Source organism: Mycolicibacterium sp. TUM20985, from assembly GCF_030295745.1.
Taxonomy (GTDB): Bacteria; Actinomycetota; Actinomycetes; order Mycobacteriales; family Mycobacteriaceae; genus Mycobacterium.
Genome location: NZ_AP027291.1, coordinates 3126910 through 3242252 on the forward strand (window position 1 = coordinate 3126910; position 115343 = coordinate 3242252).

Here is a 115343-nt window from a genome sequence, read left to right on the forward strand (position 1 = left end):
AGCAGGAGCTGCGCGACGCGGGTCACGGCTCACTCAGGGTCTCGGCGGCGGCGATCGCGTTGAGCACCGCACGCGCCTTGTTCGAGGCCTCGTCGAATTCGTACTGGCCGTTCGAGTCGGCGACGACACCGCCGCCCGCTTGCACGTATGCGGTGCCGTCCCGCATGAGCGCGGTCCTGATGGCGATCGCGAAATCGGCGTTGCCCGCGAAGTCGAGGTACCCCAGGACGCCCCCATACAGGCCGCGCCGGGTCTTCTCGACCTCTTCGATGAGCTCCATCGCCCGCACCTTGGGCGCCCCCGACAGCGTGCCGGCCGGGAAGCAGGCCGTGATGGCGTCGAGTGCTGTCTTGCCGTCGGCCAGATGTCCCGTGACGGTCGACACGAGATGCATGACGTGGCTGTAACGCTCGATGTGGCTGTAGTCCTCCACGCGAACGGTGCCGGGGACGCACACCCGCCCGAGGTCGTTGCGGCCGAGGTCCACCAGCATCAGGTGCTCGGCCCGTTCCTTCTCGTCGGCCAGGAGCTCCTTCTCCAGCAGCACGTCCTCCTCCTCGGTCGCACCGCGCCAGCGCGTGCCAGCGATCGGATGGGTCGTCGCCTTGCCGTCGCTGACCGTCACCAGGGCCTCGGGACTGGACCCGACAACCGAGAAATCAAGTTCGCCAACACTATTGGGGACGTTCAGTAAGTACATGTACGGACTGGGGTTGGTGACCCGCAGCAGCCGGTACACGTCGATGGGATCGGCGGAGGTGTCCATCTCGAAGCGCTGCGACGGCACCACCTGGAACGCCTCCCCCGCCTCGATGTCACCGACGAGCTTCTCCACGATCGCCGAGTACTCCTCGACGGTGCGCTGGGCGCGCTGGCGGGGTTCCGGCCTGCCGAAGGTCGCGACGGCCGACGCGAGCGGCTCGCCGAGCGCCGTGGTCATGACGTCCAACCGCCCCACCGCCTCGTCGTAGGCCTGATCCACGTGCTCGTCGGTGCCATTCCAATTGACCGCGTTGGCGATCAACGTGATCGTGCCCTCGTGATGGTCGACCGCGGCGATGTCCGTCGCCAGGAGCAGAAGCATGTCCGGCAGGTGCAGATCGTCGACGGCGAGTTCGGGTAGACGTTCCAGCCGGCGCACCATGTCGTAGGCGAAGAAGCCGACCAGTCCACTCGACAGCGGCGGAAGTCCGGGCAGCGCCGCGGTGGCCAACACCTCGAGGGTGGTGCGCAGCGCCTTCAGCGGATCGCCCCCGGTCGGAGCGCCCTGCGGGGTGACGCCGAGCCACACCGCCTGATCGTCACGCACGGTCAGCGCCGACGGAGAACCGGCGCCGATGAACGACCACCGGGACCAGGACCGGCCGTTCTCCGCGGACTCCAGCAGGAACGTGCCCGGCCGGTTGCCGGCGAGCTTGCGGTACGCCGACAGGGGCGTCTCGCTGTCGGCGAGCACCTTTCGCGTCACGGGAACCACGCGGTGCTCGGCGGCCAGCACCCGGAAGTCCTCGCGTGACGTCGTCATGGCGAGGTGGGCGGCCGGTGACGCGACCTGGGGATGTCCTTGCACGAGACGATCCTCCCAGATCGGCGCGGGTGAACTGACCCGGGAAGGCACGAGCAAGCCCGTTCCTCGTTCTGGCGTAGCGTGACGCCCATGAAACGTGGTGACAAGGTTGCCGAGTTCGAACTGCCCGATCAGACCGGCACCGTCCGCAGTCTGACGAGGCTCCTCGCGGACGGCCCGATCGTGCTGTTCTTCTATCCGGCGGCGATGACGCCCGGGTGCACGAAGGAAGCCTGCCACTTCCGCGATCTCGCCTCGGAATTCGCCTCGGTCGGGGCGAACCGGGTGGGCATCTCCACCGATGCAGTCGCCAAGCAGGCGAAGTTCGCCGAGATGCAGAAGTTCGACTATCCGCTCCTCTCGGACTCCGAGGGCACCGTAGCCGCTCAGTTCGGCGTCAAGCGCGGCCTGCTCGGCAAGCTGATGCCGGTCAAGCGGACCACGTTCGTGATCGATACCGACCGCACCGTCCTCGACGTCATCGCCAGCGAGCTCAGCATGGACACCCACGCGGACAAGGCACTCGAGGTGCTGCGTTCCCGGTGAAACCCGTTCTGCAGCTTGACGATGTGACGTTCCGCCGTGACGGCAAACAGATCATCGACGGTATCTCGCTGACGGTGAACGAAGGCGAACACTGGGCGTTGCTCGGGCCCAACGGCGCGGGCAAGAGCACGCTGCTCGGTTTTTGCGGCGCCGTCACCTTTCCCAGCTCCGGCAGCGTACGGATACTCGGAGAACAGATGGGACGGACCGACCTCGCGGCGCTGCGACGCTCCATTGGCCACGTCAACCCGCGCCACCGACTTCAGCACCCGCGGACCGTGCGGGAAGTCGTGCTGACGGGCATCACCGGAACCAACGACCTGCCGCTGCGCTGGACGCCCACCTCGGACGACGTCGACCGCGCCGACGCCATGGTGGAGACCGTCGGACTGACCCGCATCGCGAGCAGCGTGTGGCCAACGCTGTCGCAGGGCGAACGTGGTCGGACGCTGATCGCGCGGGCACTCATCTCCGGCGCCCGCCTGCTCCTGCTCGACGAGCCGTCGACCGGGCTCGACGTCGCCGCCCGCGAGCAGCTTCTGGAGACCATCGACTCACTCGGCGAGGCACATCCCGACGTCGCTTCGATCCTCGTCACCCACCACCTCGAGGAGCTTCCGAGCACGACGACCCATGCCCTGCTCATCGCCGAGGGGCGGACGGTGGCGATCGGCACGGCGCAGGACACCGTCACCACCGACAACGTCACGGCGGCGTTCTCGCACCCCGTGCAGGTGGCCTACGACAGCGGCCGGTGGACTGCGCGAGCCAAGGCAACCCGAATGGAGATCTGACGCTCGATGGCTGGACACGACGCGTACGCCTATCGACCTACCGACGGGACGGGGCTACCTCACGACCCGTTCAACGCCATCGTCGGACCGCGCCCCATCGGGTGGATCTCGTCGTTGAGCGCGACCGGCGTCCCCAATCTGGCGCCGTACAGCTTCTTCAATGGATTCAACTATCGACCGCCGCTGATCGGCTTCTCGTCGATTGGTTGGAAGGACTCCGTCGCCAACGTCGACAGCACCGGAGAGTTCGTCTGGAACCTCGCGACGCGAGATCTCGCCGGCGCGATGAACGAGACGTCCGCGTCGGTGCCGTCGGACTCCGACGAGTTCGAGCGGGCCGGACTCACGCCCATACCGTCCACGGTGATCGCTGCGCCACGCGTTCTGGAGAGCCCGGTCAACTTCGAATGCAAACTCACCCAACTGATTCAGCTGCGTGACGTCGACGGTGGCGAGGTTCCCGCCTGGCTGGTTCTCGGGCAGGTCGTCGCCGTGCACATCGACCGGCATCTTCTGGTCGACGGCGTCTACGACACGGCAGCCGCGCGCCCGATCCTGCGCGCCGGGGGGCCGGCCGACTACGCCGAGGTCACACCCGACGCCATGTTCGCCATGACGCGACCCGACGACCGCGGCTAGGCCTCAGCTCTCGGGCGCCAGGATCTCGTCGGCGTCGAAGCAGCTGTGCTCGCCGGTGTGGCAGGCAGCGCCGACCTGATCGACCTCGAGCAACACGGTGTCACCGTCGCAGTCCAGACGCACCGAGTGCACGTACTGCGTGTGCCCCGACGTCTCGCCCTTGACCCACTGCTCCCCGCGCGAGCGTGAGTAGTAGGTCGCCTTGCGGGTCGCGAGCGTGTGAGCGAGCGCGTCGTCGTTCATCCACGCCACCATGAGCACCTGACCGGTCCCACGCTCCTGCGCGACGGCGGCGAACAGGCCGTTGGCGTCGCGCTTGAGACGGTTGGCAATCGAGTCGTTCAGAGTCATCGCACCACGATCCCTTCCGCCGCCATCGCCGCCTTCACCTGGCCGATGGTCAGCTCCTTGAAGTGAAAGATGGTGGCTGCCAATACCGCATCCGCGCCAGCCTGTACGGCGGGCGCGAAGTGGTCCACCGCTCCGGCGCCACCGCTGGCGATCACCGGCACGCTCACCGCCTCGCGCACGGCGCGCAACATCTTCAGATCGAACCCGGCCTTGGTGCCATCGGCGTCCATCGAGTTGAGCAGGATCTCGCCGACGCCGAGTTCGGCGCCCCGACGCGCCCACTCGATGGCATCGATACCGGTGCCGCGCCTGCCGCCATGCGTGGTCACTTCCCACCCGGACGGCGTCGGCTCGGCACCCTCGGGAACGGTGCGGGCGTCGACGGAGAGCACTATGCACTGCGACCCGAACTGTCGGGACAGCTCGGCAAGGAGCTCGGGTCGGGCGATTGCGGCGGTATTCACCGACACCTTGTCCGCACCGGCCCGCAGCAGGGTGTCGACGTCGGCGACCGATCGAACGCCGCCGCCAACCGTCAGCGGGATGAACACCTGTTCGGCCGTCCGGCGGACCACCTCCAGCATCGTGCTGCGCCCCGCCGACGATGCCGTCACGTCCAGGAACGTCAGCTCGTCGGCGCCCTCGGCATCATATGCCGCCGCCAACTCGACGGGATCGCCTGCATCTCTGAGGTTTTCGAAGTTCACGCCCTTGACCACCCGGCCGTCGTCGACGTCGAGACAGGGGATCACGCGGACCGCGACGTCCATCAGTGCTCGCCTGGTGCGCCGACGCCCGCCGCGATCTCCAGGATCCGGGCGTGCACGCTCGGCACTCCCGCTACCGCCGAACGCGACGCCGGGGTCCACTCCTCGCCGGCGAGGTCGGTGACGACGCCCCCGGCCGCGCGGACAAGGGCCACACCCGCGGCGTGGTCCCACACGTGGTGCCCGAAGCTGACGGCGCCACCGAGCACCCCCGCGGCGGCGTAGGCGAAGTCGATACCCGTCGAACCGTGCATCCGGACCCGGGAACACGTCCGGCTCAACTGCTCCAGGAACGCCATCCGATACCGGCCGGGGAACTCGCCACGCGAATCGACGTTGAACGTTCCGATGCCGAGGATCGAGTCGCTCAGCTCGACCGGCTCCAGCGCGGGCTGGGCAATTCCGTTGGCGTACAACGGTCCCGAAAGTACCGCGGTGTAGCGAAGGTCCATGAACGGGAGCCAGGTGAGTCCGGCCACCGGCACTCCGTCGCGCAGCAGACCCAACAGGATGGCGGCCGTCGGCAAGCCCGCCGCGTAGTTGAAGGTGCCGTCGATGGGGTCGAGGACCCACACCAGATGCGAGTCGATCGGTGCGCCGCCAAACTCCTCGCCGTGCACCCCGATTCCGGTGGCCTCCTCGAGCGCGAGCACCACCTGGCGTTCGATGGCGAGGTCGACCTCGGTGGCGAAGTCATTGCCCAGCTTGGCGACCGCCGACTGCGCGCGATGACCTTCGATGAAGGGTTTCGCGGCGACGTCGAGAATGACGGTTGCCTCGGCGACGAGCCCCGCGAGGTCCGTCTCATCCAGTGCCATCTCGACCTACCGACTCACCGCGGCGAGGGCCTCTGGAAGCGTGAAACGTCCGGCGTACAACGCCTTTCCGACGATCGCGCCCTCGACGCCGACACCTGTCAGGGTGGCGATGGCCCGCAGATCGTCCAGGCTCGACACCCCGCCGGAGGCGATGACGGGGGCGTCGGTGCGTTCGGCGACCCCGGCCAGCAGCTCGAGGTTCGGACCGTTGAGGGTGCCGTCCTTGGTGACGTCGGTGACGACGAACCGCGAGCATCCTTGCTTCTCGAGGCGTTCGAGCACCGGCCACAGATCTCCGCCGTCGGTCTCCCAACCGCGCCCGCGCAACCGGTACTCCCCCGCTTCGAGCTTGACGTCGAGCCCCACGGCGACCTTCTCCCCGTGCTCGGCGATCACCCGTGCGCACCACTGCGGGTTCTCGAGCGCCGCGGTGCCGAGATTGACCCTGGCGCAACCCGCGTCGAGCGCGGCGGTCAGCGACGCGTCGTCACGGATGCCCCCCGACAGTTCCACGGCGACGTCGAGCTTGCCGATGACCTCGGCCAGCAGCGCGCGATTGGATCCGCGGCCGAACGCCGCATCGAGGTCGACGAGGTGAATCCATTCGGCGCCGTCGCTCTGCCAGCCCAGTGCGGCGTCGAGCGCTGACCCGTAATCCGTTTCGCTGCCAGCGACGCCCTGCACCAGGCGGACCGCCTTGCCGTCGACCACGTCGACGGCAGGCAGAAGGATCAACCGCTTGTCACTCACGAGAGCCCCTCGACCCAATTGGCGAGCAGCGCCGCACCGGCGTCGCCACTCTTCTCCGGATGAAACTGCGTGGCGGACAAGGCGCCGTCCTCGACCGCAGCCAGGAAGGGTACGTGATGCGTCGCCCACGTCAGCGACGCACTCGGGTCACCCTCCCACTGCTGGGCGGCGTAGGAGTGCACGAAGTAGAAGCGGGTGTCGGCGTCCAGTCCCTTGAACAGCGTGCTGTTCGGCGCGGCGTCGACGACGTTCCACCCCATGTGCGGAACCACGGGGGCCTCCAACCGCACGACCGACCCGGGCCACTGACCGCAGCCGGTGCTCTCGACGCCGAATTCCACACCGCGGCTGAAGAGGATCTGCATGCCGACGCAGATGCCGAGGACGGGATGGCCGTTGGCGAGCCGCTCGGCGACGATCTTCTCCCCGTTCACCGCACGCAGGCCCGTCATGCACGCCTCGTAGGCGCCGACTCCCGGCACGACCAGACCATCGGCCGCCGCCGCGGCGGCGGGATCTGCCGTCACCTCGACCTGCGCGCCCACTCGTTCGAGCGCGCGTTGGGCCGACCGCAGATTGCCGGAGCCGTAGTCGAGTACGACGACTTTCGCCGTCACAGACTGCCCTTCGTCGATGGGACGCCGGCCACCCGTGGATCGGGCTCGACGGCTTGGCGCAGGGCGCGCGCCACCGCCTTGTACTGCGCCTCGGTGATGTGGTGCGGGTCGCGGCCGTACAGCGTGCGCACGTGGAGGGCGATTCGCGCGTTCATCGCCAACGACTCGAAGACGTGCCGGTTGATGACCGTGTGATAGGGCACGGAGCTGCCCGCAATCGTGCTGTGCAGCATGTGATCCGGCTCGCCGGTGTGGACGCAATAGGGTCGGCCCGAGACGTCGACCGAGGCGTGCGCCAGCGTCTCGTCCATCGGGATGAAGGCGTCACCGAACCGGCGGATACCCCTCTTGTCGCCGAGTGCCTGGGCCAGTGCCTGACCCAACACGATCGCCGTGTCCTCGACCGTGTGGTGCGCTTCGATGTCGACGTCGCCGGTGGCGTGCACGGTCAGATCGAAGCTCGCATGCGTACCCAGCGAGGTCAGCATGTGGTCGTAGAACGGGACACCGGTGCTGATGTCGACCAGACCGGTGCCATCGAGATCGAGCTCGACGACGATGTCGGATTCCTTGGTCTTGCGTTCGACGCGGGCGCGGCGGTTGGCCGGGGTGGTCATTGGGCTCCTACGGGGCTGCTGTTGTCGGTCGAGGTGAGTTCGGCTTCCGCGAGGCGGGCGCTGACGTCGAGCAGGATGTCGTTCTCGTCGGCCAGGCCGGTGGTGGCGCGCAGGAACCCGGGGATGCCGACGTCCCTGATCAGCACGCCCTCGTCGAGATACCGCTGCCACGCCCGCGGGGCGTCGGCGAAGTCACCGAACAGGACGAAGTTTGCATCGCTGGGTATCACGCGAAACCCGCAGCGACGCAACTCTTCCGAGACCCGGTCGCGTTCGGCGATCAGCCTGGCGACACTGCCGAGCGTGTCATCGGCATGCCGCAGGGCAGCTCGCGCCGCCGCTTGCGTGATCGAGGACAGGTGGTACGGCAGCCGGACCAGGAGCAGCGCATCGATGACGGCGGGGTCGGCGATCAGGTAGCCCAGCCGTCCGCCGGCGAACGCGAACGCCTTGCTCATCGTTCGGGTGACGATCAGCGAGGCCGGATAGTCCGCCAGCAGGTGCACGGCGGAGGGCTCGGACGAGAACTCGCCGTAGGCCTCGTCGACGATCACGACACCCGGTGCGGCGTCGAGCAGTCGGCGCAGGTCGCCCAGGGGGATGCTCTGGCCCGACGGGTTGTTGGGGCTGGCGAGGAAGACCACGTCGGGCTGGTGGTCGGTGATGGCGTCGACGGCCACCTCCACGTCGAGGCCGAAGTCGGCGGAGCGCTTGGCCTCCAGCCAGGAAGTCTGCGTGCCGTCGGAGATGATGGGGTGCATCGAGTACGACGGGACGAACCCGATTGCACTGCGGCCGGGACCGCCGAACGCCTGGAGCAGCTGCTGCAGGATTTCGTTGGAACCGTTTGCCGCCCACAGCATCTCGGTAGTCAGCGCGACACCGGTCTGCGCGCTGACGTACGCGGCCAGATCGGCCCGCAGCGCCGACGCGTCGCGGTCCGGGTACCGGTGCAGGTCGGACGCCGCGTCGCGCACGGAGGCGGCGACGTCGTCGACCAGCGCGGCGGTCGGGGGGTGCGGGTTCTCGTTGGTGTTGAGGCGCACCGGAACCGAGAGTTGAGGCGCTCCGTACGGCGACTTTCCACGGAGATCGTCCCGCAGGGGCAGGTCGTCGAGGGTGATCTTGCGAGCGCTCACTACTTCTCGAACCTCCGGCGGACGGCCTCGCCATGCGCAGGCAGGTTCTCGGCGTTGGCCAGGGTGATGACGTATCCCGACACGTCCTTCAGCGCTGCCTCCGTGTAGTCGACGACATGGATGCCGCGCAGGAACGTCTGCACGGACAGACCGCTGGAGTGCCGTGCGCACCCCGCGGTGGGCAATACGTGGTTGGAGCCGGCGCAGTAGTCACCCAGGCTGACCGGTGACCACGCGCCGACGAAAACGGCGCCGGCGGAACGCACCCGGGCGGCCACGGCGGAGGCGTCGACCGTCTGAATCTCCAGGTGCTCGGCGGCGTAGGCGTTGACCGTCTTCAGCCCGGCGTCGAGGTCGTCGACGAGAACGATGGCCGACTGGCGGCCGGTGAGCGCCGCGGTGACGCGCTCGCGGTGCACGGTGGTCTTCAGCTGGGCGGCGACCTCGGCGTCGGTCGCATCGGCGAGCTCGGTGCTGGTGGTGACGAGGACCGACGCCGCCATCTCGTCGTGCTCGGCCTGGCTGATCAGATCGGCGGCGATGTGAACCGGGTCGGCGGAGTGGTCGGCGAGGATGGCGATCTCCGTCGGGCCGGCCTCGGAGTCGATGCCCACCTGCGAACGGCAGATCCGCTTGGCCGCGGTGACGTAGATGTTGCCAGGCCCCGTGACCATGTCGACCGGCGCCAGCTCGCCGCCGTCGGTGTCGACGCCGCCGTGGGCGAGCAGCGCGACGGCCTGCGCGCCCCCGACGGCCCAAACCTCTGCGACGCCCAGCATGCGCGCCGCGGCGAGGATCGTCGGGTGCGGAAGCCCCCCGAACTCGGCCTGCGGCGGGCTCGCGATCACCAATGACTCCACCCCCGCGGTCTGCGCGGGCACCACGTTCATCACCACGCTCGACGGATAGACGGCATTGCCGCCGGGCACGTAGAGGCCCACCCGCTCCACGGGGACCCAGCGCTCGGTGACGGTGGCGCCGGGCGCGAGCGTGGTCGTGTGGTCGGTGCGCTGCTGGTCGGCGTGTACCGCCCGCGCCCGCTCGATCGCGACCCCGAGGGCAACGCGGATGTCGGCGTCGAGGGCGGCGAGCGCCTCCTCGAGGCGGGCCACCGGTACCCGAACGGTGTCGGGGCGCACGCCGTCGAACTTCTCGCCGTACTCCAGGGCCGCCGCGGCGCCCCGCTCGATCACCGCGTCGACGATCGGCCGCACCTTGGGCACCACCGCGTCGACGTCGACGCCGCCGCGCGGCAACACGGCGCGCAGCCGAGCCGCGGACAGCAGCTCGCCTCGCAGGTCGATGCGGGACATCAGCCCGGGTGCTTCACTCACGCCGTCTATTCTCCCAGAGCAGCACAAATCAGAATCCGGGAGCCGCCATGTCACCATCCACGTCGCGAAGAGACCACCCAAATGACGCCCCCGGGGTGCCCATGATCATCCCGGTGTGGCTCGAGCGGTTTCAGATCAAGTACGTCAACCCGATGCTGCGGCCGTTGTCGAAGCGGATGCCGGGTTTCGCCGTGATATCGCACCGCGGGCGGACATCGGGCAAGGACTACGAGACCATCGTCACCGCCTACCGCAAGGGCAGCCTGCTGGCGATCGGGCTGGTGCACGGCAAGACCAACTGGGTGAAGAACGTGTTGGCAGCCGGTGAGGCCGACATCCTCGTCGGGCGCAGGAAGCTGCACCTGGTCAACCCCCGCGTGCTGCCCGCGGGCACGGTGGACGCCAGCCTGCCCCGCATTCCGCAGCTCCTGGCCAAGCGCCAGGGGACCTTCGTCGCCGACATCGCCTGACGCGGGCTACTTGCAGAGTTCGCCCAGCTTGGCGTTCTCGGCGTCGGCGTCGCGAAGTCGGGCCGCCTGATCCGGGTCCGTGTTTGGCGAGCCGGAGGTGGCCGCCGCGCCGATGTCCAGCAGCGTGTTGGCGAACTTCTTGACGCCGTCGGCCAGCTCGGTCGGTGTCGCCGGGTCGAGTCGCGCCAGCAGGTACTGTCCGCCGCTGGAGAGGGACACCCTGGCGTTGGCCGCCACCGCGAGGGACCCGGTGACATCGCCCTCACCGCCGGGGACCTGGAGGTTGGTGTTCAACGAGACACCCTTGCGCACGACGTCCGCCGCGGCGCAGATCGCCGTCTTGGCTTCACCCTGCTGGGCGGAGGTGTAGTTCGGCTCGGGTGACTTCCGCTGGGGGCCGAACGCGGCCCACGCCGACAGCCCGACCGCCACCACCGACAAGATCACCGCGACTACGGACAGAACACCACCCCGCTGGGCCGAATTCGTGGCGTGACGGCTCTGAGGTGTTTCGCTGGACGACATTGGTTCAGCGTAGTGGAGCAAATCAAAAATCGAGGCCGACGTCGAGGACGCGCACCGAATGCGTGAGGGCCCCAACGGCGAGGTAGTCGACCCCGGTACCGGCGTAAGCGGCGGCATTGTCCAGCGAGAGGCTGCCCGACGACTCCAGTTTGACGCTGGACGCGCGGGCCGCGCGCCGCTGTACGGCCATCTGCGTCATCCACACCGGGAAGTTGTCCAGCAAAATCAACGGCGAGACCCCGAGGTCCTCGCCGAGGATGTCGTCGAGCTGCTCGAGCGAGTCGACCTCGACCTCCACCGGGACGTCGGGCGCCACCTGCCGCACGGCGTGCAGGGCTGCCACCACCGAGCCCGCCGCCGCGACGTGGTTGTCCTTGATCAACGCCGCGTCGCCAAGGCCCATGCGGTGGTTGACCCCGCCGCCCACGCGCACCGCGTACTTCTGCAGCACCCGCAGACCGGGCAGGGTCTTGCGGGTGTCACGAATCTGCGCCGTAGTGCCTGCGACGGCCTCGACCCAGGCGGCGGTGGTGCTGGCGATCCCCGACAGGTGACAGACCAAGTTGAGCATCGTGCGTTCGGCCGTGAGCAGTCCCCGGGTCGGTGCCTCGAGCACCAGCAGCGGGTCGCCTGGCTCGAGCCGCGTCCCGTCCTCGACCCGCGAGACCACCTCGTATCCGTCGGTGCCGAGGACCTCGTCGAGGACCAACAGCGCGATGTCCACACCTGCTGCCACGCCTGCCTGCCGACTGACCATGGAGGCCTTGGTGGTGGCGTCGGCCGGCACCGTCGCGAGCGACGTCACGTCCGGCCCGTACCGGAGGTCTTCCTCGAGCCCGCGGGCGATCGTCGCGCGGGCCTCGTCGACCTCGTCGTCGGTGAGGGCCATCAGCAGCACACCTCCGCGTGGTGGGTCACCGCGGGTGTGCCGTCGGATTGGAGTCGGACGGTGTTGCTCGTGGCCAGATGGGGATCGCGCTCCGCATGGTCGGCGCGGTGATGGCACCCCCGCGACTCGACCCGGTCGAATGCCGCCGCGGTGACCACGGAGGCCGTGACGGTGAGTGCGGCATCCTCGAAGTCATTGCGGGTGAACAGATTTCGCGGACCTGCCGTGCCGAGGAGTTCGGCCACGTGACTGAGTCCGATCGCGTCGCGCACGACCGACGCGTGCCGCGTCATGGCGCGTTGCAACTCCGCCCGCGGTAACGCCACCCGGCTGGCGGCGTCGAACGTGGCGCGCACGGCGGCGGCGTCCGCGGCGTGTCGCGCGGCGGCCGCACCCGCCCGACGACCCACCACCAGACCTTCCAGCAGGCTGTTGGACGCGAGCCGATTGGCGCCGTGCATTCCGGTGCGCGCAACCTCGCCGGCGGCGAAGAGACCCGCCAGTTCGGTACGCCCGTCCACATCGGTCGTGACGCCGCCGCAGCTGTAGTGGGCGCCGGGCACCACGGGTATCAGCGCCACGACCGGGTCGATGCCAGCGGCGAGGCAGGCGGCGTTGACGGTCGGAAACCGGCGGGTGAAGTCCTCGACGCCGCGGGCGTCGAGGTAGACGCACGGATCCCCCGTCCGCGACAGTCGTTCGTCGATGGCCGCGGCGACCACGTCCCGCGGAGCGAGATCGCCCATCGGGTGGACGCCTGCGGTGACCGAATCGCCGCGGGCATCGACGAGGAAGGCGCCCTCGCCCCGTAGTGCCTCGGTGATCAGCGGTCGACGTCCGCCGGCGTTGCCGTCGTAGAGCATCGTGGGATGGAACTGGATGAACTCGATGTCGCTCACGGCCAGACCCGCCCACAGCGCCAGCGCGACACCGTCGCCGGTCGATCCCTCCGGGTTGGTCGTGGCCGCGTACAGGTGGCCGAGGCCGCCCGTGGCCAGAATCACCGAGGGGGCATGTATCACGCCGAGGCCGTCGTCGTTGCGGACGAGGACTCCGGTGACCGCGCCCGCTTCGTGAAGAACTTGCAGCGCAACGTGATTGCGTCGAATGTCCATCGTGCTGGCGGCGTGATCCAGGGCCCGTTGCACCTCTGCGCCGGTGGCGTCACCGCCGGCGTGGACGATGCGCCGTCGGGAGTGCCCGCCCTCGCGGGTCAGCGACCACTGCCCCGGTGCCGCCTCGTCGAACCGCGCGCCGAACGCGACGAGCTCGGTCACCGCGGCATATCCGTCGGCGACGATCGACGTGACCGCGTCCGGGTCGCACAGCCCACCCCCCGCGGCGAGGGTGTCGGCAACGTGCGCCTCGATGGTGTCGTCGGTACGCGGCACCACGACGGCGATACCACCCTGGGCGTAGAACGTCGCCGTATCACCCGCCTTGCTCAGCACCACCACGCGGCGGCCGTGCCGCTGGGCGGCCAACGCCGCGGCCAACCCGGCCACCCCGGTGCCGACCACGACGACGTCGGCACGCTGCTGCCAGTAGCCGACTCCCCCGCACGCCGGCGCAGTCGTCGTCATTCTCCGCCGCCGGGCTGGCCGATCTCGATCATGCGCTGCACGCTCCTTCGACCGGCGGCTGCAACGTCCGGGTCGACGTGCACTTCATCCGCGCCCTCGACGAGGCAGCGCAGCAGCGCCGCAGGTGTGATCATCTTCATGTAGCGGCAGGATGCCCGGTCGTTCACGGCGCGGAAATCCACTTCCGGTGCGGCGCGCCGTAATTGATGCAACATGCCCACCTCGGTCGCGACAAGGACCTGGCGCGCGCGCGTCGCCCTGGCGGCGTCCAGCATGCCGCCGGTGGACAGGATCTTCACGCGGTCGTCCGGGAACGCGCCCTCGCCGGCCAGATACAGCGCCGATGTGGCGCAGCCGCATTCGGGATGGACGTACAACTCGGCGTCGGGGTGGGCCTTGGCTTGCGCCGTGAGCTCGTCGCCGTTGATCCCCGCGTGCACGTGGCATTCACCCGCCCAGACGTGAATGTTCTTGCGGCCGGTCACACGTCGGACGTGGGCACCAAGGAACTGGTCCGGGCAGAACAGCACCTCGCGGTCCTCGGGAATCGACGCCACCACCTCGACCGCGTTGGACGAGGTGCAGCAGATGTCGGTGAGTGCCTTCACCGCTGCGGTGGTGTTCACGTAGGACACGACCACGGCGTCGGGATACTCGGCCTTCCAGGCCCTCAGGTCGTCGGCCGTGATCGAGTCGGCCAATGAGCAGCCGGCCCGCTGATCGGGGATCAGCACCGTCTTACCGGGGCTGAGGATCTTCGCGGTCTCGGCCATGAAGTGGACGCCGCAGAACACGATCGTGTCCTCCGGCGCCTCGGCGGCGATCCGGGACAGCGCCAACGAATCACCGACGTGATCGGCCACGTCCTGGATGGCCGGCAGCTGGTAGTTGTGCGCGAGCAGCGTGGCGTTGCGCAGGTCGGCGAGGCGGCGAATCTCTGCCGCCCACTCCTCGTCGGCGATCACACCGCCGTAGCCGGCGGGACCGTTCGTGATCTGGGCGGCCCAGCCGCGACTCGACTCGGCGGTGAGGTCCACTACCGTCATGGTCGTCTCCTTTGATCCCGAAGAGGTTTTCGACTTATGATCGAAAACATGACTGATACTAGCACTGCCCACGAAGTGCTCGTTGTCGTGTTTCAGGTTCGGCAGCTCTCGACGCCGAACCCGCAGCTCAGCGTGCTGCTATGGGAGCGGGCCATGGACCCGCAACGCGGGGCGTGGTCACTTCCCGGCGGCCGACTCCGTCACGACGAAGACATGACGAGTTCAGTTCGGCGCCAACTGGCCGAGAAGGTGGACCTGCGGGAACTGACCCATCTCGAACAGCTCGCGGTGTTCTCGGAGCCACGGCGGGTGCCCGGCCCCAGGACCATCGCCTCGACGTTCCTGGGCCTGGTGCCCTCCCCTGCCACCCCCGAACTCCCACCGGACACCCGATGGCATCCGGTGAGCGCCCTGCCGCCGATGGCCTTCGACCATCGACCGATGATCACCCACGCCCATGCCAGGCTGATCGCCAAGCTGTCATACACCAACATCGGGTTCGCGCTGGCGCCAAGGGAATTCGCGCTGTCCACGCTGAAGGACGTCTACGACGCGGCCCTCGGATACGAGGTGGACGCCACGAACCTCCAGCGCGTCCTGGCCCGTCGGGGCGTGATCGTCCCGACCGGCACCACGGCGAAGTCGGGCCGCAGCGGTGGCCGCCCCGCCGCCGTGTACCGCTTCACCGAGGCGCAGTACCGCGTCACCGACGAGTTCGCTGCCTTCCGTCCGCCGACGTCATGACGGCCCCAATTGGCTTTAAGGAACCGTTAAGAGACAATGTCCTGATGGACTCTGGCAGCGCAGCCCTCTCGACCGGTGCGGAATGGATCGGCCGAGCGCCCCACGAGGAGCTTCGCCGCAAGTCGCACCCCGCGCTGCCCGACGTGGACCCGTTCTACGTACCGCCGGCGGGGTACGAACACGCCAGGCCAGGGACGGTGCTGCGCTCGCGCGACGTCGAACTCGCGTTCCTCGGGCTGGTCCCACAGAAGCTGACCGCCACGCAGCTGCTGTACCGGTCGACCGACCTCAACGGTGTCCCGGAGCCCGCCGTAACGACCGTCGTGGTGCCGGCCGACCGGGCCGCGGGCAGCACGGGTCCGATCCTGTCCTACCAGTGCGCGATCGACGCGGTCGCCGGTAGCTGCTTCCCGTCCTACGCCCTTCGTCGCGGGGCGAAGGCCGCCGGTGCTCTCGCGCAGTTCGAATTCCTCCTGGTGTCCGCGGCGCTGGCCGAGGGCTGGGCCGTTTCGATCCCGGATCACGAAGGCGTGCACGGTATCTGGGGCGCACCCCACGAACCCGGCTACCACATCCTCGACGGACTGCGGGCGGCGCTGAATCATGAAGCGCTCAACCTCTCGAGCGAATCGCCCATGGGGCTGTGGGGCTACTCCGGTGGCGGCCTGGCCACGGCGTGGGCGACCGAGGTGTACGCCGACTACGCACCCGAGTTGAACGTCGTCGGCGCCGTGCTGGGATCCCCGGTCGGCGACCTCGGCCAGACGTTCCGCCGGCTCAACGGCACCTTCTACTCGGGTCTGCCCGCCATGGTGGTCGCCGCCCTATCGCACGTGTATCCCGACCTGGACCGTGTCATCAACGAGCACGTCACCGCCGAGGGCAAAGCGATGCTGAGCGACATCCAGAAGATGACGACCGCGCACGCCGTGATCAAGCTGATCCACGAGGACATGGACACACTGGTCGACCAGCCGCTGGAGAACATCCTCAGGACGCCAGAGGTTCAGCACGTATTCGACAGCATCAAGCTGGGCACCGCGGCACCGAGCATCCCCGTGCTCGTCGTACAGGCGGTGCACGACCGGATCGTCTCCGTGGACGACATCGACGCGCTGACCCACACGTACGCCCGCGGCGGTGCCAACGTCACCTACCACCGCGACATGCTCAGCGAACACATGCTGCTGCACCCGATGTCCGCTCCGATGACGCTGCGCTGGCTGCGCGACCGCTTCGCGGGGCGCCCGCTGTCGAGCCGCCGCGCGCGGACCAAGTGGCCGACGCTGCTGAACCCCTCGACCTATCGGGGCATGATCCGGCTGGGAATCATCAGTGCGAAGGTGATGACGGGTCGACGAGTGGATCGGCTGCCGCTGTCGGAGCTGGATCTCTAGTCACCAGGAAGGCCTGTTCGACCGGCGGCCAGGCGCCGAGGTCGTCACGCTTGGTCGACAGCGCGCAGATCGCGTAGACCAGCGCCGCCACCCCGGCCGGCAGGACGATCGACGCCGCGATCTGCAGCGGGCCGTGGCCGAAGAAGACCGCCGGCGCCTGATGGGTGTAGAACACCCGCTGCTCGGGTGAGACGGGAGCGGCCGCGATGTCCACCACGCCGTGCCGCCAGCGCGCCAATCCGGCGCCGACACCGGCCGCGGCGCCTGCCGCCGCCAACGCCCCCACCGACAGGGCACCGACCATGATCGGACCCCGGTGCGGCCGCCACTGCCACAGCGCGACCGCGGACGTCACGGCGAGCACGAACAGAAGTCCGGTCATGAGGAACGCGCCGAGGAAGAGCAGGTCGGACTCGTCGCCGACGTAGCCCTGCACCCGATCGCCATCGCGGGTCAACGCGATTACCAGCGCAATGGGCGGTGCCAGCCAGGCCCAGACGACACCCACGACGACCCCGAGGAGCGCCAGGCCGAGCACAACCCGGGTCGCCGCCTGGCGATGCGAAAGACGTGGTTGCTCAGGGGTCATCGTTTCCCCTCCAGGTCCTTGGAATCGAGCGCACCGTGCCGCGAGCACTTCGCCGACCAGCCGTCGGGCCGCACCTGCACGATCATCCTCCGGCCGCAATCGGAGCAGAATCGTGGCGGCTCGAGCCCCATCTGGGCGGCCGCCGGTACGCTGCCGCCCTCGGGCTCGCCGGTGTAGACGTTGAACTTCTGCGGCATCCTAGATGGTCGCGTTCAACGCCTTGATGGGCATCTGCAGATCGTTGAGGAGCTCGAGATCGGACTCCGCGGGGCGTCCGAGCGTGGTCAGGTAGTTGCCGACGATGACCGCGTTGATCCCGCCGAGGATGCCCTGCTTGGCGCCGAGATCGCCGAGGGTGATCTCGCGTCCCCCCGCGAAGCGGAGCATCGTGCGCGGGAGTGCGAGCCGGAACGCAGCGACCGCCTTCAGCGCCTCGGCGGCGGGGAGCACCTCGAGGTCACCGAACGGTGTACCGGGCCGGGGGTTGAGGAAGTTCAGCGGCACCTCGTGAGGGTTCAACGCGGCGAGGTCGGCGGCGAACTCGGCCCGCTGCTCCAGCGTCTCGCCCATGCCAAGGATGCCGCCGCAGCAGACCTCCATGCCGGCGTCGCGCACCATCGCCAAGGTGTCCCGGCGTTCCTCCCAGGTATGGGTGGTGACGACGTTGGTGAAGAACGATCGCGCGGTCTCGAGGTTGTGGTTGTAGCGGTGGACGCCCATCGCGGCGAGCCGGTCGACCTGTTCCTGGGTAAGCATGCCCAGGGAGCAGGCGATCTGGATGTCGACCTCGTTGCGGATGGCTTCGATGCCCGCGGCGACCTGCGCGAGCAAGCGCTCGTCGGGTCCGCGCACGGCGGCGACGATGCAGAACTCGGTGGCGCCGGACTTCGCAGTTTGCTTGGCCGCCTCCACCAGGCTGGGGATGTCGAGCCAGGCGCTGCGCACCGGTGACGCGAAGAGCCCGGATTGCGAGCAGAAGTGGCAATCCTCGGGGCAGCCGCCGGTCTTGAGGCTGATGATGCCCTCGACCTCGACCTCGGGCCCGCACCACTTCATCCGGACGTCGTGGGCGAGCGCCAGCAGGTCCTCGAGCCGGTCGTCGGACAGTTGCAGGACTGCCAGCACCTGCTGCTGATCGAGACCTTCGCCCCGTTCGAGCACCTGCTCCCTGGCTAGACCCAGCACATCCGTGCCTACCTCTGAAGCCGCCTGCGTCACTCCGCACTCCTCCCGCACCAAAGAACTTGAACGGTGTTTAGGCTACAGGGGTGCAACTGCATCGACGCGATGTGGTCTCCAAGGCCACGCAGCTCCTCGACGACTACGGAATCGCCGATCTGACGATGCGGCGACTCGCCCGCGAGCTCGGCGTCACCCCCGGCGCGCTCTACTGGCACTTCGCCGACAAGCAGGCCTTGCTCGGAGCGGTCGCCGACCGGATCCTCGACGCTGCGGCGACCCCGCGCGAGGGAGATCGGTGGTCGGTGCGGGTGCAGGCCATCTGCACCGGTGTGCGCGACGCGCTGCTGTCGACCACCGATGGGGCCGAGCTCGTCTCGGCGAGCTTCGCGGCGGGCAAGTCCGACCAGATGGCCGGCATCCTGGAGCAGCTGACCGTCGCGACGGCCGAGGCAGGCATCGCTCGACCGAATGCCGAACTCGCCGCGCGAACGATCCTCTACTACGTGCTCGGCTTCACCGCGGACGAGCAGTCCCGCATCCAATGGGACGCCGTAGGCGCCCTGTCGGACGGACAGTCCGTGATGACCACCGATCCCAACGCGCGCTTCAGCTTTGGGCTTCGCTTGCTGGTCGACGGCATCGCCGCGCACCGTGAGGCGCCGTCAGGCGATCACGGTGTCGATCCTGGCCTCACCGTCCCAGCGCCGTAGGCCGGCGAACGCGCCGACGACGTCATCGGCGTCGATTGCCTCCAGCGCCGCCGGGAGGTCAGCGGGCGACATCCGGCGCGCCAGCGTCACGTGGGGGGTCCATCGACCAGGACGCACGTGGGCGAACGGCTCGTCGGCCACATGCGGCGCGCAGATCGCGTCGACCCACGCGTGCAACCGCAGCAGTCCGACACTCGGGACGATCAGCCGAACCAGGGTGAGCGATTGATGCCCGAACACCATCGGAGCACCGATCACGCTCTCCAGCGGCAGTTGGCCAGCCGGCTCACCCAGGGCGGTGTCGACGGCCGGGTCGATGCGCGTGGCCACGGTGAGCGTGACGTGCGGTCGATTGCTCGGTGACCTGTGGTGTGCCTGACTCGGCAGACCGGCTTCGGCGAGCGCGACCCACTCGCGGTGGATGGCCGCCTCGGCGCCCGGGTCGAACAGCAACTCGACGGAGTGGGCGGCCACGCCTAGAGGCTCCGCACCCACTCGGCGCTGAAGGCGCCTGCACTGACGTCGGCGAAGGCCTCCGGCGTCAAACCGCCCGCACCGGTCGGCAGCACGGCGCGCACGGGGGCGATGCGGTCGAGCGCCTCGCGGTTGGACGTCTCCGCGGGACCCGGCTCGAGCGGCCACGCCCCGATCACCACACCGGCGCACGGAATACCTTGTACTACAAGTGATTCCACGGTGAGCGCGGTGTGGTTGAGGGTGCCCAGGCCGGCCCTGGCGACGACCAGCACGGCCGCGTCCAGGTCGGTCGCGAGGTCTCGCAGCGTCACGCCGCCGGCGCCGAGTTCGACGAGCAGGCCACCCGCACCCTCGACCAGCGTCAGTCGACCCGGCAAATCTTGCGCGGTGATCGAACCGACCAGCTCGGCGCGGGTCGGCAACGGCAGGCCCGCCCGATCCGCGGCCGCGACGGGCGCCAGCGGCTCGGGATAACGCCACCCAGAGACGAGAGCACCAACCCCGGAGAGCCGCGCCACCTCGCCGAGATCGTCGTCGCCGTCGGCGGCGCCCGTTTGTACGGGTTTGCACACCGCGACGTCGAGGCCCGCCAACCGCGCGTGGCAGGCCAGCGCCGCCGTCGCGACGGTCTTGCCCACACCGGTGTCGGTACCGGTGATCAGCAGGATGCTCATCGCGGCGAGGCGTTCGACAGGACCTCCGACAGGACGCGGCGGGCAACCTCGAGATCCTCCGTCGACAACGACGCGCGCGCGGTGAGGCGCAGTCGCGACGTGCCGGCGGGCACCGTGGGCGGACGGAAGCACCCGACCCGCACCCCGCGGTCGAGGCACGCCGCCGCTGCCGCCAACGCGACCTCCGGCTCGCCGATGATGACCGGCACCACCGCGGATTCGGGAACCGCTGCGACGCCGCATATCTCGGCGAGTTCGGCGGCGTGCCGCAGCACCGCATCGGCCAGTGACGGTTCCTCGACCAGCACCTCGAGAGCGGCCAGCGCCGCGCCCACGGCGGCAGGGGCGAGGCCGGTGTCGAAGATGAACGGGCGCGCGGCGTCGATCAGGTGCGCACGGACCGATGCCGGTCCGAGCACGGCGCCACCCTGACTGCCCAGCGCCTTGGACAGCGTCGTGGTCACCACCACGTCGGGAGCGCCGGCCAGCCCGACCTCGGCGACGAGCCCTCGGCCGCCGGCGCCACGTACGCCGAGCCCGTGGGCTTCGTCGACGATGAGCAACGCCCCGTGCCGTCGACACACGTCGTGCAGATCCCGCAGCGGGGCCATCGCACCGTCGGCACTGAACACCGAGTCCGTGACGACCACGGCACGCTGCTCGCCGCGGACGCGCAGCGCGGCCTCGACGGCGTCGACGTCGCGGTGGGGGGTTACCACGACCCGGGCCCGCGACAGTCGGCAGGCGTCGACCAACGAGGCGTGCGTCAGCGCGTCGGACACCACCAGCGAACCCGCACCCGACAGGGCGACGACGGCGCCCAGGTTGGCGGTGTAGCCCGACGAGAAGACCAACGCCGACTCGGCGCCGAGGAACTCGGCCAACGCGATCTCGAAGTCCTCGTGCAGCACGGTGTTTCCAGTGACCAGTCGCGAACCGGTCGACCCGGCGCCCCAGGTCTGCAGTGCGCGCACGGCGCCCTCGACCACGCGGGGGTGCCGCGACAGTCCCAGATAGTCGTTGGACGCCAGGTCGAGCCCGCCTTCGGACACCTGCCGGGCCCGCAGCGAGCGGCGCAGACCGGCGGTCCGCCGCTGCTGCTCGATCTCGTCGAGCCAGGCCAACGGGGAGATCACCGCGCGTGTCACCTTGTCCGCCTTTCGAACGGCCATCCCGACTTGAACACCGTTCAGGTTAGCGCACGCGCCACGCCCACCATCGCCGAGCCGATGGTCTCCACCTCGTCGGGTGTGCACACGTACGGCGGCATCGCGTAGACCAGGTTGCGGAACGGGCGCAGCCAGACGCCGTGACGCAGCGCCGCCTCCGTGGCCTTCCTCATGTTCACCGGCTGCCGCATCTCGATCACGCCGATGGCTCCGAGCACCCGGACGTCGGCGACTTCGGCAAGCTCGCGGGCTGGCGCCAACCCGGCAGCCAGGCCAGCCTCGATGTCGCGCACCCGCCGCTGCCAGTCCTGATTCAGGAGCAACTCGACCGACGCCACGGACACCGCGCACGCCAGCGCGTTGGCCATGAACGTCGGTCCGTGCATCAACGCACCCGGCTCACCGGAGCTGATGGTCGTGGCGACGTCGGAGCTGCACAGCGTCGCCGCCAGGGTGAGGTAGCCGCCGGTCAATGCCTTGCCGACGCACATGACGTCGGGCACGACACCCGCGTGGTCGGCGGCGAACAGCTCACCCGTCCTGCCGAACCCGGTGGCGATCTCGTCGAAGATCAGCAGCACGTCATGGCGGGTGCAGGCCGCGCGCAGGTCCGTCAGGTGACGCGGGTCGTGGAACCTCATCCCGCCCGCGCCCTGGACGACCGGTTCAACGATCACGGCGGCTAGCTCGTGGGCGTGCGCGGCGAGCTGCGCCTCGAACGCCGCACCGTAGGCCGGGTCGTACTCGGTGGGCACCTGCGGGGCGAACACCTGCGACACGAGGACGTCCGACCAGAGGGAATGCATGCCGCCGTCGGGGTCGCAGACGCTCATCGGCGTGAACGTGTCGCCGTGATATCCGCCACGCCACGTCATCAGCCGGTGCTTGGCGGGCTTGCCGCGGCTGCGTTGGAACTGCAGGGCCATCTTCGCGGCCACCTCGACCGCCACCGAGCCCGAATCGCTGAAGAAGACGGTGTCCAGGCCGTCGGGGGTGATCTGCACCAGCAGTTCCGCCAGCCGTGCCGCCGGCTCGTGGGTCAGCCCGCCGAACATCACGTGGTTCATCGTCGCGAGTTGCCGGCTGACCGCCGCGTCCAGCACGGGATGACCATGCCCGTGGATCGCGGTCCACCACGAGCTCATCGCATCGATCACCTCGACCGGCTGGCCACCGTCCACGACCGTGAGCGACGAGCCGCGCGCGGCGACCGCCACCATGGGCGGCATCGAGTCCGGATCGGCGTGGGATTCGGAGCCGCTCGCAATCCTGCTGTAGGGATGCCATATGTGGGCAGCGTCGATCGCGCTGATCTGATCTGGCGTCAGCGGCGGCATGCCCCCACCTTCCCCCGGCTGACCGCGCATCACAAAACGGCCTTATCGCCACGGGTTGGGTAGATTGACCGACGACCATGTTGACGCTCTCGCCTGCCCGAACGGTTCCCGACACCGGATCGGATTCGACCACGCACGCCGTGCTGGGCACCCGGACGTCCGGCTTCTACCGGCACGATCTCGACGGGCTCCGCGGTGTCGCCATCGCACTCGTCGCAGTGTTCCACGTGTGGTTCGGCAGGGTGTCTGGTGGCGTCGACGTCTTCCTGGCCCTCTCGGGTTTCTTCTTCGGCGGCCGGCTGCTGCGGACGGCACTCAAGTCAGGGGCCTCGCTGTCGCCCGTGCCCGAGTTGAAGCGGCTCATCCGTCGCCTGCTGCCCGCGCTGGTGGTCGTGCTCGCCGCATCGGCCGTCCTCACGATCCTCATCCAGCCCGAGACCCGCTGGGAGACCTTCGCCGACCAGAGCCTCGCCAGCCTCGGCTACTACCAGAACTGGGAGCTCGCCAACACGGCCTCCAACTACCTCCGCGCCGGTGAGGCCGTCAGCCCTCTGCAACACATCTGGTCGATGTCGGTGCAGGGGCAGTTCTACATTGCGTTCCTCGGGTTGATCTTCGGGTTCGCCTACCTGCTGCGCAATCGACTGCGGTCGCACACCCGACTAGCGCTGATCATCCTGCTGATGCTGCTGACCGTCGCGTCGTTCGTCTACGCAGTCATCGCACACGCCGAGGATCCGTCGACGGCCTACTACAACAGCTTCGCCCGCGGCTGGGAACTGCTGCTCGGGGCACTCGTCGGCGCCCTCGTGCCGTACGTCAGGTGGCCGAGCTGGCTGCGCTCGATCCTCGCCATCGTCGCGCTGGCCGCCATCCTGTCCTGCGGAGCCTTCATCGACGGCGTCAAGGAGTTTCCTGGACCGTGGGCGCTGGTGCCGGTCGGCGCGACGATGCTGTTCATCCTCAGCGGAGCCAACCGGATGGCCGATCCGCACCTGGCCGCCACCGATGGTCGACTGCCCGCCGTCAGCCGGCTGCTGGCGACCAAGCCCTTCGTGTCGCTCGGGTCGATGGCGTACTCGCTGTACCTGTGGCACTGGCCGCTGCTGATCTTCTGGCTGGCCTACTCGGGGCACACGCGCGCCAACTTCGTCGAGGGCGCCATCGTCCTCCTGGTGTCCGGTCTGCTCGCATGGCTGACGACCAGGTTCATCGAGGAACCCCTTCGGCTTCGCGGCTCGGCGGCCGCCGCAGCACAGAAACGTGCCGTCGTCATCCCGTTGCGCACCCGGTTGCGACGACCCACCATCGTGCTCGGCTCGATCGTCACCCTGCTCGGGGTCGCCCTGACCGCCACGTCCTTCACCTGGCGTGAGCACATGACCATCCAACGCGACAACGGCAAGGAGCTGGCGGGTCTCTCGTCGCGCGACTACCCCGGTGCGCGAGCGCTCGTCGACGGCGTCCGCGTGCCCAAGCTGCCGATGCGCCCGACCGTGCTCGAGGCCAAGGACGACGTCCCGGTGTCCACGACGCAGGGGTGCATCAGCGACTTCGCGAATACCGACATCATCAACTGCACCTACGGCGACGACACCGCCACCCGCACCATCGCCGTCGCGGGCGGCTCACACGCCGAGCACTGGATCACCGCCTTGGATCTGCTGGGCCGCACCCACCACTTCAAGGTCGTCACGTATCTGAAGATGGGTTGTCCACTGACCACCGAGGAGAAACCACTCGTCATGGGCGACAACCGGCCCTACCCGAAGTGCCGAGAGTGGAACCAGAAGGTGATGCCACGGCTGCTCGCCGATCACCCCGACTACGTCTTCACGACGTCCACCCGCCCGTGGAACATCAAGGACGGTGACGTGATGCCGAGCTTCTACGTCGGTATCTGGCAGGACTTCGCGGACGCGGGCATCCCCGTCCTGGCGATGCGCGACACGCCATGGCTGGTGAAGGACGGGAAGCCGTTCTTCCCCGCCGACTGCCTCGCCGACGGCGGGGACGCCGTCTCGTGCGGCATCAAGCGCTCCGAGGTACTGTCCGATCACAATCCGACGCTTGATTTCGTCGGGCGTTTCCCCGGGCTGAAGCCGCTCGACATGAGCGACGCGGTGTGCCGTCAGGACCAGTGCCGCGCAGTGGAGGGAAATGTCTTGGTGTATCACGATTCTCATCACATCTCTGCCACGTACATGCGCACCATGACCACCGACCTGGGTCGTCAGCTCGCCGCCGCCACCGGCTGGTGGTGACCCGTGGTCTCTGCGATCTGGCCGGGAACGGCCTACCCGCTGGGTGCCACCTATGACGGTGCGGGAACCAACTTCTCATTGTTCTCGGAGGTGGCCGACAGAGTCGAACTGTGCCTGATCGGCAAGGACGGCAGCGAGGACCGAATCAATCTCGACGAGGTCGACGGTTACGTCTGGCACGCCTATCTACCCACCGTCACGCCCGGGCAGCGCTACGGCTTTCGGGTGTACGGTCCGTGGGCGCCCAACGCCGGTCACCGGTGCGATCCGTCCAAGCTGCTGCTCGATCCGTACGGCAAGTCGTTTCACGGTGACTTCGACTTCAGCCAGGCCCTGTTCTCCTACGATCTGGAGGCGGCCGACCTCGCCTCGGGTGGCACCCCGCCGATGGTGGATTCGCTCGGCCACACGATGACCAGCGTCGTAATCAACCCGTTCTTCAACTGGGGCTCCGATCGGGCGCCCAACACCCCGTACCACGAGACGGTGATCTACGAGGCACACGTCAAGGGCATGACCAAGACCCATCCCCGGATTCCGGAGGAACAACGGGGCACCTACGCCGGGCTGTGCCATCCGGTGATCATCGACCACCTCAAGTCGCTCAACGTCACGGCAATCGAACTGATGCCGGTGCACCAGTTCATGCACGACCACCGCCTGCTCGACCTGGGCTTGCGAAACTACTGGGGCTACAACACGTTCGGGTTCTTCGCCCCGCACCACGACTACGCGGCCAACCCGAGCGTGGGCGGTGCCGTCGCCGAATTCAAGAACATGGTCAGGTCGTTCCACGAGGCGGGTATCGAAGTCATCCTCGACGTCGTCTACAACCACACCGCAGAAGGCAACCACCTGGGTCCCACCATCAACTTCCGCGGTATCGACAACGCGGGCTATTACCGTCTGCTCGACGGCGACCTCAAGCTCTACAAGGACTTCACCGGTACCGGCAACAGCCTCAACGTCCGGCACCCGCACTCACTGCAACTGATCATGGACTCGCTGAGGTACTGGGTGCTCGACATGCACGTCGACGGGTTCCGCTTCGACCTGGCGTCGACGCTGGCGCGCGAGTTCTACGACGTCGACCGACTGTCGGCGTTCTTCGACCTCGTCCAGCAGGATCCGGTGATCAGTCAGGTGAAGCTCATCGCCGAACCGTGGGACATCGGCGAGGGCGGATATCAGGTCGGAAACTTCCCTGGTTTGTGGACCGAGTGGAACGGGCAATACCGCGACACTGTGCGTGACTACTGGCGGGGAGAACCCGCAACACTCAACGAATTCACCTCACGACTGACCGGGTCGTCCGACCTCTACGAGGCGACCGGACGGCGGCCGAGCGCGAGCATCAACTTCGTCACCGCGCACGACGGCTTCACGCTGGCGGACCTGGTGTCCTACAACGAGAAGCACAACGAGGCCAACGGTGAGGACAACCGGGACGGCGAGAGCCACAACCGGTCGTGGAACTGCGGCGTCGAGGGCCCCACGGAGGATCAGGCGATCCTGGATCTGCGCGCCAAGCAGATGCGCAACATCCTGGCCACCTTGATGGTGAGCCAGGGCACGCCCATGCTCAGCCACGGCGACGAATTCGGTCGTACCCAGCACGGCAACAACAACGTCTACTGCCAGGACTCCGAGATCGCGTGGATGGACTGGACGCTGGCCGAGACCAACGCAGACCTGATGACGTTCGCGCGCACGGTGACCGGACTCCGCAAGGACCACCCCGTGTTCCGGCGCCGGCGGTTCTTCGACGGCAAGCTCACCCGAAACGGCGACGAGGACATCCGCGACATCGCCTGGCTGACCAAGGCCGGCGTGCCGATGACCGACCAGGACTGGAACTCCGGGTTCAAGTGCGTGGCCGTCTTCCTCAACGGTGACGCGATTCCCGCGCCGGACGCCCGCGGCGAACGCGTGGTCGACGACACCTTCCTACTCTGCTTCAACGCGGACCCCGCGCCCGTCGAGTTCACGGCCGCCGAGGGTGACTACGCGGACGAGTGGACGGCCGAAATCGATTCCGCCACACCGACTGGCAGCAGCGTGCTGGTGGTGAAGGCCGGCGAGACGTTCGTCGTGCAGAGCCGCTCGATCATCGTGCTACGGAAGACGGCCTGACCCATGACGATCCTCTCGACATATAGGTTGCAAATGCGTGGCGCCGCGAGCGGGCAGGCGTTCACCTTCGCCGATGCGCTCGAGCAGGTGGACTACCTCCACGACCTCGGCGTGTCCCACCTCTACCTCTCCCCCATCCTGACGGCGGGCGAAGGCTCCACCCACGGTTACGACGTCACCGACCCGACGACGGTCTCTGAGGCGCTCGGTGGCGCCGACGGCCTGGCCCGGCTGTCGGCGGCGGTGCGCGCGCGTGGGATGGGTCTCATCGTCGACATCGTCCCCAACCACGTGGGTGTCGACGACCCGCGACAGAACGCCTGGTGGTGGGACCTGCTCACCCACGGCCGCGAGTCGCGCTACGGGTCGTACTTCGACATCGACTGGACGCTGGACCCCGAGCAGCGGATCGTCCTACCGGTCCTCGGTGACGACGGTGACGTCGACGACCTGGTGGTCGACGGGGACCTGCTGCGGCTCGGTGACCGTGCGTGGCCGATCGCTCCGGGTACCGGTGCCGGGACCGCCGAGGAGGTCTACGCGCGCCAGCACTACAAGCTGATCGGCTGGCGGCACAACGTGTGTGGCTACCGTCGGTTCTTCTCGATCACGTCATTGGCGGCACTGCGCCAGGAGGACAAGGTCGTCTTCGACGCCACCCACGCCGAGGTCAAGCGGTGGTTCACCGAAGGCCTGGTCGACGGTATTCGGATCGACCATCCCGACGGATTATCCGATCCCGCAGGCTATCTCGAATGGCTACGTGAACTGGCCGGCCCCGAGGCGTGGATCGTCGTCGAGAAGATCCTCGCACCCGACGAGACCCTCGAACCCTCTCTGCCGGTCGAGGGAACCACGGGCTACGACGCCTTGCGGGACATCGGCGGCGTTCTGGTCGACCCGGCCGGTGCGGGCGAGACGGAGCCGCTAGAAGCGACGATCCGCCAACTGAAGGTCGCCACCGCCACCGAGACGTTGGCCAGTGAACTTGCGCGCGTCCGCCGGGCCATCGTCGCGGCCGTCGGGGTGGACCACCCGCGACTGCCCGACGCCGTGGCCGCCCTGCTGTCACACATCGGGGTCTATCGGTCCGACTATCGCGGCCTGGCTGCCGTGATGCCGACCGCGCTGGCCGAAACCGCTGCGGCAGAGCCCGATCTCAGCGAGGCCCTGCAGGTGGTGGCCGCCGCTCTGAACCACGTCGAACCCGCCACCAGGATCCAGCAATTGTGCGGCGCGGTGACCGCCAAGTCCGTCGAGGACTGCCTGTTCTACCGGGATGCCCGCCTGGTGTCCCTGAACGAGGTCGGTGGCGAACCGGATCGCTTCGGCGTCAGTGGCGCTGAGTTCCACCACAGTGCGGCGTTGCGAGCGGCTTATTGGCCGTCGGCGATGGTCACGTTGTCGACCCATGACACGAAGCGCAGCGAGGATGTGCGCGCCAGGATCGGCGTGCTGTCGCAGGTGCCCGGCCTGTGGACCGAGTTGCAGAAGTCATGGACTGCGATCAGCCCACCGCCGGACCCGGCCACCGGAGCCTTCTTGTGGCAGAACGCCTTCGGCGTGTGGCCCGCGGACGGTGTCGTGACCGACGAGTTGCGGTCCCGGCTGCACGCGTACGCGGAGAAGGCGATCAGGGAAGCAGCGCTCCACACCAGCTGGAACGAGGCAGACGAGGAGTTCGAAGGCGCGGTGCACCGATGGCTGGACGAAATGATCGACGGTCCGGTCGGGGTGGAGATGAGCGGCCTGGTCGCCCAGTTGGACGGCCACGCGCAGAGCGACTCCCAGGTGCAGAAGCTGTTGTCCCTGACGGTGCCCGGCATTCCGGACGTGTATCAGGGCACCGAGCTCTGGGATGACAGCCTCGTCGATCCCGACAATCGCCGGGCAATCGACTATCCAGCACGTCGCAGAGAGCTGACTGCGTTGAGCGACGACAAGATTCGCATCGTCGCAGCGGCGTTGCACTCGCGCGCCGAGCGCCCCGATAGCTATCTTGCTGGTGATTACACACCCGTACTCGCCGAGGGCACTGCCGCCCGTCACCTGCTCGCGTTCGTGCGCGCCGACGACGTCCTCGTCGCCGTCCGGCGCTGGACGGTTCAGCTTTCCGAAACCGGTTGGGGCGATACCTCGCTGATCCTGCCCGACGGTGAATGGGTTGACCGCCTGACCGGCCGGACCTTCGGCGGCCGGGTCGATGCCGCCGAACTCTTCGCCGACCTGCCCGCAACACTTCTGGAGCGCCGCCTTGCCTGATCACGAATTCGCCGTCTGGGCACCGAGACCCGAGCGCGTGCAGCTCGACGTCGACGGCGTCCTTCACCCCATGACGCCGTCCGATGACGGCTGGTGGCGGGCCATCTTGGACGCCCACGTGGACAGCCGGTACGGCTTCGTCCTCGACGACGACGACACGGTGCTCCCGGATCCCCGGTCGCCGCGGCAACCCGACGGCGTGCACGAGCGCTCGCAGTTGTGGGACCCCTCGACGGTGGCGTGGACCGACTCCGGCTGGACGGGTAAGTCGATCGAGGGCGCGGTGATCTACGAGCTGCACGTCGGCACGTTCACCGCCAACGGCACGTTCGACTCCGCGATCGAAAAGCTGGACTATCTGGTGGATCTCGGCGTGGACCTGGTCGAGCTGATGCCGGTCAACTCGTTCAGCGGGACGCGCGGCTGGGGCTACGACGGTGTGCTCTGGTACAGCGTCCAGGAGAGTTACGGTGGGCCGGACGGTTTGGCTCGACTCATCGACGCCTGCCATGCCCGCGGCCTCGGCGTCCTCATCGACGCGGTCTTCAACCACCTCGGGCCGTCGGGCAACTACCTGCCGAACTACGGGCCCTACCTGACCGAGGCCAACACCGGCTGGGGCCAGGGCATCAACGTCTCCGACGCCGATGCGGACGAGGTCCGTCGGTACATCCTCGACTGCGCACTGCGCTGGATGAGGGACTTCCACGCCGACGGTCTGCGGCTGGACGCCGTGCACGCCCTGGCCGATCACACGGCGTTCCACATCCTCGAGGAGATGTCGACCGAAACCGATGAGCTCGCAGCACAATTGGGTCGTCCGCTGGCGCTGATCGCGGAGAGCGATCTGAACGACCCGCGCCTCATCACGCCTCGCGACCGGGGCGGGTACGGCATGACCGCGCAGTGGGACGACGACATCCATCACGCCATCCACACGGCGGTATCGGGTGAACGCCAAGGCTATTACTCCGACTTCGGCACGCTCGAGGCCTTGGCCGACACGCTGAAGAACGGCTACTTCCACGCGGGCACGTACTCTTCGTTCCGGCGTCGGCGACACGGCCGCCCCCTGGACACGGCGACGATTCCCGCCACCCGTCTGCTCGCCTACACCTCCGATCACGATCAGGTGGGCAACCGTGCGATCGGTGACCGGCCGTCGCAGAACCTCGACTTCGGGCAGCTCGCCGTCAAGGCGGCGCTGGTCCTCGCGTCCCCCTATACGGCGATGCTGTTCATGGGTGAGGAATGGGCGTCGTCGAGCCCGTTCCAGTTCTTCACCTCGCACCCGGAGCCGGAGCTGGCGCGGGCCACCGCCGAAGGGCGCAAGGCGGAGTTCGCCCACCACGGCTGGGATGCCGACGAGATCCCCGATCCGCAGGAGCTCGAGACGTTCTCGCGATCCAAGCTGCAGTGGGACGAAGTCGACACCGGCCACCACGCGCGACTGCGCGAGCTGTATCGCGCGCTAATCGCGTTGCGCCACGACGAGCCTGACCTGGCCGACCCGTGGCTCGACCACATGCGCGTCGACTACGACGAGTCGCAGCGCTGGATCACGTTGCATCGCGGCGCCTTCGCCATCGTGTGCAACGTCGGCCCCGACCCGGTCACCGTGCCCGTCTCCGGCGAATTGGTGTTGGCGTCGGACGAACCCGCGATCACCGACGAGACCACGCTGCCGGGGCATTCGTTTGCGATTCTGCGAGCTGTCAAGGGTTGATCCACAACGGTCGGTGCTGTGGACAACTCGCCGACCGATTCTCGGGAACACCGATCATTCGTGGGATGACGACTCGAGAATTCCTCCCCATCCCGCCCACCGACACCGCCACCGACCCCATCGGATCGCCCGCAGACCTTCAGCAGAGATGGCGAGCGCTCATGGGACCGCTGGGATTCCGTGAATCCCTGCTGCAGTTCGTCTTCGTGGGTCCGGATCGCCGAATGCTCAAGGTACTCAGTGAGATCCCGCTGCCTGCGCGGCCCGATCCCGACCTGATCGGCGATCTCGTCATGGTCCTCCGGGACATCCTGGCCACGTCCCCCCTTGGTACCACCGTGGCTTTCCTGCTCACCAGACCGGGCGTCGGCGCCATCACCACTGCCGATCGGTGGTGGTCGTCGGTTCTGACCAGAGCCGCCGCCGACGCCGGGGTTCCCATCGAGCCGGTCTTCCGCGCCAACGACGAGCATCTCGTTCGGGTGGAGCCCGCCTAGGTCAGGTAGCGGTAGGCGGGCGAACCCGGCTCCAACGCCTCCACGTGCATCTCCGATGCGCGCATCCGGGCCATCAAACCCTCGAAGTCTGCCGCTGACCCCAGTTCGATGCCGACCAGCGCCTCGCCGGTCTCACGGTTGTTGCGCTTGACGTACTCGAACAGGGTGACGTCGTCGCCCGGGCCGAGCACCTCGTCGAGGAAGCGTCGCAGCGCGCCCGGCTCCTGAGGAAAGTCGACCAGGAAGTAATGCTTGAGGCCGAGGTGCACCAGCGAGCGTTCGAGAACCTCGTTGTACCGGGACACGTCGTTGTTACCGCCCGAGATCAGGCACACGACAGTCGATCCCGGCTCGACGGTGCCCTCCGAACACGCTTCCATCAGCGCCGCCACCGACAACGCACCCGCGGGCTCGGCGATGATGCCCTCGTTCTGGTACAGATCGAGCATCGCCGTGCATACGGCCCCCTCGTCGACGGAGGTGATCGACACCATGTCCCCGGAGGCCGACAGCACCGCGAACGGCAGCGCACCGGCACGCGCGACCGCTGCGCCGTCCACGAACTGGTCGACGTGGTCGAGGGTGACCGGTTCGCCGTTGGCCAGGGCCGCCACCATCGCCGCCGCACCTGCGGGTTCCACGCCCAGCACCGAGGTGCTGGTGGTCCGCTCCGCGAGATAGGTGGTGATGCCGCTGATGCAGCCTCCGCCTCCGACGGGGACGATGACGAGGTCCGGTTCGGCGTCCAACTGCGCGAGGATCTCGACCGCGATCGTGCCCTGGCCGGCCATGGTGCGCAGGTCGTCGTAGGGCGGCACGAGGGTGGCCCCCGTCCTGGCCACGTCGGCGAGGGCGGCCGCCGCGGCGACGTCATAGGTCGCGCCGCCGACGATCAACTCGATGAACTCGCCGCCGTGATAGCGGATTCGGTCCCGCTTCTGCTTCGGCGTCTTGGCGGGCACGTAGACACGGCCGTGGATCCTCATCGAACGGCAGGCCAGCGCGAACCCCTGGGCGTGGTTGCCCGCCGACGAGCAGACCACGCCCGCCGCGATCTCCTCGGGCGTCAGCTGCATCAGCAGGTTGTAGGCGCCGCGGAGCTTGTAGCTGCGGACGACCTGCAGATCCTCCCGCTTGAGGTACACCTGAAGTCCCGTCATGGCCGACAGTCGATCGCTGAACTGCAGCGGGCTGACGGAGACCACCTTCGAAATTCGCTGAGCGGCCGCGTCGATGTCCGAGGCGCCGAGCGGCGCGGGACGACGAGAGGTCTGACTCAGTTCGGCGGACACCGATCAATGGTGCCACTCCCCACTCGTCCTGCGAAAACGGGTGGAGTGCCGGGCGGGAGGACCCCGCGAGGTAATTCCGACACGTCGATCCACAATCAGGGTTTCGGCTGGCCGAAATCAAGGTTACGAGCTATCGTGAACACATGACCACGTCGACGGAAGTCCGCATCGCAGACGTCCCTTGGCCTGCCCACAAGCTGCTCGCGCTCGCGGTCGGCATCTTGGTGTTCGTCGCCGTCGGGCTGTTCACCGCCAGCGCGGGCCCGGCCGTGCTGAGCGCCGCTGCTGCCGCCGCGCTGATCGGGCTCGGCCACGCCGTGCTCGACCGCTCGGACGTCTAGCTCGACGCCTCCACCAGCAGGCGCAAGGTCTCGAGATCGGCCGCCACCAAGGCGGCGTCGGCCTCGAACGCCGCATCCGTGACGCCGGCAAGCCGTCGTAACGTGAACACCACTTCGCACCCACCCCTATCGGTCCCCGCCGGGATGACGCGCATCGGGTTGTAGACCTCCTCGCCGGAGGGCAGCCGAACCACGTGGTCGAGGACCCCGAAGTCGTTGTGGGGTGCGAACCGAACCTCGGCGTCCGCCAGCGTGGGATCGGCCAGCCCCGCCGCCCACCGCGGCAGGTTGCCGGGATCGACGGCGAACGCGTACACGGCCGGCGCCTCCGCCGCGATCCACTGGCTGACGTGGCGGGACTCGAGTGTCGTGTCGTCGCTCATTCCTCCATGCTGCCCGACACACTGGGTGGGTGACCGAAGAACGCCCGCGCCAGGAGCCCGAATCCGATCGACCCACCGAGGTCGACGCCCTGGCGCACCGTGCCGAATACCTCGCCGTCGGCGCCGAGCGGCGGGTGCCGTCCTGGCTACGGCCGGGTGATCCGGAGAACCGCTGGCCCGTCTTGCTGGCGATCCTCGCGGCCATGGCCATCCAGCACTCGATTCCGGTGCAGTACACGGTGCTGCCGCGGTGGCCGCTGATCATCATGGAGTTGCTGCTGCTGGTGGTGATGCTCCTCATCAACCCCGTGCGACTGTCGCGGCCGACCACCATCGGGAGATGGGCCAGCCTCGTCCTGACGGCGGCGATCACCGTCGACAACACCGCGTCAGCCGTCGTCCTGGCCAAACGCATCCTCACCGGCGAGGTGAGCAACAATGCCGCCGTGCTGCTCGGCGGCGGCGTCGCGATCTTCGTCACCAACGTCATCGCCTTCGGCATCTGGTACTGGGAGCTCGACCGCGGGGGCCCGTTCGCCCGACACGCCGGGGAGCGTTTCTACCCCGACTTCCTGTTCCCACAGATGACCGATCCCGACAAGGCCAGACCGGACTGGCGTCCGACCTTCGTGGACTACCTATACGTGAGCTTCACCAACGTGGTGGCCTTCTCCCCCACCGACACCATGCCGTTGGCTCGCTGGGCCAAGGCCATGATGACGGTGCAGTCGCTGGTCTCGATGACCACGATCGCGCTGGTCATCGCCCGCGCCGTCAACGTGTTGGGTTAGCCGCCGAGGCAGCCGGGACCCAGCAGTGCCTTGAGCTCACCCATCAATGCCGAGGACGGCGTCACCCGCAGCGCCTGATCCAGTTCGAGCGTGGTGATGCGGTCGCCGCTGATCAGCCTCAACCGCACCTGCGACGTGCCGGGATGGTTGGCGAGTACCTGCTTGAGCGCGCCCACCTTCTCGACGGTGCACTGGCGGGTCGGCAGACTCACGGCCACGGGCCGATCCGCCTGAGCGCTCGAGAAGTCGGGCACCACGAGGTCGTTCGCGATCAGTGACAGCCGATCGTCGCGCGAGTTCACCTTTGCGCTGATGATCACCACCGTGTCGTCGGCGATGTCCGCTCCGAACGTCGAGTACGTGTGCGGGAAGAACATCACCTCGATGCCACCGGTGAGATCCTCCAATTGCGCTGAGGCCCAAGGCATTCCGTTCTTGTTCACCCGCCGGTTCACGGACGCCAGGATGCCGCCGACCCGGACCTGCGCCTCGTTGGGCACGTCGCCGTCGAGGATCGCCGGGATTGGGGTGTCGACCTGCGCCGCCAGGAGGTGGGCGACGCCGTTGAGCGGATGGCCGGATACGTAGAGGCCCAACATCTCCCGCTCGAGGGCGAGCTTGTGCTTGTCCTCCCACTCGTCCTCGGGCACCCGGATGGCGAACACCGCATCGGTCGCGGTGTCGGCGCCGCCGAAGAGGTCGAACTGGCCCATCGCCTCGGCCTTCTTGGTGCCGAGCACCGAGTCGACCGCATCCGTGTGGATGAGGAACAGGCCCTTGCGGGAGTGGTCCAGCGAATCGAACGCCCCGGCCTTGATCAACGATTCCGTCACCTTCTTGTTGCAAGCGGTGACGTCGATCTTGTTCAGGTAGTCGGAGAAGTCGGTGTACTTGCCCTTGGCGCTGCGCGTGTTGATCAGCGAGCCGACGACATTGGCTCCGACGTTGCGGACGGCTCCCAAGCCGAAGCGAATGTCGACACCGACCGAGGCGAAGTTCAATTCCGACTCGTTGACGTCGGGCGGCAGCACGGTGATGCCGAGCCTGCGGCAGTCCGCCAGGTACACCGCCGCCTTGTCCTTGTCGTCCCCGACCGAGGTCAGCAGGCCCGCCATGTACTCGGCCGGGAAGTTCGCCTTGAGGTACGCCGTCCAATATGACACCAGCCCGTAGCCGGCGGCGTGCGACTTGTTGAACGCGTAGTCGGCGAACGGCAGCACCGTATCCCAGAGGGCCTTGACGGCTGCGGCGGAAAAGCCGTTGCTCTTCATGCCCTCGGAGAAACCCTCGTACTCCTTGTCGAGCACTTCGCGCTTCTTCTTGCCCATGGCCTTGCGCAGGATGTCGGCTCGGGCGAGAGAGTAACCCGCCACCTTCTGCGCGATGCGCATGATCTGCTCTTGGTAGACGATCAAACCGTAAGTCTCCGAGAGAATTTCGCGCAGCGGCTCTTCCAGCTCCGGGTGGATCGGTTTGATGGCTTGTCGGGCGTTCTTGCGGTCGGCGTAGTCGTTGTGCGCGTTGACGCCCATGGGACCGGGCCGGTATAGCGCAATCACGGCGACGACGTCCTCGAAGCCGGTGGGCTGCATGCGCCGGAGCAGGTCCCGCATGGGCCCGCCATCGAGCTGGAACACGCCGAGCGTGTCCCCGCGACCGAGCAGTTCGAAGGTGGCCGGATCGTCCAGCGGCACGTCGTCCAGATCCAGCTCGATGCCACGGTTGGCACTGATGTTCTGCAGTGCGTCGCCGATGATCGTCAGGTTGCGCAGACCGAGGAAGTCCATCTTCAACAGGCCGATGGCCTCACACGACGGGTAGTCCCACCCGGTGATGACGGCACCATCCTGCGGCCGCTTCCACAGCGGGATCGCGTTGACGAGGGGCTCGCTGCTCATGATCACGGCGCAGGCGTGCACACCCGCGTTGCGGACCAGACCCTCGAGGCCGCGAGCCGTCTCGTAGATGGTTTGCACGTCCCGATCCGTCTCGATCAGGCTGCGCACCTCGGCGGCTTCCTTGTACCGCTCGTGGGTCGGATCGGTGATCCCCGACAGCGGGATGTCCTTGGCCATGATCGGCGGGGGCAGCGCCTTGGCTATCCGGTCGGCGATCGCGAAGCCGGGCTGCCCGTAGTGCACGCGCGCCGAATCCTTCAGTGCCGCCTTGGTCTTGATGGTGCCGAACGTGATGACCTGAGCCACCCGGTCGCTGCCCCACTTGTCGGCGGCATAGCGCACCATCTCACCGCGCCGACGGTCGTCGAAGTCGATGTCGATATCGGGCATCGACGCACGCTCGGGGTTGAGGAAGCGCTCGAACAGCAGGCCGTACTTGATGGGGTCGATGTTGGTGATCGTCAGCGCCCAGGCCACCAGCGAACCCGCCGCCGAGCCACGGCCCGGCCCCACCCTGATGTCGACCGAGCGCGCGTAGTTGATCAGGTCGGCAACGATGAGGAAGTACGACGGGTAACCCTTGTCGCAGATGACCTTGCTCTCGAACTCGGCGCGGTCGACGTACTCCTGGGGCACCCCATCCGGAAAGCGACGGGCCAGGCCGGCAGCCACCTCGTGCGCCAGCCAGGACGCCTGATCGTGACCCTCGGGAACGGGGAACACCGGCATCCGGTCACGGGGCGCCCACACGTCGGCATACGACTGCACCCGCTCGGCGATCAGCAGCGTGGAGTCGCAGGCACCGGGCACCTGGTCGTCCCACATCTTGCGCATCTCAGCCGCGGACTTGAGGTAGTAGCCGTCGCCGTCGAACTTGAACCGCGTCGGATCGGTCAGCGTCTTCGCGGTCTGCACGCACAGCAGGGCTTCGTGATTGTGGGCGGCTTCGCGCGTCACGTAGTGGCAGTCGTTGGTGGCCAGCGGCGGGATGCCGAGCTTGTTGCCGACCTCCAGCAGCCCCTCGCGGACGCGCCGTTCGATCTCGATGCCGTGGTCCATCAGCTCGAGGAAGTAGTTCTCCGGCCCGAAGATGTCGCGCCACTTGGCCGCCGACTCCAACGCCTCGCGGGTGTGGCCGAGCCGCAGCCGGGTCTGCACCTCGCCCGACGGGCAACCCGTGGTGGCGATGATGCCCGAGGCGTTCTCCGCGATGATCTCGGCGTCCATCCGCGACCACTTGCCGAGCTGGCCCTCGAACGACGCGAGCGAGGACAGCCGGAAGAGGTTGCGCAGACCCGTCGCGTTCTCGGCGACCATCGTCATGTGGGTGTAGGCGCCGCTACCGGAGACATCGTCGGACTTCTGGCTGGGATCACCCCAGAGCACGCGCTTGGTGTCGAACCTCGATGCCGGGGCGATGTACGCCTCGACGCCGATGATCGGCTTGATGCCGAACTCGACCGATGCGTTGTAGAACTCACTGGCGCCGAACATGTTTCCGTGGTCGGTCATGCCCATCGCGGGCATCTCGAGGCGCTGGGCCTCGGCGAACATGGGCTTGACCTTCGCGGCACCGTCGAGCATCGAGTATTCGGTGTGATTGTGCAGGTGCACGAACGACTTGCTCATAGGGCCGTCAGTCTATGGCCGACCTCCGACGGCGCTCGGCGTGTCGGCTTTCGTGTCGCGACGGGTGGGCAATCCGCGTGACACCGTGCGGTCGAGTTGCCCGGTGACCAGACCGAGGTCGGCCGGGTCGGTGACGAAACCGGCGTAGAAGCCGACGCCCAGGAACATCGAGTGCAACACCTCGACGACCGGCCCGATGGCGGTGTCGGTGGCCAGTTCACCGCGGTCCTTCGCGCCCTGGACGAGCTCGCGGAGGCAGTCCTGGACACCGAAGCCCGCATAGGCCCGCAGTTCCGGGTTTCTGGTGGACTCCAGACGGGCGCTCACCAGGAACGCCACCTGTGACCGATCGACGGCGTCGGCGTCGCGAAGCGCCGCCACCAGGGCGGCGAACTGCTCGGCCAGCGTCCTCGGCTGACGTGCCCGGGCCATCAGATCGGCGATGAGTCCCGCCGAGTCGTCGATGAGCGTTTGGTAGATCTCCAGCCGCGAGGCGAAGTAGTAGTGCAGGGTCGGGCGACTGAGGCCGGCGCGCACGGAGATGGACTGAAAGGTGGCGGCCTGATAGCCGCGTTCGTTGATGACCAGACGTGAGGCGCGCAGGATCCGGTTGCGCGTCTCCGCGGAGTCGGAGTTGACGGGGCGTCCTCGTCGACGGGCGACCGCGATCGGCCGATCATCGCACTGAGACATGCTGGCAAACGGTATTGCATTGCCAGAGTTCGGTCAACTGCTCGCGTTCGGCAAACGTCTGATCAGATACTCTGCGACGCGCGGGTCCGCCGTCAGTTCGATGGCGGTGCGGTAGGCCGCCGCGGACTCCTCCGTCCGCCCGGCGTGTTCGAGGAGGTGGGCGCGCACCACCCAGGCCGGCTGAAAGTGCTCGGCATCGAGCGCGTCGAGGCTCCGCAAGCCCGCCGGTGGTCCGTCGATGTCACCGTCCAGTGCCGCCAGTGCAACCAAGGCGCCGAGTGAGGGCGCGACCAAAACCAGTGCGCGATAGAGCAATCGCAGCGTGACGGGGTCAACCGGCGGCGCGAACGCGCGGCGGCAGTGCGCGGACTGGATGGCTGCCTCGTACTGAAACCGACCGGGCCGACCGAAGCCGTGCGCCCGCCGCAACATCTCCTCGCCGCCGGCGATCAGCGTGCGGTCCCATCGGGCCGGGTCCTGGTCGTCCAGCGGGACGAAGGAACCGTCAGCGCCGATTCGCGCGGCGCGGCGCGCCTCGGCAAGGCAGATCAAGGCGGCCAGACCCAATGCCTCGGGTTCGCCCGGCAACAGCTCGGCCACCGTCATCGCCAAGTGCATGGCCTCCGCGGACAACGCCTCGGCAGGCGCCGCGTCGGGGTTGGCGTCCCGGTCGATCGCGTACGCGCCGTACACGGCCTCCAACACAGCGGGCAGGCGCTCGGCGAGATCCTCCCGGCGGGGGACCACGAACGGGATTCCGGCGGCCCGGATCCGCCTCTTGGCCCGGACCAGGCGTTGCGCCATCGCGGCGGGTGTGACGGCGAAGGCCTTGGCGATCGTGGCCGAGTCCACCCCCAGCACGGTCTGCAACATCAACGGCGTCCGCACCGCTGGGTCGATCGCCGGGTGCGCGCAGACCAACATCAGTTCCAGCCGGCGGTCAGGAACAGCGGCCAGCTCGGGTTCGTCTGCGGCCCAATCGATCCCATCCAGCGGATCGGTCAAGCGATGGCCCGCCGATCTCTGCTGGTCGCGTTGTCGGTTGCGGGCTACAGTCAGGATCCACGCCTCGGGGTTTCGGGGAATGCCGTCGGCTTGCCAGTGGATCAGGGCCCGCTCGAACGCGTCGGCCAACGCGTCCTCTGCGGACGCGATGTCCCGGCTGGGAGCGGCCAGCAGGGCCAGGAGCCGCCCGTAGGAGCTCCTCGTCACCGCCGCGACGGCCGCCGCCACCGCCGACTGCTGCTTGGTCAGGGCTCGTACCACCCGCGACCGGCGGCATACGTACGCGTTACCGGGCGGATCTCGATCACACCCCAGCCGTTGGCCGGATTCCGCTTGGCCCACGTCAACGCTTCGTCGAGATTCGCCACTTCGATGACGAAGATGCCGCCGAGCTTCTCCTTGGTATCGGCGAACGGGCCGTCCTGGATCTCCGCCACACCGGTACGCGACGTCACCGTCGTGGTGCTCGCCACAGCGTCGAGCACCTCCGAGGTGATCAGGACCCCTGCCTCCGACAAGTCGTCGGCGTAGGCGGCGAAGGCCGCCATCGCCGGGGCCATGTCCTCGTCGGTCAGCCCGATCGACGATCCCTCTTCGTAGTGCATCAGCAGGCAGTAGCGCATGGTGTCGTCCTCGTGTCGTGTCGTCGCGGGCTCATGTCGAACTCGTCACCGTGATGACGATTCAGACGCCGCCGTTTCGACCCCTTCGGCGCCAGGGGCTGCCGACTTCCTGCCGAGGGAACTGGCAGTCATCACCGCAAGGGCGACCCAGATCAACCCGAAGCCGACCCAGCGACCCACCGGCATCGGCTCGTGCCCGATCAGGACGCCCCATGCCATCTGCAGCGCCGGATTCAAGTAGAACAACAGGCCCATGGTGATCATCGGCAGGCGCTGCGCCCCCGCAGCGAACAACAGCAGCGGCACCGCGGTCACGGGCCCCGCCAGCATCAGCAGAATGGTGTGCCCCGTGCCGTAGCCGATGAAGTGCCCGTGGCCCAGCAGTTGCAGCGCGATCAGATAGCCACCGGCCAACGGCAACGCCAGGAACGTCTCCACGGCGACGCTCACCCGCGGGTCCGCCACCACCACCTTCTTGACCAGCCCGTACAGCGCGAACGACGCGGCGAGCCCGACCGCGATGTATGGCGGCGCACCCACCTCGGCCGTCAGCACCACCACCGCGACCACGGCGAGCACCAGGGCCGCCAGCTGCCAGCGCCCGAGGCGTTCGCGGAAGACGATTACGCCGATCGCCACGGTGACCAGCGGATTGATGAAGTACCCCAGTGCCGCGTCGACGACGTGCCCGTTGGTGGCCGCCCAGATGTAGATGCCCCAGTTCACCGAGATCAGGGCCGACGCCGCCAGCAGTAGCAACCAGGTGCGGGCGCTGAGCCTGCGCAGGTCCCCCAGCCGACGCGCCACGACGAGCACCAGGAACAGGCTCAGCGCACTCCACAGGATCCGGTGGGCAAGAACCTCCAGCGAACCGGCCGGAAGCAGCAGCGGAAAGAAGCCGGGACACAGGCCCCACCAGACGTAGGCCCCGACGCCGGCCAGGACCCCGGACCGGCGGCGGGACGCGGCATCGGTCGCGCCGGTCACGAGTCGTGGTGGCGCAGCACGTCCAGCGCGTGTTGGAGGTCAGCCGGGTACGGGCTGGTGATCTCGACTCGACGTCCGTCGGCGGGATGGGCGAAGGCCAGGTAGCGGGCGTGCAGCCACTGGCGTTCCAGCCCCAGCTTGTTCGCCAGGGTCGGATCGGCGCCGTAGGTGAGGTCACCACAGCATGGGTGGTGTAGCGCGGAGAAGTGCACCCGGATCTGATGCGTGCGGCCGGTTTCCAGGTGCACGTCGAGCAGGCTGGCCGCAGCGAACGCCTCCACGGTGTCGTAGTGCGTGACGCTGTGCCGCCCGCCCTCGGAGACGGCGAACTTCCAGTCGTTGCTTCGATGGCGACCGATGGGTGCCTCGATGGTGCCGCTGGACGGATCGGGGTGCCCCTGGACGAGGGCGTGATAGCGCTTGTCCACGGTCCGTTCCTTGAACGCGCGCTTGAGCACCGTATAGGCGTGCTCGGAAATCGCCACCACCATCACCCCCGAGGTTCCGACGTCGAGCCGCTGCACGATGCCCTTGCGCTCTGGTACCCCGGAGGTCGTGATCCGGAAACCCGCGGCGGCCAGCCCGCCAAGGACCGTCGGCCCACTCCACCCGACCGATGCATGCGCGGCGACTCCGGCGGGCTTGTCGACGGCGACGATGTCGTCATCCGCGTAGAGGATGTCCATGCCCTCGATGTCGACGGGCGGATTGTCCAGTGGCGCAGGTGCTTCCGGTAGACGTACCTCCAGCCATGCGCCGGCCACCAGCCGCTCCGACTTGCCGACCGGCGCCCCGTCGAGATCGACGCCACCGTCTTCGGCGAGTGCCGCGGCGGCGGTCCTGGACAGACCGAGCAGGCGCGCCAGTCCCGCGTCGACGCGCATCCCCGCAAGCCCCTCCGGAACCGGCATGGACCGGGTGGTCATCAGTCGCGCTCGGTATCTTCGGCTACCTCGATCGGCGTGGATTCCGTTGCCTCGGCGGACGTGCGCCTGCGGTCGGTATCGAAGTCGAACCCGAACAGTGACAGCCCCACCAGCAGGATCGCCCCGCCGACGACCGCGGGATCGGCCACGTTGAACACCGGCCACCACCCGATCGAGAGGAAGTCGACCACGTGGCCACGCAGCGGCCCCGGCGATCGGAAGAACCGGTCGACGAGGTTGCCCAGCGCCCCGCCGAGGATCATGCCGAGGCCCAGCGCCCACCACGGTGACACCAGTCGTCGCCCCATCCAGATGATGCCGATGACGACGCCGGTGGCGACCAGCGTGAGCACCCAGGTGTAGCTGGTGCCCATCGAGAAGGCAGCACCGGAGTTCCGCACCAACGTCCAGGTCACGGTGTCACCGATGATCGACACCGGCTGTTGGGGCGTCAGCAGCTTGACCGCGAGCACCTTGGTCACGACGTCGAGGAGAAGGACGACGCCGGCGACCGAGAGCAACAGGCGCAGTCGGCGCCGCGGCGGCGGCGGATCGGTCTCGTCGCCCGCGGTCACGGGCTCGGCCGACCCCGTCGTTTCATCAGTCACTCGACCATCATCCCAAAGGCCTCGTGGTGAACAATCGCCGCATGAGCGAAGTCCGCGAGCGAATCGACTGCAGGTGAGCCGCGTCGTCGTCATCACCACCGGCGGCACCATCGCCACCAGCACCGGCGTCGACGGCGTCGCGCGGCCCACTCGGTCCGGCGACGACCTGACGGCGGGCCTCGACACCGCGGCCGACATCGACGTGGTCGATCTGATGGCGGTGGACAGTTCGCAGCTCGTGCCGACGGACTGGGACCTGATGACCGCGGCGGTGAGGTCGGCGGCCGCGGACGGGGCGGACGGCGTCGTGCTCACCCATGGCACCGACACCATGGAGGAGACGGCGCTCTGGCTGGACCTGACGTATGACGATGATGTGCCCGTCGTGCTCACCGGCGCCATGCGCAGCGCAGACGCCGTGGATGCCGACGGCCCCGCCAACCTCCGCGACGCGGTGGCTCTGGCCATCCGCTCCGAGGCCCGGAAGATGGGCGTGGTCGTCACCCTCGGCGGCACGGTGTGGCAGCCGCTGGGGCTGACCAAGACCGGCACGGGCTTCGTCGGCGTCGAGGTGGCGGCGACCGCACGGCAGCGGGTCTGGTTCGGCGATCTGTCCGCCGCCCATGGACCCCGTGTCGACGTCGTCGCGACGTACGCCGGGAGCGATGCGGTGGCCATCGACGCCTGCGTCGCGGCGGGCGCCAAGGGCATCGTGCTGGAGTCGCTCGGCTCCGGGAACGCCACCGCCGCGGTCATCGACGGCGTGCGCCGGGCGTGCGCGGCGGGGATCGTGGTCGTGATCTCCACCCGGGTGCCCGGCGCGCGCGTGACGGTCGGGTACGGGCCGGGCCGCATGCTGGTCGACGAAGGTGCCGTGGTGGCACCCCGGCTGGCCCCGCCGCAGGCCAGGGTGCTGCTGATGGCCGCGCTGGCGTCCGGCCGATCCGCCGCGGACGTGTTCGGTGCCTACGGAGCGCCCTCGTAGGTCGCGGTCAGCCCCTCGACGTACTCCGGCCAGTCCAGGCTGTCGACCGGGTTCGCCCGCGCGACGCGAGGGCTGTCGTGCGGCATGGTGTGCGCCTGCCCCGGTCCGCTCGCGCGGGACTCGAAGCGCACGGTCATGACGCCGTGCCCGGCGCCCTGCACCCACCCGTGCCCCAGACTCGAATGCACGACGTCGTCACCGATGCGCCAGCTCGAGACCGGCTCGGGCGGCTTGTCGACCGGGCCGGTCTGATGACTGTCCGACGCGTCGAGGTTCTGATCGAGGTCCGGGAACAGCGATTCCTGGAGGACGTCCGACAGACCCGAGAATCCCACGCCGATGAGACGGACCGGTCCGATGTCCACCGGATCGAGCAGCAGCCGACGCGCGGTGCCGATCAGCGTGGTCGCGTCGGCGGTGGCGTAGGGCAGCGTCGCGGACCGCGTGAGGGTGCTCATGTCGGACTTCTTCAGTTTCACCGTGACGGTGCGCGCGCCCCGGCCGTCGCGCTCGAGGCGCTGATGAGCGTGCTCACCGATCGGACCGGTCGCGTCACGCAACTGATCCAGCGTCCGCAGATCCTCCGCGAACGTCGACTCGGCGCTGATCTGCTTGGCGCTCAAGCGTTCTGCGACCGGTCGGTCGTCGATGCCCTGAGCCAGCAGGTGCAGCGCGGGCCCGAGGGTGCCGCCCAGGATGTCGGCGGCCTCCGTCCCACTCAGCGCGGCCAGCGCCCCCACCGTGTCGATGCCCAACCGGTGCAATTTCTCCTCGGCGACCGGCCCGATGCCCCACAACCGGCGTACCGGCAGCCCGGCCAGCAGGTCGCGTTCCTCGTCACGACGGACGACGCGGATACCGTCGGGCTTGGCCAGGCCCGAGGCGATCTTGGCGAGCTGCTTGCCCGAGCCCGCACCCACGGACGCGATCAGACCGGTCTCGTGACGCACGTGGGCACGCAACTCCTCGCAGAACCGCACGACGTCGCTGGCGTCGGCCCCGACGAGCTCGCCGGGCTCGCCGAACGCCTCGTCGAACGACAGTTGCTCGAGCACGGGCACCTTCGCGCGGACGGCGTCGAGCACCCGTCCACTGGCCACCCCGTACACGACGCCCCGTGGTGGCAGCACGACCGCGGAGGTACCGATCAGACGGCGCGCCTGATGCATGGGCATCGCCGACTTCGCGCCGTAGACCCGTGCCTCGTAGCTGGCGCCCGCGACGACACCCCTGCCGCCCAGTCCGCCGACGAGTACGGGTCGTCCGCGCAGGGTGGGTCGCGTCAACTGCTCGACGGAGGCGAAGAACGCATCCATGTCGAAGTGCAGGACCCAGCGCCCGTCCATGATGGCGATGCTAGGACGCTAGCCTGACGCACATGGTTCAGGAGGTGCCGATAGGCGACGAATCGATCCGGTTGGGCCAGTTCCTGAAGCTGGCCGATCTGCTCGACAGCGGTTCGGACGCCAAGGCGGCCATCGCGGACGGCGCGGTGACCGTCAACGGCGAGGTCGAATTGCGGCGCGGACGCCAACTCCATCCCGGGGACACGGTGTCGATCGGCGCGTCGTCGGCCCGCGTCGCCCGCGGGTGACCTGCGAGGGGCGGGTGCTCGGTGAATCATTTCGATCGACTGAATTCGCAGTGCGGTAGGCACTGACCGGACAATTGTCTACACTCGGATTCATTCGTTTTCTGCGCGCTAATTTTTCAAGGGATTCAACATGACCGTCCAAATCAAACGCGTACTGCTTGCGCTGGCATCTGGTGCGACCATGACGCTTGCGCCGATGGCGTTCTCAGCCCTGGTGGTTCCGGCGATCGGTCACGCCGACGAGTGTGCCGTCGGCGACTCCTGCAGCCCTGGCGCCAAGGGGCTCAACTGCCCCGACGGCACCATCGTCGACGAAGAGAACAGGCAGTGCGTCGACCTGGTGGCCGGCATCAGCAAGCAGCTGCAGGCGCTTCCGGCGCCGCCCTCGCTGGCTGGTGGTGGCGGCGGTTTGGGCAGCTTGGGCGGGTTGTCGGGCGGCATTCCGTCACTCGGCACCGTCAACCTGCCCGACGTGGTCCTGCCCAGCCTCGGCCTCGGCCTGGTGCCCAATCTGAACGTGGCCCTGCAACCGCAGATCGGTGGTTTCTCGGCACCTCAGGCAGCGTTGCCGAATCTGGCTGCACTGCCCGCACCGCAATTGCCACCGCCGCCGTCGATCAACCCGCTGAACCCCCTCGGCCTGCCCCCGCCACCGGACCTGACCCCCGGAATTCCGTTCATCTGACGGGCCATTTCGTCGCCAAAGTCGTTGCACGTCTATCGACGACTTTCAGTTCGTTTCGCTGAACTGTGATTATCTCGGTTGCTGGCCGCTGCGAGAAATGGCGCGTAGTTTGCCATAAGCCGAGTCGCGTGGGCCGTACGCATGGTCACGCGGGTGCCGGTAACCTGCCGTAGCGTGCCCCGCTCGATGGATCTGACGGCTGAGTCGCCGCACCCCCTGGCGCGGATCCGGTTCGCCTTCCAGAGTGAGGTCTACTGGCAGGACCGGCTGCGTGCGTTCGAGGGCGCGTCGCCGACCCTGGACTACCTGACCACCGACTCGGCGGGCCGAACGACCGTCTCGATGACGATGCGGTTCGGTGGTGACCAACTCCCGGACCCCCTGCGGCGCCTGCGGCTGGCCGGCCTGGACATCGTGCAGCGCGAACGGTGGTTCGCCGACGAGGACGGCGGCCTGCGCGGTGAGATCGGCGTCGACGCGCTCAGGACGCCCATCTCCGGACACGGTGCCGTGCTGTTGACCGCCGTGCCCCCGGGCACCCGCCTGGCGGGCACGGCGACGGTCGAGGTGGGCGTGCCCCTGATCGGCGGCACGATTGCGCGGTTCATCACGGGGCTGCTCGCCAACGGCATCGTCGACATCGTTCGCATCACGGACGCCTGGCTGGACGAGAACTAGCATGTGCGCGTGGACAACACGCTCGCGTACATCGATCAGGGCTCATTCCTCGCATTGCGGGCACTTGGTCGCGGTCCCCTGATCCAGTTCACCTGGATCTACGACCGCGCGATCGACATCGAGGCGGTACGCCGATTCCACGCCAATCTGGGGTTCGGCTTGCTGGGCAGGCGCATCGAGCGATCCGTGCTGCCATTCGGCCGGGACCGCTGGGTGACGGCACCCGGCCCGCCCGACGTCCAGATCGCGGCGCTGGACCGCGAACCCGACGACGTGTGGACTTGGGCAGACGAACGCTTGCGGCTGCCCATCGATCCGCAGTACGGACCGGCGTGGCATCTCGGCGTTCAGCCGCTGGGCGGCGGCGGCACGGCGCTGACGTTGGTGGTGTCGCACTCCGTAGGTGATGCCAAGGCCATCATCGATGCGGTTTCGGATGCCGTGCAGGGTCTTCGTCGCGATCTCGGCTATCCGCTGCCGGGCTCCCGAACTCGGCGGCAGGCTGCCCGCGAAGACGGTAGGCAGGCGTTGCGCGAAATCCCCGCGATCGCCAAGGCGGTCGCCTCCGCCGCACGCGTGGCCCGTGCGGAGAGCGAGGGTCTGTCCACGTCGGTCAAGTCGGGAGGCAGTACACGTCGCCGCCGTGACGACCGCGAGGTAGTCGCGCCGAACGCTGCGGTGTTCTTCGACGTCGACCACTGGGATCGACGCGCGAGAGAGCTTGGCGGCAGCAGCAATTCACTGTTCGTCGGGCTCGGGGCCCGACTCGGCCAGATCATCGGGCGGGTCGATGACGAAGGGCTGGTGCGGGTGTCGCTACCGGTCAGCGAGCGCGAGCCCGACGACACCCGCGCCAATGCACTGACGGCGACGACGGTGACCGTCGACCCGGCCACGGTCACCACCGACCTCTCCACCGTCCGCAAGGACCTCAAGCAGGCCCTGACGGCACTGGCCGAGACACCGAACGAACTGCTCGGGCCGTTGGCACTGGTGCCCCTCACGCCTGCCTTCCTCGTCCGCCGACTCGAGGGCATGGTGCAGCAGGTCGGTAGCCCCATCGGCTGCTCGAACCTGGGCGAGCTGCCACCGGAGATCAACCGGCCCGACGGCGGCGAAGCCGACCGCCTCACGCTGCGGATGCTCGAACCCAAGATCACCACGAAGGTCCTCGACCGCATGGGCGGCCTGCTCTTCCTGGGTTCTGGACGCATCCACGGCCAGGTCTTCGTCACCGTCGCCGCCTGGGTGGTCGGCGGCCCCAACACGCGAGCCGCCCTGCACGAGTCGGTCCGCCGGGCGATGGCCGACATGCAGCTCACCGGGCGGGTGGAGTGACCGGCTCGTCAGACCTTGACGATCGATACCCGTACGCCGTCGCCGATGTCGGCACCGTCGACCGGCTCGCCGAATTCGAAGGCGGTGGCCAAGATCTCGCCCGCGATGAGGTCGGCGTGAGCCGTCGCCCAGTCTCGGCGCTCCGGCGGCACCGACATCGTCACGGTGATCCGGTCCGAGACGTCCAGGCCGGTGGACTTGCGGAGGTCCTGCAGCTCACGGATGCGATCCTTGGCCCAGCCCTCGGCTTCCAGTTCGGGCGTGAGCGTGCCGTCGAGCACGACGAGCCCCGCCCCTTCGGGTAGCGCGGCCGTCCACTCCGGTTCTGCCGCAACCAGTTTCGAGGTGTACTCCGCGGGCTGCAACGTGGCGGGTCCCGCCGTCAGCGTGCCATCGGCATTGACCACACCCTCGCCGGCCTTCACCGCCTTGATTGCGGCCTGGACGTCCTTGCCCAGCCGCGGACCCGCGACCTTCGCGTTGACCGCGAGCTCGAACCGTCCGTAGGCGTCGATGTCGTCGGTCAACTCGACGGTTTTTACGTTCAACTCGTCGGCGATCAGGTCCACGAACGGTTCGAGGGCTCGCGGAGTCTCCACCGCCACGGTGAGTTTCGGGAGGGGCAGGCGCACGCGCAGCTTCTTGGCCTTGCGCACCGACGATGCCACCGAGCACACGTCCCGGACCTGGTCCATGGCGGTCACCAGATCGGGATCGGCGGGCAGTTCGGCCGCGGTCGGCCAATCCGTCAGGTGCACCGACCGACCGTCGGTGATACCCCGCCAGATCACCTCCGCGATCAGCGGTAGCAGCGGAGCCGCCAGTCTCGCGGTGACCTCGAGCACCGTGTGCAGCGTGTCGATCGCGTCGCGATCCTCATCCCAGAATCGCGACCGCGACCGTCGCACATACCAATTCGTCAAGGCGTCGGTGAACTGGCGCAACTGTTCGCAGGCGACCGAGATGTCGCAGACGTCCAGCGACGTGGTCAGGTCGTCCCGGAGCACGGAGAGTTTCGCCAGGATGTAGCGATCGAGGACGTTGGTGGAATCGGTGCGCCAGGTCCCCTTCTCGGGTGCGTACAGCGCGAGGAAGGAGTAGGCGTTCCAGAACGGCAGCAAGACCTGGCGCACACCCTCGCGGATGCCCTGCTCGGTGACCACCAGGTTGCCACCGCGAAGGATCGGCGACGCCATGAGGAACCACCGCATCGCATCCGAGCCGTCCCGGTCGAACACCTCGGTGACGTCGGGATAGTTGCGCAGCGACTTGCTCATCTTCTGCCCGTCGCTACCCAGCACGATGCCGTGGGACACGCAGGTCCGGAACGCGGGACGGTCGAACAGCGCCGTGGCGAGCACGTGCAACAGGTAGAACCAGCCCCGGGTCTGACCGATGTACTCCACGATGAAGTCGGCGGGGTTGTGGCCCTCGAACCAGTCGACGTTCTCGAACGGATAGTGCACCTGCGCGTAGGGCATCGAACCCGAGTCGAACCACACGTCGAACACGTCCTCGATACGCCGCATGGTCGACGTGCCAGTGGGATCGTCTGGATTGGGCCGCGTCAGCTCGTCGATGTACGGGCGGTGCAGATCCTCCGGGCGTACCCCGAAGTCGCGTTCCAGCTCGTCGAGGCTGCCGTAGACGTCGACCCGGGGATACGTCGGGTCATCGGACTTCCACACCGGAATCGGGCTGCCCCAGTACCGGTTTCGCGAGATCGACCAATCCCGGGCATTCGACAGCCACTTGCCGAACTGGCCGTCCTTGACGTGCTCCGGGTACCACGTGATCTGCTGATTGAGCTCGACCATCCGGTCGCGGAACGCGGTGACCTTGATGAACCACGACGACACCGCCCGATAGATCAACGGGTTCCGGCACCGCCAGCAGTGCGGGTAGGAGTGATCGTAGGTCTCGTGCCGTAGCAGGATCGCCCCGTTCGCGGCGGCGGGGCCCGACTGGTTCTTCAGGTCGCGGATGATCTGTGGGTTGGCGTCGAAGACGAGTTGCCCCGTGTAGTCCGGCACCGTGGCGTCGAACCTGCCCTTGGAGTCGACCGGCGTGACCGCCTCGATGTCGGCCGCATCGGCGGTGGCCTTGTCGTCCTCACCGTAGGCGGGCGCCATGTGCACGATGCCGGTGCCGTCCTCGGTGGTGACGAAGTCCCCCGGCAGCACGCGAAAGGCGTTGGGCGAGTCCATGAAGTAGGAGAATGGCGGAAGGTACCGCAGGCCGAGCAGGTCCCGGCCGGGGTAGGAATCGAGCACCGTCGGTGACTCACCCAATTCCCGGGCGTACGCCGAAAGCCGGGGCTCGGCAAGGACGTAACGCGTCCCGTCGGACCCCTCCACGAGAACGTAGGTCACCTCCGGGTTGACGGCCACGGCCTGATTCGACGGCAACGTCCACGGCGTCGTCGTCCACACCAGCAGGTGGGCGCCCGCCAGAGCTCCCTCGGCGGTGATGCGGAACCCCACGGTGACCGCGGGGTCCTGCCGGTTCTGGTAGACGTCGTCGTCCATCCGCAGTTCATGGCTGGACAGCGGGGTCTCGTCGTTCCAGCAGTACGGCAGAACGCGATTGCCCTCGTAGGCCAGGCCCTTCTCCCACAGCTGTTTGAAGGCCCACAGCACCGACTCCATGAAGCCGAGGTCCAAGGTCTTGTAGTCGTTGTCGAAGTCGACCCACCGGGCTTGACGGGTCACGTAGTCCCGCCACTCCTCGGAGTACTTCATCACCGACGCGCGGCACGCCTCGTTGAACTCGTCGATGCCGAGTTCTTCGATCTGCGCCTTCTCGGTGATGCCGAGTTGACGTTGAGCCTCCAGCTCCGCCGGAAGGCCGTGGGTGTCCCAGCCGAACCGGCGCTCCACCTTGTGGCCGCGCATCGTCTGGTAGCGCGGGACGATGTCCTTGACGTAACCGGTCAGGAGATGACCGTAGTGCGGCAGCCCGTTCGCGAACGGCGGCCCGTCATAGAAGACGTACTCCGGCGCACCCTCACGTTGCTCGATACTGGCGCGGAACGTGTCATCGCGGTCCCAGTAGTCCAGGACGTCGAGCTCGAGGTCGGGAAAACTCGGCGAGCCACTCGCCGGTCGGGGGTACGCCGTCACCTGTGTTCGTCTCCTGTGCCTGGTCGACAAGGCACGGGGACGACGTTGCGCTCGTGCGCGAACACCGCGGTACCACCCCGCTTGCGCACATGACGTACGCCGCTCGATGTGGGCGATGACGGGCCCACCCGTTCGGGTCTACTAGGTGCGTGCGAGGGAGATCGCGACACCGTTCTTCCGAAGGCTCCCCGGTGATGGCCGGATCGATGCCTGTGCGCAGAATTCTAAGCCCTGCGCCGGCCGGCGGACCAAACGCTAGTGAGCCACCGCCAGCTTCGGTGCGTACTGGACGGGCGGGGTGGCCTCGGAGGTCAGCTCGATCAACGCCAGCGGGAACTGTTCGGCCAGCTCGGCCACCGTGTAGGACTCGAAGCTGCGGGCGTCGAACCACCAGTCCAGCGCCATGACGTCTTGGTCGCAGTAGGCCCTGAGCTCGAGGAGATGGCCCAGGTACGGCCGCGTGACCGCGGTGTCACCCGAGGCGAAGAGGACATCGGACACCGGCTGCGGCCGCGGATCGTCGGGAACGCCGTGCACCATCCGACGGACGGCCAGCTCGGCGAGGGCGTGATGCGCGCTCGTGAGCATCCCGTCGGCGTCGATCTGCCTGGGAGCCGCGCACTGCACCGTCAGCGGGTGCACGCGAGCGCCGTAGCCGGGGACGTCGACCGTCACCTGACCGCTACCGATCGTCCGCTCGATCGCCCGGCCCAGGGCGCCGAGCAGAATTTCCTCGCTCGTTAGCCCCAGCACCTCGACGGCGCCGTCGAGTTCCATGGTCAACAGTGGTGAGAGGGGCGCGGGAACCAATTCCAGGTCCTCGACTCGAGGGCGGCCCTCGGCGTCGTAATCGGTCAGCTGCAAGTTTGCGCGCATCATGATCGAAGGCTACAGGACAGTCCCAAAAATGGGACACATCTGCCAAAACCGTGACGACCATGTCAATTAGTCGAGCGCCATCCTATTTGCGGTCGACAGTGCCCAAGGCGGGGAGGACCAGCTAAGCTGGCCGTGTGCCACGGACTGATGAAAACGGACGGCAGCTAAAGGCGCTGCTGGACTACCTTCTCGACGGCGAAGTCGAGGCCAAGGCGATCTACGACGCCCTTGGCACCTCCAGCAGCACCTACTACCGCCGCGTCAAGGAGGCCGACTACCCGAACGCCGAGGAGATGCGGTTGGTGGCCGACCGGTTCGCTCTCAGCTACCCCGATCTGCAGGTGCGCTTCGGATTGATGAGCCGCGAAGAGGTCTGGAGTTACGTGGAGTCGGCGCCGGTCTCGGTGATGACCATCGCCGAAGCGGCTAAGAAGCGGCGCACGGTCCACCGACCGCGCCTCCGCGACCTCACGCCGCGTCCCGACGCTCCCCCGCTGTAGACGCAGAATTTGCTGACTGAAACTTAGCTCGAAGGCGATCTCATGGGTTTGGCAATCCTCATCACCGTCACGCTTGCGTGCATCGCGTGGAGTCTTTGGATTCGCCGTGTGACCTGGTCGTGCCGCTGGGAAGTTGCCGCCACGCTCAACATCGCGCTCCAGGGCGCCACGGTCCTGCTGATGTCGCCGCTGGCCTCGGAGACCCTGGGCCACTGGCTGCACTCGCTGACGGGAATGTGGAACCTCGAGGACTACATCGGCCACGACATGTACGTGGTGGCGGCGTCGGCGATCGTGTACAACGCGCTGGGTCGACTGCAGGACGATCATGCGCTGCAAAGCACCTTCAAGCAGTACGTCGAGCGCCCCGCGACGCTGTGCATCCCATTGCTCCTCGCGGCCTTCTCGCTGGGCAACGGCGCAAAGATCTACAGCCCGGACTTCTTCGAACTCCATACCGACTTCTGGCTGGCCGCCTACTGGACGCTGCTCTGCGGCATGCTGATCTACCTGCTCGGCTATGGGTCCCGGGCACTTCTGGTGCTGCGGAAGGATCCCCGCTCCCGCACGGTGGCCAACGTCTACCTGGCGGCGTCGATCAGCGGCATGCTCGCCTGTGCCATCCGGATCGTCACCTCCTGGGTGCCGTCACTGCAGCCGGTCGAGAGCGGCAACCTGGTGTGGTTCTTCGCCTGTATGTGCGGTGCCGGGTTCGCGGTGATGTCGGCGTATTCGTGGCGCATCAAGACCAAGTGGTTCAGTAAGGCGACCCGCTAACGACGTCATCCGACCGGTAGCTGGATCACACCAGCGGCATGGCTTAGCTGACCGCTACCATGCGCGACGCGACGATCGGTTGGCGAAGATGCGAAGATGAACCACGTTGCCTGCTGGCAACCACAGCCTCTCGCCCATCGCCGGGCTGCGACCCCGCGTCTGCGGCAGAGAATGACAGCTCAGGGCATTGCCACCAGCTGTTGAGACACATTTCAGCCAAAAGGTATCGAACTGTGGTGAACGACAACTGATTTGCGAGGTACCCTCACAGGCCACGAAATTGGCTGATTGAGGTCAAGGCGGCTAACCGGCTGTGCCATAGTCATTCTCACTACATTTCGCATTGCGTGGTCACGTTCCCTAAGCTCGACCCAGACGTTTCGTCGCCTGTCAGAAAGGGCCTCCATGCTGGACTCGTCGATCCCCGCGATCCTTCGCGAGCGGGCGAGCCTGCAACCGAATGACCCCGCCTTCACGTTCGTCGACTACGACGCGGACTGGGACGGCGTCGAGGAGACCCTCACCTGGTCGCAGCTGCAGCAGCGAGTAGTGGCCCTGGCCGCCGAGATTCGCGAGCATGCGCAAATCGGGGACCGGGCCGTGATCCTGGCACCGCAGAACATGTCGTACATCCTGGGCTTCCTGGCGTCGTTCGAAGCGAACGTGATCGCCGTGCCGTTGTCGACGCCGACCATGGGCGCGCATGACGAGCGAGTGGCCGCGGTAGTTCGCGACGCCCTTCCGACGGTGATCCTGACCACCAGCGAGACCGCAGCCGCGGTGGCCCCCTATGCCGTGGCACAGGATGGCGGCGCCGTACCGGTGGTTCTCGAGATCGACCGGCTGGACCTGACCGTGCGCCGCCGGTCCACCGCACGACGCGAGACGTCGCCGGCTACCGCGTATCTGCAGTACACGTCCGGGTCGACCAGGACGCCGGCCGGGGTCATGGTGTCCCAGCGCAATCTGTTCGCGAACTTCGAACAGCAGGTGGCGGCCCTCCTCAGCGATTACGGCAAGGTGGGTCCGCCGGGCACGACGGTGGTGTCCTGGCTGCCCTTCTATCACGACATGGGATTGATACTCGGCATCTGTGCGCCCATTCTCGGGGGCTGGCACTCGGTCGTGATGAGCCCCATTGCCTTCCTCCAGCGTCCCGCGCGGTGGCTGCAGCAGCTTGCTCGGCGAACACGCGCGTTGACGGCGGCCCCCAACTTCGCCCTGGACCTCGCCGCGGCGCGGACCACCGACGACGACCTGGCCGGGCTCGACCTCGGCGACGTACTGGCGATCATCTGCGGTGCCGAACGCGTGCAACCGGTTTCGGTGAAGCGCTTCTCGCAGCGATTCGCCAAGTTCAACTTTCCGGCGAAGGTCATCCGACCGTCGTTCGGTCTCGCCGAGGCGACGCTGTTCGTCGCGACCCGCGAACCCGGCGAACCACCCTCGGTCGTCGCGTTCGACACCGAGAAGCTCACCGCGGGCATGGCCAAGCGCAGCACTACCGGAACGTCCCTGATCAGCTACGGCATGCCGGAATCGCCCCGCGTACGCATCGTGGACCCCGAGACCCGGCTCGAGGCCCCGGCCGGGCGGATCGGCGAGATCTGGGTGCACGGTGACAACGTGTGCGCGGGCTACTGGAACAAGCCGGACGAGACCGAGCACACCTACCGAGGTGTCATCGCCAATCCCAGCGATGAGATACCCAGTGAAATGTGGCTCCGCACAGGCGATCTCGGATTCTTCTCGGATGACGAACTCTTCATCGTCGGGCGGATCAAGGACCTGTTGATCGTCCGCGGGCGCAATCACTACCCCGATGACATCGAGGCGACCGTCAGCGCGGTGTCGGGTGGCCGCGTCGCGGCGATCTCGGTCGACGACGACGCCACCGAACAACTGGTGGCGATCATCGAGGTCAAGGAGCGGGCCACTCCGGAGGAGACTTCCGTGAAGCTGGCCAACGTGAAGAGTGAAGTCACATCGGCCATCTCGCAGGCTCACGGGATCAGCGCAGCCGATCTGGTCCTGGTGGCGCGCGGGTCGATTCCGATCACCACGAGCGGCAAGATCCGCAGGCAGGCCTGCGTCGAGCAGTACAGTCAGGGCCGGTTCAGCCGGCTGGACGCCTGACCGTGGCCGCCCGACAACTAGCGGATTTGCTTCCACTCCTTGCTGGCCGACCGCTTGAAGAAGAACACGGTCATGGAATTGGAGAACCAGCTCGCCAAAAGTTTCGGCCAACCCACGGCGTGTGCTCGCCGGCCGGTATGGAAGACGGTCAGGCCGTTGACGAAACGAGTTCTGCCCGTCTTGGACAGCCGGCGGAACAGGTCCATGTCCTCGGCGGCGGCAAGCCGCTCGTTGAATCCGCCGACCCTCTTGAAGGCGTCGGCGGCGATCATCTGAAACTCGCCACCTGCGCCACCGATCCCGAACACGTTGTTCTGCAAGAAGAGTTGGACGCCGAGCATCGTGAAGACGTATCGGTCACCGAAAGTGCTGACCTCCGGGAACACCCTGTACTTGCAAGTCAGCGCCACCAGGTCGGGCCTGATGGCGAACTCCCGCTGCGCGGTCGAGAAGAATGCGTCGATGTCGGGGATCACCACGTCGGCGTCGACGAACACCAGGTAATCCCCCTGCGCCGCAGCCGCACCCATGTTCCTGGCCATGGCGATGGTCTGCTTCGCGGGCTCGTCGTAGACCACCACCGCATCGGTGTACATGCGGCACAACTCGACGGTTCCGTCGTGACTGTTCCCGTCGGAGACCACGATCTCGTGGGCGCCGGAGAACAGGGCCAACGATTGCAGGGTCTGTTCGATCGTCTTGACTTCGTTCAGCGTCGGGATGACGAAGGAGATCATGTTTCGGGTCCCACGCGCGTTCGCCTCCTCCGTATTAGGCGGCGACTCTACCCGTTGCAACACAACCACCGAAACATCAGAGGTAGCGCGAGATCTCGGCGCAACGTCCGAACGGTAACGTGTGCGCCGTGATCGAGGTCGAAGGGATTGCCAAGACGTTCGGTCCGTTGCCGGCCCTGCGCGACGTCAGCTTCACCGTTCCCACGGGCACGGTGTGTGGGCTACTCGGACACAACGGCGCGGGCAAGACCACCATCGTCAAGATCCTGTCCACGTTGCTCGAACCCACGTCTGGCAGGGCGACCGTCGCCGGCTACGACGTAGTCACCGACGCCGCACAGGTACGGGAGAGCATTGGGGTCACCGGGCAGGACGCTGCCCTGGACTTGGGTCTCACCGGGCGTGAGAACCTGGTGCTGTTCGCTCGGTTGCGCGGTATGAAGCGCAAGCAGGCCGGTGGCCGGGCCGACGAACTCATCGAACGCTTCGATCTCGTCGGCGCCGCGAACCGTGAGGTGTCGACCTATTCGGGCGGCATGCGTCGGCGCATCGACATCGCCGTCTCACTCATCGTCCCGCCCAAGGTGCTGTTCCTCGACGAACCGACGACCGGCCTGGACCCCCGGAGCCGTCGCGACGTCTGGTCGCTGGTGGCCTCGCTCGCCGCGCAGGACGTGACCGTGCTGCTGACCACTCAGTACCTCGAAGAGGCCGACGTCTTGAGTGACTCGATCGTCATCCTCGATGCGGGCCGGGTGATCGCGAGCGGAACGGCCGAGGAACTCAAGCGCCGCATGGGCGTCAGCTATTGCCAGGTCACTCCCCTGCATCCCGAGGATCTGGCACGCGTCGCGGCGGTCCTCGGCACGTACGAGGGTGCCGAGGTCGACGCGGCCGCCAACACCGTCTCGGTTCCTGCGCCGCACGGGGTCGCCACGCTCGGGGACGTCTTCCGCAAACTCGAAGAATTAGACGTCGAGCTGCTGGACATCTCGCTGCGCAAACCGTCCCTCGACGAGGTGTTCCTGCACTTGACCGGGCCCACGTTGACCGTATGACCGTTGTCGTCGCGCTCACCGAACGACAGGTCAGGGCTTCCCTTCGGAGCCTCGACCTGGTGTTCGCGGTACTCGCACCCATCCTGACCTTCGTCGGGTTCAACATCGCCCTGCGCAGTGTGATCGACACGGGCGGTATCAGCTACGCGCAGTACGTCCTTCCCGCGGTCGTCGTGCAGGCGATGCTCTTCGGCGCCCTCAACACGACCGACCTGGCCGCCAGCGAAGGCTCCTCGGAGTTCGGCGTCCGGCTGCGGACGTTCCCCATCTCGGTCTACGCACCGATGATGGCGCGCATGAGCTACTGCCTGATCAGGGGGTTGCTAGCCCTGATCGCCGCCTTTGCGGTCGCCTACCCATTCGGTTTCCGAATGGAGGGGGGCCCAATCTTCGCGGCCGCGTTCGTCGTGCTGGCGCTGGTGTTGACACTGGCCCTCTCGTTCGGCGCGGAGGCCACCGGCACGCGCGCGAAGCGGTCCGATACCTCGAGCCAGCTGCTCCTGGTGCCGCAGCTCCTCCTCGTCCTGCTGTCGACGGGAATGGCGCCGGTCGAGTCGTTCCCCGGGTGGGTGCAGCCCTTCGTCGAGTACCAGCCGATCTCCCAGATCACCGACACCCTGCGAGGCTTCGCCAGTGGCAAGGTCGCGGGCGCGAACCTGGCGATCACCCTGGTGTGGTGCGTCGGTCTGCTCGTCGGCTTCGGTTACCTCGCCCTGCAGGGACAGCGCAGGACACGATGACCGCCGTGACGCCCCGCGCCAATTCGCTGCCCGCAGAGAGTGTGGTGTTCGCCAGTCGGCTGCTGACCCGCTGGCGGCGCAACCCGCTGGTGCCGTTGCAGTCGCTGTTGTTCCCGACGATCCTGCTGATCGTCTACTACATGCTGGTGAGCAAGTCGATGGTCCGGCTCACCTCCAGTGACAACCTCGACATCGTCGTGGCGATGTGTGCGCTGGCCGGGGGCATGTCCGGTGCGCTCGCCGCCGCCCTGTCCATCCCCGACGAGCGGGACAACGGCCTATTGAGCCGCTTCTGGATGATGCCCGTGCACCGCGCCAGCGCCCTCACCGGGACATTGCTCGCCGAAGCGGCGCGGACGCTCGTCGCCACCGTCCTCATCACGGCGATCGGCATGCTGCTGGGCTTGCGGTTCCACGCCGGCGTGGCCGCAGCGGTGCTGTTCGTCGTGATTCCGGTGCTCTGGGTCTCGGTGTACGCCACGATCGTGATCGTCGTGGCGTTGCGCTTCCAGAGCCGCGCCGTGCTGACGTGGTTCAGCACGTTCTCGCTCGGCGCGGTGTTCGCGAGTTCCGCCGTAGCGCCGATGGACATCGTTCCCCCGTGGGTCAGACCGTTCATGGAGTTCCAGCCCATGTCACCAACGATCGAAGCGATGAAGGCCCTTGCCAGGGACGGCTTCGCGGTGGGTCCGCTGGCGTGGACCTTCACCTGGATCATCGGGATCGGCGTCGTCGTGGGGACGCTGGCGATGCGCAGCTACCGCGCCGCGGCACAATCCGGATCCTAGATCCGATTGCACGCACAATTGCAATTGAATGCGTAAGGTCTTTCTCGACGCGCATTTTCTAGGCGATCATGGGGGTGATGTTCGTGACCAAGAAATGCCTGGTGACGATACCGGCGTTCGGATCCAATGAATTGACGCATGCGGTACTTCCCGACGTCATGGCCGAATCTGATCTCGTTGATTTGTTGATCATCGACAATGGCGGCCATTACGAGAAGATCGCCGATGAATGGGTGATCAGACCGGGGCGGAACATCGGCTGGGCCGCGGCCTCGAATCTTGGCTTCCGTACGGCGTTCCGCCGGGGGTACCAGTACGCCGTCACGTTGAACAACGACACCCGCCTCTCGCGCGACTTCTTCGCCGGCCTCCTCGATGACAGACTGCCCGGCGAGGTCGGGGTCGTGGCCCCCGCGTACGACGGCTGGTGGTCGGTGCAGTCATTGGACTTCTCGGGTGAGGTCGACGAGTACGAACCGGTCGACTACTTCCGCCGGGTTCCAATCGTCGACGGCACCGCGTTGGCGATCTCGGCAGCTGCCTGGGAGTCCGTCGGCGGTCTCGATGAGCGGACCTTCGGCAGGTTCGCCTGGGGCTCGGACATCGACCTGTGCCTTCGCGTCGCCGATGCCGGCTTCGGCGTCTACGTGACGGAGCGCTCCTTCCTGCACCACCTGGACAAGGTCAGCGCCAGCGAGGTGTTCGGCAAGCACCGCTACTTCCTGCGGGCCAATCGCGACAAGGAACGTGCGTTGAGGCGTTTGTACGGGCGCAGGGCGATCCAGGACATCAGGCACATGCAGCCGCAGCGCACGCCGTTCGAGTCCCGCGAACGGTCGATCCGGCTCAACTAGTCGTCGTCACGCCAGGCCGCGCTCACCTGGGTCGCGGTGCGGACCGCCGTGGCGTAGCCGTCGGCGTCCCCGTCGTCGTCGAGGTCTGGGTCGGAGCGACGAAGAATCGGGACGGTGTCACCCTCGTCGTCGTGCTGACCGTCGCCGTACCACTCGTCGTCTTCCCTCTGCTGCTGCGCAGTGGCCCGCCGAGCGGCCTCCAGGAGCTGCCTGGGTGTCTTCGACGGCCACCAGTTCCGGTCGCCCAGCAACACCGCCACCGCGGGCACGGTGATCGTGCGCACGAGGAACGTGTCCAGCAGGAGTCCGACGCCGATGACGAAACCCAATTGGACGACGGTGGCGAGGCTGCTGACGGTCAGCGCGAGCATCGACGCGGCGAAGATGAGCCCGGCCGAGGTGATCACGCCGCCCGTTGCGCCCACGGTCTTGATGACCGCCGAACTGACGCCGTATTTGGCTTCGTCGCGTATTCGCGATATCAGCAACAAATTATAATCGGCGCCAACGGCGACAAGCACCAGGAATGCCATTCCCGATACGCTCCAGTAAATATCCTGGCCCAAGATGAATTGAAAGAACACCACACCAATGCCCATCGCCGAGACGAAGGACAGCACGACGGACAGCACCAAGTAAATGGGTGCGACCACCGCGCGCAAGAGTGCCACCAAAATGAGGAACACCACGATCAACGTCATCACGATGATGTAGGTCAGGTCGGTGTCGTAGTAGTTGCGGATGTCGTTGTTGAAGGCCGAGAAACCGACCATCGTGATTTCGGCGTTGGCCAGGCTCGTATTGGGCCGTGCGCTCTCGGCCGCCTTGACGATGAGGTCGACCTGATCCATGGCCTCGGCCCCGAACGGGTTGAGCGCGGTCTGCACCAGATACCTGACCGTATGGCCATCCTCGGAGACGAACAGCTGCGCCGCCTTCTTGAACTCCTTCTGCGTGAGCACGGCGGGCGGGATGTAGAAGCCCGACATCGCCGGATCGGAGGCATCCCGCTTCATGGCGAGCAGGAAGCTCGAGGCCTGGTCGAGGCCGCCGCCGATGTTCCTCGTCTGGTCGACCAACAACTGGACGCCGTCGGCGAGCTGCTTACTGGAGTCGGCGAGCTTGTCGGCACCGGCCTTGACTTCGCTGAGTTTGCGGTCCAGATCCTGGGGGTTCTCGATCCCGATCGCGCGGGCGGCCGTGATCGCCTTGTCGAGCTGCTTGCCGACCTTGTTGATGACGTCGTCGACCCGCTGGGTCCCCTTCGTCTCCTTCAACCCGCGGCTCAGCGCCTCCAGATAGGTGATGTCGTCTGGGTTGTAGGCGTCGACCCGGCGCTGCAACTCCGTCCGCGAGGCGACGCACGCGGGGTCGATGTTGCAGGCGACGCTGCCGTTGAGGACGACGAGCATGGACTGCGACGAGCGATAGGCGTCGGTGACCTGCTGCAGGCTGCTGCCCAGCGCATCGCCGACGGTGTTCATGTTGGCCGCGAGCTTGGCCGTCTTGTCGAGTTCGTCGAGGGTCACCTCGTCGCCCAGGGCCGCCTTCATGTCGGTGAGACCGCCGAGCATCGACCGCACGTCCGCCATGGAGCTGACGACCTGGCCGCGGACCTGGCCGAGGACGTCGGAGAGCTGGCGAGTTCCGCCGCTCAGCAGCGTCAGGTTCTGGTCGTTCGTGGCGATCAGGCCCGAGGCGTCGGCCAGCTTGGAGCCCACCTCGCCGGTTTGGTAGGTGGCCTTCGCCTCCTGGAGCATCTCGCCGTTCGGCCTGGTGATACCGCGCACCATGTCGATCCCCGGCACCTGGCTGATGCGCTCGGCCATCTGCTCCAGATCGGCCAGCGACTTGGGCGCCCTCAGGTCCACCCCCGGCGTATATACCTGGATGAACTGCTGCATCGTGGTGCTGACGGGGAAGTGCTGGGTCAGCGCGTCGTAGCCGAGATTGCTCGGCGCATCGTCGGGCAGGTTCTTTCGGTCGTCGTAGTTGTACTTCACCAACGTCGCGCAACCCGCCAGCGCGAGGAGGATGGCCAGGCTAGTGGCGAGGTACATCCTGGGCTTGCGCACGATGCGCACGGCTGACGTCCGCCAGAACCTTCCGGTGATGTCCTTGCGCGGTTTGACCCATCCCCGGCGCCCGGCCAGGACGATGAGGGCCGGTAGCAGGGTCATGGCGGCGAGCACGGCGATGAGGATGGTCACGGACAGGGACGGGCCGACGGTGATGAACACGCCCAGGCTGGCGAACGACAGACCCATGAAGGTCAGCGCGACGGTGGCTGCGGAGCCGGCGATCACCTCGCCGATCGTCGCCAGCGCATAGACCACCGCGTCGTCGGAGGCCATCCCCCTGCGCAGACACTCCTGGTATCGGCTGAAGAGGAAGACGGCGTAGTCGGTACCCGCTCCCATCATCATGCCGGTCATGAGCACGATGGTCTGCGGACCGATCGGCAAGCCAATTTCGCCGAGCCCCGCGACGACCTGCTGCGCCACACCCATCGATAGGCCGATGGTGATCAACGGCATCAGCATCGCCACCAGATTGCGGTAGACGATGACCAGGATCGTGAAGATGGTGAGGACCGTCGAGACCTCGATGATGAACTGGTCGTGTTCACCGAGCTTGTTCAGATCGTCGAAGGTGGCCGACGCGCCCACGATGTTGACGGTGAGCGCGGAGCCCTCCGTGTTGTCCTTAACGATCGCCAGGGCGTTCCGGTACGCCTCGGAGCCCGGTCCGGAGCCCATCGTCCCGGCCAGGCTGATCGGGAGCGTCCAGGCCTTGCCGTCCTTGCTGGTCATGGCTTCGCGCAGTTCGGGAATGGCGACGAAGTCCTGCGTGGACTTCACGCTGTTCGTGTCCTCGCGCAGCGCGCCGACCAGGTTCCGGTACACGTCCTCGTCGGCGGGGGTCAGACCTGCCTCGTTCGACAGGACCACGATGGCGACGTTGCCGCCGTCGGCCTCCTTGAACGCGTTCTTCATGTGTTCGCCGGAAGCCAGGATTGGCGCGTCCTTGGGGAGCAGATCCGGCGGGTTCTGTTGGGCGACCACGAACAGCGGGCTAATCAAGAGGAACAGCACACCGCACAGGGCGATCCAGAAGGCGATGATCGCGACGGGACGCCGAACGACGAATCGTCCCAACGATTCGAACGCCTCGTGCACAGAGACGCCACGAATATCGGCGCGGCTGAACATCATGTGAGGCTACACCGGCCAGCTATCGCCAGAGGCCAGACGATCCGGCGCCGAACGACATGCTTGCGGTCACGCGCGCGGGGGCCGCGTGCTCTAATCGTGTGTGCGTGTTCCGAGTCCGGCTGATCGTCTGGAAACAAACGGTTTTCATACCAAGCGACGGTTTCGGCGCCGATGAAGTACGTCGTCGCCGTCCACGGCACCCGAGGTGACGTCGAACCGTGCGCGGCGGTCGCCCTGGAACTCCTTCAGCGTGGCCATCAGGTGCGAATCGCAGTACCGCCGAACCTGGTTGGTTTCGTCGAGTCGGCCGGGCTAGACCACGTGCTCGGCTACGGCGTGGACTCCCAACAGCAACTCGAGGCCGACGTCTTCCGCGACTGGTGGAAGCTCCAGAACCCGATGACCGTCGTGCGCCGCAGCCGCGAATACGTCACCGCCGGGTGGGCGGAGATGAGCCAGACGTTGGCCGGCCTGGCGGAGGACTCCGACCTCATCCTGACCGGCACCACCTACCAGGAGGTGGCGGCGAACGTCGCCGAGGAACGCGGTGTGCCACTCGCTGCCCTGCACTACTTCCCGTGCCGAATGAACACCCGTGTGTTGCCCGTTCGGCTGCCCGCGCCGGTGCTGCGCACCGGTTGGTCGGTGGCGGAGTGGGCGCACTGGCGCGTGCTGAAGTCCGCCGAGGACGACCAGCGGCGCGCCCTCGGGCTGCCACCCGCACGCGTGCGCGCGGTGCGCCGCATCGTCGAGGGCGGCGCGCTGGAGATACAGGCCTACGACGAACTCTTCTTCCCCGGCCTCGGTGAGGACTGGCGGGGTATCCGTCCGCTGGTCGGTTCGATGTCGCTGGAGCTTTCCACTCCAGGTGACGGCGAGCTCGCCGACTGGATGGCGGCCGGTCCCCCACCCGTCTACTTCGGCTTCGGGAGCATGCCGGTCGAGTCACCCGAGGACGCCATCGCCATGATCACCTCGGTGTGCGCCGAGCTCGGAGAGCGGGCGTTGATCAGCACGGGCGTGTGGGAGGTGGACCGCGTGCCTCGTGACGACCGCGTCAAACTCGTTGGCGCCGTCAACCACTCGAAGATCTTCCCGGCGTGCCGTGCCGTGGTCCATCATGGCGGCGCGGGCACGACGGCCGCCGGGGTCCGGGCGGGTGTGCCGACCGTGGTCCTGTGGGTGTCGGCTGACCAGCCGGTCTGGGCCGCGCAGATAAACCGCATGAAGGTCGGTGTGGCGCAACGATTCTCACGAACAACGCCGCGATCGCTCACGAAGGCGCTGCGGACCGCCCTCACCCCGGAGTACCGGGAGCGCGCACGCGTCGCAGGGACACGAATGACGTCTCCAGCGCAGAGCGTCTCGATGGCGGCCGACCTCCTCGAGGAAGCGGCCAAGCGAGGACGCGTGTCCGCAGGCTAGATGATGGTGCCCTTGACACCGACGTCGGCCAGAGTGCGAACCACCCTGTCGGCGAGCCACTCCCGGGTGTTCTCGGCGCCCACCTCGTAGCCGACGACGCCGATGGAGACGCTTCCGCCAATGCGTCCTGCCGCCACTACCAGCTGTCCCCCGGCCTGCTCTAGGGCGGTGCGCGTCACGCCCTGGTCGACCGGTCGGAACAGCATGTACTCGGCCTCGGTCCCGTCCGCGCGAGCCATCTCGGACGGTACGTCACCGAGATTCGAGCACGACACCGGAAGGTCGCCAAAGATGACGTCCGCCGTGCGCCGAACAGCCCTGACCGGAACGAACGGAGTGATGGGAAGGAGCGCATGCCGCTCGTCCGGGCCGGTTCGCAGACTGGTCAGAGCGTCCTTGACGGCTGCGCGCGCGGCGGTCAGATCACTCGTCACCGGGCCGGGATCGACGATCGCCGTGGCGATCTTCATGGCGTTGCCGCGCTCATCCTCATCCCCGCCGCGATCGCTCAACGCGATCAGCAGGGTAACTGCGCCATCGCCGGCGCGCACGCGCCCCAGCCGTTGGCCCAATCGCGCTGCGAACCCGGCCAGTAGTGAGTAACCGTTGCCACTCAATTCGCTGGCGCGCTCGTCCCAGTCCCGCACGTCGACGATGGCCGATACGGCCGGTAATACCAGTGGGGCGTCCACGCCGTGGCTCTCGGCGCGGCGCGATCCGCGCGACGACGAGATCTCCCGGCGGCTGCGATAGGCGAACTTCGCGGCGGTCACCACGGTGCGGCCGAGTTCCGGCAGATCCCGCACCATCTGCCGAGTGTCGGAGACCATGGCCGCGAGTCGCGTGCGCGATCGTGCTGGGCCGTAACCGAAGTCGCGTCGCACACCGTTGACCGCGTCGGTGAGGGTTCGTACCGACGCGCCGTGGTCGAGCAGACAGTGCGACGCCACCAGGGTCACCGCAGTCGTGCCATCGGTCATCGGCAACACCCCGAGATGCCATCCCGGTCCGTGAATCGGATCCACGGGCAGCTGGGAGCGTTCCTCGATCCAGGTGCCGAGTGCGCTCGGCGGCCGCATCTCGGCGACGTCGAAAGGCGTGGCGGGCCCGGATGCCGCAACCCATCGGTGGCGGCCGAAGGGCAGCGCCGACGGCTCGATCAGCCGTCCGGCGAACCCGTGCCCGATGTCGTGGTGAAAGCGCCGCAGCGCGGCCATGTCGACCGGATGTGTGTACACCCAGACGTATTGGACGAGTTGGGCGCGGCCGCTAGCGCGTAGCGACAGGAACGTCGCCTGGTCGATGAACGCCAACCGGTCGCTCACACGATCACCGCGGTGAGCTCGAACTCCTCGAGGACGCCGGCCAGCCGCTCCCGCAGAGCGGCCTTCGTGTTCTCCATGCCGGGCTGATAGCCGACGACGGTGATGGTGACCTTGCCGTCGACCCGACCGGACACGACGGTCAGCAGACCACTTCGTTCCTCGAGCACCTTGCGGGTGATGTGCCGGTCGATGCCGCGCAGCATCACCTGCTGGGCCGGTGCGCCACCGGGACAGGCGACCTCGACGGGCAGATCGCCGACGTTGGAACACGACACCGGCTGGTCGGTGAACCCGAAGGCCAGATCGGCCGTGTGTCTGACCGCCACCTTGGGGATGAACGGGGTCAGCGCCATGAGGCGCATCGCCTCGTCCGGCTGTTCGCGCATGACCTTGAGGGCATCCCGCACCGCGACGCGGGTATCCGACAAGTCCTTCGCGACGTGCGTCGGATCGACGCGGACGTAGGCCAACGTGACCGCGTTGGCCCTGGTGTCCTCCAGGGTGCGGTCGTTGATGGGGACGATCAGGCCGACCGTTCCGTCGTCGGCGAGCGCGCGGCCCTGCCGTACGGCCAATCTGGCCGCCAGCCCCGCCTGCAACGAATGGGTGTTGCCCCCAAGCTCTTTCGCCCGACGGTCCCACTCCGCGAGGTCGATGAACGCCGAGATGGCGGGCACGACCACCGTCTCGTCCGGGTTCGTCACACGCCGGGCTCTCGCCGGTTTCGGTGCAGGTTTCGGTGCCGTCTTCGAGTGACGGCGCTTGGCCCGCAGAAACTTGGCGGCCGCGACGATGGTGCGACCGAGTTCGGGTAGGTCGCTCAGTGTCTGCCGCCCGTCGCCGACCAACGCCTGGCGCCTCGTCCTCGACCGCGGTGGCGGATACCCGAGGTCGCGTCGAGACCCCTGAACCGCCTCGAACACCGTCAGCAGCGCTGCGCCGCCATCGGCCAGACAGTGCGACCCGACCAGGGTCACCGCCGTCGATCCGTCGGTCATCGGCAGGACGCCCATCCGCCACCCCGGACCGAATTCCGGATCGCTCGGACGCTGCGCGACCTCGTCGAGCCAGTCGCTGAGCGCCGCACGTGGCCGGGGTTCGGATTCGATCTCGAGTGGCGCTGCGGGACCCAGGGACGACACCCAGCGGTGCCTACCGAAGGGCAGCACCGACGGTTCGATCAGTCGGCCCGCCAGCCCGTAGCCGAAGTCCCGGTGGAAACGCCGGATCTCGTCCCAGTCCATCGAGTGCTCGTAGACCCACACCATCTGCATGGCGGCCGCCTGCCCGGTGGCACGCAGGCCCAGGAACAACGCCTGGTCGACGTAGTCCAGCCGGTGCTCGGTCCGCGGCCGGGCCCTCGACACGGTGGCTCAGCCCTTGGCCATCGGCAACAGCGGCTCGAGATCGCGAACGGCGTTGCGGCGCAGCGCCTCCCCATGCCGCACGTGAGCACGGGCGGGTGCCGTCGTGACACCCTCGGCCACGCCGAGATAAGCCGCCGTCATCGCTGCGAGGTACCGGTCGATCGACTCACGGGCGATGGGGTTGTTCGGGAAGGCCACGGTGACCGACGTCTCGCGCTCGCTCCGATTGACCCAGATCCCGATCTGGTAGGCCGACCGAGCGTCGCTGTAGACCTTGCCGTTCATCCGTTCCCACTCCGCGATGATGCTCGCGGACAGCGGCGGCAGACCCGCATCGAGATACGACACCATTGGGACACCCGGGGCTGGTTTGCGCAGCCCCACTGATTCGTCGGCCAACTCCAGCACTCGGTCGAACGGGATCGGCCCCAAGGGCATCCGACCGTCGAACGAAACCTGCGCCGCCTTGGCGGTCGCTGCGAAGGACGCCGGGTCCACCGACACGGAGACGGGCACCACGCCGGTGAACCAACCCGTGGTCTGAAACTCCTCGGGAGTCTGGCGTGTGGTCGTCGGGGTGATGACGTGGTAGTCAGTCGACCCGGTCACCGCGTGTTGCGCCATTGCCGCGCAGGCGAACACGCCGCCGATGAAGCGCGCCCCGGCCGCGGTGCACGCCGCTTCGAATCGATCGGACTGCGGCTTGTCCATCAACCGCACCGTGACCAGGTCGCCGGTGGTCGACCACGGCGGGTCACCCAGCGGCATCGGGAACTGCGGCATGGTCCCGTCGTTGCACCGGGCGAAGTCGACCCACTCCTGCACCGCGGGCGTCTCGAGCGTCAGCGACGAGAGGAAGTCGTGCTGGCGCACGCAGTATTCGTCATAGCTTCCGGCGGCAGGCAACGGAATCGGAGCGCCACCGCTGGCAAGCGCGGCGTACATCATGTGGATCTCCAACAGCACCACACCCATGAACATCGCGTCGGTGTGCACGTGGTCGACGCTGATGTAGAAGGTGAAGTGGTCGGCGCGCTGAATGACGCCGAACGAGAAGCAATCCCACTGCAGCGGATCCGGTGTGGAGAGCACGTGCTCGCGCCATTCCGTCGCCGTCATCTCACCGTGCTTGGTGGGCACGAAGGCGATGTCCCGTGGATTGTCGACGGTGTGCCGCACGATCTCGCCGGAATCGGTCATCTCGAACCAGCTGTGGTACGTGTCGTGCCTGCGGAGGTAGGCGTTCACGACGTGGGTCATCGCCCGAACGTCGCACTGGCCGGGCATGTCCCACGCCGGGATGTTCAACCGGGCCATGTCGCTGCCCATGGACTCGTGCGTGAGATACCCGCGGATGTGTTGGGCCTGTTGGTAACTCGGCGGCACGTTGCTCACCGGGGCGTTGCGTACCTTTACGCGGCTGACGGGCGAGGGGTGCCATGACACCACACACCCCGACGTTCCGTTCCAGTCGTGGATCGCCTTGATCGCAACCACTATATCTCCCCCGCTCTTGGTACATCGGTGGGCGACATCATTGGCGCTGATCCGTTTCTCATGACGCCGCCGGTACGGCGGCGTCGACGTCGAGGTCGACGGCCATCATCTCGCAGAGCCGTTCGGCGAGGGCGCGCACCGTGGTGACGTCCGTGGAACCGATCCGAACGCCGGTCTCGGACTCCAGGCGCGTGCGCAGTTCCAGCGTGCCGAGTGAGTCTAGGCCATATTCCGACAGTGGTCGGTCCGCGTCGACCGACCGCCGCAAGATCAGGCTCATCTCCTCGGAGATCAACCGTCGCACGCGTGCGGGCCACTCTGCCCTGGCGAGCAACCGCAGTTCCTCGAGGAACTCGCTGGTCCCGGAACGGTCTTGACCCATGGCCGCGAAGGCCTCCGCGAACGGGCTGGTCTGGGCGAACGCGGTCAGCCACGCGGCCCCCGCCACCGGGGCGTAGCCGGAGTACACCCGCGTATGACGCATCAGTGCGTCGAACGCGTAGGCCCCGTCCTCGGGGGCGATGGCCATCCCGTCGTTGTCGGCCATGGCTTGGCCGGCGCCGATCTGGGCCCACGCCCCCCACGCCACCACCTGAGCCGGCAGGCCCTGCGCGCGGCGCCACCGTGCGAAGGAATCCACCCAGCTGTTGGCGGCCGCGTAGGCGCCCTGACCCGGCGAACCGACCATCGCGGCGGCCGACGAGAACGAACAGAACCAGTCCAGCGATGCCGTGGCGGTGGCTTCGTGAAGACGCCATGCGCCCATCACCTTTGGTGCCCAATCACGGTCGATGAGATCGTCGGTGATGTTGGCCAGCGTCGCATCCTCGATCACTGCGGCGGCGTGGAGCACACCCCGCAGTGGCATTCCGGTCGCGGTCGCGACGGTGACGAGGCGGGTTGCCGTTCCCGGCTCCGAGACGTCTCCGAGTTCGATCTCGACCTCGGTGCCCGCCCGCCGCAGCCGCTCGATCGCGCGCAAGGTCTCCGGCTTCGGCGCCGATCGACCGTTGAGGACGATCCGGCCGCAACCTGCCGCTGCCATCTTCTCGGCCAGGAACAAACCGAGACCACCCAGTCCGCCGGTGACGACGTACGCCCCCTCCCCACGGAACGCGGGCGCGCGCTCGGCGGGCACGACGGCCGCGAACTGTCCCGAGCGAGGCACGTCGAGCACCAGCTTCCCGGTGTGTTCGGCCGCACCCATGGCTCGAATGGCGTTGGCGCCGTCGGACAGTGGGTAGTGCGTGGTCTGCGGAAGCGGAAGCACACCGTCGGCGATCTGCTGGTAGATCACCTCGAGGAGACTTCGCAGGGTGTCCGGGGTGACCAACGTCAGCAACGCGAGGTCCACGGCATAGAAGGACAGGTTCCGTCGGAAGGGGAACAGGCCCATCTTGGTGTCGCCGTAGATGTCGCGCTTGCCGATCTCGACGAACCGGCCGCCGAAGGTCAGCAGTTCCAGTCCGGCGCGTTGAGCCGCGCCAGGAAGGGAGTTCAGCACGACGTCGACACCGTAGCCGTCGGTGTCACGCCGAATCTGATCGGCGAACTCGGTGGTGCGTGAGTCGTATACATGGGCAATTCCCATGTCGGACAACATCTTCCGACGATCCGGGCTTCCGGCGGTGGCGTAGATCTCGGCACCGGCCGCGCGCGCGATGGCCACCGCGGCCTGCCCGACGCCGCCCGTCGCCGAGTGGATCAGCACCTTGTCACCCGGTGCGATCCTGGCCAGGTTGTGTAGCGAGTACCACGCGGTGGCGTGGGCACTGGGCACCGCCGCCGCCGTGCCGTCGGTCAGATCTCCGGGGATCCTGACCGCGAGGTTGGCATCGCAGGTGACGAACGTGCACCACGCACCGGTCGCCGAGATACCCGCGACGCGGTCACCGATTTGGTGATTGGTCACCCCCGCGCCCACGGCGGTCACCACACCGGCGAAGTCCGCGCCGAGCTGAGGCATCCGTCCTTCGAAGGACGGGTAGCGGCCGTAGGCGATGAGGACGTCGGCGAAGTTGAGGTTGGACGCCGACACCGCTACTTCGATCTGGCCGGGACCCGGTGGGATGCGTTCGTAGGAAACGAGTTCCGCCGATTGCAGATCACCCGGGGTACGGATCTGCAACCGCATTCCATCCCGTTCGGGTCGTACCACGGTCGTATGGCGTTCGTCGGCTTGCAACGGGGTGACGTTCAGGCGGGCGGTGTAGTACTGCCCGTCCCGCCACGCCGTCTCGTCCTCGTCGGTGGACGAGAGCAACTCGGCACCCACCAGCCTGACGTCCGTTGCGTCGTCGACGTCGATCTGGGTGGGTCGCATCCGCGGCTGCTCCATGCCGATGACGCGGATCAGGCCACGCAGACCACCCTGGGCCAAGTTTGGCACCTCGTCTGGGAGCACGGTCTGCGCTCCCCTGGTGAGGACGAACAGTCGGGGCGGCTCGCCGGGCACGTCCGGAAGCACCTTGCTGATGCGCACCAGGTGCCGGACGTGATCGGCACCCTCGCTCACCACGTCGCCGTCGGTGCGGCGCGGATCCTCCACCACGACCACGCCCACGCTCGGGCGCGCTGCCAGCGACTGCCGCAGGAGCTCGGCCTGGACCGAGTGATCGGCCTGGACGCTCCACGTCATGGTGGTCACGTCCGCCTCGCCCGCCTTGAGGACGTCCGCGAGTTCGTGAGCGAACATGTCGGACTCGTCAGACGTGCTGATCAGCAACCAGTGCCCGCTCCCGACGACGTCGGTGGCCGGGGCCTCCTGACGACGCCAGTCGATGGTCAGCAGCCGGTCGTTGAGGCGTCGCTCGCGCTGGCCCTCCTCGGAGACCCCGGTGCCCAGCCGGAGACCGCTCACCGTGAACAGGACGGCACCGAGGTCGTCGAGGACCTCGATGTCCACCTCGACCGAGCCGGCGTCGGCGCTCACCAGCTGCACGTAGCAGTAGTGGGCATTACGCGTCGAGGCGTGCGCACGCAGCCGGCGCACGCCCAGCGGCAACATCAGCGTGCCGGTGTCGTCGGCATGCAGCTCCGGGTGGGCACCAACGGCCTGGAAGCAGACGTCCAGGAGCGCGGGATGGATCCCGTACGCGCCCTGCTGCGATCGGATCGAGCCAGGTAGCGCCACCTCCGCGAACACGGATCCGCCGTGGCCCTCGGTCGCGTGCACCTTGGTCAAGCCGGCGAACGCCGACCCGTACTGGATGCCCCTGACGTCATACCACTCGCGCAGCTCGGCCCCGTCGAGCTCGACGGGGTGGGCGGCCAGCAGCTCGGCCACGTCACGGGTGGCAGAGGCGGGCTCGTCGTCGATCGCGTGCAGCACCGCGGTGGCGCGCCGGATCTCCTGGCCATCCTGGCGGGTCGTGACCTGGAAGTCGGCGACCCCGTCGGCGGTCACCGATGCGACGGCCGACACCGGGGTCTGCTCCTCCAGCAGTAACAATTCCTCGAACACGAGGTCACGGGCCTCGGCCGCGTCGCCGATCACCGTCCGTGCCGCCGCCAGCGCCATCTCGCAGTAGGCGGCGCCGGGGAGCGCTGCGACACCGTGCACTCGGTGGTCACCGAGCCAAGGCTGTGCCTCCGTGCCGACGTCGGATTGCCACACGTGCCGTTCGGGCTCCTCCGGCAGCCGGACGTGAGCTCCCAGGAGCGGATGCACGGCCAGCGTCGAGGTGCCCTGCTCCTGCCCGTCCCTGGTCAGGATCAGGCGCGGGTGGGTCCAGGTCGGCAGTGGGGCGTCGACCAGCGCACCGCCCGGCCAGAGTGCGGCCAGGTCGAGGGCGGCACCCGCACTGTGCAGGGCGCCGACGAAACCCAGGAGCCCATGCGGCAGCTGCTGATCACGCCGCATGCTTGCCAGCGCCGCGAGGCGCACGTCGAGGCTGCGGGCGTTCTGGTCCACCGCGTAGGTCAGCAGCGGGTGCGGCGACAGTTCCCCGAAGACGCGGAAGCCGTCTTCGAGGGCAGCCTGCACGGCGGCGGCGAAGCGGACGGCGTGGCGCAGGTTGTCCGCCCAGTAGTAGCCGTCGAAGTCCGCAGGATCACGCGGGTCGTAGAGCGTCGCCGAGTAGTACGGCACCGTCGGCTCGCTCGGCGAGATGTCCGCCAGGGCGTCGGTCAGGTCGTCCAGGATCGAGTCCACCTGCGGAGAGTGGGATGCGACGTCCACCGCCACCTCGCGCGCCATGACACCGCGCGCCTCCCATTCGGCTGCCAGCGCGCGCACCGAGTCCTTGGCGCCCCCGACCACCGCGGACTGCGGCGATGCGACCACCGAGAGCACCACGTCGTTGATGCCGCGGGCGGCCAGCTCTGACAGCACCTGCTGGGCGGGTAACTCCACGGACGCCATTGCGCCGGATCCCGCGATGGTGGCCATCAGCTTCGACCGACGGCAGATCACCTTCACGCCGTCTTCCAGGGACAGTGCCTCGGCCACGACCGCCGCCGCGACCTCGCCCATGGAGTGGCCGATCACGGCGCCCGGCGTGACACCGTGGGACTTCATCGCGGCGGCGAGCGCCACCTGCACGGCGAAGACGGTCGGCTGCACCTCGTGGATACCCGTCACCACGGTGGGTGACGACATCGCCTCGGTCACGGAGAAACCGGACTCCGCGGCGATCAACGGCTCGAGCTCGGCGACCGCCTTGGCGAAGGCCGGCTCGGATGCCAGGAGGCCCGCACCCATGGCCGCCCACTGCGAACCCTGACCGGAGAACACCCACACCGGCCCACGCTGGCCCTTGTCGACGGCGGGCTCGTACGGGGTCTCGCCGTCGGCGATCTCCCGGAGCGCGGCGACGAGCGAGTCCCGATCCGCGCCGAGCGCGACGGTTCGGACGGGCCGGTGCGCACGCCGTCGCGCCAGCGTGTACGCCAGGTCGGCGAGTTCGCCCGTGGGATCCTCGACCTCATCGCGACCCTCGACCCAGTCGGCGAGCCTGCCTGCACTGGCCCGCAGCGCCTCGGCGGACGTGGCGGACAGCGGGAAGAGCATCGGCGCGTCCGCGGCGAGTGCCGGGGTCGTCGTCGAGTCGACGACGCGTACCGGCTGACCGGTAGGCGCTTGCTCGAGGACGGCGTGCACGTTGGTGCCGGACAGCCCGTACGACGACACCGCCGCGCGGCGGGGATGGTCACCGTGGGCCGGCCACGGCGTGGCGTCCTCGGGAACGAAGAGCTTGGTCTCGATCCGCGCCATCTCGTCGGGCATCGCCGTGAAGTGCAGATTCTTGGGAATCGTCGCGTGTTGCAGCGACAGGACGGCCTTCATCAACCCAACCACGCCGGAGGCGGATTGACCGTGGCCGAAGTTGGTCTTGACCGACCCGAGCGCACATGGGCCCGCGGTCCCGTAAACGGTTGCCAGACCAGCGAACTCAATGGGGTCGCCGACTGGCGTGCCGGTGCCGTGCGCCTCGACCATGCCGATGGTGACCGGATCGATGCCGCCGGCCGCGAGAGCCGACCGATACACCGTGACCTGGGCATCGCGTGACGGGGTCGCGATGTTGACGGTGTGACCGTCCTGATTGGCGGCGGTTCCACGAATGACCGCCAGGACGCGGTCGCCGTCGGCGATCGCGTCGTCCAGCCGCTTCAGCATGACCATCGCGGACGCCTCGCCGGAGACGAATCCGTCGGCGTCGACGTCGAAGGCGTGGCAGGCACCCGTCGCGGAGAGCATGCCCTGAGCGGAACCCGAGGACATCTTGCGGGGCTCCAGCATGATCGATACGCCGCCGGCGAGCGCGAGGTCGCTCTCGCGGTCGTGGAGGCTTCTGCAGGCCATGTGGACGGCCAGGAGGCTCGACGAGCAGGCCGAGTCGACGGTGTAGGCGGGTCCGTGCACGCCGAGGTGGTAGGCGATGCGGCCGGAGGCCAGGCTGAAGTTGTTGCCGGTGAACCCGTATGGGCCCTCGACGGCATTCGCGTCGGCGGCGAGTAACTGGTAGTCGGCATGAGTCATGCCCACGAAGACGCCGGTCAAGGAGTCGGCGATGACCGCAGGGTCGATTCCCGCGTGTTCGACGGCTTCCCATGCGGTTTCGAGCAGAAGGCGGTGCTGCGGGTCGATCGACGTCGCCTCGCGCTCGCTGATGTTGAAGAAGTCGGCGTCGAAACCGGCGACGTCGTCGAGGAACGCGCCCCATTTCGACACCGAACGCCCAGGCACACCCGGCTCGGGATCGTAGTACTCCTCGGCGTCCCAGCGGTCCAGGGGAACCGTCGTGACGGCGTTCTCACCCCTCATCAGCGCGGCCCACAGGCCGGCCGGTGAGTCGATGCCCCCGGGAAGTCGGCAACCCATGCCGATCACGGCAATCGAGGAGACCGGTGTCTCTGCCACGTACTTCACCCTCTCCAACGAACGAACCCGGTCCCCCGACCCGGTGGCTCTGCGGGACATGTCGAAAACTTTGACCTACGGAGCACGTACCCAACCTCGGCGCGAAGCCGGTGGTCAGTTTTCGCTAACGGTTCAAAACCAGAAAACAAACTTTTGGTACGGACCATTAGTATGAAAAATTCGGCAAATCCTTTACCGCCCTTTCCACTTCAGCATTCTTCGGTCGGGACACTACACCGACAGCTACCTATTCGTCCCAACAACGTCGTTTAGGCGCATATGCTGCGGAAACGCCGAAAATTGACGCCTGCGGCAACTTCTAGCGACTATCATTGCCCGTGGCAAAGGCTTCGCCACACGTAGATTCAGCAAATTTTGACGGCGTGAGCTGAAATAGTCAGGATCGCACTTCTGAGCGCTCGCACGGCAAACCGGCGGCGCAGTCTCGCCAGGCGCTCGGAGTCAGCATTGGTGCAGCCTGTAGCTACGCAGGCAGGCTGACGCGCCGTCGGAGCCGGGGTGGCGTACCGTTGCGCACGGGCTCGTCGAGGAGCTCCCCGGCAGGCACCTAAGCCGCAGATGGCAATTGACACGACGATAACCACGACTGTCCGTACCGTCACTCTGGCAACATTGGTCTCGGCTGCTGCCAGATTCATCACCCGAACCGGCGAAGTTGTCGCCTTGATTAGCTCAAGTGGTTGTGCGCCAAAGGATTTCGTCGGACAACGGATGTTGTCCCACTTCGGCATGTACTAACAGCTTCGGCGAAAATTAGTGAACGAAATCGCCTCTCGGCGGTCTCAGACCGCCGCGGAAAGACCCGGGAAGGGTGCGCCGAACTTGCCGACGGTGTCGAACCCGTGCCTACGGGCCTGGGCGACGCCCCGGCGGATCAATGCTGCGACCGCCACGAACCCCGCTTGATCACTCAGGACGAACGGCGTCAGTAGTCGGTTGTGGACGAAGCCGAAGGCCAGCCCGTTGTCGGGATCTGCCCAGCCCAGGGACCCACCGAGGCCGACATGCCCGAAGCCCGGCAGCACGCCGGGCAGGGGCAGCCCGTGGTATCCGAGGTGGAACGACAACGGCATGAACAGCCCGCCGTCGGGATGCAGGCTGGGCGGACCGCTGAGTTTTGCGACCAGTTCGGTCGACAAGAACTGCGTTCCGTCGATACTTCCGCCGTTGGCGATGGCGCCGTACATCCGCGCCAGCCCCCTTGCCGTGGCGACCCCGTTGGCCGAGGGCAATTCCGCGTCGAGCAAAGAGATGTCACCCTGTACGGTCGACTTCATCCCGGGAAAGTACATCGACCCGAACCCGCCCGAGAATGGCAATGCGGCCAGCCGTGGTGCCACCAGATTGAAGATCGGGTTCTGAATCCTGCTCTGCGGCCCAATGATTCGGGCCGGCTGGGTAGGCGCTTCGGCGGGTGGGCGGCCGAGGTGGAGACCGTCGGTGTCGAGGGGCACGGCGAGCTCCGTTCGGAACAGTTCACCCATGCTGAGACCGGTGACCGCACGGGCCAGACCCGACATCAGCCAGCCATAGGTAAGCGCGTGGTATGAGGGCCTGCCCTTCAGCCAGCCCATCGGTGCTGCGGCGATCCGGTCCTCCATGAGGAGGTGATCCATCAGGTCCGTCCGGCTGGCCCCGTTGAGCTGGGACAGTCCGGCGCGATGCCGCATGAGTTCGCGCACGGTGACGCCCGCCTTGCCGTTGGCGGCGAAGGCCGGCCAGTATTCGGCAACGGGGGCGTCATAGTCGATTAGACCGCGGTCGGCGAGCCGGTGGATGACGGTCGAGGCCATGCCCTTCGTTGCCGAGAACACCATTGCGCCGGTGTCGGCGGTCCAACTCCTGGTGCCACGGCGGTCCGCCCAGCCAGTCCAGACATCGACGACCGGCTGGCCATCGAGGTAGACGCAGAGCGCACCCCCGCCAAATCTCCGCCCTGGGAAGAGCCGGGCGAATGCCGCGACGACGCAGGCGAAGCTGGGATCCGCCGCGCCATGGACGCCACTCGGTAGGGCCGGGTCCTCGGCCCCGAGGGGAAGCGCCGCGCTGCGCTCCCCGCGTATGGCATGGGTCACAATGACGACAATTTACGCGCCGTACTGTCGATTACGGGCCTGGGTTACCGTTCCGTTAGCAAACTGGGTGGCTTTGCTTCATCCACCGAGCGCGGGGTTGACCAGGTCCAGGATCTCCTGAGCGGCCAGTGCGGGCGTGAGTCGGCCATCGCGCACCCGCTGTTCGAGTTCGTGGCGCTGGGCCCGCACCGCGGCATTGGAGGTCACGCGGTCCAGCACGGCATCACGGACCATCGACCACATCCACTCGACCTGCTGGGTGCGCCGACGCGCGTCGAACTCACCGGCGTCGGTGAGCACCCGCCGGTGGTCGAGAACCGTTGCCCACATCTCCGACAACCCCGTCCCCTCCAGGGCGCTCATCGTCAGGACCGGGGGCCGCCACAGGGTTTCGCGTGGGTACAGCAGCCGGACTGCGCCGCGGAGTTCGCGCGCTGCGGCCTCGGCTTCCGTGGCGTGCTTGCCGTCGGCCTTGTTCACCACGACGACGTCGGCGAGTTCCAGGACCCCCTTCTTGATGCCCTGGAGCTGGTCACCGGTGCGCGCGAGGGTCAGGAACACGAAGGTGTCCACCATGTTGGCCACCGTCACTTCGGACTGCCCGACGCCCACCGTCTCCACGAGCACGACGTCGTACCCTGCGGCCTCGAGGAGGACGATCGTCTCCCTCGTCGCCTTGGCGACACCACCCAGGGTTCCCGACGTCGGCGACGGCCGAATATAGGCGTTCGTGTGCACGGCCAGTCGGGCCATCCGCGTCTTGTCACCGAGAATCGACCCGCCCGTCCTGGTCGACGACGGGTCCACGGCAAGGACGGCTACCCGGTGCCCCTGCTCGATGAGGTACATGCCGAGCGCCTCGATCGTGGTCGACTTGCCGACCCCGGGCACCCCGGTGATGCCGACGTGCATCGCCCCGCCCGCATCGGACATCAGCTCCATCAGCAGGCGCTGCGCCTGCTCGCGGTGGTCGGCCCGCGTCGACTCGACGAGGGTGATCGCCCGCGGCAGCGCGGAGCGGTCCCCGCCACGGATGGCGGAAGCGAGCTCGGAGGGTTCCATCCAGCTCAGCTGAGGTCGTAGCCGAGCCGCTCGGCCAGCTTCTCCAGCAGGCCGATCGCAGCGTCGGCAATCACGGTGCCCGGCGGGAAGATTGCGGTGGCGCCCGCCGCGTACAGCTCGTCGAAGTCCCCGGGCGGGATCACGCCGCCGACGACGACCATGATGTCGGGCCTGCCTGCCTCGGCCAGGGCATCGCGTAACGCGGGCACCAACGTCAGGTGGCCTGCCGCCAGGGAGGACACGCCGACGACGTGCACGTCATTGTCGGCGGCCTGGCGTGCGACTTCATCGGGGGTGGAGAACAGTGAGCCGACGTCGACGTCGAAACCGATGTCGGCGAAGGCGGTCGCGATCACCTTCTGACCGCGATCGTGGCCGTCCTGTCCCATCTTGGCCACCAGGATGCGTGGCCGCCGACCGTCCGCCTCGGCGAACTTCTCCACCAGTTCGGTTGCGGCTGAGACGTTTTGCACGTTCTGGCCTCTCCCCACCTCGTCTCGGTACACACCCGCGATGGTGCGAATCTCCGCTTGGTGGCGTCCATAGACCTTCTCGAGGGCGTCGGAGATCTCTCCGACGGTGGCCTTGGCCCTGGCCGCGTCGATGGCGAGTGCCAACAGGTTGTTCCCGAGACCGTCTTCACCAGCGATACCGGAAGCGCCTGCTGCCCTAGTCAATTCGTCCAGTGCAGCCTGCGTGACCGTCTCGTCGCGGTCGGCACGCAAATGCTCGAGCTTGGCGATCTGCTCGGCGCGCACTCGGCTGTTCTCGACCTTGAGGACCTCGACCTCCTGGTCGGAATCCACCTGGTACTTGTTGATGCCGATCACCGTCTGGGCGCCGGAGTCGATGCGGGCCTGCGTGCGCGCCGCCGCCTCCTCGATGCGCAGCTTGGGAATGCCCTCGCCGATCGCCTGTGCCATCCCCCCGTGTTCGGCGACCTCCGCGATGTGCGCGCGGGCCTTCTCGGCCAGCTGATGAGTCAGCCACTCCACGTAATAGGAGCCGCCCCAGGGATCGATGGGCCTGGTGGTCCCCGACTCCTGCTGCAGCAGCAGCTGCGTATTACGCGCGATGCGGGCGGAGAAGTCGGTGGGCAGCGCGAGCGCTTCGTCGAGGGCGTTGGTGTGCAGCGACTGGGTGTGCCCCTGGGTGGCGGCCATCGCCTCGATGCACGTGCGCGCGACGTTGTTGAAGGGATCCTGCGCGGTCAGTGACCATCCCGACGTCTGCGAATGGGTGCGCAGCGACAGCGACTTGTCACTCTTGGGCTCGAATTGGGCGACGAGCTCGCTCCACAGCAGCCGACCCGCGCGCAGCTTGGCCACCTCCATGAAGAAGTTCATGCCGATGCCCCAGAAGAACGACAGCCTGGGCGCGAACTTGTCGATGGACAGACCCGCGTCCAGGCCGGCCTTGATGTACTCGACGCCGTCGGCGAGCGTGTACGCGAGCTCCAGATCGGCCGTCGCGCCAGCCTCCTGGATGTGGTAGCCCGAGATGGAGATCGAGTTGTACTTCGGCATCTTGACACTGGCGTAGCCGAAGATGTCGGAGATGATCCGCATCGACGCCGTGGGCGGATAGATGTAGGTGTTGCGGACCATGAACTCCTTGAGGATGTCGTTCTGGATGGTCCCCGCGAGCTTCTCGGGCGGTACGCCCTGCTCCTCCGCCGCGGCCACGTACAGCGCCAGGATTGGCAGCACGGCCCCGTTCATGGTCATCGACACCGACACGGTCGACAGGTCGATGCCGTCGAACAGCTGCCGCATGTCCAGGATGGAATCGATGGCGACACCGGCCATTCCGACGTCACCGGCAACCCGCGGGTGATCGGAGTCGTAACCGCGATGGGTGGCCAGATCGAATGCCACAGACAGGCCCTTCTGTCCGGCGGCCAGGTTGCGGCGATAGAACGCATTGGACTCCGCAGCGGTCGAGAAACCCGCGTACTGACGGATGGTCCACGGCTGGTTGACGTACATGGTGGGGTACGGCCCTCGGACGAACGGCGGAGCGCCGGGGAACGTGTCCAGCGGATACCCGGCCTCGACGGCGCCGTCTCGGTCGGCGGCCACGAACACCGGTTTGACGTCGATTCCCTCGGGGGTGACCCAGTCGAGTTCCTCTGGGGTGTAACCGTGTTCGGCCGCCGCCGCAGCGACGTGCAGGGCTACGGCGGACGCGGTGGCGGGGGCACCCTCGCGGTCACCGCGCAGTGGCACGTCGGCGAAGCTGGCGATGGTCTTCGGGCTAACGGCTGTCATGGTCAGGCCCCCAATCGGGTGAGCAGTGTCGACAACGCGGTGATCGCGTCGATCGTGGCGGTGAGGTACTCGTCGGGTTTGGCGGGGTCGTCGGCTGCGTTGTCTCCCAACGCCTTGGCCGACCCAGCCAGGTAGACGCAAGAGACACCAGCTGCCCTGGCGGCCGTCACCACATCGGCGGCCTCCTCGGCGTAGCGTGCATCGGTGCCGCAGATCACCGCGACCACTGGACGACCCGCCTCCGAGATCGCCTGCGCCGCGCCCGCCGCCGCCACGGTGCCGGGATTGACCGACTCGACACCCCCGGAGGCCAGGAGGTTCGCGGCGAACGACGTACGAATGTTGTGCTCGGCCAAGGGACCCAAGGGCAGCAGCAGCGCAGTCGGGCGCGCACCATTGGCCTCGAGGTAGGCATCGGACCGGTCCCGCAAGGCCTCGAAGTCCGCGGCGTACCTCTCCACCGAATTCGACGGGTTGGGTTGCGGTAGAGGGGCTTCCGCAAGATTGGGATACTCGTTGACGCCGGTCAGCGCCGAGCGCCGGTGCGCTATGTCCGCACGGCGCCTGGCTCGGACCCCGCCGACCTCTGCTTCCACGTGAGCACGGGCCGCGACGAATCCCCCGCGGGCCTCGATGTCCTGGAAGTGCGCCCACGCCTCGTCGCTGAGCTGGCGCGTCAGGTCCTCGACGAACCACGAGCCGCCTGCGGGGTCGAGCACGCGACCGAGGTGGGATTCCTCCAGCAGCAGCAGCTGCGTGTTGCGGGCCATGCGACGTGCGAAGGTTCTCGCGACACCGGGCAGCCCTCCAGCGATGGAGCTGTCGAACTCGTACACCTGCACGGTGTCCGCGCCCCCGACGCCGGCACCGAATGCGCCGAGCGTGGTGCGCAGCATGTTCACCCACGGGTCGCGTTGCGCCATCATGGGTCTGGAGGTGACGGCGTGGACGGTCGCCGCGCCGGCGTCCGGGTGACCGACGACCTCGGCCACCCTGGCCCACAGTTGGCGCGCTGCCCGCAGCTTGGCGATGGTCATGAACTGGTCGTCATCCGCGGCGTACCGAAAGGCGATGTGCGCGAGCGCATCCTGCGTGGTGATGCCACCGTCGCCCAGGAGGCGCAGGTAGTCCACCCCCGCGGCCACCGCGGCCGCCAGCTCCCACGCGGCGCTGGCGCCGAGGTCGTGCAGGGCCGAGCCGTCGACGGTCACCGCACGCACGCCGCCGTCGTAGGAGATGGTCTTCGCCGCGGTCGCGACGACGTCGGCGACGGTGGGCGATGGTCGGTCGGTGAGCGCAGCCGTCAACGGATCCGCCCCCAGGTCGATCGACAGCCCGCGGCGCTTGTCCTCGTCGAAGTCGCTCACCAGCGCCACGATGGCGTCGGCGGCGGCGAGGTAGTCAGCACCCGCGTCCAGGATCACCGGAACCAGTTCGAGGAACACGCCTTCGAGCAGGCGGTCGAGGTCCGTGACGTCGACTCCGCCCGGTCCGAGGCGCAGCACCAGTGCGCTCACGCCCTCCGAGAGCGCGGCGAGTACCGCCTCGTTGCCCTCGGACACCGCCGCTCGTCCGGGGAGCGGGAACGACTCCGCCACCCGCCATCCCGAGCGCACGTCACGCAAGGCATCGCCACCGCGCACGAACGGCCACTGCCCGGGCAACGGGGGCTCCGCAACGGCATCGAAGCTGGTGTAGAGGGGGCGCACGGGGAAGCCGTCGTACGTTGGCGAATCGAGGAGCCGCTCGGGTTCGGCACCCAGCTCGGCGGGGTCCTTGCGGCTGCTCTTGGCCAGCACACCCGCGACCGCAGCGCGCCAGGACTCTCGGTCGGATTCGCTAGTGCCGGCGCTGGCACTGGACCCCTGTACGGACACCGGCATCTCCCTGTTGTCGCGCGTGTGACGAACCACCCGGCCATCAGGCTAAATGATCGCCGTCACGCCTCCTCCCAGCGGGCAGACGACGGGTTCGGTCGTCAGCGCGTGTCATCGGCCGATGCCCGTACCCTTGGCAAGCGTGAAGCCCGTCGTCAGCACGCTGCGCGGGATCGGCACCGCGGTGGTCGCCACCGTTGCGCAGGTCCCGCGGCGCCGCCTCGTCGCGATGGCGGTCGTGACTGTGATTCTCGTCGCACTCGTGCTGCTGGTGCCGTTGCCCTCGGCGATGCAGCTGCGCGACTGGGCGACGTCGGTGGGGCCGTGGTTCCCGCTGGCGTTCCTGGGCGCCCACGTCGTCGTCACGGTGTTCCCCTTCCCGCGGACGGCCTTCACGTTGTCGGCGGGGCTGTTGTTCGGCCCCCTCCTGGGCGTCGGGATCGCGCTACTGGCAAGCACATTGAGCGCCGTCATCGCGTTGTTCGCGGTTCGGGCCGCTGGCTGGCAGCTGAACCGCCTGGTCCGCCATCCCCGGGTCGAGACCCTCGACGCCCGCCTCGAGAAACGGAGCTGGCCGACGGTCCTGTCGATGCGGCTGATCCCGGCGGTGCCGTTCTCCGTGCTCAACTACGCGGCCGGTGCCTCGGCGATCCGCCCGCTTCCGTACACGCTGGCGACCATCGTCGGGTTACTGCCGGGGACCACCGCGATCGTCGTCTTCGGCGACGCGCTGACCGGTAACGTCAGCCCGCTGTTGTTCCTGGTGTCGCTGTGCACGGCGAGCCTCGGCGTCGTCGGTTTGGTCTACGAGGTTCGCAGCCACCGTCGCCAGCGCTCCGTCACCCCGTCACCCTGATCGGCTCTCGGGCCCCTTCACCGTCATGGCGCCGAACAGACCGAGGAAGGTACTCGCCGCGATGAGCCCGGGGCTCCAGTCCCTGGCCTTGACGTGGAATCCGACCGCCAGCACGAAGTACACGGTCAGCATGAACGTGGTGAGGCGGGCCAGAGCGGGGAACCGGTACACCGAGAGCAGACCGACGGCGGAGGCGGCCTTGACCACTGGGATGATCGGCCGCAACTCCTCGGCCAGCTTCACGTCGTCGAACGCCTTCTTGATGGGCGCGACCTGCAGACCACAGGCGACGGCGTCACCGGCCTGCATCGCCGATAGCACCGCGTAGGTCCGTCGCGAGGTCAGCAAGATCAGTGGTCCGAGCCGTGTCGTGGCGCCGGCGGTTGCGAGTAGTTGGTCGCCGGCGGCTGGGCCTGCTGCGACAACGGGGCGTACTGCGGCGGCGGGTCGATGGCATCCACCGCGGGGGTCCGCGCCTCGGCCACCGCCTGCGCGACCGCCTGGGCGATTTCGGGGTCGGACTTCGTGTTGAACCATTCCGCGACCTCGGCCGAATCGTCCTCGGGCTTGGGCAGGTCTTCCTCGACCGGCGACGGTTGATAGCGGAAGACGCCGTCCTCGCCGGGCGCACCCAGCATCTTGGTGAAGCCCTGCAGCGCCGAACCGAAGTCGCTGGGCACCAGCCACACCTTGTTCGCCTCGCCCTTGGCCATCTGGGGCAGCGTCTGCAGGTACTGGTAGGCAAGCATCTCGGGCGTGGGCCGACCGGCCTTGATCGCGGCGAACGTCTTCTCGATGGCCTTGGCCTGGCCTTGAGCCTGCAGGTAGGACGCGGCGCGCTCACCTTGGGCCCGCAGGATGCGGGACTGGCGGTCGGCCTCGGCGGCCAGGATCGCCGCCTGCTTGGCACCTTCGGCCGAGAGGATCTGCGCCTGCTTCTGGCCTTCGGCCTGCATGATCGACGCCGCGCGGTTGCCCTCGGCGGTCAGGATCATGGCGCGCTTCTCGCGGTCGGCGCGCATCTGCTTCTCCATCGAGTCCTGGATGGACGGCGGCGGGTCGATGCTGCGCAGTTCCACGCGGGCCACGCGCAATCCCCACCGGCCGGTGGCCTCGTCGAGCACGCCGCGGAGCTGACCGTTGATCTGGTCGCGAGAGGTCAGTGCCTGCTCCAGGGTCATGCCGCCGACCACGTTGCGAAGGGTGGTGGTGGTGAGCTGTTCGACGCCGACGATGTAGTTGCTGATCGCGTAGACCGCAGCCTGGGGCTCGGTCACCTGGAAGTAGACGACGGTGTCGATGTTGACGGTGAGGTTGTCCTCGGTGATCACCGGCTGTGGCGGGAAGGAGACGACCCGCTCCCGAAGGTCGACCCGCGCCCGGATCTTGTCGACGAACGGCAGCAGCAGCGTGAGCTGACCGGATACGGTCTTGCTGTATCGCCCAAGGCGTTCGATGACCGCGGCCTCGGCCTGCGGAATCACCTTGACGGACTTGACGACGACGATGATGGCGAAGATCACCAACACCGCCGCCAGAACCAGACCGAATAGCGCACCATCCATAGCAGTTCTCCCTAGATCGAAGGCTCAGATGCCCTTGAACACGATGGCGGTGGCGCCGTTGATGTGCATGACCGTGACGTTGTCACCGGGTTCGTAGACCTCGCCGTCGTCGAGCGGCCGAGCCGTCCAGATCTCGCCGTCGAGCTTCACCTGGCCCTCGTGACGCGAGACCCGATCGAGGACGAGCGCACTCTTGCCCTCCAGCGCCTTCATCGGGTCCGGCATGCCGGTGCCGGCCGCGAAGCGCTTGCGAAGCACCGGGCGGACGAGCACCAGCAGGAGCATCGAGACGACCGCGAAGACGGCGCCGTCGACCCACACCGGTCCACCGAACAGCGCACTCGCACCGGCGGCGGACAGGGCGCCGCCACTCAGCATGAGAAGGAACAGATCACCGGTCAACGCCTCCGCACCGGCCAGGGCCAATGCCGCGACCAGCCAGATCAATGCGCCCATGGACCCAGCGTAACGCCTATCCCGCTCGCGGCGCCGTCAACAACTACACTGCGTGCATCATGTGGTGCCCGAGTGTTTCTTTGTCATTGTGGGCCAACGCCTGGCTCGCTGGCGTCGCCGCGCCGGATGACGTTCTTGACGCGCTGTCCCTCTGGGCGCCAAGGCATTCCGTTACTGCCTACGATTCCGTCGCGGCCGACCGCACCGGCCTGCCATGGCCGGATCTCACGGATGCGGGCGCAGTCTCGATGCTGCAGACCCTGCGCACCGCCGCGGGCCCGCCGGTTGGTGAACCGGCTATGGCCGTCGCATTGCCGATCCCCGGGGACGTTCGCGGACTGCCGGCGGGCACCCAGTTCACCCTCGACGCCGTCTCGGCAGGTGAGGCCATCACGGTCTCGTATCAGGGCATCACGGCGGTCGGTCTGGTTCCCGAGTTCGCCTACGACGAGACCGACCCCGACTACGACCACACCGACGACGAGTCGACCGATCACTACACCGAACCGATTGCCCTGCGGTGGACGGTGTACTCGCTACCCGTCGTTCCGATCGTCGAGCAGCTCGAACTCGGTCACGCCGAATACGAATTGCGTGCGGCCGTACGATCGGCCGCCGACGCACTCGGCACCCTGCGCGCCGGCATGACGTCCGCGGACGTCGCCGACCCACGCGGTCTCGTCGAGCAGGTGTTGGAGTCCGCGCGTCTACACCGCGCCCCCGACCACGCTCCCGAGCGCGCCCTGAGGGTCTTGGAGAACGCCGCCCACGTCGACGCCATCATCACCGTCAGCGCCGGCCTCATGCCAATCGGGCTGCAGTCGTCGTCGGAGATGCGGATCGCCAACGACGCGCTGCGCCCACTGGTCGGCGTGGTGCGTTCCGCCCGGATGGCTGCGGTCAGCGCGATCCTGCAGTCGGCCTGGCGTCACTAGAGCAGTTCGCCGTACACAACGACCCGTTGGTGCTGAACCCGTACCCGGGAACGGGCTGCGGGCCCCCTGGTTCAGGCCTGACTCTCACCGGCTCCCGGCCGTAGCGCACCTCGTCGATCAGGTCGACGGCAAGTCGCGCGAAGCGGCGCTGGGCGTTCGGCGTCGTCACCCTGGCGAACGCGACGCCGGCGGCGTCCGCCTGCTCGCGTAGTTCGCTGTCGAGATCCCAGACCACCTCGATGTGGTCGGCGACGAACCCGATCGGGCACACGATCACCGCGCGGGTGCCCGCCGCCGCCAGAGCGCCGAGATGATCGGATACGTCCGGCTCCAGCCACGGCACCTGCGGCGGACCGGATCTGGACTGCCAGACCTGGTCGTAGTCGGCATGACCCGCGGCCGCCGCCACCAGACCGGCCGAATACGCCACCTGTCTGCCGTAGAGATCCGGCCCGCAGCGTGACGCCGCGCGCAGCGGAATGGAGTGGGCGGTGAAGATCAGCCGGGCCTCGTCGCGCAGCCCTGCCGGAAGAGATGCCGCGGCCTCGGCGATTCCCTCCGCGAACATCTCGATCAGCAGCGGGTGGTCGAAGTACTGCCGCAACTTGACCAGCTCGGGTGCGCCCGCACCGACCGCGTCGCGGGCCCGTGCGATGTCCTCCTGGTACTGAGTGCACCCGGAGTAGCCACCCCACGCCGACGTGGTGAACACCGCGGCACGCTGGATGCCGTCCTCGCGCATCCGGGCGACGGTTTCCTCGACGTAGGGCGCCCAGTTGCGGTTGCCGAAGTAGACGGGCACGTCCATTCCGCGGTCGCCGAGCTCAGCCTGGATCTGCTCGATCAACGCCCGGTTGATGCCGTTGATCGGCGAGACGCCACCGAAGTGCAGGTAGTGCTCGGCGACGGAGTCCAGGCGCTCGGGCGGGATGTTGCGTCCGCGCGTGACGTTCTCGAGAAAGGGCCGCACCTCATCGGGCCCTTCGGGTCCGCCGAAGGACAGCAGGAGCAGCGCGTCAAACACGAGAGCAGTCCATTCCGTTACAGCAGCTGGGTGCTGGCGCCGCCGTCGGCGTAGACGATGGTTCCGGTGGTGGCAGGCAGCCAGTCGGAGATCAACGCGCACACCGTCTTCGCCACCGGCGTCGGATCCTTCATGTTCCAGCCCATGGGCGCGCGCTGATCCCAGCCCTCCTCCAGCAGCTTCATCTGGTCACCCGCTTCGGCGCCGAGCGCACCGCCGACGATGGCGCTCATCGCCAGTGTCCGGATCGGTCCGGCCGCAACGAGATTGGAGCGCACGCCATACTGGCCCGCTTCGCGGGCCACGAACCGGTTGACCGATTCGAGCGCACTCTTGGCGACCGTCATCCAGTTGTACGCGGGCATCGCCCGGGTGGGATCGAAGTCCATCCCGACGATGCCGCCACCGGGGTTCATGATCGGCAGCGTCGCCTTGGCCAGCGCTGCGTAGGAGTAGGCCGAGATGTGGATGCCCTTGGCGACGTCCTCGTACGGGGCGTCGAAGAACGGGTTGATGCCCATCCCGGTCTGCGGCATGAAGCCGATCGAGTGGACGACGCCGTCGAGCCGGTTGCCTTCACCGATGACCTCGCTGACGCGGTCCGCGAGCGTGGCCAGGTGCTCTTCGTTCTGCACGTCCAACTCGAGAAGCGGTGCCGGGTGGGGCAACCGGTCGGCGATCCGCTGGATCAGCTTCATCCGGTCGAATCCGGTCAGCACCAGCTCCGCGCCGGCCTCCTGTGCGACCTTCGCGATGTGGAATGCAATCGACGAATCCGTGATGATCCCCGTGACGAGGATGCGCTTGCCTTCGAGAAACCCTGCCATGAACTGTCCTTTACTCGTTGAGCGATGCTTAGTGGCCCATGCCCATGCCGCCGTCGACCGGGATCACCGCGCCAGAAACGTAACTGGCATCCTCGGACGCCAGGAAGCTGACCACGCCTGCGACCTCGTCGGCGGTGCCCACGCGCTTCGCGGGGATGAACTGCAACGCGCCTTCCTGGATTCGTTCGTCCAGCGCGCGGGTCATCTCGGTGTCGATGTATCCGGGGGCCACGACGTTCGCGGTGACCCCGGCCTTCGACAGCTCCCTGGCGATCGAGCGGGCCATGCCGATCAGGCCAGCCTTGGAGGCCGCGTAGTTGGCCTGGTTGCCAATCCCCCACGTACCGGAGACCGAACCGACGAAGATCATCCGCCCGAAACGCTTGCGCTGCATGCTGCGCGAGGCCCGCTGGGCCACCCGGAAGGCTCCCGTGAGGTTCGCGTCGATGACCTTCTCGAACTTCTCTTCGGTCATCCGCATCAGGAAGGCGTCCGCGGAGAGGCCGGCGTTGGACACCAACACCTCGACCGCCCCCTGGTGCTCCTCGACCTCCGTGAAGGCGCGGTCGACGGCGTCGTTGTCGGTGACGTCGCACTCGACGCCGAAGAGTCCCTCGGGGGCGCCCGATCCGCGGTGCGTGACGGCGACCTTGTGACCGTCGGCGGCCAGCCGCTGGGCGATCGCGAGGCCGATGCCCCGGTTGCCGCCGGTGACCAGAACGGAGCGTGAAACGAAGTCCGGCATGCCCGCCAACCTATCGCCTCGCAGTTCTCCGGCCGAAATCGGCCGGGCCGGTCAACCGGGCAGCCGGCGGTTGATCAGCAGCGCGGCCAGTGCCGCCAGCGCGAGCACCAGGGAGCCGAGCCTGAGCCATCCCACACTGGCATCGCCCTTGATGGTCTCGTAGCCGATCTGCTCCTGGAGGCTGGTGAAGACGGCCTTGAGCTGTTCCAGACTCGACGCGGTGTAGGCGTTGCCGCCCGACAGCTCGGCGATCTTCTGCAGCATCTCGTCGTCGACGGGCACTGGCTGGCGCTGGTCCTGGATCTCGACGTAGCCGTACTTCGTTCCGAACGACACCGTCGAGATCGGGACGCCCTGGTCGTCTGCCGTCCGGGCGGCGGTGTAGGCGCCCTTCGGGTTGTCCGGGTTCGACGGCACCGTCTCCTTGCCGTCCGACATCAGCACGATGCGGGCCGGCGGTGGTTCGTCACCGCCGCCGATCACCGCGCCGACCGTGGCGATGGCCTGCAGGGCCGTGAAGATGCCCTCCCCGGTCGCGGTGCGGTCGGCCAGTTGCAGCTTGTCGATCGCGGCCTTGGTGGCGTCGCGGTTGGTCGTCGGTGATACCAGCACCGTCGCGGTACCGGCATACGCGATCAGGCCGAGGTTGATCCCTGGCGTCAGCTGGTCGGCGAACTGCTTGGCGGCTTCCTGGGCAGCGGCCAACCGGCTCGGTGCGACGTCGGTGGCGCGCATGGACTGCGAGACGTCGATCACCAGCATCACCACCGCCCGGTTGCGCGGAATCCGGACGTCGTTGGTGGGGCCCGCCATCGCCACGGTGAAGAGCACCAGGGACAGCACCATGAGGACCGCCGACAGATGCCGCCAGCGCGCGGGACGCTTGGGCGCCACGCTCTCGAGCAGCTCCATGTTGGCAAAGCGCAGCATCCGCTTCTGCCGGGCCCGTTGCACGATGACGTACAGCGCTACCAGGCCGGCGACGACGAGGAGGAACAAGAAGAACCACGGGTTCTTGAATCCCGACAGGCTCATCGGCCCAAAGATCGGTAATATCATGTAGCAGTTGCCATTTCAGTAATCGGTCCGCGAGCGCTCATCGGGACGCGAGGGCTCCCCGGCGTCGGTTGGCCACGAATCGCACCACGTCGGCGATCCAGTCCCGGTCGGTGCGCAGGGTCAGCAGCGGCGCGTTGCACCGGCGCAGGGTCCGGGCCACGTCGGCGCGATGGGCGTCGGAAGCCTTGGCGAAGTCGGCTCGCAGTTGCGCGTCGATGGTGAACTCACGCGTGACCCCGGACTCGGTGTCCTGCAGGATGACGTCGCCGACGTCGGGCAGTTCGACGTCGCGCGGATCGATGACCTCGATGCCCAGCACCTCGTGCCGGCCGGCGATTGCCCGCAGCGGCCGCATCCAATTGATGGGACCGAGGAAGTCGCTGATGATCACCGCCATGCCACGGCGCCGTTCTGGCCTGCGCAGCGCATCGATGGCGACGGCCAGGTCACCGCGGACGCCGAGCGGCGCGCGCGGCATGGTGGCGATCGCCCGGAGCAGCTCGTGCTCGTGGACTCGACCGCTGAGCGCAGGCACCCGCCTGGTGCTATCGCCGTTGGTGATCACCGCACCGAGGCGGTTGCCGCCCCCGCTGTTGAGGAACGCGATGGACGCCGCGGCCGCCACGGCGAGATCGCGCTTCTCACAGCCCGCGGTGCCGAAGTCGAGGCTCGCCGAGACGTCCACGACGAGCCACGTCTCGAGCTCGCGATCGGCGATCATCTGCCGGACGTGCGGCGTGGTGGTGCGTGCGGTCACCGACCAGTCCATCCGGCGTACGTCGTCCCCGGGCTGATAGATCCGGGAGTCACCGGGCTCGGAGCCGGGGCCGGGCACCAATCCCTGGTGATCGCCGTGCAGCACCCCGTCGAGCTTGCGGCGGACCGTCAGCTCCAGTTTGCGGAGTGCGGCCGAGAGCTCGGGATCCCGGATCTGACCGCGTTGGAGCGACGGCAGGTCCACCCGGGAGTTCGGACCCCCAGTCGGACGGGTCATCGACCGCCGGCCGCTGCCGGGGCGGGCATGGCGGGTGCTGCCGAATGTCCTTGCTGCGGAATGGCATTCACCTGCGGCAGGGCCACGGTCTGCATGATCCGGTTGATCACCGTCTCCGCGGACACCTCATCGGCCAGCGCGTCGTAGGTCAGGACCAGGCGGTGCCGGAGCACGTCGGGGATGACCTCGACGACGTCCTGCGGAATGACGTAGTCGCGGCCACGCACCAGGGCCAGGGCCCGGGACGCGGCGATGATGCCGAGGGAGGCGCGGGGCGAGGCGCCGTAGGCGATCCAGGACTTGGCGTCGGGCATGCCGAACTTCTCGGGTTCGCGGGTGGCGGTCACGATGCGCACGACGTAGTCAACCAGCGCGTGGTGGACGAAGATGCCCGCCGCGACGTCCTGCAGCCGCAGGAGATCACCGGTGTTCAGGATCTGCTTCGGCTGCGGCGGGGTGACGCCCATCCGATAGATGATCTCGCGCTCTTCCTCCGGCGTCGGGTAGTCCACGTTCAGCTTGAACAGGAACCGGTCGCGCTGTGCCTCGGGCAGGGAGTAGACACCCTCCTGCTCGATCGGGTTCTGCGTGGCCATGACCAGGAACGGGCTGGGCAGCGGGAAGGTCTTGCCACCGAGCGACACCTTCCGCTCGGCCATCACCTCGAGGAGTGCCGACTGCACCTTGGCGGGCGCGCGGTTGATCTCGTCGGCGAGCAGGAAGTTCACCATCACCGGCCCCAGCTCGATGTCGAACTCTTCCTTTCCCACCCGGTAGATGCGGGTACCGACGATGTCGGTCGGCACCAGGTCCGGGGTGAATTGGATGCGCGCGAACGTACCGCCGACGACCTTGGCGAACGTCTCCACGGCGAGGGTCTTGGCCACGCCGGGCACGCCTTCGAGGAGCACGTGGCCCTTCGCGAGCAGCCCGACGAGCATGCGCTCGACCAGCAGGTCCTGGCCGACGATGATCCGCTTGACCTCGAAGATGGCCCGCTCGAGGGTGTGGACCTCGTTCTGCAGGCCGCCGTTCACCGACGGTGGCTGCTGGGGGCCGCCCTGCGCAAACCCCTGCGCCGGGGGTTGCCCGGGGAAACCGCCAGCGCCCTGCGGCGGCCCACTCGGTGACGTCATTCAGTTCCTCCACGTGTTCTGTCGTGCTCGGTCAAGTGGCGCCAGAGCCACTCGGCGGACGCTCGTCGTCAACTATTCCAGGCACTTCGTGATCCGTCGACGTGCCCTGCCGGGAGGCGGTCCAGATCAGGACTCGATGAACCGCACCAGATGGGGTGACATACCCGAGGTCCGCACCGGGCTGACGGTGACCTTCTCGGCACTGCCCGACGCCTCGAGCATCTTGCCGCCGCCGAGGAAGATCGCCACGTGCTGGCTGCCTCCCGGCCCGTAGAAGATCAGATCGCCCCGCTTGGCCTGCGACGGTGCGATGGGCCTCCCGGAGGTGTACTGGTCACCCGAGTACTTGGGGATCGGCACGCCGACGCCGGCGAACGCGTACCGGGTGAAGCCGGAGCAGTCGTAGCCGACCTTGCCCGCGTCGTAGTCGACACCCTCGCTGGGCCCGTTGAGCGCGCCGCCGCCCCACGAGTAGGGCACGCCCCTTTGCGAGCCGGCCCGCTGAATCACGTACTCGATGGCTTGGGGCCCGCGCACCCGACCGCTGGCCGCCGCAGGCGCGCTACCGCCAAGACCGATGCTCGACAGGAACTGCCGCCCGAGGCTCTGCGTGGTCTGCAACGCGATCGCGCTTGCCTGGAAGGACGCGTTGGCGATCGCGACGGGGTCTCCCGGTGCACCGGAACTCGGCCGTTGCGGCAGCGTCGGATCCCACGCCCCGTCACCGGGTTCGGCCAAGGCGAGGGCGGCGGTTCCGGGGGCGAGAGACGCAGCCAACGTGATGGCCAGCGTGACCGCGAGCAGCAAGGCGCGGCGAAGGAACTTCGAGGGCAAGACAACCACCATCAGTATTCGATGTAGCGGACGACGTACGGCGTCATGCCGCTGGTGCGGACGGGCGACACCTTGACGGTGGAACCCGTGTACGGCGCCTCGAGCATCTGGCCGTTGCCGAGGTACAGGGAGACGTGCTGGCTGCCCCCCGGCCCGTAGAAGATGACGTCGCCACGGCGCATCTGCGACGACGGGATCTTGCGGCCCATGTCGTACTGGGCACCCGAGTAGTGCGGCAACTTGATGCCGACCCCGGCGAACGCGTAGAGGATCAGGCCGGAGCAGTCGAAGCCAGTGGTGCCTGCTCCGGAGTCGATGCCGCGGCTCGGCCCTGCCGCGTTGCCACCGCCCCACGAGTACGGCACGCCCATCTGCGACCCGGCCCGTTTGATGGCGTACTCCGCGGCCTGCTGACCGTAGACCCTCGGTATCGCCCCATCGTTGGTGTAACCCGTTGGTGTGGGCAGAATCCCGAGCTTCTGCAGGAAGCTGCGCCCCATCTCCTGGGTGGCCTGGGCGGATGACGTGGCAATCCCGAGGATCGTGTTGATGATCGCCACCGGGTCACCGCCGACGAACGCGCTCGGGATCGCGGGGAGCGTGAGATCCCACTGCGAGTTGGCAGGCGCGGCGGTGGCGGGATCGCGGTCCCAGTCGTTCGACGGAACGGCCGCAGCGGCGGGCGTTGCCGACGGCGTCACCTTCGCGACCGTCTTGGTGATGGGTGCCGAGACGTTCCTGGCCGCGGCGAGCTTCGCCTCGGCGGCGGACCGGTCGGCGATCAGCCCGTCGAGCTCGGCCTGCTGACCGGCGAACGTCTGCTGCGCGGAGGTCAGCGAGGCGACGGCGGCATCCTGACTGGACTGCGCGTCAACCACGGCCTGGTCGGCCCGCTGCTTGGCCAGTCGGGCTGCGGAGTCCTGGTTCACCTGGTCGATGCGCGCGCGCTGCAGGGAGGAGATCACCTGCTGCGTGCTGGCGTTGAGGGTCTGACCGGTGGCGGCGGTGTCGAGGATGTCCGCCGGGTCCTTGGCCGTCACGTAGGACGCCGACGGGCCGTTCATGTAGGTCGATGCGGCGAACGTGTCGAACCGCCGCTGCGCCGCGGCGATGGCGGCATTGGCGTCGTCGAGGGCCGTCTGGCTGGCGTCGACCTCACCCTGCGCGGCAGCGGCATCGTCGCGCGCGGTCTGCACGTCGACGATCGCCTTGTTGACGCTCTCCTGCTCGGCCTGGATGCCCGCACCCAGTTCCTGCAGCTTCTGATCCGCGTTGGCGACCGCGGCGACGAGGCCGGCGATGCTCCCGGAATCCACGGGCTCGGCGGTCGCGACTCCCACCCCGTGGGTGAACGCGGACGCGGCGAGAACACCACATGCGAGCGAACCCGCAAGCGAGGCGCGAAGGGTGCGTCTCATCGGACTCCGGTCTCCTCAGGCTGAACGCGAACGTGCTGCACGTTCGTCGAGCCCCCGAGTCACAGAAGTCACGTAGATCACAACTGCAACACCGGGTGCCTTCTGCACCGTACGTCACAAAAAGCGTCGAGGAAACGCCAGAAAGAAATTACATTGTTGTAATTGAAACGTTGTTATCGAATGGTGACTTTCGACGAAATGAAATACCACCGAAAGTTCAGTTGTCCGCCGCCACAGGCTTTTCGGCGTCGTTCGTCTTTCGCGCCCGGACCTGCAACATCCGCGTGCCGATAGCCGCCGCGGCGACGCCGACGACGAGAAGCAGAGTGAATGGCGTCCACGGGAAATGCGATGTCGTCAATTCGGTCACGAAATTCTGAGAAGCGACCACGGGCGTACCGCTCACCTTCGCGATGTCCTGCCCCGCCTCCAGGGTGACGCGATCGAAGGTCGGGCTGTAGGTGCCCGCGAAGGACGGACTCAAGACCAGCACCGTCGACCCGGGGTGCTCCCGGCCGACTTCGGTGGCGATGTCTCGTAGCGGGGTGTCGATCGCCGGGTTCTGGTCGAGGACGACGATCTTGAGGTCGATCCCCTTCTGCTTCGCGTCGGCGACCACCTGGGCGAGCCCGGCATTGGCGGGGACGTCAGGTGCGCTGACGCCGTCACCGCGGAGATCGGCCTGAACCAGGTCCATGCACGCGTCCGGTGGCGTCGCGACCGGATCCTTCCCGACGGTCGAGCACACCTGCGACGGGATGTACAGCGGCACCTGCGGAGTCGTCACGTGCCAGAGGTTACCGCCAACAGGGGCCGATGGGCTGGCAGCACGCCCGGATGAGGAGAAGACTGGGCCCCGCGCCGATGTGCCTTACAGGACAAGCGTACTGTTGGAATCCGTACCGCCGAGACACAGCCCGTCACGGCGAAGATCGAGCCGGGAGTTGATGTGACCAGCGCTAATTCGTTTGGAGCCCGCGACACGTTGAACGTGGGGGACGAAGCCTACGAGATCTACCGCCTCGACGCGGTACCCGGAACCGAGAAGCTTCCGTACAGCCTCAAGGTGCTCGCGGAGAACCTGTTGCGCACCGAGGACGGCGCCAACATCACCAAGGACCACATCGAAGCCATCGCCAACTGGGATCCCGAGGCCGACCCGAGCATCGAGATCCAGTTCACCCCGGCCCGGGTGATCATGCAGGACTTCACCGGCGTGCCCTGCATCGTCGACCTCGCGACCATGCGCGAGGCGGTCGGCGAACTCGGGGGTGACCCCCACAAGGTCAACCCGCTGGCTCCGGCCGAGATGGTGATCGACCACTCGGTGATCGTCGACGTCTTCGGCAGGCGCGACGCCTTCGAGCGCAACGTCGACATCGAGTACTCGCGCAACGGCGAGCGCTACCAGTTCCTGCGGTGGGGCCAGGGAGCCTTCGACGACTTCAGCGTCGTACCCCCGGGCACCGGAATCGTGCACCAGGTGAACATCGAATACCTGGCCCGCACGGTCATGGTCAGGGATGGGGTCGCGTACCCCGACACGTGCGTGGGCACCGACAGCCACACCACGATGGTCAACGGACTGGGCGTGCTGGGCTGGGGTGTGGGCGGCATCGAGGCCGAGGCCGCCATGCTCGGCCAGCCCGTCTCCATGCTCATCCCCCGCGTCGTCGGCTTCAAGCTGACCGGCGAGATCAAGCCGGGCGTCACCGCAACCGACGTGGTGCTCACGGTGACCGACATGCTGCGCAAGCACGGCGTGGTCGGCAAGTTCGTGGAGTTCTACGGCGCGGGTGTCGCCGAGGTGCCGCTGGCCAATCGCGCGACGCTGGGCAACATGAGCCCCGAGTTCGGCTCCACCGCAGCCATCTTCCCGATCGACTCGGTGACTGTGGACTACCTGCGGCTCACCGGCCGGACCGAGGAGCAGCTGGCGCTCGTCGAGGCCTACGCCAAGGCCCAGGGCATGTGGCACGACGCCGACAAGGAACCTGCCTTCTCGGAGTACCTCGAGCTAAACCTCGGGGACGTGGTGCCGTCGATCGCCGGCCCGAAGCGACCGCAGGACCGGATCGAGCTCTCCGACGCGAAGAACGCCTTCCGCAAGGACATCCACAACTACGTCGGCGAGAACCACCCGGCACCGGAGACCAAGCTCGACGAGGCCGTCGACGAGTCGTTCCCGGCCAGCGATCCCGTATCCCTGTCCTTCGCCGACGACGGGGAAGGAGACTTCCGGTACTCCGCTGCCAACGGTGCGGAGGGGCGGCCCACCAAGCCCGTCACGGTCAAGTCGGACGAGCAGGGCGAGTTCGTCCTCGATCACGGCGCCGTCGTCGTCGCGGCGATCACGTCGTGCACCAACACCTCCAACCCCTCGGTCATGTTGGGTGCCGCGCTGCTGGCCCGCAACGCCGTCGAGAAGGGGCTGACCTCGAAGCCGTGGGTCAAGACGTCGATGGCACCGGGATCGCAGGTGGTCAGCGACTACTACGACAGGGCGGGCGTCTGGCCGTACCTCGAGAAGCTGGGCTTCTTCCTGGTCGGTTACGGCTGCACGACCTGCATCGGCAACACCGGGCCGCTGCCCGAGGCCATCTCCGCGGCCATCAACGACAACGACCTCTCGGTCACCGCGGTGCTCTCGGGCAACCGCAACTTCGAGGGCCGCATCTCCCCCGACGTGAAGATGAACTACCTGGCCTCCCCGCCGCTGGTCATCGCCTACGCGCTCGCGGGCACCATGGACTTCGACTTCGAGGCCGACCCGTTGGGTCAGGACACCGAAGGGAACGACGTCTTCCTCAAGGACATCTGGCCCTCGTCCAAGGAGATCTCCGACGTCATCGCCTCGTCGATCGACCGGAAGATGTTCACCGACAGCTACGCCGACGTGTTCAAGGGTGACGAGCGCTGGCGCAACCTGCCCACGCCCGAGGGCAAGACGTTCGACTGGGACCCGAACTCGACGTACGTGCGCAAGCCACCGTACTTCGAGGGCATGCCCGCCGACCCCCAGCCGGTGACGGACATCTCGGGTGCCAGAGTGCTTGCGCTGCTCGGCGATTCGGTCACAACCGACCACATCTCGCCGGCGGGCAACATCAAGGCGGGCACACCTGCCGCGCAGTACCTCGAGGAGAACGGCGTCGATCGCGCAGATTACAACTCCTACGGCTCGCGGCGCGGCAACCACGAAGTGATGATCCGCGGCACCTTCGCCAACATCCGGCTCAAGAACCAACTGCTCGACGACGTGTCGGGCGGCTACACCCGCGACTTCACTCAGGATGGCGGTCCGCAGGCGTTCATCTACGACGCCGCACAGAACTATGCGGCGCAAGGCATTCCGCTGGTGGTGCTGGGTGGCAAGGAGTACGGCTCGGGGTCCTCGCGCGACTGGGCGGCCAAGGGCACCAGCCTGCTCGGCGTCCGCGCCGTGATCACCGAGTCGTTCGAGCGGATCCACCGGTCCAACCTGATCGGCATGGGCGTCGTGCCGCTGCAGTTCCCCGCGGGGGAATCGGCAGCGTCACTCAAGCTCGACGGGACCGAGACGTTCGACATCACGGGCATCACCGCGTTGAACGACGGCAAGACGCCCAAGACCATGCACGTCACCGCCACCAAGCAGGACGGGTCGAAGGTCGAATTCGATGCCGTGGTGCGCATCGATACCCCGGGCGAGGCCGATTACTACCGCAACGGCGGCATCCTGCAATACGTCCTGCGCAACATGCTGAAGACGCAGTAGGACACGAGGCCAGGACGAGATAGGCGCTTGCGTTGCCACGGGTGACCGACGACCATCTGGCGGCCCGCCGTCGCCAGATCCTCGACGGCGCTCGGCGGTGCTTTGCACAGTACGGATACGAGAGCGCGACCGTGCGGCGGCTCGAACAGACCATCGGGCTGTCGCGCGGCGCGATCTTCCACCACTTTCGCGACAAGGACACGTTGTTCTTCGAGCTGGCCCGTGAGGACGCCGAGAGAATGGCGGAGGTGGCGTCCCGTGAGGGGCTGATTCAGGTGATGCGGGACCTGCTGGCGGCGCCGGAGCAATTCGACTGGCTCACGACGCGGCTCGAGATCGCGCGAAAACTGCGAAACGATCCGGAGTTTCGCGACGGTTGGGCGGATCGCGCAACGGAGTTGTCCGACGCTACGACAGCACGGTTGCAACGGCAGAAGGAAGCGGGCCGACTACGCGACGACGTACCGAGCGACGTGCTACACACCTACCTGGACCTGGTGCTCGACGGGCTCGTCGCCAGACTTGCATCCGGCGACGACCCGGCGAGGCTCAGCGCGGTGCTCGATGTGGTCGAGGCATCCGTTCGCCAGCAGTGACTAGTGTCGCCGACGGTGGTTTGGTCCACCGCGGCTGCGCATCGTCGTACCTGACTCGCGCAACATGCTGTGGATGGAGCCGTACGACTTCCCAGTCGTTGCCACCAGCGTTCGTATGCTCGCACCCTGTTCATAGGCGCTGCGCAGTTCGCCGAGCAATTCGTCCCTGGACTTCTCCAGTTCCCGCATGTGATTTCTCCCCACTTTCCGAGTAAATTTCACGTACCCGGCCCGGAAAGATTTCAATCACCTTGGAAAATCAGGCAAGTTCGATGAGGTCTCGATAGTCGTCGGACCAGTAGTCCTCCGTGCCGTCCGGCAACAGCACCACCCGCTGGGGATCGAGTGCTTCGGCTGCCCCGGGATCGTGGGTCACCAGCACGACCGCGCCGACGTAGCTGCGCAACGCGTCCAGCACCTGTTCGCGCGACGCGGGATCGAGGTTGTTGGTCGGCTCGTCGAGCAGCAGGACGTTCGCCGTCGAGGCGACCAGTCCGGCCAGGGCCAGTCGGGTCTTCTCGCCGCCCGAGAGGGTGCCCGCGGGCTGGTCGAGCTGCGGTCCCGTGAACATGAACGCGCCGAGCAGACTTCGCAGGTCCTGGTCGCCGGTGTCGGGTGCGGCGTGTCGGATGTTCTCCCACACCGAGGCGAGACCGTCGATCGTGTCGTGCTCCTGCGCGAAGTACCCCAGCTTGAGCCCGTGGCCCGGTTCGATCACACCGGCATCGGCGGCTTCGGCGCCGGCCAGGATCCGCAGCAGCGTGGTCTTGCCCGCGCCGTTCAGTCCGAGAACCACCACCCGGGATCCCTTGTCGATCGCCAGGTCCACGCCGGTGAAGATCTCCAATGAGCCGTAGGTCTTGGTCAGGCCCTTGCCGACCAGCGGCGTGCGACCGCAGACCGCAGGCGTGGGGAACCTGATCTTGGCGACCTTGTCGGCCACCCGCTCGTCATCGAGTTCGGCGATCATGCGCTCGGCACGGCGCAGCATGTTCTGCGCGGCGACGGCCTTGGTGGCCTTGGCGCCCATCTTCGCCGCCTGGGTGCGAAGGGCGGAAGCCTTCTTCTCGGCGTTGGCCCGCTCCCGGCGGCGGCGCTGTTCGTCGGTGGACCTGGCGTCGAGGTACTTCTGCCAGCCCATGTTGTAGACGTCGGCCTCACCGCGGACGGCGTCGAGGAACCAGACCCGATTGACGACGTCGGCGAGCAGACTCACGTCGTGACTGATCACGACGAGGCCACCGGTGTGGCTCTGCAGAAAGGTGCGGAGCCACCCGATCGAGTCGGCGTCGAGGTGGTTGGTGGGCTCGTCGAGCAGCAGCGTGGTATCCGACCCCGACCCGGTATCTGAGGCCGCGAACAGGATGCGAGACAATTCGACTCGACGGCGCTGGCCACCGGACAACGTCCGCAAGGGCTGGGTGAGAACGCGCTCCGGCAGGCCGAGGCTCGCACAGATCCGGCCCGCCTCGCTCTCGGCCGCGTATCCACCCAGGGCCGCGAACCGCTCTTCGAGCTCCCCGTACCGCCTGACCGCCTTGTCCATCGCGGCGTCGTCGGCGACCTCCGCCATGATCGCCTGCTGCTTCTCCAGATCGGAGAGCAGCGTGTCGAGGCCGCGCGCCGAGAGAACCCGGTCGCGGGCCAGCATGTCCAGGTCTCCCTCTCTGGGATCCTGTGGCAGGTAACCGATTTCACCGGTGCGGCCGATCGTGCCCGCGTAGGGTTCGCCCTCGCCGGCGAGGATGCGCATCGTGGTGGTCTTGCCTGCGCCGTTGCGGCCGACGAGTCCGATCCGGTCACCCGGCTGGATCCGAAGGGCGGCGCCTTCGATGGACAGCAGCGTACGCGCGCCAGCGCGGACCTCGAGGTCCGTTGCGGTGATCACGCTGTACTCCTACTTTCGTCTTACTCGTCGTCGGTGGCAGGCGACTCAGCGCTAGCGGTCGTCGGTGAAGACCGGGGACCGCTTCTCCGCGCGTGCAGCTACCGCTTCCTCGAAGTTGGCGGTGAGCAGGCGCACGTAGAGTTGGCCCAGACCTTCAGCCTGCATGTGACCCTCTAGGCTACCGGCTTCCAGTCCACTCCAGAGCGTGCGCTTGGTCAACTCGATACCGGGCCGCGAGTACGCGGCGATGCGTGCGGCCATCTCATAACAGGTGTCGAGCAGCGCGTCTCCGACGACGGACCGCGATACGAGGCCGATCCGCTCAGCCTCTTCGGCGTCGACGTCTCGCCCGGTCAGCATCAGCTCGAACGCCCGGGAAGTACCAATTGCCTTGGGCAACAGGTACGACAGCCCCAGCTCGCTGGCCGTCAGCCCGTTGTTGATCCCCGCGGCCCGGAAGTAGGCTGCCGTCGCGGCGACTCGAATGTCGCAGGCCAGCGCGAGACACAGACCTCCGCCGATGGCCGCGCCGTTGACCGCGGCGATGACGGGTTGGTGCATCTTGCGTATGGCGAGGATCACGTCGTCGAGCACCTCCATCGACCGCAGCGCGAACGACGGGCGGGTCAGTCCGGCCACGTGCGGGACGGAGCCGGCCGACTTGTGATCGGCTCCCGACGAGAACCCCCGGCCCGCACCGGTCAGCACCACTACACGGACGTCGTTGTCGTGCGTCAGTTCGTCCAGGGCCCGCTTCAGGGGAACCATCACGTCGAACGCCATGGAGTTCATCCGCTCGGGCCTGTTCAGAGTCACCAGCGCGACGTGGGGCTGCGGGTGGTCGACGAGGACGAGGGCTTCGGTCTGCTCGGTCACGGACTGCACGCTATCGCGTGCAGCGGCTAGACCTCTTCGGCTTTGGCCTGCTCCGCGATGGCGGCCTCGACGTCGAGGGCCTTGATCTGATCGATGACCTCTTCGAGGTCCTTCGCCGGCAGCATCCCGGAATGCCGAAACACCATGTGGCCCTTCTTGAAGGCCATCAGCGTGGGAATCGCCTGGATCTCCGCGGCCGCGGCCAGACCCTGTTCGGCCTCCGTGTCGACCTTCGCATGCACCACATCGGGATGCTTGTCCGACGACGCAGCGTAGGTCGGCGCGAAGGCGCGACACGGCCCACACCATTCGGCCCAGAAATCGACGAGCACGATCTCGTTGTCGGTGATGGTGTCGTTGAATTGTTCGGTGGTGATGTCCTGCGTACTCACGTATCTCCCAACGTCGTGTTCCAGCTGCTTGTTCCCACTAGGCGGTCAACGCCAAACCGTCAGCGCAATGTGCTCAACGCGGATGCCGCGTCGTACCCATTGAACCGGTCGAGCGTGTCGTCGCGCAGCCTGTTCACCCAGGCCGGGTCAGCCAGCAGGGCGCGGCCGATCGCGACGACGTCGAACTCGCCCGCCTCGAACTGCGCGATCACCCGGTCCGGCGGTGCCGGTGCGATCACCGGACGCCGCCCTTCACTGAGGAAGGCGGTGTCCAGCCCCACCGATCCCACCGCGATCACCGGTGTGCCGGTCACCTTCTTCGTCCAGCCCGCGAGGCTGAGCGCCGGATCCACCTCCGGGAAGGCCGCGGCGTAGTGCCGTCGCGTGGACGGATGGAAGACGTCGACGCCGGCGTCGACGAGGGGCGCCAACAACTCCTGGAGCTCGGCCGGGTCGCCCGCGATGGAGGCGTCGTAATCGGTGCCCTTCCACTGCGAGAACCGGAAGATGATCGGGAAGTCCTGGCCGACGGCCGAGCGGATCGCGGCCACCACCTCAGCGGGGAACCGCGTCCGGTGGGCTAATGAACCGCCGTAGCCATCGGTGCGCGAATTGGTTCTGTCCCAGAGGAATTCATCGAGGAGGTAACCGTGAGCCCCGTGGACCTCGACGGCGTCGAAGCCGGCGTCGCGCGCGTTGCGGGCCGCGACGGCGAAGTCATCGGCCACACCGGCCAGCTCATCGGCGGCCAGCGCGTGCCCCGTCGACTCCCCCAACCCATTCACACCCGAGGGGCTCACGGGCGCGACGCCATCGGCGTCGCCACGCTCGGCGCCCTGGTGCCACAGCTGGGCGGCGATCACGGCGCCCGCGGCGTGCACGGCACCGGTCACGCTGCGCCATCCCGCGAGTACCTCGTCGCCGGCCAGGGTCGGCACCGACTCGGGGTACCCCGCCGCGGGATCGGGTAGCCGGACGCCCTCGGTGATGATGAGGCCGACACCACCCGCCGCCCTGCGGGCGTAGTACTCAGCGACGTCGGAGCCCGGCACGCCACCCGGGGATGCCTGCCGCGTCATCGGCGCCATGGCGAACCGGTTGGGGACCGTCATCGACCGCACGGTCAGCGGTCGAAACAGCTCGGCGGCGCCTTCGATGCTCATGACGGGGTGCAACGCTACGAGTCGCCGACCAATTCCCTTTTGCGCGTGGCGATTACAACTCGCTCCGGCCGCGGTCGAGGAACTCGCCGATATCGGCGGCGAGGCGGTCGACGTCATGTGACGGATCGAGCATCAGGAACGCGCCAAAGGGGGCGTTCCAGAAGTCGCCGATACGGGAGGTCCACGGGCCGACGTAGGCGTACGGCAGGGCGTGAAAGTCGTCGCCCGGCGAGACGCCGTAGTTGACTTCGTCCTCGGTGACCGCCACGTCGAAGTGCTCCGGCCATAGCACCGGATGCTGATTGGGCAGCGCACCCTTCAACGCGAAGCCACCGGCGTACAGGCTGCGGTGGATCAGGTCCGCCGCTTCGGGGTCGATGTCGAGCACGGTTTCCGGCGACAGCGGATCGACGATGTCGTAGACACCCTCGGGCGGGCCGACGTCCAACTGGGTGGCTGCGACGAGTGCGCCGACCGTTCCGGTCAGCGGCGCCGCGTCCTCACCCCAGACCAGTTCGGCCCCCCGTACGGCGACGGGGATGGACACACCGGTGAAGCCGTCTGGCCGGACGGCCAACTTCACCGTGCGGGCCGAGCGGTGCTGTGGACCGGCGATGAAGCTCTCGGCGATGCCGCGAAGCTGGCGGCGCGTGATGACGTAAAGGTCTTCGCGCATCCGTCAGACCGTGAAGCCGAGTGCCCTGAGCTGCTCGCGGCCGTCCTCGGTGATCTTGTCCGGGCCCCACGGCGGATTCCACACCCAGTTGATCTTGATCTCGTTGACCAACCCGGTGCCCACCAGCGCGGTCCTGGACTGATCCTCGATCACGTCGGTCAGCGGACAGGCCGCCGAGGTCAGCGTCATGTCGATCAACGCGACCTTGGAACCGGCGTCGCCTGCCTCGATGTTCAGTCCGTAGACCAGTCCGAGGTCGACGACGTTGATGCCGAGTTCGGGATCCACCACGTCGCGCATTGCCTCTTCGAGATCGGCGAGCGTCTCGTCATCCGGCTGTGCGGCAGTTTCGCTCATCGTCATCCTCCTGTAGGTCTGATTCCGTACTCGCCTGTGCCAGCGCGTCTTTGAAGGCCATCCACCCCAGCAGCGCACACTTAACGCGGGCGGGGTACTTGGCGACTCCGGCGAAGGCGATCCCGTCTCCGATCACGTCTTCGTCACCATCGACGTTTCCGCGCGACGAGATCATCTCGGTGAACGCCGCCACGGTCTTGAGGGCGACGCCCACGCTCTGGCCGATCAGCTGATCCGTCAGCACCGACGTCGCGGCCTGGCTGATCGAGCAGCCCTGCCCGTCATACGAGATGTCGTCGATCGTGTCGCCGTCCGCCGAAAGAGCGACCCGCAGGGTCACCTCGTCACCGCAGGTCGGGTTGACGTGGTGCACCTGTGCGCCGAACGGCTCCCGCAGCCCGCGGTGGTGCGGGTGCTTGTAGTGGTCCAGGATCACTTCCTGGTACATCTGTTCCATTCGCACGGTTACGCCCCGCCGATTCCCCGGGTCGCTGCGCTCCTGCCCGCCGGATCGAAGAATTCGATGGCCCTCTCGACGCCGGCAACCAGCCGGTCCACCTCGTCGAGGGTGTTGTACACCCCGAACGACGCTCTCGCGGTGGCCGCGACGCCGAACCGCCGGTGCAGCGGCCACGCACAGTGGTGGCCGACGCGAACCGCGATGCCCTCGTCGTCGAGGACCTGGCCGACGTCGTGCGCGTGAACCCCGTCGACGACGAAGCTCACGGGCGACCCGCGATGCTCCCCCGCGGCCGGGCCGATGATCCGGACACCAGCGATACCCGACAGCCCGTCCAGCGCGGCGGACACCAGCTCGTCCTCGTGCGCTTCGACGACGTCCATCCCGATCTCGGTGAGATACCTTGCGGCGGCGGCCAATCCGACCACCTGAGATGTCATCGGGGTACCCGCCTCGAACCGCTGCGGAGCAGGCGCGTAGGTGGTGGACTCCATGGTCACGGTCTCGATCATCGAGCCGCCCGTGAGGAACGGGGGCATGCCGCCGAGCAGTTCCCGGCGCCCGTACAGCACGCCGATGCCGGTGGGACCCAACATCTTGTGACCGGAGAACGCGGCATAGTCGACGTCGAGGGCATGGAAGTCGACGGGCTGGTGCGGAACCGACTGGCACGCGTCGAGCACCGTCAGTGCGCCGACCGCCTTGGCGCGTGACACCAGCTCGGGAACCGGCGCAATCGCCCCGGTGACGTTCGAATGATGACTGAAGGCAACGACCTTGACGCGTTCGTCGAGCGCCAGCGAATCGAGGTCGATGCGGCCGTCGTCGGTGACCCCGTACCAGCGCAGCGTCGCGCCGGTGCGACGGGCCAACTCCTGCCACGGGATCAGGTTGGCGTGGTGTTCCAACTCGGTGGTGACGATGACGTCACCCGGCCCGACGGCCCGGTCGAACCGGTCATCGCCGAGCGCGTAGGAGACCAGGTTGATCGACTCGGTGGCGTTCTTCGTGAAGACCAACTCGTCGACGTCGGCACCGACGAAGGCCGCGATGTCCTCGCGACCCTGCTCATAGGCGTCGGTCGACTCCTCCATCAGCTGGTGAGCGCCGCGGTGCACCGAGCCGTTGGACGTGGTGAGGAAGTGTCGTTCGGCATCGAGCACCTGCGACGGCTTCTGCGACGTCGCACCGGAATCCAGATAGGCCAACTGGTTTCCGCCACGCATCCGCCGACCGAGGATCGGGAAGTCCGCCCGGATCTCGGCCAGTCGAGTGGCGTCCACAGTCCGCACCGAAGCGGTCACGTTACGCTCCGACCGCCTGGGTGAAGCGCTCGTAACCGTTGGCCTCGAGCTCGTCGGCGAGCTCGGGTCCGCCGGACTCGATGATCCGACCGTCGTAGAACACGTGGACGAACTGCGGCTGGATGTAGCGCAGGATGCGGGTGTAGTGGGTGATCAGCAGGACGCCGGCATGCTCGGCCTCGGCGTAGCGGTTCACGCCCTCGCTGACCACGCGAAGGGCGTCGACGTCGAGACCCGAGTCGGTCTCGTCGAGGATGGCGATCTTCGGCTTGAGCAAGCCCAGCTGGAGGATCTCGTGGCGCTTCTTCTCGCCGCCCGAGAAGCCCTCGTTGACGCTGCGCTCGCTGAACGCCGGGTCGATGTCCAGATCGCTCATCGCGGTCTTGACCTCCTTGACCCAGTGCCGCAGCTTGGGTGCCTCGCCGCGCACCGCGGTCGCGGCCGTGCGCAGGAAGTTCGACATCGACACCCCGGGCACCTCGATCGGGTATTGCATGGCGAGGAACAGCCCGGCACGCGCGCGCTCGTCGACGGTCATCTCGAGGACGTCCTGCTCGTCGAGGGTGATCGACCCCGAGGTGACGGTGTACTTGGGATGGCCCGCGATGGCGTAGGACAGTGTCGACTTGCCGGAACCGTTGGGCCCCATCACCGCATGGGTCTCCCCCGACTTCACGGTCAGGTTCACGCCCTTGAGGATCTCGATGTCAGCGCCTCCGTCGGCGTTGACGACGGAGACGCGCAGGTCCTTGACTTCCAATGTGGTCATGATCAGCTACTCTTCGATTCGGTGATGGCTAGTTCTCGTTCGATGGCTTCGGTGAGGCGCTCCCGCACCTCGGGGACGGCGATCTTGGCGATGATCTCGCCGAAGAAACCGCGCACCACGAGGCGTCGCGCCTGGTCCTCCGGGATGCCGCGGGCCCGCAGGTAGAACAACTGTTCGTCGTCGAAACGCCCTGTCGCACTGGCGTGTCCGGCGCCGACGATCTCGCCGGTCTCGATCTCCAGGTTCGGCACCGAATCGGCGCGCGCCCCGTCGGTGAGCACCAGGTTGCGGTTCACCTCGAAGGTGTCCGTGCCGGTGGCCTCCGCGCGGATCAGCACGTCGCCGATCCACACTGTGTGGGCATCGGGGCGATCCGAATCCGGATCCCCTTGCAGCGCACCCTTGTACAGCACGTCGGACTTGCAGTTGGGCTGCGAGTGGTCGACGAGCAACCGCGACTCGAAGTGCTGGCCGTCGTCGGCGAAGTAGGTGCCGAGCAGCTGCGCGGTCCCGCCGGGTCCGGCGAACCGCGTCGTCGCCGAGGTCCGCACGACGTCGCCACCGAGGGTGACCACGACGTGGCTGAGCGACGCGTCCTTGCCCAACCGGGCATGGTGAGCGCTGACGTTCACCGTGTCGTCGGCCCAGTCGGCGATCCAGATCAGGTCGAGACCGGCGGCGTCACCGACGACGATCTCCACGTTGTCGGCGTAGGTTCCACTGCCCCGCAGGTCTACGACCACGGTGGCCCTGGCGAGCTCGGCGACACGGATCTGCAGGTGCCCATAGGCCGTCGCCCCCTCGCCGGGACCAGTGACGGTGATCTCGATGGGTTCGGCCACCTCGGTGTCACGCGCCACGCTGACGACCGTCGCCTGAGTGAACGACGAGAACGCTTGCGCCGCAACCCGATCAGCAGGAGTGCCGGCCTGGCCGAGCCGATCGTCGTCGCGACCAACGGTCTCGACGGTCACGCCCGGGCGCTCGACCACTTCGATCCGAGCCTCCCCCGTCGCGGCCGCAGACCCGTCGTGCAGCCCGCGCAACCGCTTCAGCGGGGTGAACCGCCAGAGTTCGTCACGACCGCCGGGCACCTCGAAGGCGGCGACGTCGAACGAGCTGAACAGCTCTCCCTTGTTGCGGCCTTCCAGGGACTCGGTGAGATTCTGAGTCACTTAACCGACCGCCCCTTCCATCTGCAGTTCGATCAGCCGGTTCAGCTCGAGCGCGTACTCCATCGGGAGCTCCTTGGCGATCGGTTCCACGAAGCCGCGCACCACCATGGCCATCGCCTCGTCCTCGGTCATGCCGCGGCTCATCAGGTAGAACAGCTGATCGGCGCTGACCTTGGAGACGGTCGCTTCGTGACCCATCGTGACGTCATCCTCGCGGATGTCGACGTACGGGTAGGTGTCGCTGCGGCTGATCGAATCGACCAGGAGCGCATCGCATTTCACGCTGGAGCGGGAACCGTGGGCACCCTTGTTGATCTGCACCAGGCCGCGGTACGACGCCCGGCCGCCGCCGCGCGCGACGGACTTGGAGACGATGTTGCTCGACGTGTTGGGCGCCAGATGCAGCATCTTGGCGCCGGTGTCCTGGTGCTGGCCCTCGCCGGCGAACGCCACCGAGAGCACCTCGCCCTTGGCGTGCTCGCCGGTCATCCAGACCGCCGGGTACTTCATGGTGACCTTCGAACCGATGTTGCCGTCGACCCACTCCATGGTGGCGCCCGCCTCGGCCCTGGCCCGCTTGGTGACCAGGTTGTAGACGTTGTTCGACCAGTTCTGGATGGTGGTGTAGCGGCACCGGCCACCCGGCTTGACGACGATCTCGACGACCGCGGAGTGCAGCGAATCGCTCTTGTAGATCGGCGCGGTGCAGCCCTCGACGTAGTGCACGTAGGCGTCCTCGTCGACGATGATCAGCGTGCGCTCGAACTGGCCCATGTTCTCGGTGTTGATCCGGAAGTAGGCCTGTAGCGGGATGTCGACGTGGACACCCTTGGGCACGTAGATGAACGAGCCACCCGACCACACGGCCGTGTTCAGCGCCGAGAACTTGTTGTCCCCGGCGGGGATCACCGTGCCGAAGTACTCCTTGAACAGCTCCGGATGCTGCTTGAGCGCAGAGTCGGTGTCGAGGAAGATGACGCCCTCGGCCTCGAGATCCTCGCGGATCGAGTGGTACACCACCTCGGACTCGTACTGCGCGGCGACGCCGGAGACCAGACGCTGCTTCTCGGCCTCGGGGATGCCGAGACGGTCATAGGTGTTCTTGATGTCGGCGGGCAAGTCGTCCCACGTGGCGGCCTGCTTCTCGCTGGAGCGCACGAAGTACTTGATGTTGTCGAAGAAGATGCCCTCGAGGTTGGAGCCCCAGTTCGGCATCGGCTTCTTGTCGAACGTGCGCAGCGCCTTGAGCCGCATCGCCAGCATCCACTCGGGCTCGCTTTTCTTGGCCGAGATGTCGCGCACGACGGCCTCGGACAGGCCGCGCTGCGCACTCGCGCCCGCGACGTCGGAGTCCGACCAGCCGTAGCCGTAGGTGCCCAGGGAGGCAATGGCTTCCTCTTGGGTCAGGATCTCGGGGGTGGTCGTCATGTCGACGCTCCTAGGTTCTCGATGGCTGCTTGATCTTCGATGGCTGCGTGGTGAGAGTCGGTGTGGGCTGTGCGCCTGGCGGGTTCGGGGATGAGCGGAACGTGGGTGGTACAGGCGAAGTCACCGTTGACGATGGTCGCCAGCCTCTGTACGTGGGTACCCAGGATGTCGGCGAACGCTTCCCTTTCTGCGTCGCACAATTCGGGGAACTCCTCCGCGACGTGCGACACCGGGCAGTGGTGCTGACATATCTGCACCCCGTCGATCGGGCCGGTGACCCGCGTCGTGGTGGTGGCGTAACCGGCCTCGGTCAGCGCGGATGCGACGCGGTCGGCAGTCGGTACAACGTCACTGCCCCCCGGGGTTACTCCCGAAAGGATGGTGTCGATGCGCCGCCGCGCGAAGGTGCGGATGGCGACGTCGCCGCCGACCTCGCGGAGCTGCCGCAGCGCGGCCACGGCCAGATCGTCGTAGGCATGGTCGAGCTTGGCGCGACCCGCGGCGGTGAGCCGGTACCTCTTGGCGGGACGACCCCGGCCGTTGTGCTGCCACGCTGCCGCGGCGGTCGATTCGGCGTCGCCGCCGTCGACGAGGGCGTCCAGGTGTCGGCGCACCCCGGCTGCCGAGATGCCGAGGCGATCACCGATCTCGCCGGCGGTCGTCGGCCCTTCGAGCAGCAACTGCACGATCGACTGGCGGGTGTGTCCGTCGGGGGGTGACGCGGTGCCCGTGGAAATGCCACCAGCGCCCTCGACCTCACTGCGGATTTTCACAACACCATTGTGACGGAATTCGGCAAACGGGTCTAGCAAGGCAACCCTTAGGTAGGCGACTTACTACGCTGCGTGCATGGCCGCCCGTCGTCCGCTGAGCACCGCCGTCGCGCGGTGGCATGCCGACGAGACGACGGTCGGCTCGCCGCTGATCGCCTCCGAGGTCGCCTTCCTGCGCCGGACACGGGTGTTCGGCGCGACCGGCACGGTGCTAATGGCCATCGGCGCCCTTGGTGCGGGCGCCCGGCCGGTCGTGCAGGACCCGACGTTCGGTGTGCGACTGCTCAATCTTCCCTCCCGCATCCAGACCGTGTCACTGACCATGACGACGACGGGCGCGGTCATGATGGCGCTGGCGTGGCTGATGCTCGGACGCTTCGCCCTCGGAAGCCGGCGGATGTCGCGCAGCCAGTTGGACCGCACGCTGCTGCTGTGGGCACTACCGCTGCTGATCGCGCCGCCGATGTACAGCAAGGACGTCTACTCGTACCTCGCCCAAAGCCAGATCGCCCGCCTCGGGCTCGATCCCTACCGCGTCGGACCGGCCACCGGCCTCGGGCTCGACCACGTCTTCACCCTGTCCGTACCGAGCCTGTGGCGTGAGACGCCTGCGCCGTACGGCCCGCTGTTCCTGTGGATCGGCCGCGGCATCTCCGAGATCACAGGTGACAACATCGTCGCCGCCGTCCTCATTCACCGCATCGTCGTGCTGCTCGGCGTGGGGTTGATCGTCTGGGCCACCCCGCGATTGGCCCGCCGGTGCGGCGTGGCGGAGGTGAGTGCCCTCTGGCTGGGCCCGTGCAATCCGCTGCTGTTCATGCACCTAGTCGCCGGTATCCACAACGAGGCCCTGATGCTGGGCATGATGCTGACGGGCACCGAGTTCGCCCTGCGCGCGATCAGCCGTACCCGCGACAATTACCCGGCCGGCGTGCTGGTGCCACGCCCGCTGCACAGACCCCGCGGGCGCGAGGAGTGGGCGCGCTGGATGCCGCTGGCCATGCTGATCGCCGGCACGGTGTTGATCACCCTGTCGTCTCAGGTGAAGCTGCCGTCCCTGCTTGCGGTGGGGTTCGTGGCGATGGCCCTGGCGTACAAGTGGGGTGGCACCGTCCACGCGTTCTTCACCGCGGGCGGCCTGGTGGCGGCGATCGCGCTCGTGGTGACGGTCCTGGTCGGCTGGGCCAGCGGGCTGGGCTTTGGCTGGTTGTCGACCCTGGGAACCGCGAACGTCGTGCGGTCGTGGATGTCGCCGCCGACGCTGGTGGCCCTGGGGACCGGTCAGGTGGGCAACCTCCTCGGCCTGGGCGACCACACCACCGCGGTCCTCGGCCTCACCCGCGCGATGGGTGTGATCATCATCGCGATCCTGGTGTCGTGGCTGCTGCTCGCCGTACTGCGGGGGCGCCTGCATCCCGTCGGCGGGCTCGGCGTCGCGCTGGGTGCCACGGTGCTGTTGTTTCCGGTGGTGCAGCCGTGGTACCTCCTCTGGGCGATCATTCCGCTGGCCACGTGGGCGACGAGGCCCGGGTTCCGCGGCACGACGATCGTCATCACCCTGATCGTCGGCATCTTCGGACCGACCGCCAACGGTGACCGATTCGCGCTCTTCCAGATCCTCGATGCGACCGCCGCCAGCTTGGTGATCGTGCTGATCCTCATCGCCCTCACCTACCATCGGCTGCCATGGCGGCCGCTGCCCGACATAGACGCCACGGAACTGTCAGGATCTGCGCCACCGGTCGCCAAGTCCGACGCCTACGCTGAGTCACCGTGACCTCGGAAACCCCCGTGCGCCTCCGCGGCGTGACCAAGCGGTACGGGTCGACGACGGCGGTCGACGCACTCGACCTCGAGGTCCACCGCGCCGAGGTCCTGGCGCTTCTCGGACCCAATGGCGCAGGCAAGACGACGACCGTCGAGATGTGCGAGGGCTTCCTGAAGCCCGACTCGGGCACGATCGAGATCCTCGGCTTCGATCCGTTCGTCGACAACGCACGGGTACGGGAACGCATCGGGGTGATGCTGCAGGGCGGCGGTGGCTATCCCGCCGCGCGGGCGGGCGAGATGCTGGATCTCGTCGCCGCCTATTCGGCCGATCCGCTCGACCCGCAGTGGTTGATGGCGACCCTCGGCCTGACCGAGGCGGCCAGGACCACCTACCGCAGGCTGTCCGGTGGCCAGCAGCAGCGCCTCGCCCTGGCGTGTGCAGTGGTCGGTCGGCCCGAACTGGTCTTCCTCGACGAGCCGACCGCAGGCATGGACGCCCACGCGCGCATCGTGGTGTGGGACCTCATCGACGGGCTGCGGCGGGACGGCGTCACCGTCGTCCTGACCACCCACCAGCTCACCGAAGCCGAGCAACTCGCCGACCGGCTGGTGATCATCGACAACGGTGTCGCGGTGGCCGAGGGCACACCCGCCGAGTTGATGGGCCGGGGCGCAGAGAACCAGCTGCGATTCTCCGCCCCACCGAAACTCGATCTGTCACTGCTGATCTCGGCCCTTCCCGAGACGTACCAGGCGAGCGAGCTCAGTCCCGGCGAGTACCTCGTGGAGGGTGAGATCGATCCGCAGGTGCTGGCCACGGTCACCGCCTGGTGTGCGCGGCTGGACGTCCTGGCCACCGACATGCGCGTCGAACAGCGCAGCCTCGAGGACGTGTTCCTCGACATCACCGGACGGGAGTTGCGGTCGTGACGACCAATCGGTTCGAGCCGGGGACCTTTTCCCCCGACCCACGTCCGGCGACCGTGCCGCACATGCTGGCCGCCCAGTTCCGTCTCGAGTTGAAGCTGCTGCTCCGCAACGGCGAACAACTGCTGCTGACCATGTTCATCCCGATCACCCTGCTCATCGGGCTCACCCTCATGCCACTGGGGTCGTTCGGGCCCAATCGGGCAGCGACCTTCGTGCCCGCCATCATGGCGCTGGCGGTGATCTCGACGGCCTTCACGGGGCAGGCCATCGCGGTCGCGTTCGACCGCCGCTACGGCGCACTGAAACGTCTGGGCGCGACGGCGCTGCCGGTGTGGGGCATCATCGCCGGCAAGTCACTCGCCGTCGTCACCGTGGTCTTCTTGCAGGCGATTCTGTTGGGCGCCATCGGCTTTGCGCTCGGCTGGCGCCCCGCGATCGCGGGCCTGGCCCTCGGTGCGGTGATCATCGCGCTGGGTACGGCCGGGTTCACGGCCATGGGCCTGCTGCTCGGCGGCACCTTGCGGGCGGAGATCGTCCTCGCGGTCGCCAACCTGCTGTGGTTCGTGTTCGCCGGCCTCGGAGCGCTCACCGTGGAGGGGGACGTTCAGGGCGGCATGGTCTCCGACACCGCGCGATTCGTCGCGCGGTTGACGCCGTCGGGGGCGCTGACCGAGTCGCTCACCCAGGCTCTAACGGTGTCCGTGGACTGGTTCGGTGTCGCGGTGCTGGCCGGTTGGGGCGCCATCGCCGCGCTCGGTGCGCTGCGCTGGTTCCGTTTCACCTGACCAGCGGCCCCTACTACGGGCTGTAGTTAGAACTCCTCTACGATCGGGCCATGGCCGTCGGAGACCTGCGCGAAGCGCACCAGGACAGCCGTGGCCTGATGCGATTGGTCGACGCGCTCCCCCTGCCCAGCCTGCGGACGCAGCGCATCATTGCGTTCGCGGTGATCCTCACCCAGGGCGGCATCTCCGTCACGGGCGCGATCGTCCGCGTGACCGCCTCGGGCCTGGGCTGTCCGACCTGGCCGCAATGCTTCCCGGGCAGCTTCACACCGGTTCCGGTCTCCGAGGTACCGATCGTTCATCAGGCCGTCGAGTTCGGCAATCGATTGCTGACCTTCCTCGTCGTCCTCACCGCGGCACTCGCCGTACTCGCGGTGACCCGCTCTCGTCGTCGCCGCGAAGTGAAGCTCTACGCCTGGCTGATGCCGGCGTCCACCGTGGTGCAAGCGGTGATCGGCGGGATCACGGTCCTCACCGGCCTGTTGTGGTGGACCGTGGCGATCCACCTGCTGGTGTCCATGGCGATGGTCTGGCTGGCGGTGCTGCTGTTCGTCAAGATCGGCGAACCCGATGAAGGCGTGCCCGAGCTCCTGGTGCCAAAACCCCTGCGCCAGTTGACCGTTCTCAGCGCCATGGCCCTCGCGGTCGTCCTCGTCACCGGCACGATGGTGACCGGAGCCGGGCCGCACGCCGGCGACAAGAGTGTCGACGCGCCGGTGCCGAGACTGGGCCTCGACATCATCACGCTGGTCTACCGGCACTCGTCGCTGGTCGCCGCGTACCTGTCGCTGCTGATCGGGCTGGGCTTCGCGCTGCTCGCGGTCCGCGCGCCGCGACCGGTGACGCTGCGCCTGGTCGCCGTCCTCGTCCTGGTCGCCCTGCAGGGCATGGTGGGCACCGTGCAGTTCTTCACCGGGGTCCCCGCTGCACTGGTCGCCGTCCACGTAGCCGGTGCGGCGGCATGCACGGCGGCGACCGCCGCGCTATGGGCGTCGATGCGACCCAGATCGATGGGAGAGCGGGCCGAGCCCGAGCCGGTCCAGAGCTGACTCGACGCCGAGGGCGAACTGCCGCTGCTGCGTCGCGCGGGTGTCGTCGTCGAGTTGGCGCCACCCCAGAGACGGCTCGACGAGTTCGAGTTCCAACAGCCGCGGATCGTCGAGACCACCGATGACGTCGACGCGGGCGTAGAGCAGTTCGCCGACGTCGATGCCCAGTTTCGTCGTGGCCGCGGCCAGCGCGGCGTGCCCGACGTCCCACAGCTCGAAGTCCGGATCGGCCGGCCGCAGGGTCTCCTCGGCGTAGGTGCCGGAGGCGTCGAGCGCGGCCAGTTCCCCGGGCGGTGGCAGCAGCGGGCCCTTGGTGAAGGCGTGTGACGGGCGGCCGCCGAGGAACACCAGCGCGGTCTCGCCGTCGGCGATGCGCGGGTCGTAGGGCTGTACCAGTGCGGTGTGACCGTCGACCTGTAACGCGAGGGCATGCTCGCGGGCCTTGCCCACATCGGAGAATCGTTGCGCACCAACCGAACCCGCCCCGATGGCGGGTTTGACCACGACTTCGCCAGCCGGGATCCGCACCTTCTCCCCCGGAGCGAAGAACGCGCTCGGCACCGTCGGCACACCCGCAGCCGCGAGATCGGCCAGGTACCGCTTGTCGGTGTTCCACGCCACCACGGCGGGACTGTTGACCAGATTGCGGACGCGGCGGGTCCAGGCGAGGAACTCGTCGACCCGCTCGGTGTAGTCCCACGTCGCTCGGAGGATGACGAGATCCGCGTCGAGGGTCGCCGGGTCGTCCCATGACAGCCAGCGGGCGTGCAGACCCCTCGACCTCAGCGCGGGAACGAGCCCCGCGTCGTCACCGTCCCCGTTGACGAGGGCGTGACAACCTGCAAGGACGATGTGCGGATGGCGAACGTCGGGCCGCGCGAGCTTCACCTTGGAATGATAGGTGCCATGTATGCGATCGAAGTGACCGAAACCGGTGGACCCGAAGTCCTGACCTACGTCGAGAAGCCCGAGCCGGAACCCGGGCCCGGCCACGTGCTCATCAAGGCCGACGCCATCGGCGTCAACTTCATCGACACCTACGTCAGATCGGGCCTGTACCCCCGCGAACTACCGTTCATCGTCGGCACCGAAGTCTGCGGCACCGTGGCCGCCGTCGGTGACGACGTAGCGGCGCTCAACGTCGGGGATCGGGTGGTGACCGCCCAGGCCAACGGTGCCTATGCCCAA

At 67.6% G+C, this 115343-nt stretch carries 105 protein-coding genes (2 of these 105 only partly in view); 36 read left to right on the forward strand and 69 right to left on the reverse strand.

Going from position 1 to position 115343, the window contains the following annotated elements:
- Together QUE68_RS15310 and QUE68_RS15315 are read right to left on the reverse strand one after the other, a co-directional pair.
- Positions 1 to 26 carry the start of a TIGR02234 family membrane protein gene (locus tag QUE68_RS15310; RefSeq protein WP_286274113.1) on the reverse strand. It extends 580 nt beyond the left edge of the window, so only the first 26 of its 606 coding nucleotides appear in the window; its start codon is at positions 24 to 26; its stop codon lies off the left edge, out of view.
- Positions 23 to 1525, reverse strand: coding sequence for an anthranilate synthase component I (locus QUE68_RS15315; protein ID WP_286275837.1), 1503 nt, complete (start codon positions 1523 to 1525; stop codon positions 23 to 25). The genes QUE68_RS15310 and QUE68_RS15315 overlap by 4 nt, the downstream gene beginning before the upstream one ends.
- A gap of 132 nt (positions 1526 to 1657) precedes the next feature.
- On the opposite strand from QUE68_RS15315, the gene QUE68_RS15320 reads away from it, so the two are divergent.
- Genes QUE68_RS15320 through QUE68_RS15330 form a run of 3 tightly spaced genes read left to right on the forward strand, consistent with a single transcriptional unit; the run spans position 1658 to position 3546 of the window.
- A complete protein-coding gene (locus QUE68_RS15320; protein ID WP_455012163.1) occupies positions 1658 to 2113 on the forward strand; it encodes a peroxiredoxin in 456 nt (151 codons plus the stop codon).
- Complete coding sequence (locus QUE68_RS15325) at positions 2110 to 2907, forward strand: ABC transporter ATP-binding protein (RefSeq protein ID WP_284226911.1); 798 nt, start codon at positions 2110 to 2112, stop codon at positions 2905 to 2907. Before QUE68_RS15320 ends, QUE68_RS15325 begins: the two co-directional genes overlap by 4 nt.
- A gap of 6 nt (positions 2908 to 2913) precedes the next feature.
- Entirely contained in the window at positions 2914 to 3546 is a 633-nt protein-coding gene (locus QUE68_RS15330; RefSeq protein WP_284235917.1) for a flavin reductase family protein, read from the forward strand.
- Between the two features lie 3 nt (positions 3547 to 3549).
- Here the strand turns inward: QUE68_RS15330 and hisI are convergent, their stop codons facing one another.
- Genes hisI through hisD form a run of 8 tightly spaced genes read right to left on the reverse strand, consistent with a single transcriptional unit; the run spans position 3550 to position 9918 of the window.
- Entirely contained in the window at positions 3550 to 3897 is a 348-nt protein-coding gene (gene hisI / locus QUE68_RS15335) for a phosphoribosyl-AMP cyclohydrolase (RefSeq protein ID WP_284226913.1), read from the reverse strand.
- A complete protein-coding gene (gene hisF, locus QUE68_RS15340) occupies positions 3894 to 4667 on the reverse strand; it encodes an imidazole glycerol phosphate synthase subunit HisF (RefSeq protein ID WP_286274115.1) in 774 nt (257 codons plus the stop codon). The genes hisI and hisF overlap by 4 nt, the downstream gene beginning before the upstream one ends.
- Positions 4667 to 5482, reverse strand: a complete 816-nt coding sequence (locus QUE68_RS15345; protein WP_284226916.1) for an inositol monophosphatase family protein — start codon at positions 5480 to 5482, stop codon at positions 4667 to 4669. Before QUE68_RS15345 ends, hisF begins: the two co-directional genes overlap by 1 nt.
- A 6-nt stretch (positions 5483 to 5488) precedes the next feature.
- Positions 5489 to 6217, reverse strand: coding sequence for a bifunctional 1-(5-phosphoribosyl)-5-((5-phosphoribosylamino)methylideneamino)imidazole-4-carboxamide isomerase/phosphoribosylanthranilate isomerase PriA (gene priA / locus QUE68_RS15350; protein WP_284230967.1), 729 nt, complete (start codon positions 6215 to 6217; stop codon positions 5489 to 5491).
- 11 nt (positions 6218 to 6228) lie between these two features.
- Positions 6229 to 6849, reverse strand: a complete 621-nt coding sequence (gene hisH, locus QUE68_RS15355; protein WP_286274116.1) for an imidazole glycerol phosphate synthase subunit HisH — start codon at positions 6847 to 6849, stop codon at positions 6229 to 6231.
- Complete coding sequence (gene hisB / locus QUE68_RS15360; protein WP_284226919.1) at positions 6846 to 7466, reverse strand: imidazoleglycerol-phosphate dehydratase HisB; 621 nt, start codon at positions 7464 to 7466, stop codon at positions 6846 to 6848. Before hisB ends, hisH begins: the two co-directional genes overlap by 4 nt.
- Complete coding sequence (locus QUE68_RS15365) at positions 7463 to 8605, reverse strand: histidinol-phosphate transaminase (RefSeq protein ID WP_286274117.1); 1143 nt, start codon at positions 8603 to 8605, stop codon at positions 7463 to 7465. Before QUE68_RS15365 ends, hisB begins: the two co-directional genes overlap by 4 nt.
- Entirely contained in the window at positions 8605 to 9918 is a 1314-nt protein-coding gene (hisD, locus tag QUE68_RS15370; protein ID WP_284230970.1) for a histidinol dehydrogenase, read from the reverse strand. The genes QUE68_RS15365 and hisD overlap by 1 nt, the downstream gene beginning before the upstream one ends.
- A 68-nt stretch (positions 9919 to 9986) precedes the next feature.
- Between hisD and QUE68_RS15375 the strand changes: the two genes are divergently transcribed.
- Positions 9987 to 10409 carry a nitroreductase family deazaflavin-dependent oxidoreductase gene (locus QUE68_RS15375; protein WP_284226923.1) on the forward strand — a complete coding sequence of 141 codons (423 nt, stop codon included), beginning with the start codon at positions 9987 to 9989 and terminating at the stop codon, positions 10407 to 10409.
- 6 nt (positions 10410 to 10415) lie between these two features.
- On the opposite strand, the gene QUE68_RS15380 is transcribed toward QUE68_RS15375, so the two are convergent.
- The 4 genes from QUE68_RS15380 to nadA are packed head-to-tail and all read right to left on the reverse strand — an operon-like array spanning position 10416 to position 14452.
- A complete protein-coding gene (locus QUE68_RS15380) occupies positions 10416 to 10934 on the reverse strand; it encodes a hypothetical protein (RefSeq protein ID WP_284226924.1) in 519 nt (172 codons plus the stop codon).
- Between the two features lie 22 nt (positions 10935 to 10956).
- Positions 10957 to 11823: a carboxylating nicotinate-nucleotide diphosphorylase gene (nadC, locus tag QUE68_RS15385; RefSeq protein WP_284226925.1), complete on the reverse strand. Its 867-nt coding sequence runs from the start codon at positions 11821 to 11823 to the stop codon at positions 10957 to 10959.
- On the reverse strand, positions 11823 to 13406 hold the full coding sequence (locus tag QUE68_RS15390) for an L-aspartate oxidase (RefSeq protein ID WP_286274118.1): 1584 nt from the start codon (positions 13404 to 13406) through the stop codon (positions 11823 to 11825). Before QUE68_RS15390 ends, nadC begins: the two co-directional genes overlap by 1 nt.
- Positions 13403 to 14452 carry a quinolinate synthase NadA gene (gene nadA / locus QUE68_RS15395; protein ID WP_284226927.1) on the reverse strand — a complete coding sequence of 350 codons (1050 nt, stop codon included), beginning with the start codon at positions 14450 to 14452 and terminating at the stop codon, positions 13403 to 13405. The genes QUE68_RS15390 and nadA overlap by 4 nt, the downstream gene beginning before the upstream one ends.
- Before the next feature lie 48 nt (positions 14453 to 14500).
- On the opposite strand from nadA, the gene QUE68_RS15400 reads away from it, so the two are divergent.
- Positions 14501 to 15196 carry an NUDIX hydrolase gene (locus QUE68_RS15400; RefSeq protein ID WP_284226928.1) on the forward strand — a complete coding sequence of 232 codons (696 nt, stop codon included), beginning with the start codon at positions 14501 to 14503 and terminating at the stop codon, positions 15194 to 15196.
- Positions 15197 to 15240: 44 nt separating this feature from the next.
- The gene (locus QUE68_RS15405) at positions 15241 to 16593 is read left to right on the forward strand and encodes a lipase family protein (protein WP_284226930.1); all 1353 of its coding nucleotides are present in this window, start codon (positions 15241 to 15243) and stop codon (positions 16591 to 16593) included.
- Here the strand turns inward: QUE68_RS15405 and QUE68_RS15410 are convergent.
- The 3 genes from QUE68_RS15410 to bioB are packed head-to-tail and all read right to left on the reverse strand — an operon-like array spanning position 16529 to position 18400.
- Positions 16529 to 17182, reverse strand: coding sequence for a DUF2567 domain-containing protein (locus tag QUE68_RS15410; protein ID WP_286274119.1), 654 nt, complete (start codon positions 17180 to 17182; stop codon positions 16529 to 16531). The two genes, QUE68_RS15405 and QUE68_RS15410, sit on opposite strands and share 65 nt — an antisense overlap.
- Positions 17179 to 17379, reverse strand: coding sequence for a biotin synthase auxiliary protein BsaP (gene bsaP, locus QUE68_RS15415; protein WP_284226933.1), 201 nt, complete (start codon positions 17377 to 17379; stop codon positions 17179 to 17181). The genes QUE68_RS15410 and bsaP overlap by 4 nt, the downstream gene beginning before the upstream one ends.
- Position 17380: 1 nt before the next feature.
- Positions 17381 to 18400, reverse strand: a complete 1020-nt coding sequence (gene bioB / locus QUE68_RS15420; protein ID WP_284226934.1) for a biotin synthase BioB — start codon at positions 18398 to 18400, stop codon at positions 17381 to 17383.
- 50 nt (positions 18401 to 18450) lie between these two features.
- Here bioB and QUE68_RS15425 point away from each other — a divergent pair, with 50 nt between their 5' ends.
- Entirely contained in the window at positions 18451 to 19074 is a 624-nt protein-coding gene (locus QUE68_RS15425; RefSeq protein ID WP_286274120.1) for a TetR family transcriptional regulator, read from the forward strand.
- Here QUE68_RS15425 and QUE68_RS15430 read toward each other — a convergent pair.
- From QUE68_RS15430 to QUE68_RS15445, 4 genes are read right to left on the reverse strand one after another with little or no spacing between them, the layout of a single operon-like run.
- Positions 19027 to 19548 (reverse strand): 2'-5' RNA ligase family protein, encoded by a 522-nt coding sequence (locus QUE68_RS15430; protein WP_284226938.1) that lies wholly within the window; start codon positions 19546 to 19548, stop codon positions 19027 to 19029. The two genes, QUE68_RS15425 and QUE68_RS15430, sit on opposite strands and share 48 nt — an antisense overlap.
- A gap of 2 nt (positions 19549 to 19550) precedes the next feature.
- A complete protein-coding gene (gene bioD / locus QUE68_RS15435) occupies positions 19551 to 20225 on the reverse strand; it encodes a dethiobiotin synthase (protein WP_284226939.1) in 675 nt (224 codons plus the stop codon).
- Complete coding sequence (locus QUE68_RS15440; RefSeq protein WP_286275840.1) at positions 20222 to 21373, reverse strand: 8-amino-7-oxononanoate synthase; 1152 nt, start codon at positions 21371 to 21373, stop codon at positions 20222 to 20224. Before QUE68_RS15440 ends, bioD begins: the two co-directional genes overlap by 4 nt.
- A gap of 41 nt (positions 21374 to 21414) precedes the next feature.
- Complete coding sequence (locus QUE68_RS15445; RefSeq protein ID WP_284226941.1) at positions 21415 to 22731, reverse strand: adenosylmethionine--8-amino-7-oxononanoate transaminase; 1317 nt, start codon at positions 22729 to 22731, stop codon at positions 21415 to 21417.
- A gap of 77 nt (positions 22732 to 22808) precedes the next feature.
- Here QUE68_RS15445 and QUE68_RS15450 point away from each other — a divergent pair, with 77 nt between their 5' ends.
- The 5 genes from QUE68_RS15450 to QUE68_RS15470 all read left to right on the forward strand — a co-directional run bounded on the left by QUE68_RS15450 (position 22809) and on the right by QUE68_RS15470 (position 31613).
- Positions 22809 to 24995 carry an acyltransferase family protein gene (locus QUE68_RS15450; RefSeq protein WP_284235908.1) on the forward strand — a complete coding sequence of 729 codons (2187 nt, stop codon included), beginning with the start codon at positions 22809 to 22811 and terminating at the stop codon, positions 24993 to 24995.
- 3 nt (positions 24996 to 24998) lie between these two features.
- Entirely contained in the window at positions 24999 to 27128 is a 2130-nt protein-coding gene (gene glgX / locus QUE68_RS15455; RefSeq protein WP_286274121.1) for a glycogen debranching protein GlgX, read from the forward strand.
- Between the two features lie 3 nt (positions 27129 to 27131).
- On the forward strand, positions 27132 to 29390 hold the full coding sequence (gene treY, locus QUE68_RS15460; protein WP_284235906.1) for a malto-oligosyltrehalose synthase: 2259 nt from the start codon (positions 27132 to 27134) through the stop codon (positions 29388 to 29390).
- On the forward strand, positions 29383 to 31116 hold the full coding sequence (treZ, locus tag QUE68_RS15465) for a malto-oligosyltrehalose trehalohydrolase (RefSeq protein ID WP_284235905.1): 1734 nt from the start codon (positions 29383 to 29385) through the stop codon (positions 31114 to 31116). The genes treY and treZ overlap by 8 nt, the downstream gene beginning before the upstream one ends.
- Before the next feature lie 65 nt (positions 31117 to 31181).
- Positions 31182 to 31613, forward strand: coding sequence for a hypothetical protein (locus QUE68_RS15470; RefSeq protein ID WP_286274122.1), 432 nt, complete (start codon positions 31182 to 31184; stop codon positions 31611 to 31613).
- Here the strand turns inward: QUE68_RS15470 and ilvA are convergent.
- Positions 31610 to 32905 (reverse strand): threonine ammonia-lyase IlvA, encoded by a 1296-nt coding sequence (gene ilvA / locus QUE68_RS15475; protein ID WP_284226950.1) that lies wholly within the window; start codon positions 32903 to 32905, stop codon positions 31610 to 31612. The two genes, QUE68_RS15470 and ilvA, sit on opposite strands and share 4 nt — an antisense overlap.
- Before the next feature lie 143 nt (positions 32906 to 33048).
- Here ilvA and QUE68_RS15480 point away from each other — a divergent pair, with 143 nt between their 5' ends.
- Complete coding sequence (locus QUE68_RS15480; protein WP_284226951.1) at positions 33049 to 33246, forward strand: hypothetical protein; 198 nt, start codon at positions 33049 to 33051, stop codon at positions 33244 to 33246.
- On the opposite strand, the gene QUE68_RS15485 is transcribed toward QUE68_RS15480, so the two are convergent.
- On the reverse strand, positions 33243 to 33629 hold the full coding sequence (locus tag QUE68_RS15485) for an SRPBCC family protein (protein ID WP_284235904.1): 387 nt from the start codon (positions 33627 to 33629) through the stop codon (positions 33243 to 33245). The genes QUE68_RS15480 and QUE68_RS15485 overlap by 4 nt on opposite strands.
- 89 nt (positions 33630 to 33718) lie before the next feature.
- Between QUE68_RS15485 and QUE68_RS15490 the strand changes: the two genes are divergently transcribed.
- Positions 33719 to 34420: a hypothetical protein gene (locus QUE68_RS15490; RefSeq protein WP_284236224.1), complete on the forward strand. Its 702-nt coding sequence runs from the start codon at positions 33719 to 33721 to the stop codon at positions 34418 to 34420.
- On the opposite strand, the gene dnaE is transcribed toward QUE68_RS15490, so the two are convergent.
- The 7 genes from dnaE to lspA are packed head-to-tail and all read right to left on the reverse strand — an operon-like array spanning position 34417 to position 42789.
- On the reverse strand, positions 34417 to 37947 hold the full coding sequence (gene dnaE, locus QUE68_RS15495) for a DNA polymerase III subunit alpha (protein WP_284235903.1): 3531 nt from the start codon (positions 37945 to 37947) through the stop codon (positions 34417 to 34419). The two genes, QUE68_RS15490 and dnaE, sit on opposite strands and share 4 nt — an antisense overlap.
- Before the next feature lie 12 nt (positions 37948 to 37959).
- Positions 37960 to 38640: a TetR/AcrR family transcriptional regulator gene (locus QUE68_RS15500; protein WP_284226954.1), complete on the reverse strand. Its 681-nt coding sequence runs from the start codon at positions 38638 to 38640 to the stop codon at positions 37960 to 37962.
- A 33-nt stretch (positions 38641 to 38673) separates the two neighbouring features.
- Positions 38674 to 39906, reverse strand: coding sequence for an RNA polymerase sigma factor (locus QUE68_RS15505; RefSeq protein ID WP_454786506.1), 1233 nt, complete (start codon positions 39904 to 39906; stop codon positions 38674 to 38676).
- Positions 39891 to 40268, reverse strand: a complete 378-nt coding sequence (locus QUE68_RS15510) for a YciI family protein (protein WP_284235902.1) — start codon at positions 40266 to 40268, stop codon at positions 39891 to 39893. The genes QUE68_RS15505 and QUE68_RS15510 overlap by 16 nt, the downstream gene beginning before the upstream one ends.
- 45 nt (positions 40269 to 40313) lie before the next feature.
- Positions 40314 to 41255, reverse strand: a complete 942-nt coding sequence (gene rarD, locus QUE68_RS15515; protein WP_284226956.1) for an EamA family transporter RarD — start codon at positions 41253 to 41255, stop codon at positions 40314 to 40316.
- Positions 41252 to 42181, reverse strand: coding sequence for an RluA family pseudouridine synthase (locus QUE68_RS15520; protein ID WP_284226958.1), 930 nt, complete (start codon positions 42179 to 42181; stop codon positions 41252 to 41254). The genes rarD and QUE68_RS15520 overlap by 4 nt, the downstream gene beginning before the upstream one ends.
- Positions 42181 to 42789, reverse strand: a complete 609-nt coding sequence (lspA, locus tag QUE68_RS15525; RefSeq protein WP_284226960.1) for a signal peptidase II — start codon at positions 42787 to 42789, stop codon at positions 42181 to 42183. Before lspA ends, QUE68_RS15520 begins: the two co-directional genes overlap by 1 nt.
- A 73-nt stretch (positions 42790 to 42862) precedes the next feature.
- Here lspA and QUE68_RS15530 point away from each other — a divergent pair, with 73 nt between their 5' ends.
- Positions 42863 to 43774, forward strand: coding sequence for an asparaginase (locus tag QUE68_RS15530; RefSeq protein ID WP_284235900.1), 912 nt, complete (start codon positions 42863 to 42865; stop codon positions 43772 to 43774).
- Here QUE68_RS15530 and QUE68_RS15535 read toward each other — a convergent pair.
- Positions 43756 to 45120 (reverse strand): DNA polymerase IV, encoded by a 1365-nt coding sequence (locus QUE68_RS15535; protein WP_284235896.1) that lies wholly within the window; start codon positions 45118 to 45120, stop codon positions 43756 to 43758. The two genes, QUE68_RS15530 and QUE68_RS15535, sit on opposite strands and share 19 nt — an antisense overlap.
- Before the next feature lie 32 nt (positions 45121 to 45152).
- Between QUE68_RS15535 and QUE68_RS15540 the strand changes: the two genes are divergently transcribed.
- From QUE68_RS15540 to QUE68_RS15555, 4 genes are all read left to right on the forward strand, one after another.
- On the forward strand, positions 45153 to 45368 hold the full coding sequence (locus QUE68_RS15540) for an RNA-binding S4 domain-containing protein (RefSeq protein ID WP_284226963.1): 216 nt from the start codon (positions 45153 to 45155) through the stop codon (positions 45366 to 45368).
- 130 nt (positions 45369 to 45498) lie between these two features.
- Complete coding sequence (locus QUE68_RS15545; protein ID WP_284226964.1) at positions 45499 to 46053, forward strand: hypothetical protein; 555 nt, start codon at positions 45499 to 45501, stop codon at positions 46051 to 46053.
- 186 nt (positions 46054 to 46239) lie between these two features.
- Positions 46240 to 46731 (forward strand): DUF2505 domain-containing protein, encoded by a 492-nt coding sequence (locus QUE68_RS15550; protein ID WP_284235894.1) that lies wholly within the window; start codon positions 46240 to 46242, stop codon positions 46729 to 46731.
- A gap of 9 nt (positions 46732 to 46740) precedes the next feature.
- Positions 46741 to 48069, forward strand: coding sequence for a hypothetical protein (locus tag QUE68_RS15555; RefSeq protein ID WP_284226967.1), 1329 nt, complete (start codon positions 46741 to 46743; stop codon positions 48067 to 48069).
- An 8-nt stretch (positions 48070 to 48077) separates the two neighbouring features.
- Here the strand turns inward: QUE68_RS15555 and ileS are convergent, their stop codons facing one another.
- Positions 48078 to 51191 carry an isoleucine--tRNA ligase gene (ileS, locus tag QUE68_RS15560; RefSeq protein WP_286274123.1) on the reverse strand — a complete coding sequence of 1038 codons (3114 nt, stop codon included), beginning with the start codon at positions 51189 to 51191 and terminating at the stop codon, positions 48078 to 48080.
- A gap of 255 nt (positions 51192 to 51446) precedes the next feature.
- The gene (locus QUE68_RS15565) at positions 51447 to 52070 is read right to left on the reverse strand and encodes a hypothetical protein (RefSeq protein ID WP_286274124.1); all 624 of its coding nucleotides are present in this window, start codon (positions 52068 to 52070) and stop codon (positions 51447 to 51449) included.
- A gap of 134 nt (positions 52071 to 52204) precedes the next feature.
- Between QUE68_RS15565 and QUE68_RS15570 the strand changes: the two genes are divergently transcribed.
- The 3 genes from QUE68_RS15570 to QUE68_RS15580 all read left to right on the forward strand — a co-directional run bounded on the left by QUE68_RS15570 (position 52205) and on the right by QUE68_RS15580 (position 55483).
- Positions 52205 to 52570, forward strand: coding sequence for an XRE family transcriptional regulator (locus QUE68_RS15570; protein WP_284226971.1), 366 nt, complete (start codon positions 52205 to 52207; stop codon positions 52568 to 52570).
- A 42-nt stretch (positions 52571 to 52612) separates the two neighbouring features.
- On the forward strand, positions 52613 to 53347 hold the full coding sequence (locus QUE68_RS15575) for a hypothetical protein (protein ID WP_284226972.1): 735 nt from the start codon (positions 52613 to 52615) through the stop codon (positions 53345 to 53347).
- Between the two features lie 405 nt (positions 53348 to 53752).
- Entirely contained in the window at positions 53753 to 55483 is a 1731-nt protein-coding gene (locus tag QUE68_RS15580; protein ID WP_284235890.1) for an AMP-binding protein, read from the forward strand.
- A 17-nt stretch (positions 55484 to 55500) separates the two neighbouring features.
- On the opposite strand, the gene QUE68_RS15585 is transcribed toward QUE68_RS15580, so the two are convergent.
- On the reverse strand, positions 55501 to 56220 hold the full coding sequence (locus QUE68_RS15585; protein WP_284235888.1) for a glycosyltransferase: 720 nt from the start codon (positions 56218 to 56220) through the stop codon (positions 55501 to 55503).
- Positions 56221 to 56348: 128 nt separating this feature from the next.
- On the opposite strand from QUE68_RS15585, the gene QUE68_RS15590 reads away from it, so the two are divergent.
- The 4 genes from QUE68_RS15590 to QUE68_RS15605 all read left to right on the forward strand — a co-directional run bounded on the left by QUE68_RS15590 (position 56349) and on the right by QUE68_RS15605 (position 59660).
- Entirely contained in the window at positions 56349 to 57278 is a 930-nt protein-coding gene (locus tag QUE68_RS15590) for an ATP-binding cassette domain-containing protein (RefSeq protein WP_284235886.1), read from the forward strand.
- Positions 57275 to 58018, forward strand: a complete 744-nt coding sequence (locus QUE68_RS15595; RefSeq protein ID WP_284235884.1) for an ABC transporter permease — start codon at positions 57275 to 57277, stop codon at positions 58016 to 58018. Before QUE68_RS15590 ends, QUE68_RS15595 begins: the two co-directional genes overlap by 4 nt.
- Positions 58015 to 58806 carry an ABC transporter permease gene (locus tag QUE68_RS15600; protein WP_454786505.1) on the forward strand — a complete coding sequence of 264 codons (792 nt, stop codon included), beginning with the start codon at positions 58015 to 58017 and terminating at the stop codon, positions 58804 to 58806. The genes QUE68_RS15595 and QUE68_RS15600 overlap by 4 nt, the downstream gene beginning before the upstream one ends.
- 83 nt (positions 58807 to 58889) lie before the next feature.
- Positions 58890 to 59660, forward strand: a complete 771-nt coding sequence (locus QUE68_RS15605) for a glycosyltransferase family protein (RefSeq protein ID WP_286274125.1) — start codon at positions 58890 to 58892, stop codon at positions 59658 to 59660.
- On the opposite strand, the gene QUE68_RS15610 is transcribed toward QUE68_RS15605, so the two are convergent.
- Positions 59657 to 62872 carry an MMPL/RND family transporter gene (locus QUE68_RS15610; protein WP_284235878.1) on the reverse strand — a complete coding sequence of 1072 codons (3216 nt, stop codon included), beginning with the start codon at positions 62870 to 62872 and terminating at the stop codon, positions 59657 to 59659. The genes QUE68_RS15605 and QUE68_RS15610 overlap by 4 nt on opposite strands.
- Before the next feature lie 174 nt (positions 62873 to 63046).
- On the opposite strand from QUE68_RS15610, the gene QUE68_RS15615 reads away from it, so the two are divergent.
- On the forward strand, positions 63047 to 64300 hold the full coding sequence (locus QUE68_RS15615) for a glycosyltransferase (protein WP_284235876.1): 1254 nt from the start codon (positions 63047 to 63049) through the stop codon (positions 64298 to 64300).
- On the opposite strand, the gene QUE68_RS15620 is transcribed toward QUE68_RS15615, so the two are convergent.
- From QUE68_RS15620 to mutA, 8 genes are all read right to left on the reverse strand, one after another.
- Entirely contained in the window at positions 64297 to 65625 is a 1329-nt protein-coding gene (locus QUE68_RS15620; protein ID WP_284235874.1) for a hypothetical protein, read from the reverse strand. The two genes, QUE68_RS15615 and QUE68_RS15620, sit on opposite strands and share 4 nt — an antisense overlap.
- Positions 65622 to 66992, reverse strand: a complete 1371-nt coding sequence (locus QUE68_RS15625) for a WS/DGAT/MGAT family O-acyltransferase (protein ID WP_284235872.1) — start codon at positions 66990 to 66992, stop codon at positions 65622 to 65624. Before QUE68_RS15625 ends, QUE68_RS15620 begins: the two co-directional genes overlap by 4 nt.
- A gap of 6 nt (positions 66993 to 66998) precedes the next feature.
- Positions 66999 to 68489 (reverse strand): condensation domain-containing protein, encoded by a 1491-nt coding sequence (locus QUE68_RS15630; protein WP_284226985.1) that lies wholly within the window; start codon positions 68487 to 68489, stop codon positions 66999 to 67001.
- Between the two features lie 58 nt (positions 68490 to 68547).
- Positions 68548 to 74814, reverse strand: a complete 6267-nt coding sequence (gene pks2 / locus QUE68_RS15635) for a sulfolipid-1 biosynthesis phthioceranic/hydroxyphthioceranic acid synthase (RefSeq protein ID WP_286275841.1) — start codon at positions 74812 to 74814, stop codon at positions 68548 to 68550.
- A gap of 842 nt (positions 74815 to 75656) precedes the next feature.
- Positions 75657 to 76949, reverse strand: a complete 1293-nt coding sequence (gene lipL, locus QUE68_RS15640; RefSeq protein ID WP_454786503.1) for an esterase/beta-lactamase LipL — start codon at positions 76947 to 76949, stop codon at positions 75657 to 75659.
- 78 nt (positions 76950 to 77027) lie between these two features.
- Positions 77028 to 78011 carry a methylmalonyl Co-A mutase-associated GTPase MeaB gene (gene meaB, locus QUE68_RS15645; protein WP_284235868.1) on the reverse strand — a complete coding sequence of 328 codons (984 nt, stop codon included), beginning with the start codon at positions 78009 to 78011 and terminating at the stop codon, positions 77028 to 77030.
- 5 nt (positions 78012 to 78016) lie between these two features.
- Positions 78017 to 80281, reverse strand: a complete 2265-nt coding sequence (gene scpA / locus QUE68_RS15650; protein WP_284235867.1) for a methylmalonyl-CoA mutase — start codon at positions 80279 to 80281, stop codon at positions 78017 to 78019.
- Between the two features lie 2 nt (positions 80282 to 80283).
- The gene (gene mutA / locus QUE68_RS15655; protein WP_284236220.1) at positions 80284 to 82164 is read right to left on the reverse strand and encodes a methylmalonyl-CoA mutase small subunit; all 1881 of its coding nucleotides are present in this window, start codon (positions 82162 to 82164) and stop codon (positions 80284 to 80286) included.
- A 136-nt stretch (positions 82165 to 82300) separates the two neighbouring features.
- Here mutA and QUE68_RS15660 point away from each other — a divergent pair, with 136 nt between their 5' ends.
- Positions 82301 to 83014 (forward strand): TVP38/TMEM64 family protein, encoded by a 714-nt coding sequence (locus tag QUE68_RS15660; protein WP_284226990.1) that lies wholly within the window; start codon positions 82301 to 82303, stop codon positions 83012 to 83014.
- Here QUE68_RS15660 and QUE68_RS15665 read toward each other — a convergent pair.
- From QUE68_RS15665 to QUE68_RS15675, 3 genes are read right to left on the reverse strand one after another with little or no spacing between them, the layout of a single operon-like run.
- Entirely contained in the window at positions 83006 to 83323 is a 318-nt protein-coding gene (locus tag QUE68_RS15665) for a DoxX family protein (protein ID WP_455013469.1), read from the reverse strand. The genes QUE68_RS15660 and QUE68_RS15665 overlap by 9 nt on opposite strands.
- 41 nt (positions 83324 to 83364) lie before the next feature.
- A complete protein-coding gene (locus QUE68_RS15670; RefSeq protein ID WP_284226992.1) occupies positions 83365 to 84579 on the reverse strand; it encodes an SPFH domain-containing protein in 1215 nt (404 codons plus the stop codon).
- A gap of 24 nt (positions 84580 to 84603) precedes the next feature.
- A complete protein-coding gene (locus tag QUE68_RS15675; protein WP_284226994.1) occupies positions 84604 to 85035 on the reverse strand; it encodes an NfeD family protein in 432 nt (143 codons plus the stop codon).
- Between the two features lie 59 nt (positions 85036 to 85094).
- On the opposite strand from QUE68_RS15675, the gene QUE68_RS15680 reads away from it, so the two are divergent.
- Positions 85095 to 85970: a hypothetical protein gene (locus QUE68_RS15680; protein WP_284226995.1), complete on the forward strand. Its 876-nt coding sequence runs from the start codon at positions 85095 to 85097 to the stop codon at positions 85968 to 85970.
- Here QUE68_RS15680 and QUE68_RS15685 read toward each other — a convergent pair.
- The 9 genes from QUE68_RS15685 to QUE68_RS15725 all read right to left on the reverse strand — a co-directional run bounded on the left by QUE68_RS15685 (position 85936) and on the right by QUE68_RS15725 (position 94794).
- Positions 85936 to 86994, reverse strand: coding sequence for a ferrochelatase (locus QUE68_RS15685; RefSeq protein WP_286274126.1), 1059 nt, complete (start codon positions 86992 to 86994; stop codon positions 85936 to 85938). The two genes, QUE68_RS15680 and QUE68_RS15685, sit on opposite strands and share 35 nt — an antisense overlap.
- 17 nt (positions 86995 to 87011) lie before the next feature.
- Positions 87012 to 87821 carry an NADH-dependent enoyl-ACP reductase InhA gene (inhA, locus tag QUE68_RS15690; protein ID WP_284226998.1) on the reverse strand — a complete coding sequence of 270 codons (810 nt, stop codon included), beginning with the start codon at positions 87819 to 87821 and terminating at the stop codon, positions 87012 to 87014.
- A 28-nt stretch (positions 87822 to 87849) separates the two neighbouring features.
- Complete coding sequence (gene fabG1, locus QUE68_RS15695) at positions 87850 to 88566, reverse strand: 3-oxoacyl-ACP reductase FabG1 (RefSeq protein ID WP_284227001.1); 717 nt, start codon at positions 88564 to 88566, stop codon at positions 87850 to 87852.
- 51 nt (positions 88567 to 88617) lie between these two features.
- Entirely contained in the window at positions 88618 to 89625 is a 1008-nt protein-coding gene (locus QUE68_RS15700) for a VWA domain-containing protein (protein ID WP_284227003.1), read from the reverse strand.
- A 37-nt stretch (positions 89626 to 89662) separates the two neighbouring features.
- Positions 89663 to 90619: a DUF58 domain-containing protein gene (locus QUE68_RS15705; RefSeq protein ID WP_284227004.1), complete on the reverse strand. Its 957-nt coding sequence runs from the start codon at positions 90617 to 90619 to the stop codon at positions 89663 to 89665.
- Entirely contained in the window at positions 90616 to 91755 is a 1140-nt protein-coding gene (moxR1, locus tag QUE68_RS15710; RefSeq protein WP_286274127.1) for a chaperone MoxR1, read from the reverse strand. The genes QUE68_RS15705 and moxR1 overlap by 4 nt, the downstream gene beginning before the upstream one ends.
- 126 nt (positions 91756 to 91881) lie before the next feature.
- The gene (gene ripB / locus QUE68_RS15715) at positions 91882 to 92601 is read right to left on the reverse strand and encodes an NlpC/P60 family peptidoglycan endopeptidase RipB (protein WP_284227007.1); all 720 of its coding nucleotides are present in this window, start codon (positions 92599 to 92601) and stop codon (positions 91882 to 91884) included.
- Positions 92601 to 94007, reverse strand: a complete 1407-nt coding sequence (gene ripA / locus QUE68_RS15720) for an NlpC/P60 family peptidoglycan endopeptidase RipA (protein ID WP_286274128.1) — start codon at positions 94005 to 94007, stop codon at positions 92601 to 92603. The genes ripB and ripA overlap by 1 nt, the downstream gene beginning before the upstream one ends.
- Positions 94008 to 94224: 217 nt before the next feature.
- A complete protein-coding gene (locus QUE68_RS15725) occupies positions 94225 to 94794 on the reverse strand; it encodes an Rv1476 family membrane protein (protein ID WP_284235863.1) in 570 nt (189 codons plus the stop codon).
- Positions 94795 to 94956: 162 nt separating this feature from the next.
- On the opposite strand from QUE68_RS15725, the gene QUE68_RS15730 reads away from it, so the two are divergent.
- Positions 94957 to 97764 (forward strand): aconitate hydratase, encoded by a 2808-nt coding sequence (locus QUE68_RS15730; RefSeq protein ID WP_284235861.1) that lies wholly within the window; start codon positions 94957 to 94959, stop codon positions 97762 to 97764.
- Between the two features lie 32 nt (positions 97765 to 97796).
- Entirely contained in the window at positions 97797 to 98360 is a 564-nt protein-coding gene (locus QUE68_RS15735; protein WP_284235860.1) for a TetR/AcrR family transcriptional regulator, read from the forward strand.
- Here the strand turns inward: QUE68_RS15735 and QUE68_RS15740 are convergent, their stop codons facing one another.
- The 13 genes from QUE68_RS15740 to QUE68_RS15800 form a co-directional block, all read right to left on the reverse strand.
- Complete coding sequence (locus tag QUE68_RS15740; protein WP_284227012.1) at positions 98361 to 98549, reverse strand: helix-turn-helix domain-containing protein; 189 nt, start codon at positions 98547 to 98549, stop codon at positions 98361 to 98363.
- Between the two features lie 70 nt (positions 98550 to 98619).
- Positions 98620 to 100248 (reverse strand): ABC-F family ATP-binding cassette domain-containing protein, encoded by a 1629-nt coding sequence (locus tag QUE68_RS15745; protein ID WP_284227013.1) that lies wholly within the window; start codon positions 100246 to 100248, stop codon positions 98620 to 98622.
- Between the two features lie 51 nt (positions 100249 to 100299).
- Positions 100300 to 101133, reverse strand: coding sequence for an enoyl-CoA hydratase (locus QUE68_RS15750; RefSeq protein WP_284235858.1), 834 nt, complete (start codon positions 101131 to 101133; stop codon positions 100300 to 100302).
- 17 nt (positions 101134 to 101150) lie between these two features.
- Positions 101151 to 101516, reverse strand: coding sequence for a thioredoxin (gene trxA, locus QUE68_RS15755; RefSeq protein WP_284227015.1), 366 nt, complete (start codon positions 101514 to 101516; stop codon positions 101151 to 101153).
- A gap of 59 nt (positions 101517 to 101575) precedes the next feature.
- Positions 101576 to 102679, reverse strand: a complete 1104-nt coding sequence (locus QUE68_RS15760; RefSeq protein WP_284235856.1) for an NADH:flavin oxidoreductase — start codon at positions 102677 to 102679, stop codon at positions 101576 to 101578.
- A gap of 52 nt (positions 102680 to 102731) precedes the next feature.
- A complete protein-coding gene (locus QUE68_RS15765) occupies positions 102732 to 103355 on the reverse strand; it encodes a hypothetical protein (protein ID WP_284235855.1) in 624 nt (207 codons plus the stop codon).
- Positions 103356 to 103358: 3 nt separating this feature from the next.
- A complete protein-coding gene (locus QUE68_RS15770; RefSeq protein WP_284227018.1) occupies positions 103359 to 103712 on the reverse strand; it encodes a metal-sulfur cluster assembly factor in 354 nt (117 codons plus the stop codon).
- Positions 103684 to 104175, reverse strand: a complete 492-nt coding sequence (sufU, locus tag QUE68_RS15775; RefSeq protein WP_284227019.1) for a Fe-S cluster assembly sulfur transfer protein SufU — start codon at positions 104173 to 104175, stop codon at positions 103684 to 103686. Before sufU ends, QUE68_RS15770 begins: the two co-directional genes overlap by 29 nt.
- A gap of 2 nt (positions 104176 to 104177) precedes the next feature.
- On the reverse strand, positions 104178 to 105476 hold the full coding sequence (locus QUE68_RS15780) for a cysteine desulfurase (protein ID WP_284235853.1): 1299 nt from the start codon (positions 105474 to 105476) through the stop codon (positions 104178 to 104180).
- Between the two features lies 1 nt (position 105477).
- On the reverse strand, positions 105478 to 106245 hold the full coding sequence (sufC, locus tag QUE68_RS15785) for a Fe-S cluster assembly ATPase SufC (RefSeq protein WP_284235852.1): 768 nt from the start codon (positions 106243 to 106245) through the stop codon (positions 105478 to 105480).
- A gap of 2 nt (positions 106246 to 106247) precedes the next feature.
- Positions 106248 to 107420, reverse strand: coding sequence for a Fe-S cluster assembly protein SufD (sufD, locus tag QUE68_RS15790; protein ID WP_284235850.1), 1173 nt, complete (start codon positions 107418 to 107420; stop codon positions 106248 to 106250).
- The gene (gene sufB, locus QUE68_RS15795; protein ID WP_284227023.1) at positions 107421 to 108848 is read right to left on the reverse strand and encodes a Fe-S cluster assembly protein SufB; all 1428 of its coding nucleotides are present in this window, start codon (positions 108846 to 108848) and stop codon (positions 107421 to 107423) included.
- On the reverse strand, positions 108845 to 109615 hold the full coding sequence (locus tag QUE68_RS15800; RefSeq protein ID WP_284236218.1) for a helix-turn-helix transcriptional regulator: 771 nt from the start codon (positions 109613 to 109615) through the stop codon (positions 108845 to 108847). Before QUE68_RS15800 ends, sufB begins: the two co-directional genes overlap by 4 nt.
- An 82-nt stretch (positions 109616 to 109697) precedes the next feature.
- Between QUE68_RS15800 and mptB the strand changes: the two genes are divergently transcribed.
- The 4 genes from mptB to QUE68_RS15820 are packed head-to-tail and all read left to right on the forward strand — an operon-like array spanning position 109698 to position 114155.
- Positions 109698 to 111398, forward strand: coding sequence for a polyprenol phosphomannose-dependent alpha 1,6 mannosyltransferase MptB (mptB, locus tag QUE68_RS15805; RefSeq protein WP_284235849.1), 1701 nt, complete (start codon positions 109698 to 109700; stop codon positions 111396 to 111398).
- Positions 111395 to 112321 carry an ABC transporter ATP-binding protein gene (locus tag QUE68_RS15810; protein WP_284227025.1) on the forward strand — a complete coding sequence of 309 codons (927 nt, stop codon included), beginning with the start codon at positions 111395 to 111397 and terminating at the stop codon, positions 112319 to 112321. The genes mptB and QUE68_RS15810 overlap by 4 nt, the downstream gene beginning before the upstream one ends.
- Positions 112318 to 113106, forward strand: coding sequence for an ABC transporter permease (locus QUE68_RS15815; RefSeq protein WP_284227026.1), 789 nt, complete (start codon positions 112318 to 112320; stop codon positions 113104 to 113106). Before QUE68_RS15810 ends, QUE68_RS15815 begins: the two co-directional genes overlap by 4 nt.
- 50 nt (positions 113107 to 113156) lie before the next feature.
- On the forward strand, positions 113157 to 114155 hold the full coding sequence (locus tag QUE68_RS15820; protein WP_284235847.1) for a COX15/CtaA family protein: 999 nt from the start codon (positions 113157 to 113159) through the stop codon (positions 114153 to 114155).
- On the opposite strand, the gene QUE68_RS15825 is transcribed toward QUE68_RS15820, so the two are convergent.
- On the reverse strand, positions 114090 to 115043 hold the full coding sequence (locus QUE68_RS15825; protein WP_284235845.1) for an ATP-grasp domain-containing protein: 954 nt from the start codon (positions 115041 to 115043) through the stop codon (positions 114090 to 114092). The genes QUE68_RS15820 and QUE68_RS15825 overlap by 66 nt on opposite strands.
- Positions 115044 to 115061: 18 nt before the next feature.
- On the opposite strand from QUE68_RS15825, the gene QUE68_RS15830 reads away from it, so the two are divergent.
- Positions 115062 to 115343, forward strand: partial view of a quinone oxidoreductase family protein gene (locus QUE68_RS15830; protein ID WP_284227029.1) — the 5' portion only. It continues 693 nt past the right edge of the window; only the first 282 of its 975 coding nucleotides appear in the window; the start codon lies at positions 115062 to 115064; its stop codon lies beyond the right edge, outside the window.

Bases quoted from the DNA above. Each gene is read 5' to 3' on its own strand.
- QUE68_RS15315 (WP_286275837.1), bottom strand. From the start codon at position 1,525: ATGACGACGTCACGCGAGGACTTCCGGGTGCTGGCCGCCGAGCACCGC.
- QUE68_RS15320 (WP_455012163.1), top strand. From the start codon at position 1,658: ATGAAACGTGGTGACAAGGTTGCCGAGTTCGAACTGCCCGATCAGACC.
- QUE68_RS15330 (WP_284235917.1), top strand. From the start codon at position 2,914: ATGGCTGGACACGACGCGTACGCCTATCGACCTACCGACGGGACGGGG.
- hisI (WP_284226913.1), bottom strand. From the start codon at position 3,897: ATGACTCTGAACGACTCGATTGCCAACCGTCTCAAGCGCGACGCCAAC.
- hisF (WP_286274115.1), bottom strand. From the start codon at position 4,667: ATGGACGTCGCGGTCCGCGTGATCCCCTGTCTCGACGTCGACGACGGC.
- QUE68_RS15345 (WP_284226916.1), bottom strand. From the start codon at position 5,482: ATGGCACTGGATGAGACGGACCTCGCGGGGCTCGTCGCCGAGGCAACC.
- hisB (WP_284226919.1), bottom strand. From the start codon at position 7,466: ATGACCACCCCGGCCAACCGCCGCGCCCGCGTCGAACGCAAGACCAAG.
- hisD (WP_284230970.1), bottom strand. From the start codon at position 9,918: ATGTCCCGCATCGACCTGCGAGGCGAGCTGCTGTCCGCGGCTCGGCTG.
- QUE68_RS15375 (WP_284226923.1), top strand. From the start codon at position 9,987: ATGTCACCATCCACGTCGCGAAGAGACCACCCAAATGACGCCCCCGGG.
- QUE68_RS15380 (WP_284226924.1), bottom strand. From the start codon at position 10,934: ATGTCGTCCAGCGAAACACCTCAGAGCCGTCACGCCACGAATTCGGCC.
- nadC (WP_284226925.1), bottom strand. From the start codon at position 11,823: ATGGCCCTCACCGACGACGAGGTCGACGAGGCCCGCGCGACGATCGCC.
- QUE68_RS15390 (WP_286274118.1), bottom strand. From the start codon at position 13,406: ATGACGACGACTGCGCCGGCGTGCGGGGGAGTCGGCTACTGGCAGCAG.
- nadA (WP_284226927.1), bottom strand. From the start codon at position 14,452: ATGACGGTAGTGGACCTCACCGCCGAGTCGAGTCGCGGCTGGGCCGCC.
- QUE68_RS15400 (WP_284226928.1), top strand. From the start codon at position 14,501: ATGACTGATACTAGCACTGCCCACGAAGTGCTCGTTGTCGTGTTTCAG.
- QUE68_RS15405 (WP_284226930.1), top strand. From the start codon at position 15,241: ATGGACTCTGGCAGCGCAGCCCTCTCGACCGGTGCGGAATGGATCGGC.
- QUE68_RS15410 (WP_286274119.1), bottom strand. From the start codon at position 17,182: ATGACCCCTGAGCAACCACGTCTTTCGCATCGCCAGGCGGCGACCCGG.
- bsaP (WP_284226933.1), bottom strand. From the start codon at position 17,379: ATGCCGCAGAAGTTCAACGTCTACACCGGCGAGCCCGAGGGCGGCAGC.
- bioD (WP_284226939.1), bottom strand. From the start codon at position 20,225: ATGAGCATCCTGCTGATCACCGGTACCGACACCGGTGTGGGCAAGACC.
- QUE68_RS15445 (WP_284226941.1), bottom strand. From the start codon at position 22,731: ATGCCGCCGCTGACGCCAGATCAGATCAGCGCGATCGACGCTGCCCAC.
- QUE68_RS15450 (WP_284235908.1), top strand. From the start codon at position 22,809: ATGTTGACGCTCTCGCCTGCCCGAACGGTTCCCGACACCGGATCGGAT.
- treY (WP_284235906.1), top strand. From the start codon at position 27,132: ATGACGATCCTCTCGACATATAGGTTGCAAATGCGTGGCGCCGCGAGC.
- QUE68_RS15470 (WP_286274122.1), top strand. From the start codon at position 31,182: ATGACGACTCGAGAATTCCTCCCCATCCCGCCCACCGACACCGCCACC.
- QUE68_RS15480 (WP_284226951.1), top strand. From the start codon at position 33,049: ATGACCACGTCGACGGAAGTCCGCATCGCAGACGTCCCTTGGCCTGCC.
- QUE68_RS15485 (WP_284235904.1), bottom strand. From the start codon at position 33,629: ATGAGCGACGACACGACACTCGAGTCCCGCCACGTCAGCCAGTGGATC.
- dnaE (WP_284235903.1), bottom strand. From the start codon at position 37,947: ATGAGCAAGTCGTTCGTGCACCTGCACAATCACACCGAATACTCGATG.
- QUE68_RS15500 (WP_284226954.1), bottom strand. From the start codon at position 38,640: ATGTCTCAGTGCGATGATCGGCCGATCGCGGTCGCCCGTCGACGAGGA.
- QUE68_RS15510 (WP_284235902.1), bottom strand. From the start codon at position 40,268: ATGCGCTACTGCCTGCTGATGCACTACGAAGAGGGATCGTCGATCGGG.
- QUE68_RS15520 (WP_284226958.1), bottom strand. From the start codon at position 42,181: ATGACCACCCGGTCCATGCCGGTTCCGGAGGGGCTTGCGGGGATGCGC.
- QUE68_RS15535 (WP_284235896.1), bottom strand. From the start codon at position 45,120: ATGGACGGGCGCTGGGTCCTGCACTTCGACATGGATGCGTTCTTCGCC.
- QUE68_RS15540 (WP_284226963.1), top strand. From the start codon at position 45,153: ATGGTTCAGGAGGTGCCGATAGGCGACGAATCGATCCGGTTGGGCCAG.
- QUE68_RS15545 (WP_284226964.1), top strand. From the start codon at position 45,499: ATGACCGTCCAAATCAAACGCGTACTGCTTGCGCTGGCATCTGGTGCG.
- QUE68_RS15550 (WP_284235894.1), top strand. From the start codon at position 46,240: ATGGATCTGACGGCTGAGTCGCCGCACCCCCTGGCGCGGATCCGGTTC.
- QUE68_RS15565 (WP_286274124.1), bottom strand. From the start codon at position 52,070: ATGATGCGCGCAAACTTGCAGCTGACCGATTACGACGCCGAGGGCCGC.
- QUE68_RS15575 (WP_284226972.1), top strand. From the start codon at position 52,613: ATGGGTTTGGCAATCCTCATCACCGTCACGCTTGCGTGCATCGCGTGG.
- QUE68_RS15580 (WP_284235890.1), top strand. From the start codon at position 53,753: ATGCTGGACTCGTCGATCCCCGCGATCCTTCGCGAGCGGGCGAGCCTG.
- QUE68_RS15585 (WP_284235888.1), bottom strand. From the start codon at position 56,220: ATGATCTCCTTCGTCATCCCGACGCTGAACGAAGTCAAGACGATCGAA.
- QUE68_RS15595 (WP_284235884.1), top strand. From the start codon at position 57,275: ATGACCGTTGTCGTCGCGCTCACCGAACGACAGGTCAGGGCTTCCCTT.
- QUE68_RS15600 (WP_454786505.1), top strand. From the start codon at position 58,015: ATGACCGCCGTGACGCCCCGCGCCAATTCGCTGCCCGCAGAGAGTGTG.
- QUE68_RS15610 (WP_284235878.1), bottom strand. From the start codon at position 62,872: ATGTTCAGCCGCGCCGATATTCGTGGCGTCTCTGTGCACGAGGCGTTC.
- QUE68_RS15615 (WP_284235876.1), top strand. From the start codon at position 63,047: ATGAAGTACGTCGTCGCCGTCCACGGCACCCGAGGTGACGTCGAACCG.
- pks2 (WP_286275841.1), bottom strand. From the start codon at position 74,814: ATGGGTTGCCGACTTCCCGGGGGCATCGACTCACCGGCCGGCCTGTGG.
- meaB (WP_284235868.1), bottom strand. From the start codon at position 78,011: ATGGAACCCTCCGAGCTCGCTTCCGCCATCCGTGGCGGGGACCGCTCC.
- scpA (WP_284235867.1), bottom strand. From the start codon at position 80,281: ATGACAGCCGTTAGCCCGAAGACCATCGCCAGCTTCGCCGACGTGCCA.
- mutA (WP_284236220.1), bottom strand. From the start codon at position 82,164: ATGCCGGTGTCCGTACAGGGGTCCAGTGCCAGCGCCGGCACTAGCGAA.
- QUE68_RS15665 (WP_455013469.1), bottom strand. From the start codon at position 83,323: ATGCAGGCCGGTGACGCCGTCGCCTGTGGTCTGCAGGTCGCGCCCATC.
- QUE68_RS15670 (WP_284226992.1), bottom strand. From the start codon at position 84,579: ATGGATGGTGCGCTATTCGGTCTGGTTCTGGCGGCGGTGTTGGTGATC.
- QUE68_RS15675 (WP_284226994.1), bottom strand. From the start codon at position 85,035: ATGGGCGCATTGATCTGGCTGGTCGCGGCATTGGCCCTGGCCGGTGCG.
- QUE68_RS15680 (WP_284226995.1), top strand. From the start codon at position 85,095: ATGTGGTGCCCGAGTGTTTCTTTGTCATTGTGGGCCAACGCCTGGCTC.
- inhA (WP_284226998.1), bottom strand. From the start codon at position 87,821: ATGGCAGGGTTTCTCGAAGGCAAGCGCATCCTCGTCACGGGGATCATC.
- fabG1 (WP_284227001.1), bottom strand. From the start codon at position 88,566: ATGCCGGACTTCGTTTCACGCTCCGTTCTGGTCACCGGCGGCAACCGG.
- QUE68_RS15700 (WP_284227003.1), bottom strand. From the start codon at position 89,625: ATGATATTACCGATCTTTGGGCCGATGAGCCTGTCGGGATTCAAGAAC.
- QUE68_RS15705 (WP_284227004.1), bottom strand. From the start codon at position 90,619: ATGACCCGTCCGACTGGGGGTCCGAACTCCCGGGTGGACCTGCCGTCG.
- moxR1 (WP_286274127.1), bottom strand. From the start codon at position 91,755: ATGACGTCACCGAGTGGGCCGCCGCAGGGCGCTGGCGGTTTCCCCGGG.
- ripB (WP_284227007.1), bottom strand. From the start codon at position 92,601: ATGGTGGTTGTCTTGCCCTCGAAGTTCCTTCGCCGCGCCTTGCTGCTC.
- ripA (WP_286274128.1), bottom strand. From the start codon at position 94,007: ATGAGACGCACCCTTCGCGCCTCGCTTGCGGGTTCGCTCGCATGTGGT.
- QUE68_RS15740 (WP_284227012.1), bottom strand. From the start codon at position 98,549: ATGCGGGAACTGGAGAAGTCCAGGGACGAATTGCTCGGCGAACTGCGC.
- QUE68_RS15760 (WP_284235856.1), bottom strand. From the start codon at position 102,679: ATGAGCATCGAAGGCGCCGCCGAGCTGTTTCGACCGCTGACCGTGCGG.
- QUE68_RS15765 (WP_284235855.1), bottom strand. From the start codon at position 103,355: ATGCGCGAAGACCTTTACGTCATCACGCGCCGCCAGCTTCGCGGCATC.
- QUE68_RS15770 (WP_284227018.1), bottom strand. From the start codon at position 103,712: ATGAGCGAAACTGCCGCACAGCCGGATGACGAGACGCTCGCCGATCTC.
- sufC (WP_284235852.1), bottom strand. From the start codon at position 106,245: ATGACCACATTGGAAGTCAAGGACCTGCGCGTCTCCGTCGTCAACGCC.
- sufB (WP_284227023.1), bottom strand. From the start codon at position 108,848: ATGACGACCACCCCCGAGATCCTGACCCAAGAGGAAGCCATTGCCTCC.
- mptB (WP_284235849.1), top strand. From the start codon at position 109,698: ATGGCCGCCCGTCGTCCGCTGAGCACCGCCGTCGCGCGGTGGCATGCC.
- QUE68_RS15820 (WP_284235847.1), top strand. From the start codon at position 113,157: ATGGCCGTCGGAGACCTGCGCGAAGCGCACCAGGACAGCCGTGGCCTG.